Annotated in this window: 81 protein-coding genes and 2 pseudogenes; 59 read left to right on the top strand and 24 right to left on the bottom strand. The window is 63.9% G+C overall.

Annotation, left to right across the window (positions count from 1 at the left end; genetic code table 11):
• Positions 1 to 96 precede the first annotated feature (96 nt).
• The 4 genes from J5M73_RS26110 to J5M73_RS26095 all read left to right on the top strand — a co-directional run bounded on the left by J5M73_RS26110 (position 97) and on the right by J5M73_RS26095 (position 13,355).
• A complete protein-coding gene (locus J5M73_RS26110) occupies positions 97 to 10,521 on the top strand; it encodes a LysM peptidoglycan-binding domain-containing protein (RefSeq protein WP_207816477.1) in 10,425 nt (3,474 codons plus the stop codon).
• 67 nt (positions 10,522 to 10,588) lie between these two features.
• Positions 10,589 to 11,137, top strand: a complete 549-nt coding sequence (locus J5M73_RS26105) for a hypothetical protein (RefSeq protein WP_110651757.1) — start codon at positions 10,589 to 10,591, stop codon at positions 11,135 to 11,137.
• On the top strand, positions 11,128 to 12,126 hold the full coding sequence (locus J5M73_RS26100; protein ID WP_347709990.1) for a DegT/DnrJ/EryC1/StrS family aminotransferase: 999 nt from the start codon (positions 11,128 to 11,130) through the stop codon (positions 12,124 to 12,126). Before J5M73_RS26105 ends, J5M73_RS26100 begins: the two co-directional genes overlap by 10 nt.
• The gene (locus tag J5M73_RS26095; RefSeq protein WP_207816475.1) at positions 12,123 to 13,355 is read left to right on the top strand and encodes a hypothetical protein; all 1,233 of its coding nucleotides are present in this window, start codon (positions 12,123 to 12,125) and stop codon (positions 13,353 to 13,355) included. The genes J5M73_RS26100 and J5M73_RS26095 overlap by 4 nt, the downstream gene beginning before the upstream one ends.
• 20 nt (positions 13,356 to 13,375) lie before the next feature.
• On the opposite strand, the gene J5M73_RS26090 is transcribed toward J5M73_RS26095, so the two are convergent.
• Positions 13,376 to 14,200, bottom strand: a complete 825-nt coding sequence (locus tag J5M73_RS26090) for an enoyl-CoA hydratase-related protein (protein WP_102865006.1) — start codon at positions 14,198 to 14,200, stop codon at positions 13,376 to 13,378.
• 164 nt (positions 14,201 to 14,364) lie between these two features.
• On the opposite strand from J5M73_RS26090, the gene J5M73_RS26085 reads away from it, so the two are divergent.
• From J5M73_RS26085 to J5M73_RS26055, 7 genes are all read left to right on the top strand, one after another.
• The gene (locus J5M73_RS26085) at positions 14,365 to 15,174 is read left to right on the top strand and encodes an AraC family transcriptional regulator (RefSeq protein WP_207816472.1); all 810 of its coding nucleotides are present in this window, start codon (positions 14,365 to 14,367) and stop codon (positions 15,172 to 15,174) included.
• An 85-nt stretch (positions 15,175 to 15,259) separates the two neighbouring features.
• Positions 15,260 to 15,895 (top strand): LysE family transporter, encoded by a 636-nt coding sequence (locus J5M73_RS26080; RefSeq protein WP_207816483.1) that lies wholly within the window; start codon positions 15,260 to 15,262, stop codon positions 15,893 to 15,895.
• Positions 15,896 to 16,085: 190 nt separating this feature from the next.
• Positions 16,086 to 16,502 (top strand): NUDIX domain-containing protein, encoded by a 417-nt coding sequence (locus J5M73_RS26075; protein WP_207816471.1) that lies wholly within the window; start codon positions 16,086 to 16,088, stop codon positions 16,500 to 16,502.
• A 228-nt stretch (positions 16,503 to 16,730) separates the two neighbouring features.
• The gene (locus J5M73_RS26070; protein ID WP_102880055.1) at positions 16,731 to 17,336 is read left to right on the top strand and encodes an SCO family protein; all 606 of its coding nucleotides are present in this window, start codon (positions 16,731 to 16,733) and stop codon (positions 17,334 to 17,336) included.
• Entirely contained in the window at positions 17,336 to 17,815 is a 480-nt protein-coding gene (locus J5M73_RS26065) for a copper chaperone PCu(A)C (RefSeq protein ID WP_207816470.1), read from the top strand. The genes J5M73_RS26070 and J5M73_RS26065 overlap by 1 nt, the downstream gene beginning before the upstream one ends.
• A gap of 229 nt (positions 17,816 to 18,044) precedes the next feature.
• On the top strand, positions 18,045 to 19,670 hold the full coding sequence (locus J5M73_RS26060; RefSeq protein ID WP_207816469.1) for an AAA family ATPase: 1,626 nt from the start codon (positions 18,045 to 18,047) through the stop codon (positions 19,668 to 19,670).
• Positions 19,657 to 20,601, top strand: coding sequence for a hypothetical protein (locus tag J5M73_RS26055; RefSeq protein WP_207816468.1), 945 nt, complete (start codon positions 19,657 to 19,659; stop codon positions 20,599 to 20,601). Before J5M73_RS26060 ends, J5M73_RS26055 begins: the two co-directional genes overlap by 14 nt.
• A gap of 3 nt (positions 20,602 to 20,604) precedes the next feature.
• Here J5M73_RS26055 and J5M73_RS26050 read toward each other — a convergent pair whose 3' ends face one another.
• The 3 genes from J5M73_RS26050 to J5M73_RS26040 all read right to left on the bottom strand — a co-directional run bounded on the left by J5M73_RS26050 (position 20,605) and on the right by J5M73_RS26040 (position 24,095).
• Positions 20,605 to 21,222 (bottom strand): class I SAM-dependent methyltransferase, encoded by a 618-nt coding sequence (locus tag J5M73_RS26050; protein ID WP_207816467.1) that lies wholly within the window; start codon positions 21,220 to 21,222, stop codon positions 20,605 to 20,607.
• An 80-nt stretch (positions 21,223 to 21,302) separates the two neighbouring features.
• The gene (locus J5M73_RS26045) at positions 21,303 to 22,643 is read right to left on the bottom strand and encodes a DUF6687 family protein (protein ID WP_207816465.1); all 1,341 of its coding nucleotides are present in this window, start codon (positions 22,641 to 22,643) and stop codon (positions 21,303 to 21,305) included.
• Positions 22,644 to 22,679: 36 nt separating this feature from the next.
• Positions 22,680 to 24,095, bottom strand: a complete 1,416-nt coding sequence (locus J5M73_RS26040; protein ID WP_207816464.1) for an MFS transporter — start codon at positions 24,093 to 24,095, stop codon at positions 22,680 to 22,682.
• Positions 24,096 to 24,309: 214 nt separating this feature from the next.
• Between J5M73_RS26040 and J5M73_RS26035 the strand changes: the two genes are divergently transcribed.
• From J5M73_RS26035 to J5M73_RS26015, 5 genes are all read left to right on the top strand, one after another.
• Positions 24,310 to 24,987 carry a transcriptional regulator gene (locus J5M73_RS26035; protein WP_162884049.1) on the top strand — a complete coding sequence of 226 codons (678 nt, stop codon included), beginning with the start codon at positions 24,310 to 24,312 and terminating at the stop codon, positions 24,985 to 24,987.
• Positions 24,984 to 26,462: an alpha/beta hydrolase gene (locus J5M73_RS26030; RefSeq protein ID WP_347709989.1), complete on the top strand. Its 1,479-nt coding sequence runs from the start codon at positions 24,984 to 24,986 to the stop codon at positions 26,460 to 26,462. Before J5M73_RS26035 ends, J5M73_RS26030 begins: the two co-directional genes overlap by 4 nt.
• Positions 26,463 to 26,552: 90 nt before the next feature.
• Positions 26,553 to 27,023 carry a sn-glycerol-3-phosphate transporter gene (locus J5M73_RS26025; protein ID WP_102865240.1) on the top strand — a complete coding sequence of 157 codons (471 nt, stop codon included), beginning with the start codon at positions 26,553 to 26,555 and terminating at the stop codon, positions 27,021 to 27,023.
• Positions 27,024 to 27,166: 143 nt separating this feature from the next.
• Positions 27,167 to 27,859 carry an AzlC family ABC transporter permease gene (locus J5M73_RS26020; RefSeq protein WP_207816463.1) on the top strand — a complete coding sequence of 231 codons (693 nt, stop codon included), beginning with the start codon at positions 27,167 to 27,169 and terminating at the stop codon, positions 27,857 to 27,859.
• On the top strand, positions 27,856 to 28,173 hold the full coding sequence (locus tag J5M73_RS26015; protein WP_102864996.1) for a hypothetical protein: 318 nt from the start codon (positions 27,856 to 27,858) through the stop codon (positions 28,171 to 28,173). Before J5M73_RS26020 ends, J5M73_RS26015 begins: the two co-directional genes overlap by 4 nt.
• A gap of 18 nt (positions 28,174 to 28,191) precedes the next feature.
• Here the strand turns inward: J5M73_RS26015 and J5M73_RS26010 are convergent, their stop codons facing one another.
• Together J5M73_RS26010 and J5M73_RS26005 are read right to left on the bottom strand one after the other, a co-directional pair.
• Positions 28,192 to 28,662, bottom strand: a complete 471-nt coding sequence (locus J5M73_RS26010; protein WP_207816461.1) for a hypothetical protein — start codon at positions 28,660 to 28,662, stop codon at positions 28,192 to 28,194.
• Positions 28,656 to 29,111 carry a glucosaminidase domain-containing protein gene (locus tag J5M73_RS26005; protein WP_240322003.1) on the bottom strand — a complete coding sequence of 152 codons (456 nt, stop codon included), beginning with the start codon at positions 29,109 to 29,111 and terminating at the stop codon, positions 28,656 to 28,658. The genes J5M73_RS26010 and J5M73_RS26005 overlap by 7 nt, the downstream gene beginning before the upstream one ends.
• Positions 29,112 to 29,335: 224 nt before the next feature.
• Between J5M73_RS26005 and J5M73_RS26000 the strand changes: the two genes are divergently transcribed.
• Positions 29,336 to 29,548 carry a DUF4880 domain-containing protein gene (locus tag J5M73_RS26000; protein WP_102864993.1) on the top strand — a complete coding sequence of 71 codons (213 nt, stop codon included), beginning with the start codon at positions 29,336 to 29,338 and terminating at the stop codon, positions 29,546 to 29,548.
• Positions 29,549 to 29,559: 11 nt separating this feature from the next.
• On the opposite strand, the gene J5M73_RS25995 is transcribed toward J5M73_RS26000, so the two are convergent.
• Complete coding sequence (locus tag J5M73_RS25995; RefSeq protein ID WP_102864992.1) at positions 29,560 to 30,504, bottom strand: tyrosine-type recombinase/integrase; 945 nt, start codon at positions 30,502 to 30,504, stop codon at positions 29,560 to 29,562.
• 476 nt (positions 30,505 to 30,980) lie between these two features.
• On the opposite strand from J5M73_RS25995, the gene arnB reads away from it, so the two are divergent.
• The 11 genes from arnB (at position 30,981) to J5M73_RS25940 (ending at position 42,963) form a co-directional block, all read left to right on the top strand.
• On the top strand, positions 30,981 to 32,120 hold the full coding sequence (gene arnB / locus J5M73_RS25990; protein WP_102864991.1) for a UDP-4-amino-4-deoxy-L-arabinose aminotransferase: 1,140 nt from the start codon (positions 30,981 to 30,983) through the stop codon (positions 32,118 to 32,120).
• 5 nt (positions 32,121 to 32,125) lie between these two features.
• Positions 32,126 to 33,145, top strand: coding sequence for an undecaprenyl-phosphate 4-deoxy-4-formamido-L-arabinose transferase (arnC, locus tag J5M73_RS25985; protein WP_115580063.1), 1,020 nt, complete (start codon positions 32,126 to 32,128; stop codon positions 33,143 to 33,145).
• Positions 33,142 to 35,148: a bifunctional UDP-4-amino-4-deoxy-L-arabinose formyltransferase/UDP-glucuronic acid oxidase ArnA gene (gene arnA, locus J5M73_RS25980; RefSeq protein ID WP_115580064.1), complete on the top strand. Its 2,007-nt coding sequence runs from the start codon at positions 33,142 to 33,144 to the stop codon at positions 35,146 to 35,148. Before arnC ends, arnA begins: the two co-directional genes overlap by 4 nt.
• Entirely contained in the window at positions 35,148 to 36,032 is an 885-nt protein-coding gene (arnD, locus tag J5M73_RS25975; RefSeq protein WP_102864988.1) for a 4-deoxy-4-formamido-L-arabinose-phosphoundecaprenol deformylase, read from the top strand. Before arnA ends, arnD begins: the two co-directional genes overlap by 1 nt.
• Positions 36,029 to 37,678 carry a lipid IV(A) 4-amino-4-deoxy-L-arabinosyltransferase gene (gene arnT / locus J5M73_RS25970; protein ID WP_207816459.1) on the top strand — a complete coding sequence of 550 codons (1,650 nt, stop codon included), beginning with the start codon at positions 36,029 to 36,031 and terminating at the stop codon, positions 37,676 to 37,678. Before arnD ends, arnT begins: the two co-directional genes overlap by 4 nt.
• Positions 37,675 to 38,019, top strand: coding sequence for a 4-amino-4-deoxy-L-arabinose-phosphoundecaprenol flippase subunit ArnE (arnE, locus tag J5M73_RS25965; RefSeq protein WP_207816458.1), 345 nt, complete (start codon positions 37,675 to 37,677; stop codon positions 38,017 to 38,019). The genes arnT and arnE overlap by 4 nt, the downstream gene beginning before the upstream one ends.
• Entirely contained in the window at positions 38,016 to 38,429 is a 414-nt protein-coding gene (gene arnF / locus J5M73_RS25960; protein WP_102864985.1) for a 4-amino-4-deoxy-L-arabinose-phosphoundecaprenol flippase subunit ArnF, read from the top strand. Before arnE ends, arnF begins: the two co-directional genes overlap by 4 nt.
• Complete coding sequence (locus J5M73_RS25955) at positions 38,426 to 39,790, top strand: UDP-glucose/GDP-mannose dehydrogenase family protein (protein ID WP_110595722.1); 1,365 nt, start codon at positions 38,426 to 38,428, stop codon at positions 39,788 to 39,790. Before arnF ends, J5M73_RS25955 begins: the two co-directional genes overlap by 4 nt.
• The gene (locus tag J5M73_RS25950; protein ID WP_207816456.1) at positions 39,791 to 41,416 is read left to right on the top strand and encodes a glycosyltransferase family 39 protein; all 1,626 of its coding nucleotides are present in this window, start codon (positions 39,791 to 39,793) and stop codon (positions 41,414 to 41,416) included. It begins immediately after the preceding gene.
• 42 nt (positions 41,417 to 41,458) lie between these two features.
• Positions 41,459 to 41,974 (top strand): GNAT family N-acetyltransferase, encoded by a 516-nt coding sequence (locus J5M73_RS25945; RefSeq protein ID WP_102864982.1) that lies wholly within the window; start codon positions 41,459 to 41,461, stop codon positions 41,972 to 41,974.
• A 284-nt stretch (positions 41,975 to 42,258) separates the two neighbouring features.
• A complete protein-coding gene (locus tag J5M73_RS25940; protein WP_102864981.1) occupies positions 42,259 to 42,963 on the top strand; it encodes an HPP family protein in 705 nt (234 codons plus the stop codon).
• Positions 42,964 to 43,156: 193 nt separating this feature from the next.
• On the opposite strand, the gene J5M73_RS25935 is transcribed toward J5M73_RS25940, so the two are convergent.
• On the bottom strand, positions 43,157 to 44,020 hold the full coding sequence (locus J5M73_RS25935; protein ID WP_110595725.1) for a LysR family transcriptional regulator: 864 nt from the start codon (positions 44,018 to 44,020) through the stop codon (positions 43,157 to 43,159).
• A 264-nt stretch (positions 44,021 to 44,284) separates the two neighbouring features.
• Here J5M73_RS25935 and J5M73_RS25930 point away from each other — a divergent pair, with 264 nt between their 5' ends.
• Together J5M73_RS25930 and J5M73_RS25925 are read left to right on the top strand one after the other, a co-directional pair.
• Positions 44,285 to 45,391: an enoyl-CoA hydratase/isomerase family protein gene (locus J5M73_RS25930; protein WP_102864979.1), complete on the top strand. Its 1,107-nt coding sequence runs from the start codon at positions 44,285 to 44,287 to the stop codon at positions 45,389 to 45,391.
• Positions 45,392 to 45,395: 4 nt separating this feature from the next.
• The gene (locus J5M73_RS25925) at positions 45,396 to 46,547 is read left to right on the top strand and encodes an acyl-CoA dehydrogenase family protein (protein ID WP_110595727.1); all 1,152 of its coding nucleotides are present in this window, start codon (positions 45,396 to 45,398) and stop codon (positions 46,545 to 46,547) included.
• A gap of 178 nt (positions 46,548 to 46,725) precedes the next feature.
• Here J5M73_RS25925 and J5M73_RS32115 read toward each other — a convergent pair.
• The 5 genes and pseudogenes from J5M73_RS32115 to J5M73_RS25905 all read right to left on the bottom strand — a co-directional run.
• Positions 46,726 to 46,890, bottom strand: a pseudogene (locus J5M73_RS32115) (DUF2875 domain-containing protein); the annotation flags it as partial.
• A 55-nt stretch (positions 46,891 to 46,945) separates the two neighbouring features.
• A complete protein-coding gene (locus tag J5M73_RS25920; protein ID WP_207816454.1) occupies positions 46,946 to 48,532 on the bottom strand; it encodes a DUF2875 family protein in 1,587 nt (528 codons plus the stop codon).
• Positions 48,532 to 50,697, bottom strand: coding sequence for a DUF3274 domain-containing protein (locus J5M73_RS25915; protein ID WP_207816452.1), 2,166 nt, complete (start codon positions 50,695 to 50,697; stop codon positions 48,532 to 48,534). The genes J5M73_RS25920 and J5M73_RS25915 overlap by 1 nt, the downstream gene beginning before the upstream one ends.
• 50 nt (positions 50,698 to 50,747) lie before the next feature.
• Complete coding sequence (locus J5M73_RS25910) at positions 50,748 to 52,334, bottom strand: DUF2875 family protein (RefSeq protein WP_279381766.1); 1,587 nt, start codon at positions 52,332 to 52,334, stop codon at positions 50,748 to 50,750.
• Positions 52,334 to 54,511 (bottom strand): DUF3274 domain-containing protein, encoded by a 2,178-nt coding sequence (locus J5M73_RS25905; RefSeq protein ID WP_207816444.1) that lies wholly within the window; start codon positions 54,509 to 54,511, stop codon positions 52,334 to 52,336. Before J5M73_RS25905 ends, J5M73_RS25910 begins: the two co-directional genes overlap by 1 nt.
• 271 nt (positions 54,512 to 54,782) lie before the next feature.
• On the opposite strand from J5M73_RS25905, the gene J5M73_RS25900 reads away from it, so the two are divergent.
• Positions 54,783 to 55,547 (top strand): SDR family oxidoreductase, encoded by a 765-nt coding sequence (locus J5M73_RS25900; protein ID WP_016964234.1) that lies wholly within the window; start codon positions 54,783 to 54,785, stop codon positions 55,545 to 55,547.
• A gap of 120 nt (positions 55,548 to 55,667) precedes the next feature.
• Here the strand turns inward: J5M73_RS25900 and J5M73_RS25895 are convergent, their stop codons facing one another.
• The 6 genes from J5M73_RS25895 to J5M73_RS25870 form a co-directional block, all read right to left on the bottom strand.
• Positions 55,668 to 56,441, bottom strand: a complete 774-nt coding sequence (locus J5M73_RS25895; protein WP_102863560.1) for an enoyl-CoA hydratase — start codon at positions 56,439 to 56,441, stop codon at positions 55,668 to 55,670.
• Positions 56,442 to 56,461: 20 nt separating this feature from the next.
• Positions 56,462 to 57,589, bottom strand: a complete 1,128-nt coding sequence (locus tag J5M73_RS25890; protein WP_102863559.1) for an acyl-CoA dehydrogenase — start codon at positions 57,587 to 57,589, stop codon at positions 56,462 to 56,464.
• Positions 57,590 to 57,601: 12 nt separating this feature from the next.
• On the bottom strand, positions 57,602 to 58,792 hold the full coding sequence (locus tag J5M73_RS25885; RefSeq protein ID WP_102863558.1) for an acetyl-CoA C-acyltransferase: 1,191 nt from the start codon (positions 58,790 to 58,792) through the stop codon (positions 57,602 to 57,604).
• Positions 58,793 to 58,804: 12 nt separating this feature from the next.
• Positions 58,805 to 59,566: an SDR family NAD(P)-dependent oxidoreductase gene (locus J5M73_RS25880; RefSeq protein ID WP_110595733.1), complete on the bottom strand. Its 762-nt coding sequence runs from the start codon at positions 59,564 to 59,566 to the stop codon at positions 58,805 to 58,807.
• Positions 59,567 to 59,580: 14 nt separating this feature from the next.
• Positions 59,581 to 61,245 carry an AMP-binding protein gene (locus J5M73_RS25875; RefSeq protein ID WP_102879294.1) on the bottom strand — a complete coding sequence of 555 codons (1,665 nt, stop codon included), beginning with the start codon at positions 61,243 to 61,245 and terminating at the stop codon, positions 59,581 to 59,583.
• 313 nt (positions 61,246 to 61,558) lie between these two features.
• Positions 61,559 to 62,581 (bottom strand): AraC family transcriptional regulator, encoded by a 1,023-nt coding sequence (locus J5M73_RS25870; RefSeq protein ID WP_207816442.1) that lies wholly within the window; start codon positions 62,579 to 62,581, stop codon positions 61,559 to 61,561.
• 388 nt (positions 62,582 to 62,969) lie between these two features.
• Between J5M73_RS25870 and J5M73_RS25865 the strand changes: the two genes are divergently transcribed.
• The 7 genes from J5M73_RS25865 to J5M73_RS25835 all read left to right on the top strand — a co-directional run bounded on the left by J5M73_RS25865 (position 62,970) and on the right by J5M73_RS25835 (position 71,276).
• Positions 62,970 to 64,241 carry a sugar ABC transporter substrate-binding protein gene (locus J5M73_RS25865; protein WP_243433943.1) on the top strand — a complete coding sequence of 424 codons (1,272 nt, stop codon included), beginning with the start codon at positions 62,970 to 62,972 and terminating at the stop codon, positions 64,239 to 64,241.
• 157 nt (positions 64,242 to 64,398) lie between these two features.
• Positions 64,399 to 65,325: a sugar ABC transporter permease gene (locus J5M73_RS25860; RefSeq protein ID WP_102879291.1), complete on the top strand. Its 927-nt coding sequence runs from the start codon at positions 64,399 to 64,401 to the stop codon at positions 65,323 to 65,325.
• Between the two features lie 10 nt (positions 65,326 to 65,335).
• Positions 65,336 to 66,166, top strand: a complete 831-nt coding sequence (locus tag J5M73_RS25855) for a carbohydrate ABC transporter permease (protein WP_102863552.1) — start codon at positions 65,336 to 65,338, stop codon at positions 66,164 to 66,166.
• 24 nt (positions 66,167 to 66,190) lie between these two features.
• Complete coding sequence (gene ugpC, locus J5M73_RS25850) at positions 66,191 to 67,294, top strand: sn-glycerol-3-phosphate ABC transporter ATP-binding protein UgpC (protein ID WP_115580078.1); 1,104 nt, start codon at positions 66,191 to 66,193, stop codon at positions 67,292 to 67,294.
• A gap of 31 nt (positions 67,295 to 67,325) precedes the next feature.
• Positions 67,326 to 68,828 carry a mannitol dehydrogenase family protein gene (locus J5M73_RS25845; RefSeq protein WP_207816439.1) on the top strand — a complete coding sequence of 501 codons (1,503 nt, stop codon included), beginning with the start codon at positions 67,326 to 67,328 and terminating at the stop codon, positions 68,826 to 68,828.
• The gene (xylB, locus tag J5M73_RS25840) at positions 68,825 to 70,318 is read left to right on the top strand and encodes a xylulokinase (RefSeq protein WP_115580080.1); all 1,494 of its coding nucleotides are present in this window, start codon (positions 68,825 to 68,827) and stop codon (positions 70,316 to 70,318) included. Before J5M73_RS25845 ends, xylB begins: the two co-directional genes overlap by 4 nt.
• 13 nt (positions 70,319 to 70,331) lie before the next feature.
• Positions 70,332 to 71,276: a carbohydrate kinase gene (locus J5M73_RS25835; protein ID WP_207168061.1), complete on the top strand. Its 945-nt coding sequence runs from the start codon at positions 70,332 to 70,334 to the stop codon at positions 71,274 to 71,276.
• A 117-nt stretch (positions 71,277 to 71,393) separates the two neighbouring features.
• Here J5M73_RS25835 and J5M73_RS25830 read toward each other — a convergent pair whose 3' ends face one another.
• Positions 71,394 to 72,695 carry an OprD family porin gene (locus tag J5M73_RS25830; protein WP_207816438.1) on the bottom strand — a complete coding sequence of 434 codons (1,302 nt, stop codon included), beginning with the start codon at positions 72,693 to 72,695 and terminating at the stop codon, positions 71,394 to 71,396.
• Between the two features lie 647 nt (positions 72,696 to 73,342).
• On the opposite strand from J5M73_RS25830, the gene J5M73_RS25825 reads away from it, so the two are divergent.
• The 17 genes from J5M73_RS25825 (at position 73,343) to J5M73_RS25745 (ending at position 91,711) form a co-directional block, all read left to right on the top strand.
• Entirely contained in the window at positions 73,343 to 74,695 is a 1,353-nt protein-coding gene (locus tag J5M73_RS25825; protein ID WP_180988575.1) for a UDP-glucose/GDP-mannose dehydrogenase family protein, read from the top strand.
• Entirely contained in the window at positions 74,692 to 75,711 is a 1,020-nt protein-coding gene (locus tag J5M73_RS25820; RefSeq protein ID WP_102863546.1) for an NAD-dependent epimerase, read from the top strand. Before J5M73_RS25825 ends, J5M73_RS25820 begins: the two co-directional genes overlap by 4 nt.
• Before the next feature lie 57 nt (positions 75,712 to 75,768).
• Entirely contained in the window at positions 75,769 to 76,521 is a 753-nt protein-coding gene (locus J5M73_RS25815) for a sugar transferase (RefSeq protein WP_102863545.1), read from the top strand.
• A gap of 1 nt (position 76,522) precedes the next feature.
• Positions 76,523 to 77,167 carry a CpsD/CapB family tyrosine-protein kinase gene (locus J5M73_RS25810; protein WP_207816437.1) on the top strand — a complete coding sequence of 215 codons (645 nt, stop codon included), beginning with the start codon at positions 76,523 to 76,525 and terminating at the stop codon, positions 77,165 to 77,167.
• Between the two features lie 22 nt (positions 77,168 to 77,189).
• Positions 77,190 to 78,209, top strand: a complete 1,020-nt coding sequence (locus tag J5M73_RS25805; RefSeq protein ID WP_102863543.1) for a polysaccharide biosynthesis/export family protein — start codon at positions 77,190 to 77,192, stop codon at positions 78,207 to 78,209.
• Between the two features lie 11 nt (positions 78,210 to 78,220).
• Positions 78,221 to 79,813, top strand: coding sequence for a lipopolysaccharide biosynthesis protein (locus tag J5M73_RS25800; protein ID WP_207816436.1), 1,593 nt, complete (start codon positions 78,221 to 78,223; stop codon positions 79,811 to 79,813).
• Positions 79,798 to 80,925, top strand: a complete 1,128-nt coding sequence (locus J5M73_RS25795) for a glycosyltransferase family 4 protein (protein ID WP_115580083.1) — start codon at positions 79,798 to 79,800, stop codon at positions 80,923 to 80,925. Before J5M73_RS25800 ends, J5M73_RS25795 begins: the two co-directional genes overlap by 16 nt.
• The gene (locus J5M73_RS25790; protein ID WP_207816435.1) at positions 80,922 to 82,283 is read left to right on the top strand and encodes an O-antigen ligase family protein; all 1,362 of its coding nucleotides are present in this window, start codon (positions 80,922 to 80,924) and stop codon (positions 82,281 to 82,283) included. Before J5M73_RS25795 ends, J5M73_RS25790 begins: the two co-directional genes overlap by 4 nt.
• Before the next feature lie 27 nt (positions 82,284 to 82,310).
• Positions 82,311 to 83,276 carry a glycosyltransferase family A protein gene (locus tag J5M73_RS25785; protein WP_207816434.1) on the top strand — a complete coding sequence of 322 codons (966 nt, stop codon included), beginning with the start codon at positions 82,311 to 82,313 and terminating at the stop codon, positions 83,274 to 83,276.
• A complete protein-coding gene (locus tag J5M73_RS25780) occupies positions 83,269 to 84,405 on the top strand; it encodes a glycosyltransferase (protein WP_207816433.1) in 1,137 nt (378 codons plus the stop codon). Before J5M73_RS25785 ends, J5M73_RS25780 begins: the two co-directional genes overlap by 8 nt.
• Position 84,406: 1 nt before the next feature.
• The gene (locus tag J5M73_RS25775) at positions 84,407 to 85,405 is read left to right on the top strand and encodes a polysaccharide deacetylase family protein (protein ID WP_207816432.1); all 999 of its coding nucleotides are present in this window, start codon (positions 84,407 to 84,409) and stop codon (positions 85,403 to 85,405) included.
• Complete coding sequence (locus J5M73_RS25770) at positions 85,402 to 86,709, top strand: oligosaccharide flippase family protein (protein ID WP_207816430.1); 1,308 nt, start codon at positions 85,402 to 85,404, stop codon at positions 86,707 to 86,709. The genes J5M73_RS25775 and J5M73_RS25770 overlap by 4 nt, the downstream gene beginning before the upstream one ends.
• Positions 86,709 to 88,634, top strand: coding sequence for a hypothetical protein (locus J5M73_RS25765; RefSeq protein WP_102863535.1), 1,926 nt, complete (start codon positions 86,709 to 86,711; stop codon positions 88,632 to 88,634). Before J5M73_RS25770 ends, J5M73_RS25765 begins: the two co-directional genes overlap by 1 nt.
• Positions 88,631 to 89,335, top strand: a complete 705-nt coding sequence (locus J5M73_RS25760; protein WP_102863534.1) for a GNAT family N-acetyltransferase — start codon at positions 88,631 to 88,633, stop codon at positions 89,333 to 89,335. The genes J5M73_RS25765 and J5M73_RS25760 overlap by 4 nt, the downstream gene beginning before the upstream one ends.
• The gene (locus tag J5M73_RS25755) at positions 89,332 to 90,456 is read left to right on the top strand and encodes a GNAT family N-acetyltransferase (RefSeq protein WP_207816428.1); all 1,125 of its coding nucleotides are present in this window, start codon (positions 89,332 to 89,334) and stop codon (positions 90,454 to 90,456) included. The genes J5M73_RS25760 and J5M73_RS25755 overlap by 4 nt, the downstream gene beginning before the upstream one ends.
• Positions 90,453 to 91,232, top strand: a complete 780-nt coding sequence (locus J5M73_RS25750) for a ChbG/HpnK family deacetylase (protein WP_207816425.1) — start codon at positions 90,453 to 90,455, stop codon at positions 91,230 to 91,232. Before J5M73_RS25755 ends, J5M73_RS25750 begins: the two co-directional genes overlap by 4 nt.
• A 215-nt stretch (positions 91,233 to 91,447) precedes the next feature.
• Positions 91,448 to 91,711 carry a DUF2790 domain-containing protein gene (locus tag J5M73_RS25745; protein WP_102863531.1) on the top strand — a complete coding sequence of 88 codons (264 nt, stop codon included), beginning with the start codon at positions 91,448 to 91,450 and terminating at the stop codon, positions 91,709 to 91,711.
• A gap of 57 nt (positions 91,712 to 91,768) precedes the next feature.
• Here the strand turns inward: J5M73_RS25745 and J5M73_RS25740 are convergent, their stop codons facing one another.
• Positions 91,769 to 92,035 (bottom strand): DUF1652 domain-containing protein, encoded by a 267-nt coding sequence (locus tag J5M73_RS25740; protein WP_102863530.1) that lies wholly within the window; start codon positions 92,033 to 92,035, stop codon positions 91,769 to 91,771.
• Between the two features lie 339 nt (positions 92,036 to 92,374).
• On the opposite strand from J5M73_RS25740, the gene J5M73_RS25735 reads away from it, so the two are divergent.
• Positions 92,375 to 92,680 carry an NIPSNAP family protein gene (locus J5M73_RS25735; protein ID WP_102863529.1) on the top strand — a complete coding sequence of 102 codons (306 nt, stop codon included), beginning with the start codon at positions 92,375 to 92,377 and terminating at the stop codon, positions 92,678 to 92,680.
• A gap of 113 nt (positions 92,681 to 92,793) precedes the next feature.
• On the opposite strand, the pseudogene ilvA reads toward J5M73_RS25735, so the two are convergent.
• Positions 92,794 to 93,762, bottom strand: a pseudogene (gene ilvA / locus J5M73_RS25730) (threonine ammonia-lyase, biosynthetic); the annotation flags it as partial.
• A 349-nt stretch (positions 93,763 to 94,111) separates the two neighbouring features.
• Here ilvA and J5M73_RS25725 point away from each other — a divergent pair.
• Both J5M73_RS25725 and map read left to right on the top strand, forming a co-directional pair.
• Positions 94,112 to 94,312: a ParD-like family protein gene (locus tag J5M73_RS25725; RefSeq protein ID WP_102863527.1), complete on the top strand. Its 201-nt coding sequence runs from the start codon at positions 94,112 to 94,114 to the stop codon at positions 94,310 to 94,312.
• The gene (map, locus tag J5M73_RS25720) at positions 94,309 to 95,073 is read left to right on the top strand and encodes a type I methionyl aminopeptidase (protein WP_102863526.1); all 765 of its coding nucleotides are present in this window, start codon (positions 94,309 to 94,311) and stop codon (positions 95,071 to 95,073) included. Before J5M73_RS25725 ends, map begins: the two co-directional genes overlap by 4 nt.
• A 3-nt stretch (positions 95,074 to 95,076) precedes the next feature.
• On the opposite strand, the gene J5M73_RS25715 is transcribed toward map, so the two are convergent.
• Together J5M73_RS25715 and J5M73_RS25710 are read right to left on the bottom strand one after the other, a co-directional pair.
• A complete protein-coding gene (locus J5M73_RS25715; RefSeq protein WP_102863525.1) occupies positions 95,077 to 96,018 on the bottom strand; it encodes a magnesium transporter CorA family protein in 942 nt (313 codons plus the stop codon).
• 7 nt (positions 96,019 to 96,025) lie between these two features.
• The gene (locus J5M73_RS25710) at positions 96,026 to 97,612 is read right to left on the bottom strand and encodes a RimK family protein (protein WP_102863524.1); all 1,587 of its coding nucleotides are present in this window, start codon (positions 97,610 to 97,612) and stop codon (positions 96,026 to 96,028) included.
• 93 nt (positions 97,613 to 97,705) lie between these two features.
• Between J5M73_RS25710 and rimI the strand changes: the two genes are divergently transcribed.
• The gene (gene rimI, locus J5M73_RS25705; RefSeq protein ID WP_207816423.1) at positions 97,706 to 98,809 is read left to right on the top strand and encodes a ribosomal protein S18-alanine N-acetyltransferase; all 1,104 of its coding nucleotides are present in this window, start codon (positions 97,706 to 97,708) and stop codon (positions 98,807 to 98,809) included.
• Positions 98,810 to 98,882: the final 73 nt, after the last annotated feature.

Here is a 98,882-nt window from a genome sequence, read left to right as displayed (position 1 = left end):
CGGCAACGCTACCGCGGCTGGCGCAACCTGGGGCACATCCGCTCCACCAGCGATCACCTGGCCCTGTTTGTGACGGTCTGAACAAGGAGAAGACAGATGGCCAACAGCCCCCTGAGCAACCTCGCCGCGGCCCTGACCGGCGATGCCGGCGCGCCGATCGTCCTCACCCGCGACTACCTGATCGCCGGCCTGGCGGACGCCACGGTCAGCGTGTCCGCCACCCTGGACAACGACCTCAAGGCGGCCTTCCAGTCGCCGGTCGCCGGGCTCACGATCAACCTCACGGCGCAGAGCGTGCAGCCGCTGAATCCCGCCACCCAGACCTTCAAGGTCACCGGGGTCAGCGCGCGCTTCCTGCAACAGGACATCCAGCAGGGGCTGATCCTGACCTTCGGCCTCACGGGCGCTGCCGGGGCCCAGAGCCTGAGCCTGGAAATCGTCACCACCCCGGCCAGCTGGACCTGGGCCGACCTGTCGAGCTTCGCCACCGGCATTCCCTTCAAGTGGGCCGCAATCAGCAACGCGGTCTTCACCTTCAAGGCCAGCCAGGGCCCGCGCCAGGGCTTCGCCGCCCAGCTGACGCCGCCGCCCCAGCTCAGCACCGCGGTCGCGGTGGTGCAGAACCTGGGGTTCCCGACCCTGGCCCTGCCCTTCACCGGCAGCATGGACTTCGCCAAGGTCGACGGGGTCGAGGTGTTCATGCCCACCACCACCTTGCAGGCGCCGTTCCTCAACGTCAGCGGCGGCCTGAAGCTGCTGTACCTGAACGTCGATGCCCCAGTGTTCGGCCTGATCATCGGCCCGCCGGAACTGCAGGACGGCGAAGACCCGGCCGAAGCCTTCTACGACCAGCAGGTCAGCCTGTATTTCGGCCTCAACCTGAGCCTCACCGACCAGAACGGCCAGTCCGTCGACTACCAGATGCGCGCCCTGGCCCAGATCAACAACGGCAGCGCCTTCAATTTCTACCTCGGCCACAGCGATGACGGCAGCGCCCTGCTGACCCCGGCAACCATCATCGGCCTGCTGGACAACAACGGCAGTTTCTTCAGCGGCACGCCACCGGTGTTGCAACAGTTCCTCTCCGGAATCGGCCTGCGCAGCCTCGCCCTGAGTGGCGTCACCCGCCCGAAACTGGCCCTGAGCACCGCCAGCGTGACCCTGGGCGCCGACCCCACGGTGATCAATGTCGAGCATCCCTGGGTGCCCCTGCAGGACCCGACCAACCAGCTGGTGTTCGGCGTCACCGATTTCGAACTGGTGTGGGGGATCAACTTCCTGCCCGAGGGCAACGCCCAGAGCTTTCTGTTCCAGACCCGCTTCCTGCTGTTGCCCGAGGTGTTCAAAGGCAAGACCGCCGACGAAAACGGCCTGTTCTTCGTCCAGTTCAATTCCGACCTGCAACTGCTGGCGCGCTTCGACGGCACGGCCAACCTCAATGACCTGATCGCCACCCTGACCGCTCAGTTGATTCGCATCCCCAAGAGTTTCGTCGACGCCTCGCTGTCCGACGTCGGCCTGAGCCTGGACGTCGGCGCCAAGAGCTACGCCTTCAACGCCGGTTTCGAGCTCGACCTGAACTTGTTCACCTTCGCTGGCCAGCCGATTCTCTCGGTCACCGACGGCCAGCTGTACATCAAGGCCACCACCCCCACCGCCGCCAGCGGCACCAACGCCCCGGCGGTGACCACCTACCAGGCGGGGATCGGTGGGCTGGTGGGCATCGGTCCGTATTTCGCCAATGCCAGCCTCGACTACGACGGCAGCAAGACCCCGGCCACCTGGCAAGTCGCCGCGCAACTGGCGCAGCCGGTGGACGTGCAACAGCTGGTCAGCCAGTTCCTCAGCTTCGGCGGGACCTTCACCTTTCCGGATTTCCTGCCCGGCCAACTGCTGGTCAACACCCTGGAGGTGGACGCCAGCCTGAGCACCGGCAACACCCCGCTCGACAGCTACACGGTGGCCGGCAGCCTGCGCTGGACCTTCAACCTGGGCCAGGCCTTCAGCGTCGATACCCTGGCCACCCTGAGCCTGAGCTACGACGCCAGCAAGCCGGCGAACCAGCAGTACAGCGGCAGCGCCACCACCCTGTGGGATTTCAGCTTTCTCAACGACAGCGTGCTGCTGGGCTACAGCTTCGCCCCCGACAACCAGGGCAGCAACGCCCAGCTGACCCTGTCCTGGGAAGGCCTGACGGCGATCTATCAGGTCGACAAGAAGACCCTGACCTTCACCCTGAAGAACTGGAGCCTGGGCCGGCTGATCCAGAAACTCATGCAATCGCTGAGCGACCCGTATTTCACCCTGAGCTCGCCCTGGGACGTGCTCAACCAGATTTCCCTCGACGGCCTGTCGCTGATCATCAACCTGGAAAACAGCAGCGGCAGTAGCGTGCCGAGCATCAGCGCCAAGTACACCCTGGCGAGCAAGATCGACCTGGGGTTCATGAGCATCGACGGCCTGGTGTTCGAGCGCAAAAAGGTCAATGGCGTGGACAAGATCACCCTGGGCATCGACGGCTCTTCGGTGTTCAAGGGCAACAACCCCCAGGAGCAGCAGGACTGGAGCAACCTGCTGGACCCGAGCAAAGGCCAGCCAGTGGACAAGCTGCCCACGGTGCCGGGCCAGGGCACGGACTACTTCAGCCTGCCGCTGCTGGTCCTCGGCCAGCGGGTGGCCATCAGCGGCTACGACAGCTTTGCCAACACCAAGGCGGTGATCGACGCCCTGAAGGACGTGCCGTCGACTACCGGTTCCAGCAACCCGCTGAACCCCAGCGACAGCGGCAGCAAGGGCGTGCCCTACTACAACCGCAACAGCGACTGGCTGATCGCCGGGCAACTGTTGCTGCTCAAGACCGGCAAGGACTGGACCGTCGACCTGATGCTGGTGTTCAACGACCCCAACCTCTATGGCCTGCGCCTGGCCCTGGCCGGGGAGAAAGCCAAGGCCCTGGGCAACCTGGTGCTGGACATCCTGTACAAGAAGATCACCGACGACGTCGGCGTGTACCAGATCGAATGGACCTTCCCCGACAGCATCCGCAACCTCAACTTCGGCGCGGTGTCCATCGTGCTGCCGGAGATCGGGGTGAAGATCTACACCAACGGCGACTTCTTCATCGACATCGGTTTTCCCTACAACCTGGACTTCACCCGCTCGTTCTCGATTTCCGCGATCGTCTACGGCGTGCCGGTGCTCGGCGCCGGCGGTTTCTACCTGGGCAAGCTGTCGTCGGTGACCGCCACCCAGGTGCCGAAAACCACCCAGGGCACCTTCGACCCGGTGATCGTCTTCGGCCTCGGTCTGCAGTTGGGCCTGGGCTACGACTTCGTCAAGGGGCCGCTCAAGGCCGGTTTCGCCCTGACCGTGTTCGGCATCCTGGAAGGCACCATCGCCGCCTTCCACGCCTATCACCCGTCCACCGCCCTGGTGCCGGCCGGCAAGAGCGTGCAGGACGACTACTACTTCAAGATCCAGGGCACGGTCGGGGTCATCGGCCTGCTCTACGGCAGCATCGACTTCGCCATCATCTCGGCCGCAGTCAACGTGCGCATCACCCTGTCGCTGTCCCTGACCTACGAGAGCTACAAGCCGATTCCGATTGCCGCCCGGGCCACGGTGGAGGTCAGCGTCAAGGTCAAGATCGACCTCGGCCTGTTCAGCTTCAGCATCAGTTTTTCCTTCCATGCCGACGTCTCGGCGCGCTTCGAGATCAACGCCATCGAGAGCGGCCCGGCGCCCTGGGCCGAACCCGGCCTGCTGCTGGCGCGCCAGGCCCGCCATGTCCAGCTGGCCAGTGCGCGGCGGGCCACCACGCCGCAACCGATGACCCTGCTGCGCGCCGCCGGCAAACCGCTGCTCAACCTCTACGCCACGCCGCAATTCACCGTGCTGTGCAACGAGGGCGCCAGCGACTACGCCGACCAGCAAGGAGCCTTCGTGTTCCTGCTGACCATGGACGCGCCCTCGCCGACCCGGGCCTCGGCCGTCAGCGCCGGCAACAGCAGCTTCGAACGCCTGTGCGCCGACTACCTGCCCTGGCTCGTGGGCAGCCTGGGCTCGGCCAGCAGCGACCAGGACACCCTGGCCGACATCCTCGGCACTCTGGTGGACAAGGCCATGCTTGTGGAGGACATCAGACGCCTGGCCGACCTGGCCAACCCGCCCTTCGGCATCAGCAAGCTGCTGACCTTCCTGTCGTCCTTCGAGGTCAGCATCACCCTGCCCGACGCCTCCAATCAGGCGCAGATCCAGCAGGTACTGCAAGCCGGCTCGGTGCTGTTTCCGGTGTTCGACGGTCTGTCCCTGAGCGTGCCGCTGGCCAATGCCGGCAGCGCGACCGTGGATTTCGCCCACTACGTGGGCACCAACAGCACCTACCGCAGCAATGTCGCGCAGATGTTCAAGGAACTGGCCGCGCTGGTGACCGACGAGGAAACGCCGACACCGACACTGCGGGCCGCGGCGGACGACAGCGAATCCATGGCCGCGGTGATCTTCACCGACGCCTTCATGGTCATCGGCCGGCAACTGTTGCAGGTCGCGTTGAATGCCTTTGACGACTACGCCTATGCCACGGCCAACGGCAACTCCATCAGCACAATCCTGAGCTGGACCAACGACCAGCGCGGCAACAACCTGACCCTGGACGATATCGTCCGGCCCAACGCCGAAGTCGCCCTGAGCGACGGCCTGACCCTGGATATCCCGCTGCCGGCCTACACCCTGCAGAGCAGCGACACCCTGGCCAAGGTCGCCGCGGCCTGGTCCGACAGCAGCGTACCGGCGCGCTGGAGCACCAGCGCCTCGGGGCTGATCCTGGCCAACGGCAATTCGTTGGTGATCGCCGCCAATCAGGTGATCAGCCTGCCGGTGGGCAACGACATCCATCAGTACACCACCGGCCCCGGGGAAACCTTCAACAGCCTGGCCCGGGCCCTGGGCGTCACGCTGGCGCAACTGGCCCAGGACAGCGCGCTGTACGCCATGCCCGGGCTACTGCTTGCCGGCCAGCCCCTGCTGCTGCCGAACCTGGCGTACCGCACCGCCGGCGACAGCCTCAACAGCGCCGGCGCGCGCTTCGGCGTCAGTGCCATGACCCTGTTCAGCGACCCGGCGTCGGCCAACTTCAGGGTGGCGCCCCTGTTCGCCACGCCGCAGATCACCCTGACCTCACTCAACAGCCTGTACACCGAGGACCTGTGGAATCTGCTGGTGACCACCGACCAGCTGTCGCAACTGGCGGGCATGCTCTCGCGCTTTCTGGCCTACGGCCTGCGCCTGCCGGCGAACCCGGCGGGCATGGGCGGCCTGAGCCTGAGCCCGGCGTTTCTCTACCCCGCCCAGCAGAACGCCTATGGCCTGTACCAGTTGACCGGGCAGCAGTTCCCGACCCCGGCCGGCCAATTGTCCGGCAGCGATTTGCCCATCAGCCTGAGCCGGGCCGCCACCAGCCACGGGGTCGACCTGTCGTTCGTACAGATCGCCGGGGCCAGCAGCGGCTCGATGAACCTGAATCAGGCCTACAGCAACCTCTGCGGGGTGCTGGCCTACGCCCGACAAGGCAAGTTCCAGCCGGCGCCGCGCATCGACCTGTTGCCCACCGTGGCCCGCAGCCCGAAAGACTACGCGGTGAAAAGCGTGTCCCTGTGGTCGACCGCCGACCTGCAGCAGTTGCGCGACCTCTGCCAGCCGGGGCTGCGGGCCAGCAGCGAGGGCGGCGCCAGCGTGCAGCCCATGCTCTGGTCCCTGCCCGACGGCCTGATCCAGCTGATCAATCAGCGGGTTGGCAACCTCGCCCGGCAGTTGCCGCAGCTGGCGCAGCAAATACCCTACTTGCCGGCGTTCACCCCGTGCGAGGTGTCCACCGACCCGGCGACCCTGGAAACCACCAGCCGCGAGATCCCGGCCTACAGCTACGCGACCCGTGTCGATTTCACCATCAAGCGCCTGCCCCAGGCCGAACCCGGGGCCATCGCCGGCAGCGGCAGCAACCTGTCCTACACCTACGAACTGCTCGGCCCGTCGGCCACCGACGCGCAGTTGCTGGAACGCCTGCTGATCGCGGTCAGTGAGCTGGGCAGCGCGATCATCAGCGGCCAGTTCCTGCTGCTGCCCCAGGGCAACGCCAAGGCCAGCAACCTGCTGAGCCAGGCCGCCAGCGACTTCCTGGCCTTCCTGACCCAGACCAATCTGTCCACCGAAACCAACCCGCCGCCGGCCATGATGGCCGCGCGCCTGGCCGAAGAAGCCGGACCGCGGGGCATCCTCAATCCGCCCGAGGAAGTGGTCAAGCTGCTCTGGGAACTGTCCACCGTGCGCTCCGGCGGCTACTACCTGAGCTACTACGATGCAATCGCCGCCGCCGGCCTGCCCGACAGCATCTTCGACGACAGCGGCACCGCCACCCTGACCCTGGTGGTGACCTACCCCCGCGACGCCCTCGAGGGCCGCCTGGGCAACTTCGTCAACGCCTTCGTCAGCACCGACACGGTGATCCAGCAAGGCAGCCACATGACCCTGCGCTCGGCCGCCACCGCCGACCACAGCCAACCGACCGGTGCCGGCGACAGCCTGGACAGCCTCGCGGCCTTCTACGGCATCGGCACTGGACGCATCGCCGAGCTCAATGCCGGCGTCACGCTGAGCAAGGCAGTGCCGGTGCCGGTGGACGGCATCATCCACCTGGTGACCCCGGCCGAGGCCAGCGCCGGCAACGGCCAGAGCGCGAGCATTCTCGACAACCTGGCGCGCTACTACTCGGTGGGCGCGCTGCAACCGATCAGCGCCACGCAGATCGCCAACCTCAACCCCGGGGTCAGCGCCGCCAACGGCGTGGCGCTGTTCATCCCGGCCCTGACCTATGTCGTCGACGCCAGCCTGGCGCCGGGCAACAGCCTGCAATCCCTGGCTACCTACTACGGCCTTGACCTGGACGCCCTGGCGGTGGGCGCCGCGCAGGTCACCGGGCTGTTCAGTGTCGGCAGCAGCCTGAGCATCGACACCCAGACCTTCGATCTGCAGGCGGTGTTCAAACAGGGCAACGCAGCCTTCAGTGTGCTGCGCAACAACCCACCGCCGGTGGATTCGCCAAGCCAGGACCCGGACGGCTACGCCAGCGCCTACCTGTACAACCTGTACTCGGTGCTGTCCGCCGGGCTCGACGGTTCGCCCTGGTTCAGCGCCAGCGAGCTGGCCCTGCCCTTCGGCCCGCAGCGGCCGGACAGTGGCGTCGACTCGCCCGAGGCCCAGGCCCGCCGGCGGGCCATGCGCGATCCGCAAAGCCGCGCCCGGGCCCTCAACGACCTGGCCGAGGACAGCCAGTACAGCTACCAGCAGACCCTTGGCCTGGCCCGGCGCGCCACCAGCAATGCCGCACCGACGCCGGCCCGGCCCGGGCTGCCGAGCGCGGAGGACAACCCCTACCGTGGCGTGGGCAGCTTCGCCCAGGTCAACCTGACCTGGCTGGACATCTTCGGCAACATCACCGTCACCCCCTTCCAGGCCCCCGCGCCCGGGTATCCCGGCAGCCTCAATCACCCGCCGCTGCCGCTGCGTTACTGCGACCGGCTGATCGCCCTGTCGGCCTGGCCCAACACCCGCAGTTTCTATACCTACGAAGCCGTTACCGGCGGCGCGCAACTGGTGATCAGCCTGAGCCTCGACACTTCCAGCTATGACCCGGCCGGCGGTGACAAGGTCAAGGAGCAGGCCAAGAAGGACCTGGCGATGTTCAAACTGATCTACTACCAGCTGAACCAGTCCTACAAGGATCTGCAGTTGCCCTGGTGCCAGGGCCGCGCAGTCAGCGTGGAGCTGGTCAACAGCCTGTTCGCCCAGCCCCTGAGCCGACTTGATGACAACCAGGCGCAGCCACTGCTGGACTATGTCAACGGGGTGATCCTGTACCTCGCCCAAGTGGTCCAGGGCACCCGCCCCGCCGCGCCGGCCACGGTGCAACTGAAGCTGGCGGTGGACATCGACGCCATGGCCCCGGGCTCGATCCTGCCCCTGAGCCTGACCCTCAGCCTGCGCCGGGTGGCGGCGCTGGTGGAGCCGGATGTCGCCGGCCTGGAAGGTGGTGTGGCGGTGACCAGCACCCTGCTGCCGGTCCCCGACGCGCTGAGCGCCAGCACCAGCGGCTACAGCCAGTTCGCCCGGGCCTTCGAGGCCCTGTTCCAGCGGGCCGGGGCCTGGATGACCCGGGTCGGCAGCGGCACCGCGGACCCGGGCAGCACCCCGGACGGCCGCAGCCAGACCCTGTGGGCCGCGCGTTTTGCCCTGAGCGACGGCAACGACGGCATCCGTTACCGCATCGATCCGGCCCCGGGCTACTTCGCCGCCCAGCCGATCGCCCGCAGCCTGACCTCCGACAGCGTGCAGATCTACCCCAACTACCAGCCGGACCAGCCATTCCCGAGCGGCGATCCCGTGACCCTGACCCTGACCGGGGTCGATCAGAACCTGTGGTTCGAAACCGCCCTCAAGGCCATCGACGGCTTCCTCGCGCCGACCTACGCGCCCTCGGTGTTTCTGCTCGACACCCTGCTGGGCAGCAAGGACCCGCTCAAGGACGGCAACCTGGGGAAAATCCTCAGTGCCAAGCAGACCCTGGCCGACGCCATTGCATCGACCATCAAGCCGGTGCTCTCGGCAGGCCCGCAGGATGGCCCGGCGAGGGCCGCCGCGGGCGAGAAGCTGCGCCAGACCCTGCTCAATCAGCTGTATTCGGCCTACAGCACCACCGCCATCGTCGGCTTCTCGGTGCAAGGCAGCGCCACCGGCGAGCCCCTGTCGCTGTACGGCCAACCGACGGTGGCGAACGCCGCACCCGCGGCGCGCACCAGCGACCCCGCGGTGGCCGGCAACGACAACTATGCCTTTGGCAGCGGGCGCATCGCCCTGCCCGACGCCCCTGGGGAAAGCGCCCTGGCGTTTGTCTTCAACTCGCGCAACGAGGCGGCAAGAAGCTACGTGCCGCTGGACCTGGAGCTGCAGATCAGCCACCTGGAGCATGACGTGCGCAACGTGCCGGGCATCAGCGGCTACACCCAGTCGAACTGGATCTCGCTGATCTCCGGCCCCTTGCGGGTGCCCCTGGCCGACGGCCAGACCCTGAACCTGCCGGTGCTGCTGCGGGCCCTGCCCGAGCCGCCGACCATCCAGGGGCAGACCGCGACGGCCTGGGCCCCGGTGCCGCAGCAGGTCTCGGACCTGAGCAAATGGACCTACGCCTTCGACTCGCTGGTGCGCGGCACGGCCCAGGACAGCCTGAACGTGGCCATCGCCCTCAACACGCCAACCGTCGATGGCGCGCTGCGCAGTGCCAACAAGAGCCTGGTCACCGCCCTGGCGCAATTCGTCAGCGTGTACCCGAGCATTGAAGTGGCGATGCAGGACAACCTCAGCGCGATCAACTTCGGCGAGCCCACCGCGGTGCAGATTGCCGCGGCGCAACAGGCGGTGGAGGCCTTCGTCTACATCGTCCAGGAGGTCACCGAGGCCTACGATGCCTGGGCCCGGCCGCTGCTGCGCAGCGCGGCGGCGTTTGTCGCGCCCCAGGCCCTGACCTGCAGCTTCAGCCAGGTACTGGCACCGGTGACGGTGGATGGCCAGGAGCGGGCCGAAACCCTGCTGCTGGATGTCAGCATCAATCAGGTGGCGGCCAGCTACGATGCGGCCAGCGGGCAGATCAGCGCCACCCTGCCCCAGCTCGGCAAGGTCAGCCTGCCCTTGCCGCTGGTGCAGATCGCCCCGCAACAGTACGACGCGGTGAGCGTGGTCGATCCGAGCAACCCGGGGCTGATCGCCTACCGCTACCGACTCAAGGGCAGCCAGCCAGCCGTGTGGCTCGCCTACGCGGATGCACTGCTGATCGACGAGCGCCGCACCAGCCTGCCGGCCCTCAACCTGTTCGACCACCAGAACGCCTGGGCCTCGCTGTCGGTGGAGCGCAACCGCATCCTGTTCCCCGCGGCGGACATCGGCACCCTGCAGACCAACCCGCTGTTCCGCTTCTCGACGCCAGTGGTGCGCTTTGTCGAAAGCATCAGCCCGCACATCAGCCAAGGCGCCTTCTCCCTGGACAACCTGCAGGTGCCGAACGCCAGCCTGGACGACTACCTGGAGGTGTTTTTCGCCGCCCTGGGCGCCGGTAGCAACGGCACCACGGTGCAGGTCGGCATGGAGGGCCGCTACAGCTACGAGGTCGCCGCGCCCGACGTGGTCGCGCGCACCGTGCTGCCGGCGGCGCTGCTGTTGCCGGTGGCGACTTCGCTGAACAGTCCACCGGCCTTCACCAGCGCCTTCAGCCAGGCCATCGATCGCTGGCGCCTGGCCGAACAGGTCACGGTGCAGGGCAACGCCCGGGTCGACCTGACCCTGCGGGCCTTCAGCGCCGACGATCCGGCACAACTGGCGCAAGGGGCGGTGGCCGCGGACAACCAGCCACCGCTGCTGAGCATCGAAACCCTCTGGGTATCCGCAAGCAAGGTTCCACCGGAACAAGGAGGTGCATGAGACCACCACTACCGCGCACTGTTGATGAAGATGACCGCTTTAAATCAAACCTATTGGAGTACACCACATGAACGGACACACCAATCCCTCCTTTGACGAAGCCATGCCACTGGGGGTGTCTGATGCGCAATTCATCAATGACCTGCATGAGCTACTGGAGCGCCACGGCAACCTGGATCGCTTCGGACTCTGCCTGCTGCACGATCACTTCGCGGTCGCCGAGGACGAGATCCTGCTCGAATGCAACGACCATGAAGCCCGCACCCTGCACCTGGATGTGGTCAAGCGCGGCGCGCTGCCGGAGAGCAAGTTCACCAGTTGGCGCATTGGCGGCCCTCGGGCCGAGGCCCTGACCGCCTGTGCCATGGATAAATGCAAGGTCGAAGCCTTGACAGCCTGCGCCATGGACAAGTGCAAGGTTGAAGCCCTCACCGCCTGCGCCATGGATAAATGCAAGGTCGAAGCCCTGACTGCCTGCGCCATGGACAAGTGCAAAGTCGAAGCCCTGACTGCTTGTGCCATGGACAAGTGCAAGGTCGAAGCCCTGACCGCCTGCGCCATGGACAAGTGCAAGGTCGAAGCCCTCACCGCTTGCGCCATGGACAAGTGCAAGTAGTTCCAAGTCCTGCCGATGGCCAGTGGCGGGCACGGGAGGCCGATCGGCTGCCGTGCTCGTCCTGGCTCGCGCAGTTTTATCAGCGGCGCCACGGTGCCTTGGTCGGTTCCGGCACCGCGGCGCTGGAACTGGCGTTGCGCCAACTGGGGGTCACCGCCACCTGGCGGGTCGCGGTTCCCGCCGCCACCTGCCATCAAGTGGTGGCCGCCGTCCTCAATGCCGGCGCGATACCGGTGATTATCGAAAACGCCGCCGACCTGCTGCTCAGCAGCGAGGCGCTGGCGCCCCATATCCATGGCCTGGACGCGGTGATCGCGGTCCATCAATACGGCTTGCCTTGCGACATCCCGGCCTTGCGCCAGTTACTGGGCCCGCGCCTGCCCATCATCGAAGACAGCGCCGGAGCCTGGGATCTGTGCTGTCCCGGCGCATCGCTGGTGGTCACCTCCCTGGGCCACGGCAAGGCCCTGGACATTGGCGGCGGTGGCGCGCTGTTCGGCGATCTGCCGGTGGATGGCGACATCGACGTCTGGTCGCCCGGCCAGCGTTCCCGCGCCTGCCCGGCCTTGAGCCCGGCCCTGTCGATTCATGCCCTGCCAGCGCTGATGCCTGCTGTCGCCAGGGCCCAGGCCCGTAGCCAGCGCCTGCGGCAGCAGATGCCCGGGCTGCTGGCGCGCTTGCGCGATGCCGGCCTTGAGCCCTGGGCACCGGCCGGATCGGCGCCGCCCAACGGTCAATACCTGGCGATCCGCACCCGCGAACCGCAGTTGTTCGAGCGCCTGCGCCACAGCCCCCATGCCGACGCATTGGGAGTCTGCGCCCCGGCGGCTGGCGCGCTGCGGGAGCTGCCCATGCTGCGCGGCCGTGGCGAGGTGGCCCAGGGGCCGCAAGCCAGCCTGGAACTGCGCCGCAACTGGGTCCTGCTGGACCCGATCGCCGCTCTCGACTACCCCGGGCGCCTGGATGCCTGGGCCGGAGACACTCGATGAACAGTCCCGCCGCCTGGCAACCCCGGCACGATCTGAACCAGCCTTTCGCCCCGGGCCCACGGGTGCAACAACTGGACGACTACGCCGAGAGCGGCCAGACACTGAGCACGGAACAACTGCTCGGGGTGGCCGGTGCGCGAGTGCTGTTCGCCAACTACCCGGCGCTGCGCGCCGACTTCGACGCGCCCTGGGAGGGGGCAACGGAGCAGGCTATTGATCGCTGGCTGCTGGACCACGCGGCTTTTATATCCACCAGCCAGGCGGCGGCCCAGGGCATCAACACCCCGATCGTCCTGGACGACCGACGGGTAACGGCCTGGCGTCCGCCGCGTTATGGGCGCGCCGCGGTGCTGTGCGCGCCGGCCAGCGAGCAGGTGCTGTTCGACATCAAGGGCATTGGCGTGCCGCCGGACGAAGCCCCGCAGTTGCCCCATTCCAACGGTTTGCTGACCCTGGCCGAGGCGGTGCATGAAGTACTGATGGAGCACTTGGTGTTCGCCGCCATGAACCACGCCGGCGCGGCGATCACGCCATTGCCGGCCTATGCCCTGATCGACCTGGGCTTCGATGCCTTGTGGCATGACGGGCGTGCGGCGGAACCGGCGGTGCTGCTGTTGCGTCGGGCCTGCACCCGTCCGCGCTGCCAGTGGCAACGCTATTGGCAGGGCCCCGAACTGGCCGGGGCCCTGATGCAGGCCGAGCTTCTGCTGCGGCGTTATGGCTTGACCGCCAGCAGCTGCGGCGCGGTGCGCTTTCACCTGTGCCAGGAGAACGGCGAACTGCAAGTCAGGCGCGATGAGCAAAGGCTGGCGGTCAGTACTCAGGTGGCCGAGACGCTGCACCGCCTGTTGAGCGCCAACCGGGGGGCGCCGTTACTGATCGATGGGGTCAATGTGCAACTGGCGGGGGTGTCCAGCGTGGCACCGTTGCAACTGCAGGTGATGGACTTTGGCCGCTATCGGTTTGCCGAAAGATTCGAACATCACCTGTATGCCTGGATCGACGCCGATTACCAGAACCTCAACGGCCTGTACCTGGCGCCGGACGATCCGCGCTACGTCCAGCCCGATCCGCGCCTGAGCCTGGCCCGCAGTGCCGAGGGCCGCTGTTTCGCCGAGCTGCAACGGCAGGTCGCGGGGTTTCGCCAGGGCGGCGATCCCCAGCGTCTGTGCCAGGCGTTGCGCGCCGCCCTGGCAGAAGCCTGCCGGCCATTGCGCGGCCAGGCCTGAGTCCCGGGGCTGGACGGGGCTCAGTGCTTGACCATGCCTGTCGCGGGGCGGCCTCCACGATCAGGGTGATCGCGCTCGATGAAGCGGCGCAGTCCTTCCTGGGTTTCAGGGGCATGGATTGAGCGATTGAAGCACTGGGCTTCTATCTTCAAGCCTTCGGCCAAGGGCAATCCGTAACCGCGGATGGCCGCTTCCTTGTCCGAGCGCATCGCCGGTTGCGGCAGACCGGCCAGCACCTGGGCCAGTTCCAGCGCGCGCTTGAGGGAGCGTCCGCTGGGCACTATTTCGTTGACCAGACCGATACGGTAGGCCTCTTGGGCATCAATCACCTTGCCCGTCAGAATCAATTCCATGGCCCGGCCCATGCCGACAATCCGCGGCAGGCGCTGGGTGCCGCCGTCCGCCAGGCCGATGTTCCAGCGGCGGCAGGTAACGCCGAACGAGGCATGCTCTTCGGCAATGCGCATATCGGCAAAACAGGCCCACTCCAGGCCACCGGCATAGGCCACGCCATTGACGGCCGCGATCACCGGTTTATAGACGTCGACCCAACGGCTGGGGCCGATGATTCCGGGGCGTTCGCCACGATCATGGGCGGCCATTTCCTCGGCGCTCGACGGCACCAGTTGCGCGGCGGCCTTGAGGTCGCCGCCGGCACAAAAGGCCCGATCGCCGGTGCCGGTAATGATCGCTACCAGGGCCGTGTCATCGTCGCGAAAACGCGTCCAGGCGTCGATCAATTCAAGGTGGGTCACAGGGCCGATGCAGTTGCGCTGCTCGGGGCGATTGAAGCGGATGACCACTACGGGTCCGTGCTGCTCGTAGGCGATTTCCTTGAAGTTCATGGCAGCTCCTGGTGCAGGTCGTGGCGCGGTTGAGCAAAACCCGAGTGCAGTATAGGCAGCCCTGGCGCGCGCTCCCGTCCGGCGTCCGCGCTCAGCGCAAACTGGCACCCTTGCAATCCACCCTGTTAGCCTGCTCATCCGTCCCCTTACCACAGAGCTGCAGCATGACGCCCTCAGCGCAATTCTGGCGCGACCCGAACCTGCCTTACGTAGAAAGCCGCCGAGCCTGTGACAGCCGCGCCAACTACAGGGCCCACAGCCACCCGACAGTGTCCATCGGCGCCGTGGACCGTGGCATCAGCCTGTTCAGTGGCGGCGCCGAGGGACCCACCCTGATCCAGGCCGGCAGCGTGGTGTTTGTCCCGGCTCATTGCGCCCATGCCTGCAATCCCCAGCCCGACACGGCCTGGAGCTACCAGATGCTGCACCTGGAGCCGCGCTGGGTCGAAGGTGTGCGCCTGGAAGCACAGCAGCAGGCGGCATTGGCGCCTGGCCAGGTGCTGTTGAGTCACGACGGGGATCTGTACCAGCGCTTTTGCCGCCTCAACGACCTGCTGTTCTCCACCGCCAGTTGGCAAGACAAGGAAGCAGCGCTGATCGAGTTCATTGGCGATTTTCCACTCCAGGGGCCGCCGGTGATTGCTCTGGCCGCCGATCCGGGCCTGGCCGGCGCCGGGGTCCGGCGGGTCATGCAATTCCTGCAACAGGAGGCGCAACAGGCTCACCCGCTGCAGCGCCTGGCAACGCTGGCGGGCCTCAGCCGCTACCAACTGATCCGGGCCTTTCGCGCTGCCACCGGGTTGACGCCCCACGCCTACCAATTGAACCAGCGCATCATCCAGGCCCGCACCTCGCTGCAGGCCGGCGAGGCCCCGGCGGCCCTGGCCCAGCGTTTGGGCTTTGCCGATCAAGCGCACTTCCAGCGGGTGTTCAAGGCCCATGTCGGGGTCACCCCGGGTTTGTACAAGCGCTGAAGGCCGCGCAATTTTCTTCAATACCCCAGTACTGACGCCCGGCAGACTTCCAGCCCCTTCTCGCCTCTGGAAGTCTGCCTTCATGATTCAACAGTTCCTGCTGGTCGCCGCCGCGCATTTTCTCGCCCTGCTCTCCCCTGGACCGGACTTCTTCCTGGTGGCGCGCCTGTCCATGGCCAGCGGCTGGAAACCGGCCACCGGCGCCTGCCTGGGCATCGCCCTGGCCAACGGTCTGTTCATTGTCCTGGCCTTTGGCGGGGTCTCGGTATTGCACCCCGACAGCTGGCTGTTCCTGGCGATCCAACTGGCCGGTTGTGGCTACCTGCTTTACCTGGGCGGGCTGTTCATCCGTCACGCTGGCACCCGTTCCCTGGCTGCGGTGGCTGCCCAGGGCGACAGCCTGGCGCTGCACCGGGCCACCTGGTGGCGCGGCCTGGGCGCGGGTCTGTTTTCGGGCCTGCTCAACCCGAAGAACGCCCTGTTCTATGTCAGCCTGGCGTCCCTGGTGGGCGCCCAGACCAGCACCGCCTGGAAGCTGGTCTATGGCGTATGGATGTTCAGCGTGGTGCTGCTGTGGGATGTGTTGGTGGCGCTGGCCATTGGCAATGACCGGGTGCGGCGGCGCTTCTCCCGCGCCCTGCCCTGGCTGGAACGAATCACCGGGGCGATCCTGATCCTCATGGCACTGGCCGTGATCGCGGCCACCCTGTTGCGCCACTGAGCCGGGCACTTGAGTCAGGTTTTGAACCGGGCACTGAATCGGCGGCCGTCCTGCACGTTGAAAGTTACAAATAAACAACAAAGCAACACGCGGTTGTCATCCTTGACAGTCGATAGTGTGCGAGGCGCACAGCAACTGCCGGGCAGGACCACGGGGCTTGTCCTTCTCCCCAACGCACAGGAGTACAGCCATGCCACAACAGCCTCGCCTGGGATGCGGCGCCGCTATCGTCCGCGATGGCCAGTTACTGCTGGTCAAGCGCCTGCGGGACCCCGAGGCCGGTTGCTGGGGCTTGCCCGGAGGCAAGGTCGATTGGCTGGAGCCGGTGGAGCAGGCCATGCGCCGTGAAATCCTCGAAGCGCTCGGACTGACCCTGCAAGGCGTCAGCCTGTTATGCGTGGCAGACCAGATCGACGCCGAACGGCAGGAACATTGGGTTTGCCCGGTGTACCTGGCCTCCGCCCCGGCCATGGCGCCGCGTAACAACGAGCCGCACAAGCACAGCGACATCGCCTGGTTCGAGCTGGACCGGTTGCCCAAGCCCCTGACCCTGGCCACCCGCGCTGCCGTGCGGGCGCTGGTGCAGATCGCGGCGCTGGAAGATTGAACGCGCATATCACCCAAGGCCCAGAGGTCGATCGTCCGGGGCATGGCTGCAACCGCAGGACCCGCCTCCGGGCAGCGCTCGACACTTGGCCGTGAGTCCGGCTCAATCCACCACCCAGACTGCGACCGATGGCCGCAGGCATTGGTCTAATTAGCCCGCCGCCGCTTTCGTCTGTTTGTTACCATGCGCGGGTTTTTGCCTGTCTGGCTGTTCAAAGGGCGTTATTTCATGAGTGTTTTGCTGACTCGCCGCACCCTGCTTACCAGCGCCGGGGTGCTCGGCCTGGGCCTGCTCGCCGGTTGCGACAACAGTCCCCGACTGTCCTTCAAATATGGCAAGGACCTGAGCAATCAGATTCTCGGCCGCACCTTCAAACTCACCGATTCCCAGGGCGAAACCAAGTCGCTGTCCAGCTACCGTGGCCTGATGCCGATGATCTTCTTCGGCTTCACCCAGTGCCCGGCGGTCTGCCCCACCACCCTGGCCCGCGCCGCCCAGGCCAAGAAACTCATGGGCCGCGACGGCGACCGCCTGAAAGTGGTGTTCATCACCCTGGACCCCGAGCGCGACACGCCCGAGGTGCTGGACGCCTACGTCAAGGCCTTCGATCCGAGCTTCGAGGCGCTTTACGGCACCCTGGAAGAGACTGCGGCCACCGCCAAGGAATTTGGCGTGTTCTACGAAAAGATCCCCAGCGGCTCGACCTACACCCTGTCCCACACCGCCACCAGTTTCGTCTACGACTCCCGGGGCACCTTGCGCCTGGGTCTGTCCCAGTCCCTCAACGCCCAAGAGTGCGCGGAAGATCTGCTCACCGTCATGGAGGTCTGTTAATGAACTCGCAACGTCGCCCATCCCGGATCAAATCCGCCCTGCTGATGCTCTCCCTGCTGGGCCTGGCCGGCACCGCCAGCGCCGCGACCCAAGTGGACAACGCCTGGGTCCGCGCCACCGTCCCTGGCCAGCACGCCAGCGGCGCCTTCATGGACCTCACCGCCAGCAGCGACAGCAAGCTGGTTGAAGTGCAGTCGCCCGTGGCCAAGAACGTGCAGATCCATCAGTCGAGCATGCACAACGACGTGATGAGCATGCAGCCAGTGGACGCCTTGGCCCTGCCGGCCGGGAAGAAGGTCAGCCTGGACAGCCACGGCTATCACGTGATGCTCATGGAGCTCACCGGCCAGATCAAGGCCGGCGACACCGTGCCTCTGACCCTGATCGTGGAAAACGCCCAGGGCGAGAAGGAGTCGATCAAGGTCCAAGCCCAAGCCCGAGCGCTGAATGCGCCGGATCACAGCATGATGAAGCACTAAAGTGAGCTGAAACACAGGCCCCCGGGCCATAAACAAGCCGCGCCAGAGACAGCAAGCGCGGCTTTTTTTTGCCTGGATCTCAACCGCGCGGAGCTATTTCCCCACGCCGATCCGTATGCCACTCTACGCGCCACTCGCCAAAAAACATGGCTAAAAGCCATTTCCCCGTGTTGACCCGATCGATCATCGAGCACGCCACAACCTGGGCAAGCACCATCAAGGATTCGATATGTCGCCAGACCGCACAGTGATTCATGTGCTTTTTTTCGCCGATAAGCCAGGGCAACCGGTGGTGTTGCCGCTCACCGACGACTATGAAGTGGCTTTTGAAAAAACATCTCCGATCACCGACCAGCCTTCTTACTGCCTGCAGATTGCACGGCGGTCGACGCCGGCAGTCTCTGCCGAATTGAGCGTTGCGTCATTCACCACGCTTTACGGCGAAAATGGCAGTGGCAAAACCGCGATGCTGCTTGAGTTGTGCGAGGGCCTGGTCAACTGGAGTAACGACTCGAACATCAGTGTGCTTTGGGAGGACCGGACTGGCCTGCACCTGGCAAAAGGCACCTCGCTTCAAGGCGTCGAACTGCAAGCTGGTGAGGTGATGAAAGAGCTCAACAGATCCGCGATGCCTGACTTTTTCACGGCCTTCTATACGACCTCTCCTTTTGAAAGAGCCAGACTGAATCGTTTGAAGGCGCGGGGAGTCAAGAACCTCAGCACCCAAGCGTGGCAGGCCAGGCAATCGGACCCGATCGCAGCATTCAGTGCCTATCCCTACCTCAAGGGGCGAGCCGATTTTGTTTCCAAGACCCAGGTCAACATAACGGTCAAGCCGATCTCTCTGGTAGAAGCGCTCAGGACCTACGGCAGGCGCGGTACTCGGACGTACAGCGATCTGCAGCCAGAACTCAAGTCCTATATGAAAGAGTTGGATCGAAGCGCTTCGCTCGCAACCAAGTTCATCTTGTCCTTTACCCTGTTGAGGGCTGCCGACAGGTTTTATGAACATCAACGTCATGAGTTGATAGATGCGTTGGTAACGATGATCCGAGAAAACCAGCCTTGGTTGGATGATCACCTGACATCCAACCTCGAGCAGCTCAACCTGCTTTCGAACGACCCATTGCTGATGGAACTGTTATTCGAGGCACAACAGGCCCTGGAGGTGGTCGCGAAACTCTTTGACGGTCTTCGCCAATGGAACCGCAGAGCAAGCCTGTCATACCTGAATCGACAGATCGGTCGGCAGATCCGCCGGCATGAAGGCCTGCTTTCTGAAGTCGCGGCACTCGGTCTGCTGGAGCTCTCCTTTGAAGCACTGAGCTGCGGCCAGGCCAGCATGATGTCCCTCTACTGTTCGGTGGCCAAGGCCATCGGTGAGTTCGAGCTCCAGTCTGAAGCCAGCAGCCTGGTGTTATGCCTGGATGAAGCCGAGTTGTTCATGCACCCCAAATGGCAGAGCCTTTACGTTCACGATTTGCTGGAATTCATTCAGCAGTTCGCAAGCGTTGCCAAACGCACCCACCTGTTCATTTCAACCCACTCGTTGCTTGTTGTAGCGGACACCCCCGCCAATCGCCTCTTCGACCTGGACTGCAAGCGATTGGACAATGCGTTCGGGTACACCGCCAAGCAGACCCTGACGAAGGTGTTTAAGGTCGACAGTTTCACCGGTTCCTGCAACGCCCAGCGACTGAGCGAGTTGTCCAGGCTCCTCAACCGGGGCAGGCTCGACTCCCAGCAAATGAACAGGGCCTTGAGTATCACCAAAACCCTGGCCAGTGAAACGCTGCAATCCCACGTCATGGATCAACTGTTGGTGCTGGGGATGAAATCAGATGCTCAAGTTTAAGGCCCTCTCTCGCGAGGTCGAAGAGCTGCACTTGAAAACCCTGGGAAAACGTTTCGACGAGGTACTCAATCACTGGACGGAACTCGACGACTACCCGGCCTGTGCCACTAAATTGCGCGAAAGGTTGAAAGACAGGCGCCGGGATATTCTCATCGGCGGCGTGCAGGAACTCCGGAGTGTGATTGATCAAGTCGAAGACGATGCGCCAGATCTATTGAAGTATTTAGTAAAGCGTCCTCGAGGCAAGAAAAGGAAAGATCATCCGCAAATGGAGCTTCTGATTAAGAAGCTCAATGAACTATTCAACTACGCGAAATTCGACGATAAGGATGACGGATGGAATGCCTACAAGCTGGTAGCTCAGCACTCTCTCCGTATCTGCCCTTATTGCCATATGAACCATGTGAACTACCACGAACAACGGGCAAAGAACTCAGGGGAGCTGGAGCTGCGCCCACCTCTGGATCATTTCCTGCCTCAATCGATCTACCCGTACCTGGCCGTTTCGCTGTACAACCTCATCCCCTGTTGTGACCGCTGCAACTCCACGACGATCAAGGGCGCCAAGGACCCCAAGCAGACGATTCCGCACCCATTCGACGATTCCGCTCTCAGGATGAGTTTCAAGGTGGAGGGCTCCGCACTGGGAATACACGGACTCACTGATGAAGAGCTCGGACTGAGTGTCACCGGCGATGGCGCCTGGCAGAATTTCGCCGAATTCTTTCGCCTGCAAGAGCGTTATCAATGGCATCGCGCCGAAATGAACGACATGCTCCAGCGCATCCAGATCCTGGAGGAAAGTGATGATGTCCTTGAAAAGTTGATGATACGTCCGTTGTTCATCCTTGGTTTCGCCCCGCATGACGTTGAAAAACGTGCTCTGGGCATCTGCCTGCTGGATATCGCTAAAAACCTCAAGGCGCTTTGAGCCTCAGTAAATCCCCCGCGCCAACCACACCGTCAGCCCGCAGCACTCCGGGTCTTCACTGACCTGCTGCACCACCTCGAAACCGTGGGTATCGAGCAAGGTGCAGTATTCCCCCGGGTCCAGGCTCGCGTGGTACAGGGCCTCGCCTTCGAACTCGCCGATGGCCTCCCCTGCTGCAGGTCCGCTGGTGAACATCAGGGCGCAGCCTGGGCCGGCATGGCGTTCGAACACGGCGAACATGGCGCGCTGATCGTCCGGGCTCAGGTGGAACAGGCTGTTCCACGCAAGAATGCCGGCAAAGTCCTGATCCAGGGCCAGACCGCGCATGTCGGCGTTGATCCACTGCTGCTCGGGAAAGCGCCGGCGACACTGATCAAGCAAGGCGGCGCTGCTGTCGACGCCCGTGACCGCGTATCCATGTTCCACCAGATAGCGCGCTACCGGCTCGCCACCGCCACACCCCAGATCCAATACCTGCCGGCCAGCCCCCATGACCTGGCGAAAGCGTTCGAACCAGGCTTGTTCACTGTGAAATGCCTGGGTGTTGGCCCGGCGCGCCCGGTCCCAAGCCTGGGCATGACGCTGGTACAGATCGACGATGTGACGTGCGGATTCGTGCATCCACAGGCTTCCTTGTGCTGTTTGGTGGCCGCAGGTTACAGCACAAGGGCGCCAGGCAAAGCGAAGTTGGCGGTACGGCGTTATGTGGCCTGGCCGTTGGCATCCCAGGCCACCGGGGCCTGGCCGAGGAACTGACGCAGTTCGGCCAGCAGCTTGTCGCTGGAGTGGCTGCTGGGCCGGTCGGCGACAAACCTCAGGCCCGGCATGATTGCCTGCACCCCGTCGTAGTGCCACTGCCCAGGAGTGCGCTCCGTTTCCTGCAAGGCCCGGGCGAAGATCGCCAGGTCCCGACGGGCCCGGGGAATGCCGCTGCTGCGCTCGACCCAGCTTTCATAACGCTGGCGGATTTCGATACGCCCCTGATTGACGATGGCCAGCACCGCACAGCGGGTGCGATTGTGCAACGCCACCGGCGACAGGCCGAAGTACTCGCCCTCGCCCTGCCATGCGCCGTCAGGCAGGCGAAAGATCGCCAGATCGATGCCCGGGTACTCTTCGATCCGTGTGGCAGCATGCTCCACCAGCGCCGTGCTGCGCTGCAGCTCCTGCATGGCCGGGTCGTACAGTTCGGCGTAACGCCGGGTGTTATCCAGCACATCGGCCAGTTGCGGCAGCAGTGCGGTGAAACGCGCCATGAGTTGCCGGTCGTTGCCACCCTGGCTGTCGCTGCGCACCCGGGCGGCCAGGGCATGCAGGGTAAAGGCGCAGTGCAGGGCCTGGGGCGAAGTGCCCCGGGTGAAGTCGCCGAGTCGTGCGATATCGATCAGCAATTGACGGTGCCGCAGGGCCTGCTCGGGGGCCAGGAAGGCGTAGACCGAGGCCAGCCCGTCAAGATCGAAATGATCGCTGGTGATCACCTGCGCCTGTTCCACCCTCAGCCCTTGTTGGAGAAAGATCAGGGCGCTGGTGGTGGACAGGTTGGCCTTGTAGGCGCTGGGGGTCTTGTTGGCCGGCCAATGGGACAGGGTCAGCACAGTGGCCGGATTGTCGATGGAATCCAGGGAGATATTGGACCGTCTGTGGGTCTGGCCCAGGGGCAGGAATCCATAGGGGCTGTGGGGCCCCAGGCGCCAGGGTTGCAAGCCAAGCTCCAGCGGCGCAACACCTGCGCCGGGCGCCAGTCGCTGATGCAACTGCCGGGGCAGTTCCCGCAGCGCCGGCGTTGCGCTGCTGAGTTCGCCCGAACCGTCCAGGCGATAACTGAACTGGCGCAGGTTCTCCCGGCGCAGGTCCCGGGGGTTGCCATTGCACACCCCGCAACCGGGGCCGCCGAGGACGCTGAGCAGATCGGTGAACTGATTGTCGGCAATGCCGATGGCGCGCCCCCCCAGCAGGCGAAGGTCCAGGTGCGCGAACAATGGGGCGACTCCCGGATCGAAAAGGAAGCCCTGTTCCTGGCAAGCGGTATTGAGGCTGTTCATCTGTATGTCCTTGAAGTGTGATGAGTCAGGCAGGCCTCAGGCCTCGGCCAGCGCCCGGGTATGGTGGCGCCGGACCTGACGCATGCTGATAAACAACAGGGCCGATACCCCGGCGTAGAGACCGAACAGCCAGGCCGCGGCCTGGGCTGCACCGGCAACACCGGCGCTGGAGCTGAGTCCGGCCAGGTTGACAATCATCCCCGCCAGCGCCGCGCCCAGGGCCGTGGCCACCAGTTGCACCGTGGTGATCGAGGCGCCCGCCAGCTCCTTCTGGTCATCGGCCGCGTTTTCCAGGACTCGGGACAACAGATGGGGCCACGCCAGGCCGATCCCTGTGCCCACCAGCAACATGGCCAGGCACACCGCCCCCAGGCTCAGCAGCGGCGTGGCCGTGGCAGGCATGAACAGACAGGCCAGGAGCAGGCCGGCCACCACCAGAAACGGCCCGCTGGCGATGGCCCGGGCCGCGCCCCGGGGGCTCAGGCCGGAGCTGAAGATCGCCCCCAGGGTCCAGCCGGCCGCCATCAGCGCGGCGATGTAACCCGCCAGCAAGGGCGTCTGCTGATGCAGCTCTTGCAGGAACAGCGGCACAAAGACCTCGCTGGTCATGCCCACCACCAGCAGCGCCATGGAGATGTACAGCGCCAGCAAGGGGCTGCCGGACTTCAGGCTGTCGCGGGGCAAGAGACGTTTGCCGGAACGGTTCTCCAGCACCACCACCAGCAGCAACAGGCCCAGACCGACGCCCAGGCCCAGCGCGTTGTACCCGGGCGAAGGTGTGATGCTGCCGATGGAGATCGCCAGCACCACTGCGGTCAGCAACACCAGTTGCAGCCCGGGAATAGGACTGCGCGGCGCCGTTTCGCGGCTTTTGCCCGGTAACAGGGCGATCGCCAGCAGCATGAACAGCAAGGTGCAGGGCACAAGCACCCAGAACGCCGCACGCCAGGCGCCGTGTTCGGCGAAGACCCCGCCCACGGCAGGGCCGATCAGGGTGGCCGCGCCCCACATGGCGGAAATCAGCGCCATCGCCCGGGGCCACAGCGGCTCGTCGAACACCAGGCGGATCATCGCGTAGGGCAAGGCGAACAGCAGCCCTCCGCCCAGGCCCTGAACACTGCGCCCGATGATCAGCCAGCCCATGTCCGGGGCCAGGGCACACAGGCCGCAACCGAGCATGAACACCAGGCCGGCCAGGGCATAGGCGAGCTTCGGCCCCAGTATCCCCAGGGCCCGGGTGGACAGCACCGAACCTATGATCGAGGCCACCACGAACAAGGTGGTATTCCAGGCGTAGTAGTCCAGGCCGCCGATATCCTTGACCACCGAAGGCAACAGCGTGGTGACCAGGTACACATTGATTGCATGCAGCGCCACGCCACCGGCCAGGGCTGCCGAGCGCAGTCCGTTCTTGCCCAGTAACAGTGCTGACCATCCGCTTGTCGAAGCCATGCCTTGCTCCCTTAGGGTGTTCGATAAAGCTGCACTGTATTACACAAGCAAACACTTTGATAATTAATTTTTCATTGTCTCGCTCTCTTGCCCAATCCGCCGTTCAAAGCGCGACAATCGCCGGGCCACTTGGCCGGAGCCTGTTATGCTTGCGCAGTAAGCCGCGTCCTGCACGCTCTCGATACCCCACTTGCGCATTGGTTAATGGCCCAGCATGTCCTCGATATCCTCCCCTGCCGAGAAGAAGAACCCCGGCGCCACCGCCGAGCGAATTCTGTTTCTGCTGAAAACCCGCGGCCCCTTGAAAACCGCCGACCTGGCCCCGCTGCTCAAGGTGTCCCTGGAAGCCACCCGCCAGCAGCTACAGAAACTGCTGGACGCTGAACTGATCGCCGGGCAGATGATGCCGGCCCAGGGCGCTGGGCGGCCGTCGCAGAAATGGGTGTTGACCGAGCAGGCCCAGGCCCGTTTTCCCGACACCCATGCCCACCTGACCCTGCAACTGATCGATTCGATTCGCGCGGTCTATGGGGCCGACGGCGTGGAACGCATCGTCACTGACATGGAGCGGGTCAACACCGCGCAGTACCTCGACGTCTGCGCGCCGCTACCGACCCTGGAAGAACGGGTCCGGGCCCTGGCGCAGATCCGTGAAGTCGCCGGCTACATGGCCAGTGTCGAGGCCGACGGCGAGGGCTGGCTGTTGATCGAGAGCCACTGTCCGATCTGTGTCGCGGCCCAGCAGTGCCAGGGCTTCTGCCGCTCCGAACTGCAAGTGTTCCAGGCCGCCATTGGCGACCTTGGGCAGGTGCAGCGCGTGGAGCACCTGATCACTGGCGGTCGACGCTGCGTTTATCGCATCAGCGCCCTCCAACCGAGTCCCTGCCCGTGATCGCCCCGACCCTGTCGCGCCTGCTCAAGGGTGGCGCGCTGATCCTCGGCGTTGCCGCACTCACCCTGCTGGCCTGGCGTGCCTACGACAGCGAGCGGGGTCCGGCGCTGCAACCCTGGCACCTGCGGGTGCCCCATGAACTGAGCATCGAACAGATCGATAGCGCCGATTGGGCGGCCTGGCTGCAGGCCGAGGAGCGTTTGTTTGCCGAAGTCCGGCGTGAAGTCAGCGACCGCCTGGACCCGACCCAGGTCCCGCCCTTCAACCGTTATCGTGTGGACAGCCGGGTCTACCCGCCCCGCTTTGCCACTGACTGGAACCGCTCCTACCTGCTGCGGCCCTCAGGCACACCACGGGGCGTGGTGGTGCTGCTGCATGGTTTGACCGACTCGCCCTACAGCTTGCGCCACGTTGCCCGGCGCTACGTCGAGCACGGTTACCTGGCCATCGGCCTGCGCCTGCCCGGCCACGGCACCGTGCCGGCCGGCCTGACCGACGCCCACTGGCAGGACTGGCTGGCCGCCACCCGCCTGGCCCTGCGTGCCGCTCGGGCCGAAGTCCCGGCGCCGGCACCCTTGCATGTGGTCGGTTACTCCAACGGTGGTGCCCTGGCGGTCAAGTACGCCCTGGACGCCCTGGACAATCCGCAGTTGCCCCAGGCCCAGCGCCTGGTGCTGATTTCGCCGATGATCGGCGTGGCCCCGTCGGCGCGCTTTGCCGGTGTGGCCGGCTGGCCGGCGGTGTTTCCGGCCTTCAGCAAGGCGGCCTGGCTGAACCTGCGCCCTGAGTACAACCCGTTCAAGTACAACTCGTTTCCGGTCAATGCCGCGCGCCAGTCGTGGCTGCTGACCGATGCCCTGCAAAGCCAGTTGCTGGCCCTGGTGGGCGACCCGCGCCTGAACCGGTTACCGCCGATCCTCAGCTTCCAGTCATTGACCGATGCCACGGTCAGTACCCCTGCCCTGGTCACCGGCCTGTACCGGCAACTGCCGGCCAACGGCAGTGAACTGGTGATTTTCGACCTCAACCGGGACCGGGACTTCGAAGGCCTGCTGGACCCCGCCAGCCTCACCTCCCTGGCCAGCCTGCTGCCGGCACCGCCGCGCAACTACAGCACCCGGGTGCTGACCAATGAAGGCAGCGGCGACGCGACCCTGGCCGAAGTCAGCACCCCCGCCCTGAGCCTGGACAGCCAGCGACGGCCCCTGGACCTGGCCTATCCGACGGGGGTGTTTTCCTTGTCCCACGTGGCCTTGCCGTTCCCTGTGGACGACGGCTTGTACGGGACCCAGCCCGCTCCCGGAGAAGACTTCGGCGTGCACCTGGGCACCATCGCCGCCCGCGGTGAACGCGGCGTGCTGGTGGTGCCCATGGAGGAGCTGATGCGCCTGACCGCCAACCCGTTCTTCCCCTACCTGATCCAGCGCATCGAAGCCGATATAGATCAAGCAACAGTTCAATCATTGATTCGCTGAATAGCCGGATGTTAGCGTCTGCCCCCTTTCCCCCCCTTGATTTCCGAGGGGGCACGACTGCCGCGATGGCAGGGAACCCTGATGAAAGCAATGCTTCGAACCCAAGCCGCAGGCCTGGCCCTGCTGCTGGCCGCCGCCAGCCAGACGCTGCAAGCCGCCGCGCAACAGGACTACTGGTACGTGCAGAGCAGCGTCTATACCAACCACTGGAGCAACGATCCCGACCACAACAACCACCAGGATCTGATCGGCCTGGAGCGCAACTACGCCGACGGTCAATTGTGGGGCGTGAGCACCTTTCGCAACTCCTTCTCCCAGCGCTCCTACTACGCCTACGTGGGCAAGGCCTGGGAACACGCCGACTGGCCGGTCTACGCCAAGCTCAGCGGCGGGCTGATCCAGGGTTACAAGGGCGACTACAAGGACAAGATCCCGTTGAACCACTTTGGCGTGGCACCGGTGCTGATTCCGGCGGTGGGCGTGCACTACGGGCCGGTGGGCACCGAGCTGGTGGTGCTGGGCGCTGCCGCAGTGATGGTCAACGTCGGCTACCGCTTCTGAGCCCCGGCAAACTCGCACAATCGTACAAGACGCTGTCCCGCTGCCTTTCCTAGACTCCATCGACCAATGACTGGGGCGCCGCTCCGGGTCTTTGCCTCGGTAATGAGCAAAAGGCGAGCAAACCTATGCAGGTCGAGCAACAGATGCCGTTCACACAAAGCACGTCAGGTGCTCTGCGCAGGGTGGCCCCGGCCGCGTTGGCCATTGTCCCGGTGAGCATGCTGTTCGGCCTGCTGGCAGGTCGCGCCGACTGGTCACTGCTGGAGGTGGCACTGGTGGGGCTGCTGGGATTCACCGGCAGCGGTCAGTTCGCCGCCCTGCCCCTGGCCCAGTCGGGAGCCGGGTTCTTCACCCTGCTGCTGGTCTCGGCTTCGATCAACAGCCGTTACCTGCCCATTGCCTTCACCTCCAGCCCACGGTTGCCCCGGGGGTTCCTGCAAAAGGCCGGGGCGGCCCATATGCTGGGGGACGAGGCCTACGCCACCGAGCACGAACGGGACAATCCGGTCACGGTGCTGGTGATACGCGCAACGATCTTCCTGACCTGGGCACTGGCCGGGGTGCTGGGGGCATGGCTGGGCAAATGGCTGCCGCTGCAGTGGATCGGCACCGAGGTCAACCTGGGTTACCCGGCCAGCGTGGTGCTGATGTACCTGTCGCTGGCGCAGTTGCGCAGCCGCTTGAGCCTTGCGCACGAACGTCGTCTGGCCGTCTTGTCGATGGTGGCGCTCTGTGTCGCGGTGACCCTGGTATTGATCATGCTCCTGGGCACCCTGTACTTCTGGATTCCCAGTGTGCTGATCAGCACTGTCCTGCTTTCCAGGGCCAAGCTATGAGCGATTCGGCCTGGGTCACCATCGCTGCGCTACTGGCCACCAGTTGCCTGGTACGGATCATTCCGGCGTTCGTGAGCATCCGCCTGCAACCCGGCCTGCAGCGTTGCCTGGAGCGGGTGCTGCCGGTGGCGGTGTTCATCAACTTTGCGGTGTACATCGCCTTCAGCGAGATGAGCCGCGAGCCCCTGGCAGCCTCGGTGTCCCTGTTGCTGGTGGGGCTCATTGCCCTGAGCAACAGCCTGGGCCTGATCAGCACCGCGGCGATTGGCACGGCGGCCTATTTTACGGTCCTGCACCTGAGCGCTGCGGCCTGATGCAGACCGGTTTCGGGACTATGGTTGATCCTCGCAACCCAGTCCCTGGCGCTGGGGTTCTTCGTCCGCCAGGGTCTTGCCGGTTCGGGCCATGATCTGCCCCTGCAAGGCCTGCAACTCACTGCCGTCCAGACGCTTGCAGCTGTTGATTTCCCAGACATCGCCGGTGGCGGTGCTCACCGAGAACAGCCCCCAGTACTCAGTGGCGCCGGCCTTGGGATCGTTGTAGCCGAGGCTGAAGTCGAAGTAGCCCGGATGCGGCGGCTGGCCGCTGTCGTCCTGCAGGTCACCATCGACAAAGACCCCGGGTTTGCTCAGTTGATAGTCCTGATGCTTCAAGGCTACCAGCAGCACTTCCTGGGCCTGCTCGCGGGTCAGGCCCGTGGCCTTGACCTCATCCGGCTGCAGCACGGTACCGGCACAGGCGACGAGTGCCGCGCAGGCCAGGGGCAGGCCCAGCAGCCATGTGTGGGGATTTTTTCTCAGCACGCCATGCGCCCTCTGACCGCGACAATGATCTTCGCCAGGTACTCGGCAAATCCGTTGCGACCACCGGAGGCCGCATCGCCACTGTTGTAGCCGCTGCGCACCAGGGCCTGGGCGAACTCCATGGGGTCGCGCTTGCTGCGCACCGACGAGCCATAGCGCAAGGCGAAGGACTGGGCACACTTCTGGAACGAGTCGAACTTCGCCACCTTGATGCTGGCGTTGCCCTGGGGCGCCTCGGCCCCGCTCTGCAGGGGTGCTGGGGCATGCAAGGAGAAATAGTTGTTGAGCTCGCGGGCAATGCGTCCGGCGCCGTACTGGCTCTCCTGGGCCGCCAGGCCAAGGATGTTTTCCACCGGCAGGTCCAGTTGATCGGCGATCGGCTGGCAGGCTGCCTTGTATTTGCTGACAAAGGTCACGGCATTGGTGTTGTTGCACAGTTTGGCGCTCAAGATTGCTCCCTCATTTGACTGGTCGATTCCATTTGCCACAGGTGAAACATGCCGATTATAGAGCAGCATCCAGGCCTTGCCTCAGGCCTACTCATCGATACCAATGACTGATTTCAGGCAAAAAATTGACGCTTTTTTCTCGTTATACACTCTAGATTGCAAGTGATTTCTACGTGCCGCGCCTCTTCCTCATGAGCGGCGCCACTTTGAACAAGGACCGCACGATGAACAGTCCTGCCAGTGAAGCAGATGAATACTTGATGATGCAGGCCGCCCACTGGTGCATCCGCCTGCGTGAGGCCGATTGCAGCCTGGATGAACGCCAGGCGTTCGAAGACTGGCTGCAGAGTGACCCAAGCCACGCCTTTGAGTACGCCAAAATGCTCGAGGCCTGGGACCTGACCGGGCATCTGTCCCCTTCCCGGCCGACCTGTTGAACGGCTGACACTCACAGGTCGAAGCGGTCGATGGCCCGACGTCGTTCATTGTCATCACGCATGTCGTAGCTGGCGGTGGTCTGGATATTGGTGTGGTGCGCCAGCTTCTGGGCGATCGACAGGTCATGTTCCTCGATCACCCGGGTAATGAACGAACGGCGAAAGTCGTGGGGCATGATGCGCACGCCAACCTGGGCGCCCCGCTGGCGGGCGATGTAGTAGATGGCGTGCTTGCTGATGCGTTCACGGGTGATATGACCACCGCGACGAATCCGGTTGAACAGGAAAGCGTCGTCCTCAAGGCCCGCCGGCAAGTCTGCGCGACGCAGGTCCAGCCAGGCCTGGAGCTTGTCGAAGGCCCAGGCCGGGGCGTACTTGATCAGCTGTTTGTTGCCCTTGGCCAGCACCTGCAGGCTGCGCTGGACGAAGTCCACCTGGGCCAGGTCCAGGTTCACCGATTCGGACTTGCGCATGCCCGAGCCATAGAGCACCGCGATGATGGCCGCGTCGCGCACCCCCTGGGGCCGCGGGTCGGCGGCACACACCGCCATCAGGTCCTGGATCAGCCCACGCTTGAGATTGCGCCCCCGGGACAGGCGTGTACCGCCCATGGCCTTGACCGAGCGCATTTTCAGCAGATGGTCCTGGCTGATCAGACTGCTGCGCCAGGCCTCGTTCATCACCCCGCGCAGGGCATTGACGTACAGCGACGAGGTATTCGGGGCATAGCCGTCACGGCGCAATGTGGCCACCAGCGCCGTGACCTGTTCGGGTTGCAGGTGGTGCCAGGGGATGTCCTCAAGGTTGAGTTCGTCATACCCCAGGCGATCGGCGGCGTCCTGCAGCACGTAACGCAGGGTCGACTGGCTGGACGGCGCCAGACGGGCCAGGTACAGGCGCAACGGGTTGGCCTTGTGCGCGTTGTCGGCAACGGCCGGTTGTTCCTGCGAAGTCATGCTCCCCCCGAAGGCAAAGACGATGCCGGAGCGCAGTTCCCTGCGCCGTTCATGGCCAAGTTCAAGACACCGTTCAAAGCCTCCTGCAAGCGCGCTTTAAAGTGCTTCTTCAAGCCCTTGAAATGGCTGCCGGCACCCCGTCGCGCTACAACCTTGACAACAAACTGAACACTAGCTGTCTGGCCCGCGGAAAAACGGACTTTTGCCCTATTTTTCATATTCGTTTCACATTTTTCCGCTTAATCTCAGCCACCAACAAGCCTCCTGCCGAACGCAGTGCTTTATCAGGTTGTCAAGATAACACCTTGATCTGCATTTACTTTTAACAAATACCTTCTTTACTCAAACGCTGCATGGATCGCCACCCCGGCCCAATAACTGGATGAGCCTTGATGACTGCATGACCTCCCCGCGCTCCATCAATCGTTCGTTCGCATCACCCCGTATTTCCGGCATCAGCTAAACCCGAGGTAACCATGAACCAGGCTTTCCTTCCTTTCTCGCGCCCGAGTATTGGCGACGAAGAGATAGCTGCAGTGGAGCAGGTTCTGCGCTCCGGCTGGATCACCACCGGCCCGAAAAACCAGGAACTTGAACAGCAATTCGCCGACCGCGTTGGCGCCCGCCACGCCGTGGCCCTGTCGTCGGCCACCGGCGCCATGCACATCACCCTGCTGGCCCTGGGCATCGGTCCGGGGGATGAAGTCATCACTCCGTCGCAGACCTGGGTCTCCACCGCCAACATGATCTGCCTGCTGGGGGCGACCCCGGTATTCGTCGATGTCGATCCCGACACCCTGATGAGCGACGCCGCCACCATCGAGGCGGCCATTACGCCACGGACCAAGGCCATCATCCCGGTGCACTACGCCGGCGCCGCCTTCGACCTGGACCCGCTGTACGCCCTGGCGGACAAGCACGGCATCCCGGTGATAGAAGACGCCGCCCACGCCGCCGGCACCACCTATCGCGGCCGCGCCATCGGCGCGCGGGGCACGGCGATCTTTTCCTTCCATGCCATCAAGAACATGACCTGCGCCGAAGGTGCGATGTTCGTCAGCGACGACCAAGCCCTGGCCGACCGGGTGCGCATGCTCAAGTTCCACGGTCTGGGGGTGGACGCCTACGATCGCCTGACCCACGGTCGCAAGCCCCAGGCCCAAGTGATCGAGCCCGGATTCAAGTACAACCTGGCGGACATCAACGCCGCCATCGCCCTGGTACAGCTGCAGCGCCTGGACGACATCAACGCCAAGCGCGAAGTGCTGGCCAAGGCTTACCTGGAGCGCCTCGAAGGCCTGCCGGTGCAACCCCTGCACCTGCCCCAGTACCCGCAGCAGCACGCCTGGCACCTGTTCATCCTGCGCATCGACGCCGAACGCTGCGGCCTGGACCGTGAAGCCTTCATGAAGGGCCTGCAGGAGCAGAACATCGGCACCGGCATCCACTTCATCGCCACTCACCTGCATACCTATTATCGACAGCGCTTCGCCGATGTGCGGCTGCCACACACCGAATGGAACTCGGCGCGTCTATGCTCGATCCCACTGTTCCCGGACATGACCCTCGACGATGTCGAACGGGTCTCCGATGCCATTGCCAACCTCCTGGACTGAAGCCTTTGAAACCTTACCCAATCCAGTTCGTGTCGATCGTGATTCCGGTCTACAACGAAGAACAGAGCCTGCCGGAGCTGCTGCGCCGCACCGAAGCGGCCTGCCGCCAGCTCAAGCACGACTTTGAAATCGTCCTGGTGGACGACGGCAGCCGCGACCAGTCGGCGACCCTCCTGCAACAAGCCGCCGAGCGCGAAGGCAGCCCCGTAGTGGCGGTGATCCTCAACCGCAACTACGGTCAGCACGCGGCGATCATGGCCGGCTTCGCGCAGTGCCGCGGTGACGTGGTCATCACCCTCGACGCCGACCTGCAGAACCCGCCGGAAGAAATCCCGCGCCTGGTGGCCCAGGCCGAGCTCGGCTACGACGTGGTCGGCACTGTGCGTAACAACCGCCAGGACTCGGCCTTCCGTCGCTGGCCGTCGAAGCTGATCAACCTCGCGGTGCAGCGCTCCACCGGTGTGGCCATGAGCGACTACGGCTGCATGCTGCGGGCCTACCGCCGCACCATCATCGACGCGATGCTGGCCTGCACCGAACGCAGCACCTTTATCCCGATCCTGGCCAACAGCTTCGCCCGGCACACCACCGAGGTGCTGGTAGAGCACGCCGAGCGCGAGCACGGCGACTCCAAGTACAGCCCGATGCGCCTGATCAATCTGATGTTCGATCTGATCACCTGCATGACCACCACCCCCCTGCGGCTGCTGAGCATCATCGGTTTCGGCATGGCCGGCGTCGGCGCGCTGTTTGCCCTGATGCTGATCATCCTGCGGCTGATCTTCGGCGCCACCTGGGCCGGCGACGGCACCTTCGTGCTGTTTGCGGTGCTGTTCGTGTTCACCGGTGGCCAGTTCATCGGCATGGGTCTTTTGGGTGAATACCTGGGACGCATGTACAGCGACGTGCGGGCCCGCCCGCGCTTCTTCATCGAAAAAGTCTTGCGCAGCCAGCCGGCGGTCCCCGCCCCGGCTGTCACTGTCGACGGTTTAACTTCCACTCATACTGATCAGGTTTCGCCATGAGCAATAAAGCTGTTGTCTTCGCCTACCACGATATTGGCTGTGCGGGCATCGAAGCCCTGCTCAATGCAGGCTACGAGATCGCTGCCGTGTTCACCCACGCCGACGATCCCAAGGAGAACACCTTCTACGGCTCCGTCGCCCAGCTGTGCGCCCGCAAAGGCATTGCCGTGCATGCCCCGGAAGATGCCAACCACCCGCTGTGGATCGAGCGCATCAGCAAACTCGACCCGGACTACCTGTTCTCCTTCTACTACCGCAATCTGCTGAGCGAACCCCTGCTGGCCACTGCCCGCAAAGGTGCGTTCAACCTGCACGGCTCGCTGCTGCCGAGCTACCGCGGCCGCGCACCGGCCAACTGGGTGCTGGTCAAGGGCGAAACCGAGACCGGCGTGACCCTGCACCGCATGGTCAAGCGTGCCGACGCCGGGGCCATCATCGCCCAGCAGCGCGTGGCCATCGAACGCAGCGACACCGCCCTGAGCCTGCACCACAAACTGCGTGACGCCGCTGCCAGCCTGCTAGGCGACACCCTGCCGGCGCTGGCCCAGGGCAAGATCACCGAGACCGCCCAGGACGAATCCAAGGCCAGCTACTACGGTCGCCGTACCGCAGCCGATGGCAAGATCGAGTGGAAGCGCCCCGCCGAAGAGCTGTTCAACCTGGTACGCGCAGTGACCCAGCCTTACCCGGGCGCCTTCTGCGCCGTCGGCGAGCACAAGCTGATCGTCTGGAGCGCCGAAGTTGCCAAGGGCAACGAAGGCCAGGCCCCGGGGCGGGTCATCAGCGTCGACCCGCTGCGCATCGCCTGTGGCGAAGACTCCCTGGTGATCACCTCCGGCCAGCGCAACGCCAACGGCCTGTACCTGGGTGGCCCGCAACTGGCCAATGAGCTGGGTCTGGTGGACGGCTCCCTGCTGCGCGGTGCCGAGTCCGGCCGCAAGCCACGCCGCACCCGTGTGCTGATCCTCGGTGTCAACGGTTTTATCGGTAACCACCTGTCCGAGCGCCTGCTGCGTGACGACAAGTACGACGTCTACGGCCTGGACATCGGCTCGGACGCCATCGAGCGCCTGCGCAGCCATCCGAACTTCCACTTCGTCGAAGGCGATATCAGCATCCACTCCGAGTGGATCGAATATCACATCAAGAAGTGCGACGTGGTCCTGCCGCTGGTGGCCATCGCCACCCCGATCGAATACACCCGCAACCCACTGCGCGTGTTCGAGCTGGACTTCGAAGAGAACCTCAAGCTGGTTCGCTACTGCGTCAAGTACAACAAGCGGGTGATCTTCCCATCGACCTCGGAAGTCTATGGCATGTGCCAGGACAACAACTTCGACGAAGACAGCTCCAACCTGATCGTGGGTCCGATCAACAAGCAGCGCTGGATCTACTCGGTGTCCAAGCAGTTGCTGGACCGGGTGATCTGGGCCTACGGCGCCAAGGGCCTGAACTTCACCCTGTTCCGTCCGTTCAACTGGATGGGCCCGCGCCTGGACCGCCTGGACTCGGCCCGTATCGGCAGCTCCCGCGCCATCACCCAGCTGATCCTCAACCTGGTGGAAGGCACCCCGATCCGTCTGTTCGACGGTGGCGAGCAGAAGCGCTGCTTCACTGACATCGCCGACGGCATCGAAGCCCTGGCGCGCATCGTCGACAACGACAACGACTGCTGCAACGGCCAGATCATCAACATCGGCAACCCGGACAACGAAGCCAGCATCCGCCAGTTGGGCGAAGAACTGCTGCGTCAGTTCGAAGCTCACCCGCTGCGCAGCAACTTCCCGCCGTTCGCCGGTTTCCGCGACGTCGAGAGCAAGGCGTTCTACGGTGCCGGCTACCAGGACGTGGAACACCGCAAGCCCAGCATCGCCAACGCCAAGCGCCTGCTGAACTGGGAGCCGACCGTGGAGATGAGCCAAACCATCGGCAACACCCTGGACTTCTTCCTGCGCGAAGCCATGCTGGAAATCGCCGATCGTTCCAAAGAAGAAGCTCGCTGATGCAAGCAGGTCTGCGCATTGATGTCGATACCTACCGCGGCACCCGGGAGGGGGTGCCACGGCTGCTCGAATCGCTGGAGGAAGCCGGGGTCAAGGCCACGTTCTTCTTCAGCGTCGGGCCGGACAACATGGGGCGCCACCTGTGGCGCCTGATCCGTCCGCAGTTCCTCTGGAAAATGCTGCGCTCCAATGCCGCGGGCCTGTACGGCTGGGACATTCTCCTGGCCGGCACGGCCTGGCCGGGCAAACCCATCGGCCGCGACCTGGGGCACTTGATGCGCCAGACCCTGGCCGCCGGTCATGAAGTCGGCCTGCACGCCTGGGATCATCACGGCTGGCAGGCCAACACCGGGCGCTGGAGTCAGGCACAGCTGATCGAACAGATCCGCCGTGGCGTCGACAGCCTCAACGATATTCTCGGGCAAGCGGTGAGCTGCTCGGCGTCTGCCGGTTGGCGCGCCGATGAACGCGTCATCGAAGCCAAGCAACAGTTCGGCTTTCGCTACAACAGCGACTGCCGTGGCCAGAGCCTGTTCCGGCCAAGACTGGCGGACGGCAGCCTGGGCGCCCCACAGATTCCGGTGGACCTGCCGACCTTCGACGAAGTGGTCGGGCCGGTGGTGGCCGCCAAGGATTTCAACCGCTACATCCTCGACCGGTTCAGTCCGGACAAACTCAATGTCTACACCGTGCATGCAGAAGTAGAAGGGATTCTCATGGCCAATGATTTCCGCCAGTTGCTGGCCGGCGCCAAGCAACGCGACATCCACTTTCAACCCCTGGGGCAGATGCTCCCGGCGGATCTGGCCAGCCTGCCGGCAGGCAAGGTCGTGCGTGGCGCACTGCAAGGCCGGGAAGGCTGGCTGGGAGTGCAAGGCGCATGACCAGACGTTGGGCCCTGCCGCTGCTGCTGATCGCTTTCGGTCTGTTCTACCTGTTGCCCATGGCCAGCCACGGCCTGTGGATTCCCGATGAAACCCGCTACGCACAGATCAGCCAGGAAATGCTCCTGACCGGCAAATGGGTGTCGCCGCACTTCATGGGCATCCGCTATTTCGAAAAACCCGTGGCCGGCTACTGGATGATCGCCATCGGCCAGGCGCTGTTTGGCGACAACCTGTTTGGCGTGCGCGTGGCGTCGGCCCTGAGCACCGGCTTGAGCGTGGTCCTGGCCTACCTGTTGGCCCGGCGCCTGTGGAACGACCCGCGCAAGAGCCTGGCCAGCGCCCTGCTCTACATGAGTTTTAGCGTGGTGGCGCTGCAGGCCGGCTACGCCAACCTCGATCCGCAGTTCACCTTCTGGGTCAACCTGAGCCTGGTGGCACTGTGGTTCACCTTCGACTGCCAGAGCCGACGCGGACAGATCGGCGCCTGGGTGCTGCTGGGCCTGGCCTGCGGCATGGGCTTCATGACCAAGGGCTTTCTGGCCTGGCTGCTGCCGGTGCTGGTGGCCCTGCCCTATGCCATCTGGCAGAAGCGCCTGCGCTCTCTGCTGACCTATGGCGGCATCGGCGTGTTGGTAGCGATTCTGGTCAGCCTGCCCTGGGCCCTGGCGGTGCATGCCCAGGAGCCGGACTACTGGCGGTTCTTCTTCTGGCATGAGCACATCCGCCGCTTTGCCGGTGAAGACGCGCAGCACGCCTCGCCCTGGTGGTATTACCTGCCGTTGCTGGTGGGCTTCTGCGTGCCTTGGGTGCTGCTGTTGCCGGCCAGCCTGAAGCAGGCCTGGGAACAACGGCGGCTGAACAGCAGCGGCTTCCTGCTGCTGTGGCTGGTGCTGCCCCTGGCCTTCTTCAGCCTGAGCAAAGGCAAGCTGCCGGCCTACATTCTGCCCTGCCTGCTGCCTGTGGCCCTGCTGATGGGGCACACCCTGACGGACCGTCTGGCCACCGGCACGACCCGGATCCTCAGCCTCAATGGTGTGCTCAACCTGCTGGTCGGCCTGTTGGCCCTGCTGGCCCTGGTGTACTTCCAGCTGAAGAAGCCGGTGTATGTGGACGAACCCCAGCACCTGGTCCTGGTGTACATCCTGTTGCTGGGCTGGATCATCAGCAACCTGTTGCAGGCCATGCGCCCCTTGAGCCTGTGGGCCGCCCCGGCCCTGGGCAGCTTCCTGCTGGTGGCCCTGGCCCCGGCGGCGCTGCCGAACAAGGTGGTCTACAACAAGATTCCCGACCAGTTCATCATCGATCACGTGGCCGAACTGGGCCAGGCCAAGGCCCTGCTGAGCAACGACCTGGGCGCTGCCGCTGCGCTGGCCTGGCGCCTGCGTCGCCCCGACGTGACCCTTTACAACACCCAGGGCGAAGTGAAGTACGGCCTGGGCTACGAGGACACTGCGGCGCGCAAGGTCGACCTGAACCAAGTCCAGCCGTGGATCGAGCAAGCCCGTAAGCAAGGCTCGATCGGCGTGGTGATGCGGGTCAAGAGCAGCGACGAGGAACATGAAGTCGAGCTGCTGCCCAAGGATGCCAAGCGCTACGAGCAAGGCAATATCGCGATCTTCATCATTCCCCAGAGTCAGCCATGAGCCTGTTGTTGCTGTTGCTCGCCTGCGCTCTGACCTGCCTGGGCCAGGTGGCGCAGAAGTTCGCCGTGGAAGGCTGGCGTGACCAGCCCTCCGGCATCCTGCAAAAACTGCGTTCGGGCTGGCTGTGGCTGGCCCTGTTCAGCCTCGGCCTGGGCCTGCTGGTGTGGCTTTTGGTGCTGCAACGCATGGAGGTGGGCGTGGCCTACCCGATGCTCAGCCTGAATTTCGTGTTTATCACCCTGATCGCCCGCTTCGTCTTCCATGAGCCCATCGACCGCCGCCATTGGCTCGGCGTGGCCCTGGTCATCGGTGGCGTGCTGCTGTTGAGTCGCCACGCATGAGCCGGGTCAAGGGTTTTGCCTTCGCCCTGGGCAGTGTGGCGCTGGTCAGCGGCGCCCAGTTGGGCATGCGCTGGAGCATGACCCGCCTGCCCGCCCCGGATCAGTGGCTGTCGGCGCTGAGTGTTGGCAACGTCGATCTCGCCGCCCTGGCGGTGGTGATCACGGCCATCGGTGCCTACGCCCTGTCGATGCTCTGCTGGCTCCTGGCCCTGCGCGACCTGCCGCTGGGCCGGGCCTATTCGCTGCTCAGCATCAGCTACGCCCTGGTCTACCTGCTGGCCGCCAGCCTGCCGCTGTTCAACGAACCCTTCACGCTTGGCAAAAGCCTCGGGGTGGCCCTGGTCATCCTTGGGGTCATCACCATCAACTCTCGATCTGCACCCGCAACAAGTCCCAGGAATACCCCATGAAAATCAGTGTATTTGGAAGTGGCTACGTCGGCCTCGTACAAGCCGCCGTATTGGCTGAAGTCGGCCACGATGTCATCTGCATGGACATCGACGAGCAAAAGGTCAAACAGCTGCAACAAGGCTACGTGAGCATCTTCGAGCCGGGGCTGGCCAGCCTGGTCAAGGAAAACCTCGAAGCCAAGCGCCTGCACTTCACCACCGATGAAAAGCTCGCGGTGCAACACGGCCAGGTGCTGTTCATTGCCGTGGGCACGCCGTCCAGCGAAGACGGCTCGGCGGACCTGCGCTATGTGCTGTCGGTAGGCGACGCAGTGGCCCGCCACCGTGAGAAGCCGGTGATCCTGGTGGAAAAATCCACGGTGCCGGTGGGCACCGGCGACACCTTGAAGGCGCACATAGAGAAGGTCCTGGACGGCCGCCCGCTGCAGTTCGATATCGTTTCCAACCCGGAATTTCTCAAGGAAGGCTCGGCCGTCACCGACTGCCGCCGTCCGGACCGGATCATCATCGGCTGTGAACGCGAGGAAGTGCGCGACGTGATGCGCAACCTTTACGCGCCGTTCAACCGCAACCACGACCGCATCATGTTCATGGACCTGCGCAGCGCCGAGCTGACCAAGTACGCGGCCAACTGCATGCTGGCCACCAAGATCAGCTTCATCAACCAGATCGCCGAGCTGGCCGAGCACCTGGGAGCGGACATCGAATCGGTGCGCTTGGGCATCGGCGCCGACTCGCGGATCGGCTATCACTTCATCTACCCCGGTTGCGGCTACGGCGGCTCCTGCTTCCCCAAGGACATGCGCGCCCTGATCCACAGCGCCGAGCAAGCCCATTGCTCCAGTGACCTGTTGCAAGCGGTGGAAGCCATCAACGAGCGGCAGAAACACAAGCTGTTCGAACGCATCAAGGCGTTCTACAAAGGCGACCTTGAAGGCAAGACCTTTGCCCTCTGGGGCCTGGCGTTCAAGCCCAACACCGACGACATGCGCGATGCACCGAGCCGGGTGCTGCTGGACGCGCTGTTCGCGGCCGGTGCTGAAGTCCGGGCCTTCGACCCGGAAGCCATGCAGGAAACCCAGCGTCTGTACCCGGACGAATCGCGCCTGATGCTCATGGGCACTCCGGAATCGGTGCTCCATGGCGCCGACGCGCTGATCATCTGCACCGAATGGCAGCAGTTCAAGGCGCCGGATTTCGACCTGATCCAGCAGCGTCTCAAGGCCCCGGTGATCTTCGATGGACGCAACCTGTACGACGCCGAGCGCCTGGCGCGCAACGGTTTCACCTACTTCCCGATCGGTCGCGGTGAATCGCGCAACCTGCCGATTCCACACCAGCAGTGGTCCACCGAGGCCTGAATGAACCCGCACTCCAGTTCCCCTGCGAACACAATACTTTGGCAATCGTTGGGGCTGGGGCTGCTGGCCTTGCTGCTGTTCTGCGCCGGCGCCGGCCACGATTCGGTCATCGGCTTCGACTCGCGCTTTGTGCTCTTCGCCAAGGAGATGCTGCGCCATGGGCCGGGGTTCTTCCCTACCACCTATGGCCAGCCCTATGCCGACTATTCCAGTGCCTCGACCCTGCTGGTGTGGCTGTTTTCCCTGCCCACCGGGCAGGTCACCAGCTTTACCGCCTGGCTGCCGACGGCCATTGCTTCGGCGCTGATCGTCAGTCTGATCTATCGCCTGCTGGCACCCTACTCCCGCACCTGGGCCCTGCTCAGCGTGGCTTTGCTGCTGCTGAGCAATACCTTTATCAGCGAAACCCGTGCCGTCTCCCTGGACCAGATGCTCGCCGCGGTATCCCTGGCGGTGTTCTACCTCGGCTATGCCCACGACCATTTCGGTGCCCGTCGGCACCTGGGCTGGATCTTCCTCTTGCTGGTGCTGGGCTTTGCCATTCGCGGCCCCATCGGCCTGGTGATTCCCACCGGCATGCTGTGCAGCTACTACCTGCTGGGCGGTCAATGGCGCCGTTTGTTCGGCGTCGGTTTCAGCGCGTTGTTGCTGCTGGTGGCCTGCGTCGGCCTGCTGCTGTGGCTGGCCAAGCTCAGCGGTGGCCAGGCCTTTGTCGACGAGGTGATCCGCATGCAGTTCATGGGACGCATGGACGGCAGCGAAGGCTCCAGCGACGTCTTCTACTACTTCACCAGTTCCCTGGGCAACTACGCCCTGGCTTATCCCCTGGCGATCCTGGTTTGGGTTGCGGTGCTGCTCAATCGCCCTGCGGAACAGGGCCCGGCCCTGAAACTGTTGCGTCTGTGCACTGCTGCCGGGCTGATCGTGATGATCGGCCTGTCGATTCCCCAAGCGAAAAAGGCCCGCTACCTGCTGCCGATGCTGCCCATGGCGGCGATCGTTGCGGCTTATCCGTTCCAGGCCGGACGCGGGCGGGTCATGGGCTGGCTGCGGGTGCTGATCCAGGGCCTGTGGTTGCTGCTGCCCGGGTTGCTGATGGTGGGACTGCTGGTACTGCGGCGCAAATTCCCTGAACAGCTCACCCACCTCTTGCCCATGCTGCTGATCCTCGGCCTGTTGCAAGCGCTGTCACTGGGATTGCTGTTCAAGCGCCAGTGGCGCGCCGTGGGCCTGGCCTACAGCGCGGTGCTGGCGGTCTGGGCCTGTTACATCGGGGTCTTCGAACCGGTGGAGCACCGCCTCTATGACACTCGCGCCTTCAGCCTCGGCGCCATGCAACTGATCGAGGCCGACCCGGCACCGCTAGTCCTGCACCGCATGGGCAAGGACGCCAAGGCGATCAAGTTCATGGTCAACCTGGATCGAGACCTGCAGCCACAGTTCACCGATCAGGCTGCCGCCCTGGCCCAAGTGCCGGCCCCGGCCTGGGTGATTCTTGATCAGAGCGACCTGCCCAGCCTGCAAGGCACGCCCCTGGCCGGGCTGACTCCGGTGCTGAGCGGGCGTTTCGACAAGAACGACTTCGTCTTGCTGCACCTGCCCAAGAGCGCTGCCACGCCACCCTGAAAGCGTTGCGCAACCCCTTGGCGGCTCCTTACACTCGCGCCCATGACTATCCAGATCCGCCGGGCGCGGGTGGCTGACGCGGCCTTCCTCCCCGCCATTGAAACCTCGGCTGCGGCACTGTTTCGCAGTGATCCGCAACTGGCCTGGCTGGCCGACGCCGAGGTGGCCGATGCCCAGAGCCATAGAGAAAACATCCAACAGCACCCGGTCTGGGTTGCGCTGACAGAGGACGGCACCCGCTGCGCCTTTCTCACTGCCCAGGTCTGCGACCAGGAACTGCATGTGTGGGAAATTTCCGTTGCCACTGGCCACCAGGGCCAAGGCATTGGCAAGCGCCTGTTGCAGGCGGCGCGCGAGTTCGCCCTGGAACAGCAGCTCACGGCCCTGACCCTCAGCACCTTCCGCGAACTGGCGTGGAACGAACCTTTCTACCAGCGCCAGGGCTTTGTCACTCTGCAACCTGCACAACTGAGCCCGCGCCTGCGCCAGGTCCTGGCCGACGAAACACAGCACGGCCTGCCCGAATCACGCCGCTGCGCCATGCGCCTGACCTTGTAAAAAACGCACTGCAACAGCTGGCTATGGCGCTGGCTTGCCAGCGAAAGCGCCCTCAAGACCCGCCCCCAACTCCAAGCCCTCTTAGCTCCCTTCGACGGCAAGCCGGTGCGTCATACAGCAAAATAAATGCACTTAAACGGCATTATTATGAATTTGTCAGCTGCACCAATGCTCGGCACACTGTGCCCGTTCCTCCCCCAAATGTTGGAACGTTCAAGGGCTTTCTGGTGATCCAGGCAAGCCCTTCTTTTTGCCCGTCGTTCAGCCCTGGACCGTTCTTGCCGATGTTTGCCCGCTGGAAACCCGCCGCCATCAATACCCGCCCCCTGGAATGGAGCCGCGCCGCCATCGGCATGGCCCTGGGCACCCTGTTCAGTGTCTGGCTCTGCGCCCAGGTGTTCGGCATGCCGGTGGCGCTGCACCTGATCGGTCCGCTGGGGGCCTCGGCGGTGTTGTTGTTTGCCGTGTCTTCCGGGGCCCTGGCCCAGCCCTGGTCGATCCTCGGCGGCTACCTGTGCGCCGGGGTCGTGGCCTTGCTGGTGGCTCATGTCCTGGGGCGGACCCTGGGCAGCGCCTGCCTCGCGGCGGGCATGGCCCTGGTGCTGATGTGCTGGTTGCGTTGCCTGCATCCCCCGGCCGGCGCCCTGGCCCTGACCCTGGTGCTGGCAGACCCGGCCAGCGTGGCTTTGGAGTGGCGGGAACTGGGTCCGGTGATGCTCGCGGCGGCCAGCCTGTTGGCCAGTGCCCTGGCCTACAACAACCTGACGCGGATTCGTTACCCCAAGGGCCCGAGCGATACACCAATGCTGCTGCCCTCGGCGGCCCCCGCCGACAGCCTGGCGATCACCGCCGAAGACCTCAAGCAGGCTCTGGCCGAGATGGAAGAATTCTTCGACGTCACCCCTGAAGACCTTGAGCAACTGATCCACGCCAGCGAAGCCCACGCCCGCCGGCGCAGCATTGGCCAGGTCCTGTCCTCGCGGCCCTGATAGCGCCCTAACCTTCGCCCTGGCTGGTGCTGACTTGCCAGCCAAGACAGCTTCAGAAGCGGCGCACGCTTCAAGGGCCTGTTCGCTGGCAAGCCGGTTCCTGCAAGGGCATCGTCGATTGCGCGCCAGGCGCAGCCACTGGCTGGCCAGCGCAGGCGCGCTCAAGTGCGATGCCAGGCTCAAGTCAGTTGGTTCAAACCATCGGCGACCAGCGCTGGGACCAGTCGTGGTCTTGTTCGATCACCTCGCGCAATACCGCAAAAGCCTGCTGCAGCTGCGCCGAGTCGCGCTCCCGGGCATACAGCAGGTAAGTGGGAAAACTGAACTCCGGGGCCCTCTCCACTCGTTCCAGCACACCGCTGTCTAGGTAGCTCTGCACCACCCGGGTGCGGAAATAGCCACTGCCACCGGCGTCGAGGATGAACTGCAGCGCCAGGGGCCCAAGGTTGAAGCCCACCGCGGCCTTGGCCTGTTCCGGCAATGCGGCGTCGTGCTGACGGCGAAAATCATCGCCCCAGTCGATGTACACATAAGGCTCGGGACGCCCCGCCAGGCGCACCTGGATCAATTTCTCCTCCAGCAATTGCTCGACCTGCAATCCCGCGCAATACAGCGGCTGGAACACCAGCGCCGCGTCCAGTACGCCCAACTCCAGTTGCCGTTGCAGGCTCGCGCCTTCGGCAATCTGGGTGCGTACCGCATGGTTGGGCAGTGCCTGGCGCAGGCCTCTTACCCAATTGAGCATCAGCGGATTGCACAGGCTCAACTCACCGCCGATGTGCAGCACATTGCGATAGCCCGCCAGCAACGGCAGGTCACGCTGGGCGGCCTCCCAGGTCTGCACCAGCTGATTGGCATAGGCGATAAAGGCCTCGCCATCGGCGGTGGGTCGGGCGCCGGCGCGGTTGCGTACCAGCAGTTTGCAGTTGAGCTGGCCTTCTAGGTTCTGCACCCGGGCGCTGATGGCGGTCTGGGTCAGGTGCAGGCGTTCGGCGGCGGCGATCAGGCTGCCGCTGCGGACGATTTCCAGGAAGGTGCGGGCCAGATCGATGTCCATGGTGCCTCGCCGGCAAAAAAATTCGAGCGCCATTGTAGCGGCGCTCGCGCCGTCGTGCCCTTAGGCCGCGGACATTCGCCGGATCGGTACGGGCGCTGCGGGCCAGAGCGCTGGCGCAAGATTGAGGGCGGCTTTTTCAACATGCAAAAATGCACAGTCAACCTGCAGTTTTCGGGGTTGTACTGGGCAAAATTGCACTGTTACGATCCGTCGATGCTCGCGCGCGAGCCTCATATAAAAAACAATAAAAGCAGGGAGTTAGTGATGACTGCTCAGGTTTCATCCCAGGCGACACAGGACCTCGACGCCACCCCCGGCGAAGTACTGGTCGAGGTGCGCAACCACATCGGTCACCTGACCCTCAACCGCCCCGCCGGTCTCAATGCCATCACCCTGTCGATGGTGCGTACCTTGCAGCAACAACTGGATACCTGGGCCCAGGACCCGCTGATTCACGCGGTGGTGCTGCGCGGCGCCGGTGAAAAGGCTTTCTGCGCCGGCGGCGACATCCGCTCGCTGTACGACAGCTACCAGAGCGGCGATACCCTGCACGAGGATTTCTTCGTCGAGGAGTACGCCCTGGACCTGACCATCCACCATTACCGCAAGCCAGTGCTGGCCCTGATGGACGGCTTTGTCCTCGGCGGCGGCATGGGCCTGGTGCAAGGCGCCGACCTGCGAGTGGTCACCGAGCGCAGCCGCCTGGCGATGCCGGAAGTGGCCATCGGTTACTTCCCGGATGTGGGCGGCAGCTACTTCCTCTCACGGATTCCCGGCGAACTGGGCATCTACCTTGGGGTCAGCGGCGTGCAGATCCGCGCCGCCGATGCCCTGTACTGCGGCCTCGCGGACTGGCACCTGGAAAGCGACAAGCTGAGTCTGCTGGACCAGCGCCTGGATCGCCTGCACTGGAGCGACTCACCACTCAAGGACCTGCAGGGCCTGCTGGCCAAGCTGGCGGTACAGACCTTGCCTGATGCGCCACTGCAAGCCTTGCGCCCGGCCATCGACCACTTCTTCGCCCTGCCGGACATGGCCAGCATCGTCGAGCAATTGCGCAGCGTGACGATTGCCGATAGCCACGAGTGGGCCAAGACCACCGCCGACTTGCTGGAAATCCGCTCGCCCCTGGCCATGGCCGTGACCTTGCAGATGCTGCGCCACGGCCGCCACTTGAGCCTGGAACAGTGCTTCGCCCTGGAGCTGCACCTGGACCGTCAATGGTTCGAGCGGGGTGACCTGATGGAAGGCGTACGCGCCCTGATCATCGACAAAGACAAGACCCCCCTCTGGAATCCGCCGACCCTGGCAGCCCTTGAGGCTGAACGGGTAGCGAGTTTCTTCAGCGGTTTCGACGGCAGCGGGAGCTGAACTCATGCACGACATCGAATTGACCGAAGAACAAGTGATGATCCGCGACATGGCCCGGGATTTTGCCCGGGGCGAGATCGCGCCCCATGCCCAGGCCTGGGAAAAGGCCGGCTGGATCGACGACGCCCTGGTGCGCAAGATGGGCGAACTGGGCCTGTTGGGCATGGTGGTTCCCGAAGAATGGGGCGGCAGCTACCTGGACTACGTGGCCTATGCCCTGGCGGTGGAGGAAATCTCCGCCGGCGACGGTGCTACCGGCGCGCTGATGAGCATCCACAACTCGGTGGGCTGCGGGCCGATCCTCAACTACGGCAGCGAGGAACAGAAGCACGCGTGGCTGCCGCGATTGGCCAGCGGAGAAGCCATCGGCTGCTTCTGCCTGACCGAGCCCCAGGCCGGTTCCGAAGCCCACAACCTGCGCACTCGCGCCGAACTTCGCGATGGCCAGTGGGTGATCAACGGCGCCAAGCAGTTCGTCAGCAACGGCAAGCGCGCCCAACTGGCCATCGTCTTTGCAGTGACCGACCCGGAACTGGGCAAGAAAGGTCTCTCGGCGTTCCTGGTGCCCACCGACACCCCGGGGTTCATCGTCGACCGCACCGAACACAAGATGGGTATTCGCGCCTCCGACACCTGCGCAGTCACCCTCAACCAGTGCACCATCCCCGAAGCCAACCTGCTGGGCGAACGGGGCAAGGGCCTGGCCATTGCCCTGTCCAACCTCGAAGGCGGTCGCATCGGCATCGCCGCCCAGGCCCTGGGCATCGCCCGCGCCGCGTTTGAAGCGGCCCTGGCCTACGCCCGGGAACGGGTGCAGTTCGACAAACCGATCATCGAGCACCAGAGCATCGCCAACCTGCTGGCCGACATGCACACCCGCCTGAATGCCGCACGCCTGCTGATCCTGCACGCCGCGCGCCTGCGCAGCGCCGGCCAGCCGTGCCTGTCCGAAGCCTCCCAGGCCAAGCTGTTCGCCTCGGAAATGGCCGAGAAGGTCTGCTCCTCGGCGATGCAGATCCATGGCGGCTACGGGTATCTGGAGGACTATCCGGTGGAGCGCTACTACCGCGATGCGCGGATCACCCAGATCTACGAAGGTTCCAGCGAGATCCAGCGCCTGCTGATTGCCCGCGAGCTCAAGCACTATCAACTCTAGGCGCTAACGCCGCCCACAAAAAAATCGCAGCCCAGGCTGCGATTTTTCATGGCTGCACCCCCGGAGCCGGCTTGCCGGCGAAGAGGCCTTTGAGTTTGGCGGCGCCCTGCTGGACGCCTTCGCTGGCAAGCCAGCGCCTACACAAGCCTGCCCCTTCGCAAGCGGCTTTCTACAACAATCGAGGTTCAACGGTCATGGTGGAAGCCTTTCTGGCTGAGGTATAAGCCACCACGGGCGTGGCCGAACTGGCAAAGCAACGTCCAGAGCTCAGGGGCTGTTCAGCGGCTTGAACCCAGTGACTGAGTAACAACAGGCAGCCCATCAACAACACTATGCGCTGCATCGAAACAGCCCTCTCCCTTTGACTCAGGTCTTCAGCACAGCTTGATCAGCCAGCGCTAGAGATCATCCATCCAATTGTCCTTGGGCCTCAGCTCGGCCAGAAACTCTTCCAGCGTGTAGTCCTCTTCCACAACCGGCATCCGCGATGCGGCAGGAGCAGCCGGCGCAGGGTTTACCGAGGCTCCGTCATCACTGCTGGCGGTTTGAGGCATCAGGTTGATGCCAAATTTGTTGCCAATGGGCTTTTGCCCCGGTGTCGGCGAGGTGATGGTGATAAGGGTTGCTTGGTCCTTACGGCGCAGAGGCATGACCACGCTGGTATCGGCATTCAGATAACTGGCCATGGTCGCCAGCGCGATACCCACGAACGGCGAGGCGGCGCCGGTATCGCCCAAACGCTGGGTCAGGTCGTAGCCCTCACGGGAGTCGAGCAAATCCAACGAGCTGCGGGCAGCCGTCAACGCGGGCAGCAACTCGGCCAGAGGTGTGCTGTTCAGGCCGCCGTCATAGAACACCCGGGCCGGTGCTGGTGCAACGGCATCAGTGGCTTTGTTCCAGCCAGCGGCCAGTTGCGTGGTCAAGGCTTCGCGCTTGAGGCGCTCGCCGTTATCCGGGTGCTGCAGGAAAACCGTAACCGGGCGATGAATCCTGGCCAGCACTGGCAAGGCGTCCCATTGTTCAAAAGCGCGCTCGGTCCAGGGCTGCGGGATGAACTCCGAAGGTTGGAACTCCACCGCCGGTTTACGCCAGCCCCAACCGCTGAATTCGGGATCGATCTTGTTCTTGTTGACCTTGGTGAAGGGGGCGTAATAGCGCAGCCATTCGACACGTTCGGGGCGACCGACGACTAGGGCGACCATTGAATCGGTGAGTTCACCTGGCTTACGTGGCCCTGGTCCACCAATCAATGGGGCTTTTTTGGCAGAAAGCGCATAGGACATGCTGAAGCCTTCATTGGTGTAGACCAATACAGCAGGAAGGTCAGGGTTACGCTCGAACAGTTGGAACAGGTTTTCCAGCAAAGTTTCAGGAGTGTCATTACAGATGATGCCATCCTGCAGGTTACGAATGCGATGCCAATGAAGTCCCGCAGGCGTTCGCATGTCATTAACCATGACAGATAAGCTGCCCCGGGTTCTTTCAGGTGTAAAACGAAGGTTCGGAGTTTTAGGACTCCAACCTGAAACCACAGTAATAGTGGGAATCGGCCACTTCTCTAAAAAATCCCTTAATCCCAGCTCAAGTGCATCCGTTTCCCGTTTTTCATATGCCATATCCTTATCATCGGCGGTTATTGGATACTTCTTCGGATCCATAGGTAGGATGCTCCCTACATGTAGTGCTTCCTCTTGTTTTAAGTTTTTTTCCTGCAACTCGTTCCAAATCTGCCCCTGCCTGAACACATCCAGACTTATGCCAATGCTGAGTACATCCAGGGTTTCCAAACGAGGCGACGTAGTGGGGGCACGGTAACGAGGTTCAACGGTCATGATTGAGTCCTTCCTGGACGAGGTATAGGTAGTCACAGACGTGGCCGCACTGGCAAAACAACGAGTCGATGTCAGTGAAGTTTCGGCTGCCTGAACCAAGTGGCAGGTCAACAACACAGCAGTGAAAAACCAAAATTTAAGCTCTCGACGCATCAGGCGCTTCCCCCAAAACGAACGGCGTGTCCCGCTCTTTGCTCCTTTAGAGACTGTGCTGCTACCAAGGAAGGCATGTCATCTCCGACAGCCGTCGGCAATGCACCACTCTTCCGGTACGTTACTGTGGAGTTAATCAATTCCCGGCTACTAGCGTCTTCTTGAAGAAAGAATTCCGATACCGCTTCATCTGGAAGGTCCTGTTCTGTCTCAAACTGAGAGTTAGCACTAGCTCGTGTTCTCTGCCAATCCAACCGCCAATCCGCCACCCGACACAAATACGCATAAAACGTCACATCATCCACACTCTCCCCCGCCCCTATCGCCACGTCATACGCCAGCACTCGACGGCTGTGTTCAGGGTTGTTTGGAATGGCCGAGTGGAAAGACAGCGCCTCTTCGTGCTCCTTGTCCTTGCCGCCACTTTGCAGGCGCATGCGTGCCTCGTAGGGTGTTTCCGAACGCGTCACCAGCACCTTGCCGTCATCGGTCGCTCGGGCGGCAAACACGTGGGTGGTTTCAGATATCTCCTTGCCTTCGTTGAGGGCCTTTTGAACGCTGGCAATGTCGCGTCCGTGCTTGAAGGCGACGGCCTCATCGATCGCCTCCAGCCGGCTGTACTGGGTGCTTTCGGGGGTCCAGGCTTTATTGCTGATCGCAATGGCGGCGTCGATGGGCGCCAGTTTGTCCTTGATCTGATAGACACCGCTGTTGGAGTCCGCTCCCGGCATGACCACCGTGCCATCGGCGTCAAAGTTGGTTTCAACGGGCACTGGCAATAACGGTGCGGTCAGCATCACCGACTTCCCTTGCTCAAGGGAGGCGCGGGCCACGGACATCCGCTGCTTGTATGGCAGACCGGCATCTTCCCAGGTGTCCTCTCCCCGAAGCAGCAATGGGTAGGCATGGGGCGGCGTGCGCAGACCGATCAGTTCCTTTTCGCCACCGCGCTTGCGCAGGGTAAAGATTCGCTGGTGAAAACTCAGCGGCAAGGTCCGGCGCAGTGGCTTGCCATACAGCTGCTCATCAACGCCCTGCCAGCCGATCCCCTGGACGTTGGCCAGGCCAACGGTCTGGTCCTGTGGGGTGAAATACAGGTAGACACTGCCTCGGTTATCGCGCTCGTTGAAGGCAATGCGCTTGGCGTCAATCGTGGTTTCGCAGGCGCTGCCGCCGCTCCAGCCAGGCCCGCCAATAGCGCCATAACCCTGGCAGTTCTTGAGGGCGATACTCGACAAGGCCGGGTACGGATTGGGCGCTGCGGTCATGAACTTGAGGATGGCGTCAAGGGTCGCCAGGCGGGCCTCGGCCGTCTGCTGCGCGCCGAAGCCCTGAAGCTTCTCCATGTTGGGTTCGCGCAGGCTGTAGGGCGAGTTGATCATCACCACGCCGTCGGCCGGCCGCACCTTGTCCTCATTGAGAAAGGCATGGGCCAATAACGTGATGAGCGTGCCTTGGCTGTGGCCCACCACATTCACCGTGTCGTTGGGGTAGCGCTTGCGGATGATCTTGATCAGCATCGCCAGGCGCATCGCCGCCAGCACCATGTAGCGACGTCCAGGCGCGGAGAACAACGGGTGAGTCAGCTCGCCGGCAAACAGATCCAGGGAAATGAAGCCAAACAGCTTGCCGTTGAAGCCCTTGCCCCACATGTCCGGCAGGTTGGTGGTGGCATTGACGAAATGTCCCCCCTCCAGCGTGCCCGCCTTGTCCAGGCGGTTTCTGTTGCGATCCATCCACTCGCCGTGGGGCGCATCCTTGATGATGTGCTGCTCTTCCTCGCGAAAGCCCCAGTAGAACGGAATGACCACGCTGCGGGTGTCGGCGCCGTTGGCCGTCGCGGCGAACTTGCGCCGGTAGTACACCGCGTCGGGGTTGCGGGCCTTGCCCTCATCGTCCTCGGGCAGGCTGTAGCTGGCCGGACGCAGAAAGCCCGGGTTGCTCACGCCATTGGGCAAGGTCGGCGACATGTCCAGGCGCTCGTTGAGCCCCTCGCACAGGCCGCGCTCGATGCGCTCGTAGCAACCGGCCAGGTCGTTGACGCCGTGCACCACGATGGTCACGCAGGGCTTGGGCGGCGGCGCGATCAGGTGGACGTCGCCACCGCCTGGCAGGGTGATCGCTTCAGCGGTGCAAATGGTCCTCATCCGAACGGCGTCATTCATTGTGCAGATCCTCCTTGATGTTGCGCTGCGATCCTTCGAGCCCGACCTTCCTAGAGATCATCCATCCAGTTGTTAGGCCTCAACTCAGCCAGAAACTCTTCCAGCGTGTAGTCCTCTTCCACAACCGGCATCCGCGATGCGGCAGGAGCAGCCGGCGCAGGGTTTACCGAGGCACCGTCATCACTGCTGGCGGTTTGGGGCATCAGGTTGATGCCAAATTTGTTGCCAACGGGCTTTTGCCCGGGTGTCGGCGAGGTGATGGTGATAAGGGTTGCTTGGTCCTTACGGCGCAGAGGCATGACCACGCTGGTATCGGCATTCAGATAACTGGCCATGGTCGCCAGCGCGATACCCACGAACGGCGAGGCGGCGCCGGTATCGCCCAAACGCTGAGTCAGGTCGTAGCCCTCGCGGGAGTCGAGCAGGTCCAGAGAGCTGTGGGCAGCCGTCAACGCGGGCAGCAACTCGGCCAGTGGCGTGCTGTTCAGGCCGCCGTCGTAGAACACCCGGGCCGGCGCTGGTGTAACGGCGTCAGTGGCTTTGTTCCAGCCAGCGGCCAGTTGCGTGGTCAAGGCTTCGCGCTTGAGGCGCTCGCCGTTATCCGGGTGCTGCAGGGAAACCGTGACCGGGCGATGAATCCTGGCCAGTACTGGCAAGGCATCCCACTGTTCAAAAGCACGCTCGGTCCAGGGTTGCGGGATGAACTCAGAAGGTTGGAACTCGACGGGAGGTTTACGCCAGCCCCAACCGGTGAATTCAGGATCGATCTTGTTCTTGTTGACCTTGGTGAAGGGGGCGTAATAGCGCAGCCATTCGACACGTTCGGGGCGGCCGATGACCAGGGCGACCATGGCATCAGTGAGTTCACCTGGTTGTCGTGGGCCGGTTCCTACCCCGATGGGTTTATTAGCTTTGCTGCTCAACGCCAAAGCCATGTTGAAACCTTCATTGGCATATACAAGCAATGCAGGAAGGCCGGGATTTTGCTCGAAAAGCCGAAACAGATTTTCTACCAAAGCTTCAGGGGTGTCGTTACATACGATGCCGTTTTGCAGATTACGAATACGATGCCAATGCAACCCTGCCGGTACTCGCATGTTGTTGACCATGACAGACAGGCTTTCTCGGGTTCTTTCTGGCGAGAAACGCAGATTGGCGGTTTGGGGATTCCAACCACGGACCACCGTGACGGTAGGAATAGGCCATTTCTCCAGAAAATCTCGTAGCCCTAATTCAAGGGCATCCGTCTCGCGCTTTTCAGAAGCCATATCCTTGTCATGTGCGGTCACCGGATACTTCTTCGGGTCCATGGGCAGGATACTGCCAACGTGCAGGGACTCTGGTTCTCTCGCATTTTGCTCTTGCAAGGTTTTCCAAATATCTCCTTGGCGAAAGACATCTAGACTCACACCAATGCTGAGCACATCCAGGGTTTCCAGGCGAGGCGAGACGGTTGGTGCACGGTAGCGACTGTCATTGGACATTGAGGCGGCCTTCTTGGCAGGGATGTAGGCTTTGGCGGGCTCGGTCGAATTGGCAAAACAACGGGTAGTCATAAGCGACTTGTCGGACGCTTGGACCAGAGGAGCGTTCAATAACAAGCAGGCAATGGATAAATACGGGAGTATGGAGCGCATCAGACCTTCCCTCCGAAACGAATGGGATGACCGAACTTTTCCCCACCCCAAGTCTGCGTGGCAACCAAGGAGGGCATATCGGTCTTAAGCACGATATCCGGCAGTACTCCAGTCAACCGGTATTCCACAGTGGAGTTGATCAGATTCTGATTCATGCGCTCCTCTTGAAGGTACATCTGCTCTACCCTCTCACTGGGTAAGTCACTAGCTATGTCTAAGTCACGCTGTTCCCTACCGTTAGCTCGAGTACTCTTCCAATCCAACCGCCAATCCGCCACCCGACACAAATACGCATAGAACGTCACATCATCCACGCTCTCACCTGCTCCAATCGCCACGTCATAGGCCAGTACTCGTCGACTGTGTTCCGGGTTATTCGGAATCCCCGAGTGAAACGACTGCGGCTCTTGATACGCCTCCCTTTGCAGGCGCAAACGAGCCTCATAGGGAGTCTCTCCACGCGTCACCAGGACCTGGCCATCACCCATCGCCCGTACCGCAAACACGTGAGCGTGCTGGGACACCTCGTAGATCTCGTCGCGGGCCTTTTTAACGCTCGCGACATCACGGCCATGCTTGAAGGCAATGGCCTCCTCCATCGTCTCCTGACGGGCGTATTGCGTGTCCTTCGGGCGCCAGGCCGACTTGATACGCAGCGATTTGTCATTGCTCAGGCCAATAGCGGCATCGATGGGGTCCAGTGTGTCCATTATCTGGTACACGCCACTGTCCGAATCCTCACCAGGCGCAGTCATGACGCCATCAGTGGCGAAATCGGTTTCTGCCGGTATGGGCAATTGTGGAGCCGTCAACATCACCCGTGCCCCCGGTTTGAGATTGGCCCTTGCGCTGCGATCCAGCAGCCCTAAACCGGTGTCCTCCCAGGTTGCCTCCCCCTCAAGCAGCAGTGGGTAGATGTAGGGGGGAACCTGTTTGCCGACGGCTTCCTTTTCGTTGTTGCGCTTGCGCAAGGTAAAGATCCGCTGATGGAAACTCAGCGGCAGCTGCGTTCGCGCCGGCAGGCCATCCACGGTGTCGCCGACGCCCTGCCAACCGATACCCTGGACGTTGCCCAGGCCCACGGTCTGGTCCTGAGGAGTGAAGTAAAGGTAAGTGCAGCCACGGTTGTCACGTTCATTGAATGAGACGCGCTGCCCATCGATTGTGGTGTGCGACGCAGGACCGCCGCTCCAACCCGGCCCACCAATGGCGCCATAGCCCTGGCAGTTTTTCAGCGCGACGCTGGACAGTGCCGGAACCGGATTCGGTCTCTGGGCGATGAACTGGAGAATGCCCTTGAGGGTGGCAATACGCGCCGGTGTGGTTTGTTGTTCGAGCCACTTCTGGGTCTTTTCAGTATTGGGCTGGAACAGGCTGTAAGGCGAGTTGAGCATGATGAAGCCATCAGCCGGCCGCTCGCCCTGATCCTTGAGAAAGGCATGGGCCAACAACCCGAGCAAGGTGCCCTGGCTGTGGCCCACCAGATTCACCGTGTCGTTCGGGTAGCGCTTGCGGATGATCTTGATCAGCATCGCCAGACGCATCGCCGCCAGCACCATGTAACGACGCCCCGCGGCGGCAAACAACGGGTGAGTTCGCGTTCCACCGATCAAGTTGAGCGGGACGATGCCGAATGGATAACCGTTGAAGCCCTCGCCCCACATGTCCGGAAGGTTGGTGGTGGCATTGGCGAATTGTCCGCCTTCCTTGGTGCCCGCCTTGTCCAGGCGGTTTCTGTTGCGATCCATCCACTCGCCGTGGGGCGCATCCTTGATGATGTGCCGCTCTTCCTCGCGAAAGCCCCAGTAGAACGGAATGACCACGCTGCGGGTGTCGGCGCCGTTGGCCGCCGCGGCGAACTTGCGCCGGTAGTACACCGCGTCGGGGTTACGGGCCTTGCCGTCATCGTCCTCGGGCAGGCTGTAGCTGGCCGGACGCAGAAAGCCCGGGTTGCTCACGCCATTGGGCAAGGTCGGCGACATGTCCAGGCGCTCGTTGAGCCCCTCGCACAGGCCGCGCTCGATGCGCTCGTAGCAACCGGCCAGGTCGTTGACGCCGTGCACCACGATAGTCACGCAGGGCTTGGGGGGCGGCGCGATCAGGTGGACGTCGCCACCGCCTGGCAGGGTGATTGCCTGGCCGGTGCAAATGGTCCTCATCCGAACGGCGTCATTCATTGTGCTAGTCCTCCTTGATGGCACTGATGCGGCGCAAAACAAAGCCGGCGCCGCACCATAACAAAGGACCAGGACGATAAATCTAGGAGTTCTCTGAAAGGCACTCGGACTCGGGGCGCCTGATTGTCACAGGTGCCGCCGAGGCAAAAAACATCGATTTGCCGGCGATCAGCGCGGTGCGTTGAAAAAGATATTCAACGCAAGATCCGGAGTTCCGCGCCGTTCGCCGCGGCCTAGGGTTGGCCCAACGCTCAGGCAAAGGAGGTCAATCATGAAACAACTGCAAGACAAAGTCGCGATTGTCACGGGGGCCACGTCGGGAATCGGTCAGGCTGCCGCCCGGCTGTTCGCCCAGGAGGGCGCGCGCCTGATAGTGACCGGCCGTCGGGGCGACGCCCTGGATGCGTTGGTGGCCCAGATCCAGCAAGCCGGTGGCGAGGCACTTGGGGTCGCCGGTGACATTCGCAGCGAGGCACTGGCCGAGCGCCTTGTGGCGCTGGCGCTGGAGCGTTTCGGTGGCTTGGATATCGCGTTCAACAACGCCGGAATGACCGGTGAAACCCGGTCCGTCTCCGAGCTGACCCTGGACCAGTGGCAGGCCGTGCTCGACTGCAACTTGACCAGTGCCTTTCTTGGGGCCAAGTACCAGTTGCCGGCTCTGCGCAGCCGGGGCGCAGGGTCGATCATTTTCACTTCCAGCTTTGTCGGGCACCACGTCGGTTTTCCCGGCATGGCGGCGTATGCCGCGAGCAAGGCCGCGCTGATCGGCTTGACCCAGGTCATCGCGGCTGAAGAAGGCCCCCATGGCATTCGCGCCAACGCGCTACTGCCCGGAGGCACCGACACGCCCATGGGCCGAGCAGCCACCGACACGCCTGAGAAACGCGCTTTTGTCGAAAACCTGCATGCCCTCAAGCGCCTCGCCCGTCCCGAGGAAATTGCCCGCGCGGCGCTGTTCCTCGCGTCGGACGCCGCCAGTTTCGTCAGCGGGACGGCGATGCTGGTTGAGGGGGGAGTCTCCATCAACCGCAGCTAGGGTCTGTTCCCGTTTGGTGACGAGCCACGTTGCTGGGCCAAACGGGAACAGACCCTAGGCGCTGCGGTTGAGGCTGCAGGGACGCTGGATGGACGCCGCGTCCTGCCAGGGGCGGTGCGGTTACTGATCCTTGAACTGCGGATCACGCTTGGCGATGAAGGCGGCCATGCCCTCTTTCTGGTCCTGGGTGGCGAACGCCGCGTGGAACACCCGGCGTTCAAAGCGCACACCTTCGGACAGGCTGACTTCGAAGGCGCGATTCACACTTTCCTTGATCATCATGCTCACCGGGATCGATTTTGCGGCAATCAGGGCGGCGACTTTCAGGGCTTCTTCCACCAGGTCGTCCGCTGGGACGATGCGCGCGACGATACCGCAACGCTCGGCTTCCACGGCGTCGATAAAGCGTCCGGTCAGGCACATTTCCATGGCCTTGGCCTTGCCCACGGCGCGGGTCAGGCGCTGGGTGCCGCCCATGCCCGGCAGCACGCCGAGGTTGATTTCCGGCTGGCCGAACTTGGCGTTGTCACCGGCCAGGATGAAGTCGCACATCAAGGCCAGTTCGCAGCCGCCACCCAGGGCGAAGCCGTTGACCGCGGCGATGATCGGCTTGCGCCGGTTGGCCACGCGGTCGCTGTCGCTGAACAGGTCGTCGAGGTAGATCTGCGGGTAGGTGAGTTCGGCCATTTCCTTGATGTCGGCACCGGCGGCGAAGGCTTTCTTCGAGCCGGTGATGACGATGCAGCCGATCTGCGGGTCGGCTTCCAGGCGGTCCAGGGCCTGGTTCACCTCGCCGACGATCTGCGCGTTGAGGGCGTTCAGCGCCTGGGGACGGTTGAGGGTGATCAGACCGACACGGTCCTTGATGTCCAACAAAATGGTTTCGTAGCTCATGAATCAGCTCCTGCTAAAAGTCAGAGATTGCGCGAAATGACCATGCGCTGGATGTCGCTGGTGCCTTCGTAGATCTGGCAGATACGCACGTCGCGGTAGATGCGTTCCAGCGGGAAGTCGCTCAAGTAGCCATAACCGCCCAGGGTTTGCAACGCCGCCGAACAGACCTTCTCGGCCATTTCCGAGGCGAACAGCTTGGCCATCGAGGCTTCCACCAGGGCCGGCTTGCCGCTGTCGCGCAGGGCGGCAGCGTAGTGCACCATTTGGCGCGCCACGGCGATCTGGGTGGCCATGTCCGCCAGGCGGAACGCCACGGCCTGGTGCTCGATGATCGGTTTGCCGAAGGTCTCGCGCTCACGGGCGTAGTCACGCGCCGCTTCGAACGCCGCCCGGGCCATGCCCACCGACTGCGAGGCAATCCCCACGCGCCCGCCTTCAAGGTTGGCCAGGGCGATCTTGTAGCCCTCGCCCTCCTCCCCCAGGCGGTTGGCCAGCGGCACCTTCACATCCTCGAAAAGGATCTGGCAGGTGTCGCTGGCGTGCTGACCGAGCTTGTCCTCGATGCGCGCGACCTTATAGCCCGGCGCATCGGTGGGCACGATAAAGGCGCTGATGCCGCGCTTGCCGGCCGCCGGGTCGGTGACCGCGAACACGATCACCACCCCGGCGTTCTGCCCCGAGGTGATGAACTGCTTGCAGCCGTTGAGCACATAGTGATCGCCATCGCGACGAGCCCGAGTCTTCAGGCTGCTGGCATCGGAGCCGGCCTGGGGCTCGGTCAGGGCAAAGGCGCCGAGCATGGCGCCGCTGGCCAGGGGCTTGAGGAAACGCTCTTTCTGCTCGTCATTGCCGAACTTGAGGATCGGCACGCAGCCCACCGAGTTGTGCACGCTCATGATGGTGGAGCAGGCACCGTCACCGGCGGCGATTTCTTCCAGGGCCATGGCATAGGCCAGGTAGCCGGTGTCGCAGCCACCCCACTGTTCAGGCACCAGCATGCCGAAGAAGCCCAGCTCGGCCATTTCGGCGATGGCTTCCTTGGGAAAGCGGTGCTCGCGATCCCACTCGGCGGCGAAAGGCTTGAGGCGTTCCTGGGCAAATTGCCGGGCGGCGTCGCTGATCTGCAGTTGTTCGTCATTGGGCAACATCGGGATTCCTCGTTACAGGCATTCAACGGCCATGGCCGTGGCTTCACCACCGCCGATGCAGATCGCGGCCACGCCACGCTTGAGGCCTTTCTGGCGCAGGGCCGACAGCAGGGTCACCAGAATCCGCGCGCCGGAAGCGCCGATGGGGTGGCCCAGGGCGCAGGCGCCGCCGTGGACGTTGACCTTGGCGTGGGGGATTTCCAGCTTGCTCATGGTCACCAGGCTGACCACAGCGAAGGCTTCGTTGATCTCGAACAGGTCCACGTCCTGCAAGGACCAGCCGGTCTTTTTCATCAATCGCTCGATGGCACCCACCGGCGCCACCGGGAACAACCCCGGGGTGTCGGCAAAGGCCGAGTGGCCATGGATCACCGCCAAGGGCTTGAGGCCGCGTTGCTCGGCTACGGAACGACGCATCAGCACCAGGGCCGCGGCACCGTCGGAGATCGAACTGGAGTTGGCCGCGGTCACCGTGCCACCGTCGCGGAACGCCGGCTTCAGGGTGGCGATCTTGTCCAGCTTGGCCTTGGGCGGCTGCTCGTCATCGCTGATCAGCTTCGACTCTTTACCGATCATCACCTGCAGAGGAACGATCTCGTCCTTGAACAGACCGTCCTTGATCGCCTGCTGGGCGCGGGTCAGGGAAGCCACGGCAAACTCATCCTGGGCCTGACGGGTGAAACCGTTGGCCTCGGCGCAGTCTTCGGCGAAGGTGCCCATCAGGCGGCCCTTGTCGTAGGCGTCTTCCAGGCCATCGAGGAACATGTGGTCCAGGACCTTGCCGTGGCCCATGCGGTAGCCGCTGCGGGCACGGTCCAGCAGGTATGGGGCGTTGGACATGCTTTCCATGCCACCGGCGATCACCACTTCGGCGCTGCCGGCCAGCAGCATGTCGTGGGCCAGGATGGTGGCCTCCATGCCGGAACCGCACATCTTGTTCAGGGTGGTGCAACGGGTGCCCTTGTCCAGGCCCGCGCCCAGGGCGGCCTGGCGCGCCGGGGCCTGGCCGAGGCCGGCAGACAGCACGCAGCCGAACAGCACTTCTTCTACTGCGTCAGCCGCAATGCCGGCGCGCTGCACCGCGGCGCGGATGGCCTCGCTCCCCAGTTGCGGGGCGCTGAGGCCTTTGAGTTCACCCTGGAAACCGCCCATGGGGGTGCGGACGGCGCTGACAATGACAATCGGATCGTGGGCAATGGACATGAGAATTCCTCCTTACTTGGCGGCCATGCGCAAGGCACCGTCGAGACGGATCACCTCACCGTTGAGCATGCTGTTTTCAATGATATGCCGCACCAGCGCGGCGTACTCGGCGGGTTTGCCCAGGCGCGGTGGAAATGGTACGCCAGCGGCCAGCCCGGCCCGTACTTCGTCGCTCATGCCGGCCATCATCGGGGTTTCGAAGATCCCCGGGGCGATGGTCATCACCCGGATGCCGAAGCGTGCCAGCTCACGGGCCACCGGCAGGGTCAGGCTGGCAATGGCACCCTTGGAGGCGGCATAGGCGGCCTGGCCGATCTGCCCGTCGAAGGCGGCGATGGAGGCGGTGTTGATGATCACCCCGCGCTCGCCCTCGGCGTCGGCAGTGCTTTCGGCGATGGCCGCCGCGGCCAGGCGCAACAGGTTGAAACTGCCGATCAGGTTGACGTTGATCACCTGGCTGAAGCTGGCCAGAGCGTGGGGGCCATTCTTGCCGAGGATTTTCTCGCCCCGCACGATACCGGCGCAGTTGACCAGCCCGTTGAGCTTGCCAAAGGCCTTGACCGTGGCCTGCACCGCCGCTTCGGCCGCCGCTTCCTGGCTGATGTCCGCCACCACGCTCTGGCAGCCCAGTTGCTGGGCCTTGGCCGCCACGGCCTCGGCGTTGAGGTCCACCAGCATCACTTTTGCACCGGCGGCGACGAGCATTTCAGCGCTGGCGGCACCGAGGCCGGACGCACCGCCACTGACGAGAAACACCTGGTTTGCAATGTCCATCATTCAAATCCTGTTCATGCGGTAGCTGTTGACGCCGCGGCCTCTTGAGCCTTGGCGATTTCCTGGTTGCGCAAGATAAAGCGCTGCAATTTGCCGCTGGGGGTTTTCGGCAAGTCGCTGACAAATTCGATTTCGCGGGGGTAGGAATGGGCCGCCAGGCGCTTGCGCACGTGCTGGCGCAACTCCTCGGCCAACTCCGGGGTGGCGCGGTACTGCTCGCTGAGCACCACAAAGGCTTTCACCAGCTCGGTGCGTTCGGGATCGGGCTTGCCTACCACCGCCGCTTCCACCACCGCCGGGTGTTCGATCAGGGCGCTTTCCACATCGAAAGGGCCCACCCGATAGCCGGAGGTGGTGATCACATCATCGCTGCGGCCGACAAAGCTGATGCTGCCGTCCTGGTTCAGCTCGACGGTGTCACCGCTGAGGTAGTAATCGCCGACAAAGGCCTTGGTCGGCACCCCGGCGTAACCGGCGAACCAGCACATCGGCGACTGCCTGCGGTCGATGGCCAGGATCCCCGGCTGACCGACACCCAGCTCCCGGTACTCTTCGTCCAGCACCACGATGCGGTGGCCCGGCGAGGCAAAGCCGGCGGCGCCGACATGCACCGGGTGGTCCAGGCCGTGGTGGTTGCACAGCACCATGCCCAGCTCGGTCTGGCCGTAGTGGTCGTGGATCACCACGTCCAGCTGCTCGGCGAACCAACGGATCACTTCCGGGTTCAGCGGCTCACCGGCGCTGCTGACGATGCGCAGGCGGCCCTTGATCGACCGGGCGAACTGGTCGCCACCGGCGATCAGCAGGCGGTAGGCCGTGGGCGAACCGGTGAGGTTGGTGATGCCGTACTTGTTGATCACCCGGCAGGTGCTTTCCAGGGTGAAGGGGCCATCGTAGAAAGTGATCGGGTGGCCCAGGCCCAGGGGCCCGGTGACGCCGAAATAGATGCCATAGGCCCAGCCCGGGTCGGCGACGTTCCAGAAGGCGTCTTCCGGGCGCAGGTCCACGGCGTCGCGGGTGTAGGCCTGGAACGCGACAATGGCCTTGAGCGGCACTTCCAGGGCCTTGGACGGGCCGGTGGTGCCGGAAGTGAACATCAGCAGGAAGGGGTCTTCACCACTGAGCAGCACCGGTTCGCACTGGGCCGGGTACTGTTCCAGCTCGGCCCAGAAACTGAAATCGCCGCGCACGATGCCCTGGCCCTTGGCGCCTCCCACTGTGACGACAGTGGGGCAATCGGCGACCTCCAGGAGCTTGGGTCGGTTGACCCCGTCGGTGACCACCACCTTGGCCTGGGAACTGTTCAAGCGATGCTCGATGGCCTTGGGGCCAAAGGCAGTGAACAGCGGCTGGTACACCGCGCCGATACGCCAGGTGGCAAGCACCGTGATCAAGAGTTCGACATTGCGCGGCAACAGTCCGGCGACCTTGTCGCCCTTGCCGACCCCCTGGGCCAGGAGGAAATTAGCCAGGCGAGCGGCCTTGTCCTGCAGTTCAGTGAAGGTGTAGGTGGCGCTGCTGCCGTCCCGGCCTTCCCAGAACAGCGCGATACGACCGGGCAATGCATGCCGGTCACAGCATTCGACACAGGCATTGAGCGCCGACAGCGAGCCTGCAAGGGCGGCGTCGACGGTGTGCTGATAGTTGAACTCTTTGATAGCGGACAGGTAGTTGCGCATTGCCAGAATCCCTCGCTGTTCTTATTAGGATGGGAACCTCATGAAAACCGGGGAAATACTGGCGCCAGAGCCCTTGCGGAACAATGGTCAAAGCTATCAAGTTGCGTGACCGGTTTGGCCAAGCGCCCGCGCTGCCCCGGCGGGATGGCCGGATCTGTCGGAGCGGCGCATGGCTTGCGGGCCTCTTCGCCGGCAAGCCGGCTCCTACAGGGAACTGCACGGTGTATCTGACTGCTGTAGGAGCTGGCTTGCCAGCGAAGGCGTCGGCCAGGGCGGCGCAGGGCTAGCGGCCCCTTTGTCGGCAAGCCGGTTCCTACGAGAGGTCCGGGTCGTTGAGGATCAGGCTGCGATAGTGCCCGGGGTTGGAGCCGGACCATTTGCGAAACGCCTTGTAGAACGAGCTGGTGTCGGCAAACCCCAGGCGCCCGGCTATCTCGGCGAAACTCAGTTGCGGCTCCGCCAGCCAGACAATCGCCAGTTCCTTGCGCACGCTGTCCTTGAGGGCCTGGTAGCTCTGGCCCTCTTCCGCCAGGCGTCGGCGCAGGGTAGAGGCGGACATGCACAGGCTCTGGGCCAGGCTTTCACTCTCCGGCCACTGCTCCCCCGGCAATTGCCGCAGTTGCTGCTTGATGCGACTGGCCAGGCTTTCGGGATCGCGGTATTTCACCAGGATATTGGCCGGGGCATGGGCCAGAAAGCGCTTGAGTTCCGCCTCGCTGCGCTTGATGGGCAGGTCCAGGCAGTCGGCGGCGATGATCATCCGCGTGCGCGGCCGGTCAAAGCGCAGGTTGTCGGAGAACATCACCCGGTAGTCGTCGCAGAAATCCGGCTGCGGGCAACGCAGTTCGATGGCCAGGATCGGAATCCGCCGACCCGCCAGCCAGCAGGCCACGCCGTGGACGATCATCCAGTAAGTGAAGTAGGTAAAGGCCCGCCGCGGCTCGTGTTCATCCTCCAGCAGGACGATTTCCGCCAGGCTCTGCTGGTGCACCAGTTGCGCCGGCAGGCGCTCGAGCATCAGCGACAGAAAGCCCAGCACCGAATCCAGCCCCATGGCCAGGGTCGGCTGGGCCATGGCCGAGCGACAGAGAAAGGCCAGGCTGCCGGACTTCAGCTTGCGCGGGTCCATACCGAAGAACTCGTCATCCAGACGCCGAGCCAGCAGGCGCCAGAGCCGCGCATAGGCACTGGCCGGGACCCGTGCCCGGCCCTGCTGCAAGCCCGCCGGATCGATGCCGACCTTGTGCAGCACTTCATCGGTGGCCGCGCCCGGAGCGCAGCTTTGCAGCAGCGCCTCACGCACCAGTTGCATGGAGATGGTGTCTTTTTCGGACATCGTGGCCAAGGGTTTCCTGGATCGGGGTTTAGGACGGCCATCTTAGGCAGTGATCGGAAAAATGCCAGTGGGCTTTGGGCTAAGAGTCGCCTCCCGCCCCCCTTGAAACCGATACGGATTCGCGGGCTCCGTAGCGGCTTGAACCCGGGGCAAGCCCTGCAAATCGAGACCCGAGCCCTGGCAGCGCCAGCAAAGCAGTGCAAAAAAGTATCAACTCCAGTGTCATGGATGATTTGTCAGCGCCGCGTTTGAGGGCTGTAATCAGCCCACATTCTTCCTCTCTGGCGGAAGACATAACAACAATAACCGTCCTTCTGTCGTCAGCACTGGCGCAGAAGAGGAGTGACCGATGAAACCTTGCACCCAAGCCCTGCTCCTCAGCACCTGCATGACCCTCAGCAGCGTCACCTTCGGCGCCCAGACCCTGACCATCGCCACCGTCAATAACAGCGACATGATCCGCATGCAACGGCTGTCGAAAACCTTCGAGAGCCAGCACCCGGACATCCAGCTGAACTGGGTGGTGCTGGAAGAAAACGTCCTGCGCCAGCGCCTGACCACCGACATCGCCACCCAGGGCGGCCAGTTCGACGTGCTCACCATCGGCATGTACGAAGCCGCACTCTGGGGCGCCAAGGGCTGGCTGCAACCGATGCAGGACCTGCCCGCCGCCTATGACCTGGACGATGTCTTCCCTTCGGTCCGTGAAGGGCTGTCGGTCAAGGGCACCCTCTACGCCCTGCCGTTCTATGCCGAAAGCTCCATGACCTACTACCGCACCGACCTGTTCCAGGCGGCCGGCCTGAGCATGCCGGAGCGGCCGACCTGGGAGCAGATCGGCGCATTCGCCGCCAGGCTCAACAAGCCCGAGCAGGAGCAATACGGCCTGTGCTTGCGGGGCAAGGCCGGCTGGGGCGAGAACATGGCCCTGATCACCACCCTGGCCAACAGCTACGGCGCACGCTGGTTCGATGAACAATGGCAGCCCGAGTTCAGCGGGCCAGAATGGAAGAACGCCCTGAGCTTCTATGTCGACAACATGAAGAAGTCCGGCCCGCCCGGGGCCTCCAGCAACGGTTTCAATGAAAACCTGGCGCTGTTCAACAGCGGCAAGTGCGCGATCTGGGTCGACGCCAGCGTCGCCGGCTCCTTTGTCACCGACCAGAGCCAGAGCAAGGTCGCCCAGCAGGTGGGCTTCACCTATGCGCCACACCAGGTCACCGACAAGGGCAGCGTCTGGCTGTACTCCTGGTCCCTGGCGATCCCCGCCAGCTCCAAGGCCAAGGACGCCGCGAAGACCTTCACCACCTGGGCCACCTCCAAGGAATACGCAGCCCTGGTGGCCGAGAAGGACGGCATCGCCAATGTGCCGCCGGGCACCCGCGCCTCCACCTACAGCCAGGCCTACATGAGCGCCGCGCCGTTCGCCCGGATCACCCTGGAATCGCTGAAGGCGGTGGACCCGAGCAAACCAACCCTCAAGCCGGTGCCCTACATCGGCATCCAGCTGGTGACCATTCCCGAGTTCCAGGCCATCGGCACCCAGGTCGGCAAGCTGTTTTCCGCGGCGCTGATCGGCCAGACCACCGTGGACCAGGCCCTGGCAGCCGCGCAGCAGAGCACCGAGCGGGAAATGAAGCGCGCCGGCTACCCGAAATAACCCGGCACGCCTGGTAGGAGCCGGCTGGCCGGCGAAGAGGCCCTTGAGTCTTGCGCAGTGTTCAAGGACGCCTTCGCTGGCAAGCCAGCTCCTACGCGCAACCCGGCCACGCCAGCGCAGTGTCGCGCCCCCTCATACCCAACTGGTTGTGATCCTCATGAATACCTCGACTGCCAAGCTCCATCTGCCAGCGCAGGCGGCCCCCCGCAAGCGTCGCCTGGCCAGCCCCGGCTGGTTCCTGGTCAGCCCCTCGGTGGCGTTGTTGCTGCTGTGGATGATCGTGCCCCTGGGCATGACCCTGTACTTCTCGCTGATCCGCTACAACCTGCTGTACCCCGGTGAAAACCAGTTCGTGGGCCTGGAGAACTTCAGCTACTTCCTCAGCGACTCGGGCTTTGTGCCCGGGGCCACCAACACCCTGTTGCTGGTGGGCAGCGTGCTGCTGATCAGCGTGGTGCTCGGAGTGCTGATCAGTGCCCTGCTGGAGGCCAGCGAATTCCTCGGCCGGGGCATTGTCCGGGTCCTGCTGATCTCGCCGTTCTTCATCATGCCCACGGTGGGCGCGCTGATCTGGAAGAACCTGATTTTCCACCCGGTCTCGGGAATTCTGGCGGCGCTGTGGAAGCTGTTCGGCGCCCAGCCAGTGGACTGGCTGGCCCACTACCCGCTGCTGTCGATCATCATCATCGTCTCCTGGCAGTGGCTGCCGTTCGCCATCCTGATCCTGATGACCGCCATGCAGTCCCTGGACCAGGAACAGAAAGAGGCCGCACGCCTGGACGGTGCCGGCCCCATCGCGATCTTCTGGCACCTGACCCTGCCCCACCTGGCGCGCCCCATCGCCGTGGTGGTGATGATCGAGACCATCTTCCTGCTCTCGGTGTTCGCCGAAATCTTCACCACCACCAACGGCGGCCCTGGCTACGCCTCCACCAACCTGGCCTACCTGATCTACAACCAGGCGCTGGTGCAGTTCGACGTGGGCATGGCTTCCGCCGGCGGCCTGATCGCCGTGGTCATCGCCAACATCGCCGCGATCATCCTGGTACGGATGATCGGCAAGAACCTGACTGACCAGAGCTGAGGTGCCCGCCATGACCCTGCAACAATCCCGACGCTTGCAAAGCCTGCTACTGGGCACCCTGGCCTGGGCCATCGCGATCCTGATCTTCTTCCCGATCTTCTGGATGGTGCTGACCAGCTTCAAGAGCGAAATCGACGCCTTCGCCACGCCGCCGCAGTTCATCTTCACGCCGACGCTTGAGAACTACCTGCACATCAACGAGCGCAGCAACTACCTGGCCTTCGCCTGGAACTCGGTGGTGATCTCCTTCAGCGCCACCGCCCTGTGCCTGCTGATCGCGGTGCCGGCGGCCTACTCCATGGCCTTCTACGAGACCCGCAACACCAAGCGCACCCTGCTGTGGATGCTCTCCACCAAGATGCTGCCGCCGGTGGGGGTGCTGATGCCCATCTACCTGCTGGCCAAGAGTTTCGGCCTGCTGGACACGCGCATCGCGCTGATCGTGATCTACACCCTGATCAACCTGCCGATCGTGGTGTGGATGGTTTACACCTACTTCAAGGACATCCCCCGGGACATCCTCGAAGCGGCGCGCCTGGACGGCGCGACCCTGGCCCAGGAAATGCTCCGGGTGCTGATGCCCATCGCCAAGGGCGGCCTGGCCTCCACCGCGCTGCTGTCGCTGATCCTGTGCTGGAACGAAGCCTTCTGGTCGCTGAACCTGACCTCCTCCAATGCCGCCCCGCTGACCGCGCTGATCGCCTCCTACTCCAGCCCCGAAGGGCTGTTCTGGGCCAAGCTCTCGGCGGTCTCGACCCTGGCCTGCGCGCCGATCCTGATCTTCGGCTGGATCAGCCAGAAGCAACTGGTGCGCGGCCTGTCCTTTGGCGCAGTGAAGTAACCCTCGAATTGTTGGAGACACCCCATGGCTCACCTGAAAATCAGCAACCTGCAAAAAGGCTTCGAAGGCTTCGAGATCATCAAGGGCATCGACCTTGAAGTGAACGACAAGGAATTCGTGGTCTTCGTCGGCCCCTCCGGCTGCGGCAAATCCACCCTGCTGCGGCTGATCGCCGGGCTGGAGGAAGTCAGCAGCGGCAGCATCGAGCTGGACGGGCGCGACATCACCCAAGTCAGCCCGGCCAAGCGCGACCTGGCCATGGTGTTCCAGACCTACGCCCTGTACCCGCACATGAGCGTGCGCAAGAACATGTCCTTCGCCCTGGACCTGGCCGGGGTCGACAAGGCCCAGGTGCAACAGAAGGTCGACGAGGCGGCGCGCATTCTCGAACTGGGGCCGATGCTCGAACGCAAGCCCAAGCAACTGTCCGGCGGCCAGCGCCAGCGCGTGGCCATCGGCCGGGCCATCGTGCGCAACCCGAAGATCTTCCTGTTCGACGAACCCCTGTCCAACCTCGATGCCGCGCTGCGGGTGCAGATGCGCCTGGAGCTGGCACGCCTGCACCAGGAGCTGCAGGCCACCATGATCTACGTGACCCACGATCAGGTCGAAGCCATGACCCTGGCGGACAAGGTGGTGGTGCTCAACGGCGGCCGGGTGGAACAGGTGGGTTCGCCCCTGGAGCTGTATCACAACCCGGCCAACCTGTTTGTCGCAGGCTTTCTCGGCACACCGAAGATGGGCTTTCTCAAGGGCAGCGTCAGCCAGGTGGACGGCCAGGGGTGCGAGGTGCAACTGCAGGCCGGAGCGCGCCTGCGCCTGAGCCAAAGCCATCCGCAGCTCAAGGTAGGCAGTCCGGTGACCCTGGGCATTCGCCCCGAACACCTGGAGCTGGGCGAGCCCGGCCCCGGCAGCCTGCCAGTCACCAGCGACGTGGCCGAACGCCTGGGCAGCGACACCTTCTGCCATGTGCGCAGCACCTGCGGCGAGGCCCTGACCCTGCGCATCCGCGGTGATCTGGCCAGCCGCTGCGGCGAGCAACTGCACCTGCGCCTGGACCCCGAGCACTGCCACCTGTTCGATGCCCAAGGCGTCGCTGTTCCCCGTTCCCTGCGCGCCGCCGCCTGATGGCCGGCGCCCGATTACCGAGAGCCCTTGCATGAAACTCAATCGCTTCAACCTCAGCCAGCTCCCGCCCCAGGTGCAGGTGCCGGCCTACAGTGCCGCCGACACCCGCCAGGGCATCGTGCACATCGGCGTCGGCGGTTTTCACCGGGCGCACCAGGCCTACTACACCGACGCCCTGATGAACCGGGGCCTGGGCCTGGACTGGAGCATCTGCGGGGTCGGCCTGCGCGCCGAGGACCGCCGCGCCCGGGACGACCTGGCGGGCCAGGACTGCCTCTACACCCTGTTCGAACTGGGGGACGGCAACGACCACGAAGTGCGGGTGATCGGCTCCATCAGCCAGATGCTGCTGGCCGAAGACGACCCCCAGGCGCTGATCGACAAGCTGGCCAGCCCAGCGATCCGCATCGTCTCCCTGACCATCACCGAGGGCGGTTACTGCATCGATGACAGCAGCGGCGAGTTCATGCTCCACCTGCCGCAGATCCAGCACGACCTGGCCCACCCCCAGCAGCCACGCACGGTGTTCGGCTTCCTCTGTGCCGCCCTGGCCAAGCGTCGCGCCGCGGGCATTGCCGCCTTCACCCTGATGTCCTGCGATAACCTGCCCCACAACGGCGCCGTGACCCGCAAGGCACTGCTGGCATTTGCCGCCCGGCGCGACGCCGACCTGCACGACTGGATCGCCAGCCGGGTGAGCTTCCCCAATGCCATGGTGGACCGCATCACCCCCATGACCAGCACCGCCCACCGCCTGCAACTGCACGACCAGCACGGCATCGACGATGCCTGGCCGGTGGTGTGCGAGCCCTTTGTGCAGTGGGTCCTGGAAGACCAGTTCGTCAACGGCCGCCCGGCCTGGGAACAGGTGGGCGTGCAGTTCACCGACGACGTCACGCCCTACGAAGAGATGAAGATCAAGTTGCTCAACGGCAGCCACCTGGCCCTGACCTACCTGGGTTTTCTCAAGGGCTACCGCTTCGTCCACGAAACCATGAACGACCCGCTGTTCGTCGCCTACATGCGCGCCTACATGGACCTGGACGTGACCCCGCAACTGGCGCCAGTGCCGGGCATCGACCTGGCGGCCTACAAGGACACGCTGGTCCAGCGCTTTTCCAACCAGGCCATCGCCGACCAGCTGGAGCGGGTGTGCAGCGACGGCTCGTCGAAATTTCCCAAGTTCACCGTGCCCACCCTCAACCGCCTGATCGCCGAGGGCCGCGATACCGAGCGGGCGGCCCTGGTGGTGGCCGCCTGGGCCCTGTACCTGCGGGGCGTGGACGAAAACGGCGTGCGCTACACGATTGCCGATCCTCGGGCCGAGTTCTGCCAGGCCCTGGTGGCGGACGACACCCTGCTGACCCAGCGCCTGCTGGGAGTGGAGGAAATCTTCGGCCCGGCGATCCCCAGGTCCGCCGAGTTCGTCGACGCCTTTGAGCGCTGCTTCAACAGCCTGCGCGAGCATGGCGTCAGCCGGACCCTGGAACGCCTGCTGGCCAAACCAGCGCGTCCAGCGCGGAGCGCAGGATGAGTACAGCCGCGCTGTACCTGGGTCTCGATTGTGGCACCCAGGGCACCAAGGCCCTGATCCTCGACAGCCACAGCGGCGCCGTCCTGGGCCTGGGCGCCGCCCCCCACAGCCTGATCAGCGGCGCCAACGGCCGACGCGAGCAAGACCCCGGGCAATGGCTGCAAGCCTGCATCAGCGCCACCCACCAGGCGTTGCAGGCGGCCGGGGTCGATGGCCGGGACATTCTTGGCCTTGCGGTCTCCGGCCAGCAGCACGGCCTGGTGCTGCTGGATGACCAAGGCCAGGTGCTGCGTCCGGCAAAGCTGTGGTGCGACACCGAGACCGTGGCCGAGAACCAGCGCCTGCTGGATCACCTGGGGGGCGAGCAAGGGTCTCTTGAGCGCCTGGGTATCGCCCTGGCGCCGGGGTACACCCTGTCGAAGCTGCTGTGGACCCGGGAACAGCACCCCGCCCTGTTCCAGCGCATCGCCCATATCCTGCTGCCCCACGATTACCTCAACTTCTGGCTGACCGGGCGCTGCTGCAGCGAGTACGGCGACGCCTCCGGCACCGGTTACTTCAATGTCCGCCGGCGTGACTGGGACCGGGCCCTGTTGGCCCACATCGACCCCGAGGGCCGCCTGGAGCGTGCCTTGCCGGAACTGATCCAGGCCCAGCAGCCGGTGGGGCCGATACTGCCGCAGATGGCCGGGCTCCTGGGCATCAACCCCCAGGCCCTGGTGGCCAGCGGCGGTGGCGACAACATGCTCGGGGCCATCGGCACCGGCAATATCGAGCCGGGCATCATCACCCTGAGCCTGGGCTCTTCCGGCACCCTGTATGCCTATGCCGAGCAGCCACTGGTCAGCCACGCGTCGGTGGCGTCCTTCTGCTCGTCCAGCGGTGGCTGGCTGCCGCTGATCTGCACCATGAACCTGACCAACGCCACCACCCTGGTGCGCCAACTGCTGGAGCTGGACCTGGACAGCTTCAACCGCTTGGCGGGCCAGGCGCCGATCGGCGCCGAGGGCTTGTGCCTGCTGCCGTTCTTCAATGGCGAGCGGGTCCCCGCCCTACCCCAGGCCCGTGGCAGCCTGCTGGGCATGACCCTGGACAACCTGACCCAGGCCAACCTGTGCCGCGCCGTGCTGGAGGGCACCACCTTCGGCCTGCGCTACGGCCTCGACCTGTTGCGGGCCAATGGCTTGCAAAGCCAGAGCATCCGCCTGATCGGCGGCGGCTCGAAAAGTCCGCTATGGCGGCAGATGGTCGCCGATATCATGCACACCCCGGTGATCTGCACCCGCGAAGCCGAAGCCGCCGCCCTGGGTGCGGCGATCCAGGCGGCCTGGTGCCATGGACGGCAGACGGACCCGGCCTTTAGCCTGGCGCAACTCTGTAAACGCTGCGTGAGCCTCGACCTCGACAGCCAGACCTGGCCCCAGGCCGAACAGGTGAAGGCCTACGAGCCGGCGTATGCGCGCTATCAACAGCATTTGGCAACCCTTTGAAGAGCGAATGACTATGTATCTGGTGTGTGGCGAAGCGCTGTTTGATTGTTTCAGCGTCGATGACGCAAGTACCCAAGCCAATAAAGTGCAGTTCCAGGCCATTGCCGGGGGCTCGCCCTTCAACGTGGCGCTGGGCCTGCGCCGAATGGGCATTGACGTGGCCCTGCTGGCCGGGCTGTCGCGGGATTACCTGGGCCAACGCCTGCGACGGGTACTGCAGGACGAAGGGGTCAACACCCGGTACCTGCAGGAGTTCGACGCCCCCACCACCCTGGCCATGGTGGCGGTCGGCGCCGACGGCTCGCCCCACTACAGCTTCCGTGGCGAAGGCTGTGCCGATCGCCAGCTTCTGCAGGAACACCTGCCGGAGCTGGACCCGAGCGTGCGCGGCTTGCATATCGGCTCGTTTTCCCTGGTGGTGCAGCCGATTGCCGACACCCTGCTGGCCCTGGTGCACCGTGAGCGGGGGCAACGCCTGATCAGTCTCGATCCCAATGTGCGACTCAACCCGCAGCCGGATATCCAGCTGTGGCGCCAGCGTATCGGTGAACTGGTGCAGCATGCCGACCTGATCAAGGTCAGCGACGAGGACCTGGCCCAGTTGTATCCCGGGCAGGCGCCCGAGGAACTGATCCAGGGCTGGCTGCAAGAGCATGCGCAGTTGGTGTTCCTGACCCGTGGCAGCCAGGGCGCCACAGTATTCAGTGCACGGCATGGCAACTGGTCGGTGGCCTCGCCCCAGGTGCAGGTGGCCGACACCGTGGGCGCCGGTGACACCTTCCAGGCGGCGTTGATCGCCTGGCTCACCGAACAGGGCCTGGACTCGCCTCAGGGCCTGGGGCAACTGACCCCTGCCCAGATCGACAGCCTGCTGCGATTTGCCGTCCAGGCCGCGGCGCTCACCTGCACCCGCACCGGCCCGGACCTGCCCTACCGCCATCAACTGCAACCGCTGTAGGAGCCGGCTTGCCGGCGAAGAGGCCCGTCAGCCTTGCGCCGATTCGGACGACGCCTTCGCCGGCAAGCCAGCTCCTGCAACTTTCAGCGCCACCGTGGTGCTTTTCCTGGGCCTTGGTCAGAGCAACGAGAAGTTATAGCTGACGATCAGGCGGGTCTCGTCCATGTCACGGGCGATCTTCTGGTAGTTGCTGCGGTAAGTGGCGTTACGCAGGCGCAGGCTCACGTCCTTGAAGGTGCCGCTCTGCACCACGTATTTGAGCTCGCTGTCGCGTTCCCACTCGCGACCTTCACGCAGGCTGCCCGGCACCTTGATGTGGTCACCGCTGACGTAACGGGTCAGGAAACTCAGGCCATTGAGACCAACGGCCTTGAAGTCGTAGTCGTAGCGCAGTTGCCAGGAACGTTCCTGGATCGCGGCGAAGTCGTTGACCTGGACGTAGTTCACCAGGTACGGGTTGCTGCCATCCAGGTAGGGCATCGAGTTGTCGCCGTACATGCGCTGCCAGCCGCCGCTCAGGGTGTGACCGCTGAGGCTGTAGCCGAGCAAGGTGCTCAGGGCGCGGTTATCGATGCCACCGGCGCGCTCGGCGCCGGTGTCGGCACTCTTGAGCAGGCGCAGGTCACCCTTGAGCACGCCAGGGCCCAGGGGCTGGTTGGCCAGCAGGCCGACAAAATGCTGGCGGTAGATGTCTTCCAGCTCGGCGTAGTGGTACTGGCCGGTCAGGCGCTCATTGAACTGGTAGTCCACGCCATAGGTGTCGAAGTGGTCCGCGGTGGTGTTGCAGGCATAGCGCTTGTTCTTGCAGTGCACGCGAATGTCCTGGGCATCGGTGGAGTCCCGGGCGGTGTAACGGTTCAGGCGCGCAGCCGTCAGGGTCAGGCCCTTGACCTCCTTGGACGTGAGCACGGCACCGTTGAACATCGTCGGCAGCAGGCGCCCGTCGTTGTACTTGAGCAATGGCAGGTCCGGCAGTTGCGCACCGTATTTGAATACGGTCTGGGACATTCGCACTTTGGCGGTCAAGCCCAGCTTGGCGTACTGGTCCGCAGAACCCCGTGGGTCGTGTCCACTGGACGGCAAGAGACCACTGTTGCTGCGGTCAGGGCTGGAATCCAGCTTGATGCCCAACATGCCCAAGGCATCCAGGCCAACACCCACGGTGCCTTCGGTGTAGCCCGATTGCAGGTTGAGGATCAAACCCTGGGCCGACTCTTCACGCTTGGAAGCCCCCTGATCAGTGCGGGTGTGACCGTCGCGAAAGTCCCGATTGAAGTAGACCGTACGTGACTCCAGCTTGGCGCTGCTGTCCTCGAAAAAACCACCGGCCTGGGCCAGCGGGGCAAATCCTGCGCACAGGACGACAGCTCCGAGGCCCAGGAGCGGGCACGGATTGAGTAACGCAAAAGGGGGACGCATGAACGGGCTCCAGCAGAAAATCAGTGACGCGAGGTAAAGAAAGACCCAGGTGAAATCCATCCCGCGAATCAAAATCCGCAGGTTGAATTGATTGAATCAATGAAGGCCGGCAATGATGGCAGATGGCCCGCCCCGCCCCCAACCCGACTTTAGTCTGACTCCTCCAGTCGCTACGACTGCACTCACTGCCCATGCCGTCGAACAGCCATAACCAGCAGAAAAGCTGTCAATTTTGATAACTATCAGCACGATAAGACCGGTCAAAAAACCTGACTAAATAATCAGAAAACCACCTGACCAAGACAGTGCAATAGTCAATAGTGGCGAAAAAGCATCATATTTTTTACGTTTTTGCCTACCGTTCGTCGGTTTTATTATTCTTTCTGAACAAATGATCAAGTATTTGACGCTTTCCATTATGACCATCATTAATCAATCTAACTTATTGTTTTAAAAGGATTTGTTATCAACATCAGATTCGCCGAAAACGCCGGCGTCATTTATGCATCACTGCAAAACGTCAATTAAACGTCTCAGCCTTATGGTAGTGTCAAAAAAAGAGCGTGATAGCGGCCATGTGCCACACGCCTTTTCAGAAGGTGAGGCATGCCCTCACCCCAACACTCATCATGGACGAGGTCGTTCCCTTGGAAGTCAGCGTTTTTGGTACTGGCTATGTCGGTCTGGTGCAAGCAGTTGCCCTCGCCGATGTCGGGCATAACGTGGTCTGTGTCGATATCGACAGCCATAAGATTGCCCAGCTGCAACGTTCCATTCCTCCGATTCACGAGCCGGGTCTGGCGACCCTGATCGAAGAGAATCAAAAGGCCGGCCGACTGCACTTCACCACCCAGGCCAGCGATGCAGTGGGCCATGGCCAGGTGATTTTCATCGCAGTCGGCACGCCCTCCAACGAAGACGGCTCGGCGGACCTGGACCATGTCCTGGCGGTGGCCCGCAACATTGCCAGTCTGATGCACAGCGACAAGACCCTGGTGATCAAATCCACCGTACCGGTGGGTACTGCTGACCTGGTGATCGAGACGGTCGCCGAACAACTGGCGGACCTGGGCAAGTCCCAACTGCGGGTGCACGTGGTCTCCAATCCGGAGTTCCTCAAGGAGGGCTCGGCGGTGGCCGACTGCATGCGTCCGGACCGGATCGTCGTCGGCTGTTCCCACGAACGGCCCCGCCAGCAGTTGAGCGAGCTGTATGCACCGTTCAACCACAACCATGACCGCCTGATGTTCATGGATAACCGCAGCGCCGAGCTGGTCAAGTACGCCGCCAACGCGATGCTCGCCACCCGCATCAGCTTCATGAACGAAATGGCCAACCTGGCGGAACGCCTGGGGGTGGACATCAACGCCGTGCGCAAGGGCATCGGCGCCGATCCGCGCATCGGCTACCACTTCATTTACCCCGGCGCCGGTTTCGGCGGCTCCTGCTTCCCCAAGGACCTGCGGGCGCTGATCCACACCGCGGAAAGCCACGGGCTGGAGCCGCACATGCTCAAGACCGTGCGTGACGTCAATGAACAGCAGCGCCATGTGCTGTTTCGCAAGCTCAAGGCGCACTTGGGGGACAACCTCAAGGGCAAGGTCATTGCGTTGTGGGGGCTGGCCTTCAAGCCCAACACCGATGACATGCGCGAAGCCACCAGCCGCTACCTGATGGAAGCGCTGTGGCAGGCCGGGGCCAAGGTCCATGCCTACGACCCGGAAGCCATGACCGAATGCCGACGGCTGTACGGCTACCGCGACGACCTGCAGCTGTGCGCAACCCGTGACGACACCCTGCAAGGCGCAGACGCCCTGGTGATCTGCACCGAGTGGAAAGCCTTTCGCGTGGTGGACTTCAAGCTGCTGCACGACACCCTCAACGATCGCCTGATCGTCGACGGCCGCAACCTGTACAACCCGCAACAGGCAGCGGACGCCGGCCTGCATTACCTGAGCATCGGCCTGCCCTACCGCGTACCGGAGGCGCTGCGCGCATGAATATCCTGATCACCGGGGCCGCCGGTTTCATCGGCGCCCATACCGCACTGCGCTTGCTCAAGGATGGGCATCAGGTCACCGGACTGGATAATTTCAACGACTACTACGACCCCCAGCTCAAACGCGACCGGGTGCGCTGGGTCGAACAGCAAGTGGGACACTTCCCCCTGCAACGCCTGGACCTGGCGGACAGCGAGGGCCTGGAGCGGCTGTTCGCCGAAGTCCGGCCCCAAGTAGTGATCAACCTCGCCGCCCAGGCCGGGGTGCGCTACTCCCTGGAAAACCCCAAGGCCTACCTGGACAGCAACCTCTCGGGCTTCCTCAACCTGCTGGAAATGTGCCGGCGCTACCCGGTGGAGCACCTGATCTACGCCTCATCGAGCTCGGTGTACGGGGCCAACCAGCAGACGCCGTACAAGGTCAGCGACAACGTCGACCACCCGTTGTCGCTGTACGCGGCGAGCAAGAAAGCCAACGAGCTGATGGCCCACAGTTACAGCCACCTGTTCGGGGTGCCGGCCACCGGCCTGCGCTTCTTCACCGTCTACGGTCCCTGGGGCCGGCCGGACATGTCGCCGATCCTGTTCGCCGACGCCATCAGCCAGGGCCGGCCGTTGAAGCTGTTCAACTACGGCCTGCACCAGCGCGACTTCACCTATGTCGACGACATCGTCGAGTCCCTGGTACGCCTGCTGGGCAAGCCGCCGGCGCGCGACCCGCTGTGGGACCGCGAACAACCGGACCCGTCCACCAGCATGGCGCCCTGGCGTCTGTTCAATATCGGCGGCCAGCGCCCGGTGGAACTCAAGGAGTACGTGGCAACCCTGGAAAAGCTCCTCGGACGCCAGGCCCAGGTGGAGTACCTGCCCCTGCAGCCCGGTGACGTGCTCAACACCTGCGCCGACGTCAGTGCCCTGGAAAACCTCACCGGCTTCGGCCCCCAGGTGACCCTGGAAGAGGGCCTGAAGCACTTCGTCCAGTGGTACCTGAGCTACTACCCGGGCGGCGCGTCCTGAGCCCACACCCCTGGGCGTTTTTACCCAACCTTTGCTATGGAAGTATTCCCGGTGGATATGGAAAGACCCTTCTCATTGCCTGCAACCGAGGTGCCGGCGCCTGCTCGCATCGACCGGCGCAACGATCCGTTCCGGCGCAAGGTCCAGGCCGCCATCGAGCTGCAGCAGCATGGCTGGATCAGCGGCCGCGACGGCGGCCGGCCCTGGACCCTGTCACGCAGCAAACGCCTGACCTCGGCGCTGCTGGCGGCGACGCTGCTGGTGCTGCTGTCGCCCGTGCTATTGACGGTCGCGCTGTTGATCAAGCTCACCAGCCCCGGGCCGGTGTTCTTCGTCCAGTTGCGCACCGGTTTTCGTGGCCGGCGCTTCGGCATGTACAAATTCCGCACCATGGTGGTCAACGCCGAAGCCTTGAAGGACTCGGTGCGCCACCTGAACAAGCACGGCCCGGATTCGGTGGACTTCAAGATCGATCGCGACCCGCGGATCACCGGCATCGGCGGTTTCCTGCGGCGCACCAGCCTCGACGAATTGCCGAACCTGATCAACGTGGTGCTCGGCCAGATGCGCATCGTCGGCCCGCGCCCGACCTCGTTCCACGCCCAGACCTACAAGGAACACCACCTCGGGCGCCTGAGCATCTACCCCGGGATCACCGGCCTGTGGCAAGTGTCCGGACGCAGCGACGTGGACTTCGACGGTCGGGTCACCCTCGACATGACGTACATCTTTCAGCAGAGCCCCTGGCTCGACCTGAAGATCCTGATCAAAACCCCTTTCAAGGTCCTCAATGGCCATGGAGCAAGTTGAAATGGCGGCAGCAACCCTAGCCAGTCTGAAGATCCAGCGTCCCAGCGAAAGCAACCTGGCGGTGACCGTGCTCGACCGGGAACTGCGGGTGATCCTGCTGACGGCGGCCAACCGCAACAGCGGCATCACCTGCAGCAGCCTGAGCATGGCCAGCGAACTGGCGCGCACCAGCCGCGGCCGGGTCCTGCTGGTGGACACCAGCCTTTCGGACAACAGCCTGACCCGGCGCCTGGACCTGGGCGAACGCCCCGGCTTTCTCGACCTGGCCCTGGCCGATACCCCGCCGCTCCTGGCGCAGTGCATCGAAAGCAGCGATGAACTGGGCTTCGATTTCCTGCCCCTGGGCCGCCGCCAGCAATACGCCGAGCGCCTGACCCCGGAACTGCTGCAGGAACTGTTGCAGGCCCTGGCCGCGGACTATCGCTTCGTGATCATCGACGGCGACCCGGTGTACAGCAGCGGCGACATCCTCACCCTGAGCACTCAGGTGGACGGCGTGGTGCTGGTGGTACGCAGCGAGGAAACCCGCTGGGAAGTGGCCCAGGCCGCGGCGCAGCGCTTGATCCAGGCCGAGGCGAAGCTGATCGGCAGCGTGTTCAACGCCCGCAAGTACTACATGCCCAAGTGGGTTTATGACCGTCTCTGACCGGCACAAGGACCGTGTAACCATGAACAAGCCAAGACTCTCCCTGCTGGGCCTGTCGTTGCTGGCCGCCCTCGGCGGCTGCGTCAACCGCGAGCCGCAGCAGATGCCGGTGCAGATCCTCAGCGCCCCGGCCGACCAGGCCCAGCTCACCGAGGTCATGCCCATCGAACAGGTGCTGCGCCCGCAGGACGTGCTCGATGTGATCTTCCATATCGGCACCACCAGCCAGCAGCCGTATCGGGTGCAGCCCGGCGATCAGGTGGACGTGAGCTTCCTCACCGCGCCGGAACTGGGGGGCAGCAAGCTGGTACTGCCCGACGGCAGCATCGACATGCCCTACGTGGGCAACATCCAGGTCGCCGGACTGTCCGCCGAACAGGCGCGCCAGGCCCTGGAAGCCCAGTACGCCAAGGTGCTGAAGAAGCCGCAGATCACCTTCTCGATCTCTCACGCCATGGCCCAGCTGGACAACCTGCGCACCAGCCTGACCAACCCGGCCACCGGCCTGAGCCGGGAGATCGTAGTGGGTTCCGATGGCCGCGCCAGCTTTCCGCTGCTGGGCAGCCTGTCCTTGCAGGGCAAGAGCCTCAGTGAGCTGCAGACCCTGATCAACCAGCGCTACGCCAAGGAAGTGGGACAGGTCAGCGTCGACGTGCTGCTCAAGACCACCGCCGCCAACGAAGTGTTCGTAATGGGCGAAGTCGGCCAGCCCGGGGCCTACCCGATCCGCCGGCCGATCTCGGTGCTTGAAGCCCTGACCCTGGCCAAGGGCGCCGGACCCACCGCGCGCCTGGACTCGGTGGTGATCATGCGGCGCAAGGGCAATCAGGTCGAAGCCCGGGTCTATGACGCCGATGCGGCGCTGGACGGCAAGGCCCTGCAGTTCGCCTACCTGCAACCGGACGACATGCTCTACGTGCCCAAGACCCGCCTGGCCAAGGCCGGCGCCCTGAGCAAGCAACTGGCGGACGTGATCATGTTCCAGGGTGTCGGGTTCAGCTTCGGCTACCGCGTCGACAACAAAGAAACGAACAACAACTGAGTTCCCTCTTGATGACCAAGATCGAAAACTACCTGCACGAGTTTCTGCTTGTGTTCTTTGTCAATCGACGCCTGATCAAGCGGGTGTTCCTCGGTTTCGCCCTGATTGCGCTGGTGCTGCCGCTGGTGCTCAAGCAGAGCTTCGAGATCACCGCCGAAGTCATTGTGCAGTCCAAGAAACTGTCGCAGACCGACGCCAACACCGTGCTCACCCCGGACAGCGACAAGTTCATCCCACCGTCCCTGGCGGACATGGAGACCGAGAGCAATATCCTGCGTTCACCAACCCTGATCCGTACCACGATCGAGCAGCTGCGCGGCGAAGGCCAGTTCGGCGGCAGCGAAGGCCTGTTGACCCGGCTGATCTTCAAGCCGATCCGCAATGGCCTGATCGATCCGCTGCGCAACCATGTGATCAACCCGATACGCGGTTTCTTCGGCCTGGCCGTGGACCCGGTGCGTGACACCAGCCTGGATGCCTTCACCGATCAGGCGGTCAAGGACCTGAAGATCGGCACCCTGCCCGGCTCCAACGTGATCTCCATCGTCTACGCCAGCCCCAATGCCGCCGAAGGCACGCGCTTCGTCGAGCGCCTGCTGGCCAACTACCTGAAGAACCGCCAGGACCTGCAATCCAACGAACTGCCCGAAGCCTTCTACGAGCAGAAGAAGGCCCAGTACCAGTCGCGCCTGGATGACCTGGAAGGCAAGCGCCAGGCGCTGCTGGAAGCGGCCCACGCCTCCGACCCCAAGGAGGAGATCACCTTCCGCCTCAATGCCATCAACACCGAGGAACAGTCCCTCAACGGCTACCGCGACCAGGCCCTGGAGAACCAGCGCCGCCTGGACTACCTGCAGAAGAACCTGGCGGCGGCACGCAAGGCCGGCATCACCGACTACACCTTCCCCTTCGCCTTCGCCAACACCGTGGACAACGTTGCCTACGAAGACCGCGAGATCAAGCAACTGGGCGAACAACTGACCAATCTGGTGAGCCAGTACGGCACCACCGCCGACACCTACCGCGCCGACAGCGTACCGATGCAGCAGCAGCGCGAGCAGATCGTGCGGGCCCGGGCGCAGTTCCTCAAAGTGGTGGAAAACCGTGTTCGCGAGCGCAGCAGCGACCTGCAGATCACCCAATCGGTGATCGCGCAGAAAACCGCGCGCATCAACGACTACAAGGCCCGGGTCCGCGACCTGCAGGAAGTGCTGAGCAAGCTGCGCCAACTGGACACTGAAATCGACGCCTTGCACAAAGCCTTCTTCACCTACACCCAGCGCTACGAAGAGAGCCGCGGCGAACGCCTGATCAGTGGCGAGCTGTCCAACGCCCGGGTGCTCAGCCAGCCTTACGAACCCAGCGAAGCGGCCTTTCCCAAGCCTATGCTGATCATTCCCCTGGGCTTGCTCACCGGCCTGCTGCTGGCGATTGCCCTGGGTTATGTCTACGAGTTCTTCGATCACCGCTTCAAGCACCCGGCCCAGGTCAGCGATCACCTCGGCCTGCCGGTACTGATGGTGCTCAACGCGGTTGAAGAGCAACAGGTCAATCCCTATCCACGCTGGACCTGGCGCTGGGCCTGGTATTGGGCCAAACAGTGAACGACCTGAGCCTGGCTGCACAGCCTATCGTGCACCTGATCCACAGCGGCGGCTTCTATGGCGCCGAACGCATGCTGCTGGATCATTGCCGGATCACTCCGGGACAGCATCGGGTGGTGTTCATCAATGCCCCGCAGAGCTTGCTGCAGCGGTTCAGCGAGGCCGGTGTGGCCAGCCATAACTGCCACTGTCTGAAGGCGCTGCTGGCGCATCTGCGGCAGCAGCCCGGCCTGCTCAACGCCCACAACTTCAAGGCCCAGGTGTTCGCCTGGGTCTGTGCCCGGCGCCTGCAACTGCCCCTGGTGCTGACCCAGCACGGCTTCACGCCGCGCAGCCTGAAACAGAAGCTCTACACCTGGATCAGCCTGCGCCTGTGCCGCAGCCCTCAGGTGCGCCGGGTGGCCTGTGTGGCCCAAAGCATTGCCCAGTTGCACCGCCAGGCCGGCGTGGCCGAGGGCAAGCTGCGGGTCATTCCCAACGGCCTGCCCGAGCCCAAGCGGGTGCTGCCGGTGAACCAGGATGGGCCGCCGCTGCGGGAGGCCGAAATACGCCGCGACGAGATGGAGCCGATGGTGGGCTTCGTCGGACGCCTGAGCGCGGAAAAGGGCCCGGACCTGTTTCTCGACGCACTGATCAGCCTGTGCCGGCAGCGCCCCACGCTTAAGGCGGTGTTGCTCGGTGACGGCGAACAGAACCAGGCCCTGCGCCAGCGCATCGACGCCGCCGGGCTGTCGCTGCGCATTCTGTTGCCCGGTTACCAGCAGGACATGCAGCCCTGGCTCAAGCGCCTGAATGTGCTGGTGCTCAGTTCGCGCACCGAAGGTACGCCGATGATCCTGCTGGAAGCTATGCAAGCCGGCACCCCGGTGGTGGCCTTTGCCGTGGGCGGCATTCCCGATGTCCTGCAACACCGGCAGAACGGCTTGCTGGCCAAGCCCCTGGACAGCGTCGATCTGGAGCGGCGCATCGGCCAATTGCTGGATGACCCGGCCCTGGCCGAGGAACTGGCCCAGGCCGCCCGCGTCACCCAGCGCAAGCACTATCACCTGCCCACCCTGGCCCGCAGCTGGGATGAGCTGTATCGCCTGGCCAGGGAGAGCACCCCGGTATGATCGCCGCCCCGTTTCTCGGCCTCCTCTTGGGCCTGGCCAGCCTGCTGCTGCTCGCCAGCCCCTGGCCGTTTCTGGCGCCGCTGGTGGTGGTCGGGCTGGTGGGCCTGGCCCTGCTCTACCGCCGCCCGGGTTGGGGCCTGCTGGGCATCTGCGCCCTGGTGCCCTTCGAGGGCCTGTTCAAGGACAGCGCGTTCTCCGGGGCCAAGCTGCTGGGGGCCTCGCTGATCCTGATCATGCTGTTCAAGCTGCTGTTGCGGCACATCCCCGATACCCGCCTGCGTAGCAACCTGTGGCGGGCCCTGGGGCCGTTCCTGCTGTGCCTGCTGCTGAGCCTGATGTACAGCGAAAACCTGCTGGTGTCCCTGGACAGCCTGCGGGAGCTGGCCGTGGGCCTGGTGCTGTTCTTCGTCACCTTGCTGATCGCCCGGGAAACCCACCTGCTGATGCTCTGTCGCCTGCTGGCGGTCAGCGTGGCCATCACCTGTGTGATCGCGCTGATCTCCGCCAAGTACCAGGTCGGCGGCCGGGCCATCGGCCTGCTGCAGGACGCCAACTACTTCGCCCTGCTGATCGCCATGGCGGTGCCGCCGGCGATCCTCCTCGCCCTGCGCTCGTCCCACTGGCCGGGGCGACTGTTCTGGGTCGGCATCAGCCTGACCCTGATGGCCGGGATGACCAAGACCGACTCGCGCTCCGGCCTGTTGGTGGTGCTGTTCACCATCGCCATTGGCCTGTGGCACTACCGCGACCGGCTCAAGGGCCTGCGGCCCAAGCACCTGGGGTTCGCCATGTTCGCCGTGGCGATCGTCGTACCCCTGGGCATCGCCGTGCTGCCAGCCGAATACGTGGCGCGAATTCAGTCCCTGAGCATGCTCAAGTCCGGCGCGCATTCGGCGGACACCTCCCTGGGCCGACGGACTTCCTACCTGGTGGTGGGCGGCCAGATGATCCGCGAGAACCCGCTGCTGGGCTCGGGCCTGGGCACCTTCCCGATTCATTACGCGCAGACCGGCTTCGCCAGCAGCTTCTCGGAAAACATGAACGAGCCCGACCTGTTCCGCCGGGCCCACAACACCTACCTGGAACTGTTCAGCGAACTGGGCATTCCCGGCGGTTTGAGCTTCGTGGTGCTGATGCTCATGGGCCTGCGCAACTTCGAGCGGGCGCGCCAGGGCTTCCTCGCCCGCGGCCAGCGTGAACAGGCGGACATCGCCACCCACCTGGGCCTGAGCCTGTTGGCCATGGCGCTGTTCCTGCTGTTTCTCAGCGCGCCGAACCACAAGTACCTGTGGATCTTCCTGGCCCTGTCCAGCGTGCTGCGGCTCGAAGCCGAAGAAGATCCGGCGCCCACCTCATAAATGCAAACCTGGCCAAGGGAGGCAAAGATGCAAAGGATCAGCGTGATCGTGCCCATGTACAACGAGGCACGTCACATCACCCGGACCCTGGACAGCGTGATCCTCGCCGCCCGGGTCGCAGCCATCGACTACGAGTTGATCGTGGTGGACAACGGCTCCACCGACCAGGGGCCGCAACGGGCCCGTGAGCTGGGGGCGCGGGTGCTGCTGTGCCCGGGCCTGGGCATCGGCGCCTTGCGCAATCGCGGCGCCGCCGTGGCCACTGGCGATTGCCTGGCGTTTCTCGACGCCGACATCGAGGTGCCCGGCAACTGGCTGCAACTCTGGCAGCAGGCCCTGGCGGACAACCGCGCCGAGGTCTTTGCCCTGGACTGCGCCGCCCCGGACTGCGCGCCCTGGTTCGCCCGGGCCTGGCAGCGCCGCAGCCTGGCTGGCAGTCAGCCGGCGCGCCTGCTGCATTGGATGCCGACCCCCAACCTGTGCCTGAAACGGGTCTGGTTCGAGCGGGTCGGCGGCTTCGACGAACACTTGCGCACCGGCGAAGACAAGGACTTTGGTCTGCGGCTGCACGCGGCCGGCGCCCGCCAGTTGAGCCTGTCTGAGCCCCAGGTGCTGCATTGGGGCTTTGAAGGCAGTTGGGGCGAATGGGCCGGCAAGGAGCGCTGGCGCCAGGGCAGCCACCTGCAGTTGCTCCAGGGGGGCGGCCTCAACCTGCGTCTGTTGCGCTTTCCCCTGCTGTGCCTGAGCTGTGCCTTGCTGAGCCTGCTGGCGCTGTTCGGCCTGCTGCTGGGCCAGCCGGGCGCCGCCGCGCTATGCCTGCTGCTGGGTTCCCTGGCGCCTCTGGTCCTGGCCCTGCGCCAGGGGCTGCGCCAACGCGATCTGCTGTTTGTCCTGCAACTCTGGCTGCTGCATTGGGTGCGCCTGCACCTGGGCGCCGTGGCCCTGGTGCAGGGTCTGTTCAACCGTTCTGTCGTGAGACCTGACCGTGGCTAACACTATTTTCTGGCTGTGCCTGTTACTGCCCTTCTATGCCTGGATCGGTTATCCGCTGCTACTGGCCCTACTCAGCCTGTTCGTGCGGCCGCGCCCGCTGCAGACGGGTGAGCCGCTGTCGGTCAGCGTGATCATCGCCGCCCACAACGAAGGCCCGCACATCGAGCACAAGCTGCGCACCTTGCTGCAGCAGGACTACCCGGCCACGGACCTGCAGATCATCCTCGCCAGCGACGGTTCCAGCGACGATACCGTGGCCACCGCCCTGGCGGTGCGCGACTCGCGGGTGCTGGTCCTGGACCTGCCCCGGGTGGGCAAGGCCGGGGCCCTGAACGCCGCAGTGGAACTGGCGCGCAACGACATCCTGGTGTTCACCGACGCCGACAACCAATGGTCCGGCGACACCCTGGGCAAGCTCCTGGCGCCCCTGGCCGACCCACAGGTTGGCGCCTGCGGTGGGCACATGATCATCCCCGACCCGGGGCACAACCTGAGCCTGGGCGACAGCCTGTACCGGCACTACGAAGCCTGGTTGCGCCAGGCCGAGAACCGCACCGGCTGCATGGTGTCCGCCGACGGCGCGCTGCTGGCCTTGCGCCGCGAGCTGTTCCAGCGCATTCCCGCCGAGGTCAACGATGACTTCTTCATCAGCACCTGCGCCCCGGTGGCCGGCAAGCGCATCGTCTATGTGGAGGAGGCCCAGGTCCTGGACCAGGGCGTGGACGAAGCCGGCAAGCAATATCGCCGGCGCCTGCGGGTCACGGTCGGCGGCCTGCAGAGCCTGGCTCAGCGCCGCGAACTGATGAACCCCTTGCGCCACGGTGCCTACGCCATTGCCCTGATCAGCCACAAGCTGATCCGCCGCCTGGCCCCGGTGCTGTTGCTGCCATTGCTGTTGAGCAATCTGTGGCTGTGGAACGCCGGCGCCTTCTACAGCCTGGGCCTGGCGGCCCAACTGCTGGGTTACGCGGCCGGCGTGATGGGGCTGCTGGACAGTCGCGGGCGCCTGCCCAAGGTATTTCGTCTCGCCGGCTTCGTGCTGGTGACCCTGGCCGGCATGAGCATGGGCCTCTGGCAGTTTCTCCGCGGGCGGCGCTACGCCCTGTGGAACCCACAACAGAATCGCTGACATGGCCATCAAACAATCCTTCAAGCGTCTGCTGGGCAGCGCCTATCTGCACAGCTTCGGCCGTATCCGCCTGAGCGACGCCGGCGCGGTGCTGATGCTGCACCGGGTAGTGGCCGATTCCGCGCAAGCCAGCCTGCCCCATCGGGCGCCGCTGTGCGTCGGTCAGGGGCATTTCGAACACTTGCTGCGCTGGCTGCGTCGGCACTTCGACTGTGTGCCCCTGCAGCACCTGCTGGAGTTGCCTGCGGGCGACCGGCCCCGGGTGGCCCTGACCTTCGATGATGGCTGGCGGGACAATGCCGAGGTCGCCTATCCCCTGCTGGAGCGCTACGAGATGCCGGCGAGCATCTTCCTGTCCACGGACTTCATCGGCAAGCGCCAGGGTTTCTGGTGGGAGTCCATTGGTGAAACCCTGTGGCAACAGGCCGACAGCGCCGCCGCTCAACCGCTGTTGACACAGTTGCGGGCCCTGGCACTGGCACCACCACCGGAGCTATTGCAACCCGGCGCCAGCCGCGCTCGCAGCAGCATCCTCGGGGGCTATCTGCAACAGCTCAAAGGCCTGCCGCCCCAGACCCTGCAAGCCCTGGCCGACAGTTGCCCCGACGACAGCGCGCCCCACAGCCTGGACTGGGCCCAGGTCCAGCGCCTGGAACGCTCGGCACTGGTGCGCTTTGGTCCCCATGGTGCCAGCCACGGCATTCTCACCCGGCTTGACGGCGCCGCGATGCGGGCCGATCTGCAGCGCTCCCACCAGGCCTTGCAGGAGCACTGTCAGGCGCCGCTGGGGGTCTATTGCTACCCCAATGGCGATCACAATCCCGAGGTGCGCGCAGCGGTGGCCGAACTGGGTTATCGCTATGCCCTGGGCACCCGCCCGGGGCTGATCGAGGCCGATGGCAATCCGCTGCTGGCCCTGCCCCGCATCGATGTCAGCCACGCCAGCGCCGGACGCCCCGGGCTGCTGGCCTGGCGCCTGCTCCAGGGAGCCCGGGCATGAAGCGCGGCGGCTACCTCTGGCACCTGGCCCTGAGCATGGGCACCCGACTGGCGATGATCGGCCTGCGGCTGCTGCGCAACGTGTTGCTGGCGCGCCTGCTGGGCCCGGCGGATCGCGGCCTGTTCGCCCTGCTCAGCACCCTGCCGGACCTGATCGCGGCCCTGACCAGCGGCGGCCTCAATACCGCCGTCGGCTATGAAGCCGCCCGCCAACGCCCCATGGGACTGTTGCTGACTCAGGTGCTGGTCTACGGCTGCCTGCTGGCCAGCCTGCTGACTCTGGCCGGGCTGGCCCTGATGAACACTTGGGGCAGCCACTGGGAACTGAGCCTGCAACTGGGCGACCTGGCCTGGCTGTTGCTGCTGGCGGTGCCGATCACCGTGCTCAAGAGCGGTCTGTTGACCCTGCACAACGCGGACGGCCGGGTCGAGGCCTTCAATGCCCTGCGCCTGCTGGAATCCCTGGTGCCGCTGCTGCTGTTCGTCGGGCTGTGGTGGGTCTGGCGCGACCAGCCGCTGTCGGCGGCCCTGGTCAGTTGGCTGGGCGGCACCGTGCTGGTGGTGGTGGTCGGCTGGTGCTGGCTGCGCCGCTGGCATGACCTGCGCTTGCGCTGGCAGGCCGGTGAGCAGGGCAAGCTGCTGCGCTACAGCGCCCAGAGCCACCCGGGGGTGTTGTCGCAACAGTTGATGCTGCGCTCGGACTACCTGTTCATCGGCGCCCTGCTGGACCCCGTCGCCCTGGGCTGGTACGCCATGGCCAGCGCCGCCGCCGAACTGCTGCTGATCATTCCCGAGGCGGTGACCACGCCGCTGATGAAACGCCTGCTGCAGCAAGGTTCCGGTATCGAAGAACTGACGGCCCTGGCCCTGCGCCTGACGGCCACGGTGATGCTTGGCGCCTGCCTGGGCATGGCGCTGATCGGCCAGTGGCTGATCGTCACCCTGTTCGGCGCCGCCTACGCCCCAGCCTCCGACGCGCTGCTGGCCCTGCTGCCGGGGCTGTTCGGCCTGTGCTACGCCAGCATCCTGCGCCTGGACCTGCTGGGCAAACAGCGCCCCGGCAGCCTGTCGCTGCTGCTGGCCGGGGGCGCGCTGCTGAACCTGATCCTCAACGCGGTATTGATTGCGCCACTGGGCATCGTCGGCGCCGGCCTGGCCTCGTCGATGGCCTACCTGGCGGTGAGCCTGGTGATGCTCGGCCTGTACTGCCACCTCAGCGGCGTGGCCTGGTACCGCACCCTGATCCTGCTACCTGGAGACATTGTCTACGTGCGCCATCTACTGCGCCCTAAGGAAACGGCCTGATGAAACCCTGTTCCCTGCTCGCCCTGATGCTGATCGCGGCGGCCTCATCCCTGCACGCGGAGCCCATGCAATGGGGGGATATCCGCGACGGCAGCCTGTATCTGCAAGCCGACCGCGCCGACACCCTGCAACTGCGCTGGAGCCCGGCCTGGCAAAGCGACGCCAACCAGGAACAGCTGTACCTGCTGCAACCGGACGGCCAGTTGCTGCAACAGCTGGACATCCGCGCCGACCAACCTTACGGCCAGCGAGAGATCCAGCTGCCCGCCGCCCGCGGCGACTATCGCCTGCAAGTGCCGGGCTACAGCTTTCGCAACTTCAAGGTCGGCCACGACCGTTCGACCCTGGCCCAGTTCGAGCCGGCCAAGGTGCATTTCAGTGCCGATGTGCCCAGCGGCGTCGAGCTGTACTTTCGCGTGGCCGCTGGCGAGCAGGCGCTGCTGGCGGGCAAGTACTACGGCGGGGTCAGCGTGCTTCAGGCCACGCGCCTGAGCGACGGCCAGCAGGTCCGCCTGCCGTTGGTGGAGCACCCGCAATATGGGCAATTCGACCAGAGCGCCTTGCCGGTGGCCCAGCAGGACGAAGTCTGGCGCCTGTCCCTGGGCGGCTCCGGCAAGGTGGCGTTCTGGCTCGACGGCACTGCCAACCTGTTCGCCCAGGACCTGCGTCAGCTGCACCCGCTGCAATGGACCCCGGCGCGGGTCGAGCTGCGCCTCAAACCCCAGGTGCGCGGTCCCAGCCCGCACCTGGGGATCGCCCTGCCCTATGCCGAGCCGCCGTCGTCGACCTTCGAACTGCTGCGCGCCCTGGGCCCGCAGGCTGCCAACTTCTACAGCTTCGTCGATGTGATCCAGCAAGAACCCCAGCGGGAAATCACCTTTCGCCGGCTGTACCGCGAAGACTTCAAGATCGAGCGCGACATCACCTTGCTGGCCGGCACCGGCCGCCGGGCCGTGCTGGACGCCGACAGCGCCACCCTGGCCGGGCTCGACGCCTGGCTGGCGGACAGCGTGCGCCTGGGCAACCAGGGCCTGCATTACCTGGCCTTTGCCGACGAACCCAACCTCAACTTCCCCAGCTACGCAGCGTTTGCCGCCTATTTTGCGCAGATGCTGGAACACACCAAGGCCAACTCCGACGCCCGCGCCGCCGGAGTGCGCATTGCCATGCCGGTGAGTTCACGACTGCTGGACGGTCCCTTTCGCATTGGCGCCGGGCAACGCCGGGGCATCGACTGGGCCCGGCAATTGCTGGCCGAACACGGTGCCGACATCGATGCCCTGGCCTGGCACGAATGGATGGTCCGCGACCTGCTGGCCACCCGTCGCTATCGCACCAGCGTGCGCGCCGCCGCCGATCTGGTGGGGCTCGATGAGCAGGGCCGGCCACGCAAGGCGCTGTTGCTGAGCCAGACCAACATCTCCAGTGGCCCGGACCTGAGCCCTTATCAGCAGGACACCCACTACGCCGCCCTGTGGTGGACCTCGGTGGTGATCAACGCCTCCCAGGACGGCCTGCTCGACATGCTCAACTGGTTCCAGGCCGCCGACGAACCCGACTACCCCAAGGGCATGCTGTCGCAGCAGGATGCACAGCGCTTCAGCCTGAAGCCGGTGGCCGTGGCCCAGCAGTTCATCCGGCAGCATTGGCTGGGCCAGGTCCAGGCCCTGGACAACCCCTCCTTTGAGGTGGATGCCCTGGCCCTGCGCGACGGTCAGCGCCACAGCCTGCTGGGGGTGGCCAAGACGCCGCGCACGCAAAACGTCGAACTGGGCGACGCCACCATCTGCCAAGCGAGCCCCACCCTCGAACTGCTGGGCGCCGATGGCCGCAGCCGTCACACCGAGCTGCACTGCAGCGATGGCCGGGCCAGCTTCCAAGTGCCCGGTGAAACCCTGTTTGCCTTGACCTGGACAACCCTATGAGTCGCTTGACCGGCCTGTTGGCCAAAATCCGCCGCAAGGGCCTGCGGGGCAGCCTGCGGGTCTTTTCTGAACGCTTCTTCTATTACCACTGGGAGCTGCTGACCCTGGAGCGCTCCCTGGCCTTGCCGGTGCCCTGCCCCATCAACCCCAGCCGCTGGCCCCAGGTGCCCATTACCCGGGAGTTGCTGCCGGCCTTCGACAAGTACTTCAAGGCCCAGTTGCCGGCCATTCGCGGCCTGCTGGACAAGGGCAACCGGGGCAGCGCGCACCTGGACCCGGACGGCAACGTGATGATGATGGTCTGGGTCAGCGAGCGCGATTACTACGACGATCAGCTGTACCGCTGCTGGATGCGCATGCCGCCGGGCTGCCTGTATCAGTTCGCCGGTGAATGCGCGCCGCCGTTTCGCGGCTCGGGGGTGGTGATCCTGGCGCAGAAGATGCTCTGGGACGAGTACCGCGAGCGGGGCTTCAAAGCCACCCGGGCCCTGGTCAATGTGCGCAACGAGCCGGCGCTGAAGATGCACATGCGCCTGGGTTTCCAGGAAGTCGGCGAATCCCTGCACGTCTACTGCCTGCTGCGCTGCCTGCATTTCCACCGGCGTCGCCCTTATCACCAGACGCGCCTGCATCACCTGCGCCGGGGTCGCCTGGCCGAGTCACCGGCCCCAGCCACTGAAATAGACAAGGAGCGAACGTGAACCTGCGTTGGCAATGGTGCACCAGCCTGAGTGCCCAGGATTTCCCCGTAAAGGCCTATGAACAGCTGCGACAAACCGTCGAGCAGGCCACGCCGTTCAATCGTTTGAGCTGGTTGCGAGGCGCCGAACAGGCACTGCAGGATCAGCAGCTGCAGATTCTGCTGGGCTGGCAGGACCAGCGCCTGCTGCTGTGCCTGCCGCTGATCCGCGGCCGCGAATCCAGGGCCGGGCTGACCCTGCAGGTGGTCCGCCACCTGGGCCATCCGTTGAGCGACCGCCTGGCGCTGCTGGTGGCCGCTCCAGCACAAGACGCCATGCCCGCGGCCCTGCGGGAAATCCGCCGGCAACTGCCCCATGACCTGCTGCAATTCCATGAACTGGTGGATGCCGCCCCCCTGCTGGCGCCCTGGCGCCGGGCAAGCGGGTACAGCGAACAGTCCCTGAGCTGCCGCGCGCCAGAACACCTGATCGTCCCCAGCGACCAGGAGGAAGCCAGCGGCACCCTGCGTTACGAGCTGCGCCGGGCCAAAAAGCGCTGTGCGGAGATTGACGCCCGGGTGATCCGCGTGACGCCCCAGGCCGACGGTATCGATGCAGTACTGGAGATGCTCCGCGAGGTGGAACAGGCCAGTTGGAAAGGCGCCGACGGCCTGGGGATCTTCTCCGGAGCACAGCGCCAACAGTGGATGCACACGGCGTTGCATGGCCTGGCGGCCGAGGGTTGCGTGCGGGTGGTGATGCTGGAACACCAGGGCCGCTGCATCAGCTATCGCCTGGGCCTGCTGGAGCGCGGTCGCCTGTATGACTACAACATCGCCTTCCTCGCCGACTACGCCAACCTGGGCAGTGGCCGCCTGCTGCTGGACGAATGGATTCGCTGGGGCCTGGAGGAAGGCTGGCAGTGGGTGGACGCCTCCCGGGTCAGCCTCAGCCGCTCCAGCCATCAGTTGCATGAACGCATGAGCGGCCTGGTGGAGCACCAGCGCTGGAGCTTCTACTCCTGGCGTCCCCGGGGCCTGCTGGCCGGTGTCGCCGAGCGCCTCTGGCAACAGCTCAAACCTCATCTCAAGGCCTGGCGCGAGCGCCGCCAGACCACCTCCGCACAAGGGGCTCGCCCATGAAACACACCCTGACCGTCACCCGAGCGCAGCGGGTCATCGTCAACGCCGACGACTTCGGCCTCGACCCGGACTACAACCAACTGACCCTGCGTGCCTTCCAGCGCGGGGTGATCAGCTCCGCCACCCTGATGGCCAACATGCCGGCCTTCGAGGATGCCTGTCGCCTCAGCCACGAGCACGCCCTGCTGGGACGCATAGGCCTGCATTTCAACCTGACCTACGGCGCGCCCCTGAGCCAGGGCATTCGCAGCCAGGCTCTGTTCTGCAATGCCCAGGGGCAGTTCGACCTGAACCTGTCGCGCTCCGTCCTGCGCCTGCCGCCGACAGCTGCCGAGGCCGTGTGGCAGGAACTGGCGGCGCAATGGCAGCGCTGTGTCGACCAGGGGCTGCGGCCCAGTCATATCGACTCTCACCAGCACGTGCACAATCTGTGGCCGGTGGCGGCCATCGTTGCCCGCTTCGCCGCCCGCCAAGGGGTGCCGGTGCGCCTGGCGCGCAATGTCGGCGGCAATATCGGCCCCCTCAAGCGCCTGTTCAAAAGTGCGTTGAACCGGCGTATTGGCTGGCTTGCGGGACGCTGGGTGAACACGGTGTGTACGCCCAAGGATCTGCTGGACGGCTTCATCCCCGCGGGGGTGGTCGAAGTGGTGGCCCACCCGACGCAGTTGGCCGACGGCGATTTTGGCGACGATTACCTGCCCCCGGAACAATCCCTAGAGCAACTGTTGAACCGCGCCTTGCCCAGTCATCAGCGGATTGCCTACAGCGAACTGTGAAACCGGACCGGGCGTGACCCGGGAGCAGTCGCTCGCTGGATCGTATATGGGACGGGAACTAAATATTTCAAAATCTATCAACTGCCTCTTAATGATAGATTAATCCTAAATCAGCACTCTGTTCCGGAGCGCACTGGCCCGCAACGCTTTTAGGGCTTCGTGCAGCGGGTTCAGTCCCCAGACTGAACCGTCATTGCCTGTAATGGAGAACCAGTATGAACACACCCAAGCGCTTTGCCCTGGCCGCCCTGGCCCTGTGCGGATTCAGCGGCCTGGCCCAGGCCTCGGATGTCAATGTCGAGGTGGTGCCCTATGAGTACGGCATGCGCCTGGACGTCGCCAAGGTCATCTCCATGACCGAGCCGCCGACCAGCCGCTGTGAGGTCGTGACCGCCAATATGCGCTACATCAACAAGGCTGGAGAACTGGCGGAAATCTCCTACCAGAAGCACGCCCACGCCTGCATGTACGAAAACTGATGCGCCGTGCCCTGGCCAGAGCGGCACGCGCTGGTGAGCGTTGTCAGGGGACCGCGCTCAATGGGCCCTGCGCTTGAGGCCAGACAGCCCGCCCGGGGCATTGGCCAGGTCGTAGCGCAATTCGGCGATCAGTTCGTTGATTTCCCGGCAGCCATTGAGCTGCGCAGCGTCGATACCGCTGACCACCAGCTCGACCCGGTCGGTTTCATGGTCGCCATAGACCTTGACCGTCATCGACAGGTCCGGGCTCAGGGTGCATTGGCAGCGTTTGGGCAGAAAGCTGCTCTCAATGATGTTGCGCAGTTCCAGGGCAGATAAAAACATGCTGACGCTCTCCTTTTATTCAACACGACCAATGATTGGGCGAATGCCTGCTGGCCGCGACGTCCATGTTCGCTAGCGATTCTGGCTCAGGTCCGTTTTGTCCTGACAGACGAAGCCAGAGTACAGAGTAAGCGGCTTTGGCGATCTTGCTAAATTCGATTTCGCTCTCAGTACCAGGGGTTTTGACTTTAACGCCGGGAATGGCAGGCGGTTGCGCTGTTGGTTTGCCGCCCCGCAGAATGCCCGGGTCGTTGTGCCAGCCTTGCTCAACAGCGTGGCCCGCTCGAAGAGTCACACCTGATACAACGCTGATCCTTGCCCTCGCCCGGAGTTCCCTCCTTGATTACCTGCCATGTCAAATACGTGATCGATCCCTACCAACTGGCCGAGTTCGAAGCCTATTCCAAAGCCTGGATCGCTGTGGTCAGGCGTTTGGGCGGCACCCATCATGGCTATTTCCTGCCCTCGGAAGGGGCCAGTAACATTGCCTATTGCCTGTTCAGCTTCCCGTCCCTGGCCGATTACGAAGCCTACCGCCAGAGCGCTCTGAGCGATCCGGACAGCGTGGCCCTGGTGGCGTCGGTGATGAAGAAAAAATTCATCCTCAGTTACGAGCGCAGCTTCCTGCGCCCGCTGCTCTCCTGAGAACCAGCCGGGCGGCGTTCCGCTTGCCGGCGAAGAGGCCTTAAAGGCGGATGTCGCCCTGGCCGGCATCTTCGTTGGCAAGCTCGCGCCTACATCGGGAGGCTGCTCAAGGCGGCGCGTTCGACGACGTGGCGCAGGCTGTCGAAATTGATGTTGGCGCCGGAGTCGATGGCCACCAGGGTCTGGCCGCTGCTGCCGCTGCGGGCTACGTATTCCTTGATCCCGGCCACCGCCAGGGCGCCCGACGGCTCGGTGATGGAGCGGGTGTCGTCGTAGATGTCCTTGATTGCGGCGCACAACTGGTCGTTGCTGACGCTGATCACCTGATCCACATGATGGCGGCAGATCTGGAAGCCATGCTCGCCGATCTGCGCCACTGCAACGCCGTCGGCAAAGGTCCCGACCCGGGGCAATACCACCCGTTCCCCCGCGGCGAGCGCCTGTTGCAGGCAATTGGAATGCTCGGATTCGACACCCACGATACGGATCTCCGGCCGCAGGTATTTGACGTAGGCGGCGATCCCGGCGATCAACCCACCACCGCCCACCGGGACGAAGATCGCGTCCAGCGCCCCCTGTTGCTGGCGCAGGATCTCCATGGCCACGGTGCCTTGGCCGGCAATCACATGGGGGTCATCGAAAGGCGAAACAAAGGTGCCCCCAGTGCGCTGGGCCAGGCTCAGGGCGTGGGCCAGGGCAGAGGGAAAGCTTTCGCCATGCAGGATCGCCTCGGCGCCACGACTGCTGACGCCCAATACCTTGAGCTCAGGAGTGCTGTCGGGCATGACGATGCTGGCCTTGATCCCCAACTCCCGCGCGGCCAGGGCCACCCCCTGGGCATGATTGCCGGCGGACGCGGTGACCACCCCGCGCTGCCGTTGCTCGGCGGTGAGCTGGGCCAGACGGTTATAGGCGCCGCGGATCTTGAAGGAAAAGGTCGGCTGCAGGTCTTCGCGCTTGAGCAGGATCTGGTTGCCCAGCCGCTGCGACAAGGCGGGCGCCGCCTGCAGCGGCGTGCAGATCGCCAGGTCGTAGACCGGCGCGGCGAGGATCATCTTCACATAGCGTTCCAGCAGGGCCATGTCGGCGCTGGGCTGGGGCGTGCTGGCAAGACGGCTGGGGCAATGCATGATGGATCTCCTGGCTGTGTTCGGAGCCCGGGAGACAGAGAGAAAAAACCCGCCTCCAGGGCGGGTTGGGTGCAGTCGTCAGCAAGCCCGCCAATCAGGAATGGCGGTAATAATGCTTGGCTGGGAACGATGGGCAGAAAAAGTCATGGACCGGAAACTAACCGCGCCAGCCCCTGGCGGTCAACGCATTTCTGCGAGGCTCACGCACAGCAACACATCTCCCCCACCTGCTCCCCGCTTGCGACTGACTATACGAAACATATACGATTCATATATCCCCTCAAGAGAGCCCCCTATCAACATGGGTATCGTCAAAATCTCCGATGAACTGCACCAGCAGATCCGCGTCGCCAGCGCCGCCATGGACCGCTCGATCAACGCCCAGGCCGAATTCTGGATCAAGATCGGTCTCTTGGCCGAGCTCAACCCACACCTGGCCTACAACGACCTGATCAACAAACTGCTGCTGAACAAACCTGACCTGCTCAGGGGGCGCCCATGACCCAGGCCCTGATCAAGACCCCGGAACAACTGGCGCTGATGCGCGAATCCGGGCGCCTGCTGGCCCAGGTGTTCGACTTTCTCGACGGTTTTGTCGCCGCCGGCCTGTCCACCCTGGAGCTGGACAGCGCGGTGGAACATTTCATCCGCCACGAGCTCAAGGCACGCCCGGCGAGCAAGGGTCAGTACAACTACCCCTACTGCATCAACACCTCGATCAACGAAGTGGTGTGCCACGGCATGCCTCACCCCAAGGCGGTGCTCAAGGACGGGGATATCGTCAACATCGACATCACCCTGGAGAAGCACGGCTACATCGCCGATGCCAGCAAGATGTACCTGATCGGCCAGGTCGGCCCCAAGGCTCAACGCCTGGTCGACACCACCTTCGAGGCCATGTGGGCGGCGATCAAGGTGGTGCGCCCGGGCGCTCGCCTCGGCGATATCGGTCATGCCATCCAGTCTCATGCCGAAGCCAGGGGTTACAGCGTGGTCCGCGAATACTGCGGCCACGGCATTGGCCGGCAGATGCACGAAGAACCGCAGATCCTGCACTTCGGCCGCCCGGGCACCGGCCTGGAACTGCGTGAAGGCATGGTCTTCACCATCGAACCCATGCTCAACCAGGGCAGTGCCCGGGTCCGCGGGCTCAAGGACGGCTGGACCGTGGTCACCCGCGACCATGGCCTTTCCGCCCAGTGGGAACACACGGTGGCGGTGACCCGCGATGGCTTTGAGGTGCTGACCCTGCAAGCGCCATAAGGCTCACACGACCTTGTCGCCATGGCCGGTGAGCCGGCGCAGCCCCAGGGACATGGCCCCAGCGGCCAGCAACATGGCCAGCAGCAACAGCGAGTAGGCGATCCACCACGGCGTGCCTGCGGTCATCATGCTGAATTCGGACATGCCGCCGATGCTGGCAATCAGGTTCAGCGGCAGGAACACCACGTTGATCAGGGTCAGTTTGCGCAGCAACTGGTTGGTGCTGTTGTTCATCAGGTTGCCCCGGGCATCCATCAGCCCGGCGAACACCGTGGAGTAGATCTCCGCCTGCTTGTAACACTGGTTGTTCTCGATGATCAGGTCGTCGATCAGGCCGATGGCCTGGCTGCCGAACTGCTCCTTCTCGGCGTGATTGCGCAGGCGGGTCAATAGCGCGCCGTTGCTGTGCAAGGCATTGAGGTAATAGATCAGACTCTCGCTGAGATTGAACATCTGCATCAGGTGGCGGTTTTCCATCGAGCTGTTGAACTTGTGCTGCAGCTCCCGGGCCACCAGCTTGATCACCTTGAGGTGGCCCAGGTAGTGATGGATGTTGTTGAACAGCAGGTCCAGCAGCACATCCAGCGGGCTGTGCAGGTTGTGCCGCGCACCCAGCCCTTGGAGCGGCGTATCGTCGGGAGCGATCACCAGCAACCGGTCCGCAGAAAACAGCAGGCCGCAGGACGACACCTCGAAGGACAGGCTGCCGCCGCCGGAATAGTTTTCCGGGCGCTTCCAGATCAGGAACAGGTAATCGGGATGAAACTCGATGCGCGATACCTCGTCCGGGTCCAGCGCCGAGGCCAGGGCGTGCTCATCGAGCTTGAAGGCACTGTGCAGCAAATCACGCTCTGCCAGGTCCGGGTTGCTGAACAGCATGACCTGGGCATCCAGTTCCGGGACGGCTTGCAGGCCGCCATGGGCCAGTCGATAGCTGTGGATCATCGCCGCCTCACCAGGCCTGGCCGCGACGCTTGAGCTCCAGGCGGCGCACAAACTCCTCAAGTACCAGGGAATACAGGTCGTCCTGCAGGTAGGCGTCCTCGATACCGGCGTCGAGGTTGGGGTTGTCGTTGACCTCGATCACCACCACCTTGTCGCCGGACTGCTTGAGATCGACCCCGTACAGACCGTCGCCGATCAGGTTGGCGGTCTTCACTGCCAGCTCCACCACGGCCCGCGGCGCCTCGTGTACCGCCAGGGTGCGGCACTCGCCGTTGATGTCCTGGCCCTTGGCCTTGTGGTTGTAGATCTGCCAGTGGCCCTTGGACATGAAGTACTGGCAGGCAAAGATCGGCTTGCGGTTGAGCACGCCAATGCGCCAGTCGTACTCGGTGTAGAAGAACTCCTGGGCCAGCAGCAGCACCGAGTGCTCGAACAGTTCGGCGGTGGCCGCCAGCAACGCCTGCTGGCTTTCGACCTTGATCACGCCTCGCGAGAAACAGCCATCGGGAATCTTCAGCACCAGGGGAAAGCCCAGGCGTTCGCCGACCCGTTCGAAGTCTTCCGGTCGCTCCTTGTAGAGGATCTCGGTGGCGGGCATCCCCAAGTGATGGCCCTTGAGCAGGTCAGTGAGATAGACCTTGTTGGTGCAGCGCAGGATCGAGGTGGGGTCATCCATCACCACCAGCCCTTCACTCTCGGCCTTCTTGGCAAAACGATAGGTGTGGTTGTCGACGCTGGTGGTTTCGCGAATCAGCAACGCATCGTATTCGGCAAGACGGGAGTAATCCTTCTTCTCGATCAACTCCACATCGATGCCCAGCCCCTTGCCAACCCGGATGAAGCTTTCCAGCGCCCGGGCATTGGAAGGCGGCAGGACTTCTTGGGGATCGTGAAGTATCGCCAGGTCATAACGGGCCAACTGCCTTGAGCGTGGAATACGCCAGACCTTGCGACTGAAACTGTCCAGGGAGTTGGCGAATTGATCTTCCTGATCCTCTCGCAACTTATGCAAGGCACCGGACTTCACGCCTTCGATACGCCATGTGTTAGTTCTTTTGAAATCAACTAACAAGATCGGACACGGAAACAGCTCGAACAACTGACGAGCCAGTTCCTGCAAGGGCTCGATATGGGTCCGGCCAAAATACAGCGTCAGGGTAAAACCTTCGGTATCACTGTAGAGGTGATTGCTCAGGGCTTTTTCCAGGGCCTTGTCCAAGTCGTCCAGGGCCAATCCATAGAGGGCCTTGCGGGTCAGTTCACTGATGGTCCGTACCGATGGAATCACCCGGTGGCCGCGGGCTTCAGCCAGCAGCGAGCAGTAGTAGCCATGTCCCAGGTACTTGTAGCTGCGGCACAGGTTGATCACCTGAACCCGTTTTCCCGGAGCACGTTCGCGGCTCTGCTCGAGGTACTCCTGGGCCGTGAGAATATCTTCACTGGGAAAGTAGGAAGCCCAGTCTTCCTTGCGTTCGACAATGATAATCACCTGACTTGAAGCTTTATCCCCGGGGGAAAAATAACTTGCCGAAGTGATTGTCGCCGGCAAACTTTGCTCGGATACTTCTCGCCAATGACCTTGTACCGCTGACATAAAGTTCGCTCTCGCTTAAGAACCTGACCCTTTCTATTAAGCACGAACTTTTTTCGAAGTCTCGTTTCGTTACGCAACTTTTACGGCGGTTATATGGATCTTGTCTTTCGCACTGCAACCCCCGACGATCTGCCGGCGCTGGTGGCCCTGGAACAGCAATGTTTCACCAGCGACCGGCTGACTCCACGCAGCTTCCAATGGATGATCAGCCGCGCCCACGGGCAACTGCTGGTGGCCGAGCATCAGGCGCGATTGCTGGGCTATGCCGTGGTGCTGTTTCATCGCGGCACCTCGCTGGCGCGGCTGTATTCCATTGCCATTGCCGAAGACGCCCGGGGTCTGGGCCTGGGTCGGCGCCTGCTGCAACGGATCGAGGCCTGTGCCCTGGAACACGACTGCGCCTATCTGCGCCTGGAAGTGCGCACCGACAACCCGGCCGCGATTGCCCTGTATGAACGCCATGGCTACCGGCGTTTTGCCCGCATCCACGACTACTACGAAGACCACGCCGACGCTTTGCGCCTGGAGAAACGCATTCTCCAGCACCGTGAGACCCGCAGCATCCGCGTGCCCTACTACCAGCAGACCACCGACTTCACCTGCGGTCCGGCCTGTTTGCTGATGGCCATGGCCGCCCTGCAGCCATCGCGGCCCCTGGAGCGCCGAGAGGAACTGCAGATCTGGCGTGAAGCCACCACCGTATTCATGACCGCCGGCCATGGCGGCTGCAGCCCTCAGGGCCTGGCGCTGTCCGCCTGGCGCCGCGGCTTTGGCGTGCGCCTGCAGGTCAACAGCGCCGGGCCGTTGTTTCTCAGCGGCGTGCGCGACGAGCATAAAAAAGACGTCATGCGCCTGGTCCACGACGAGTTCTGCAAGGAGCTGGATGCCAGCGATGTGCAACAGGTACTGGGTGGCCCTCTGGATCTGCCGAGGTTATTGAGTGCGGGCGGCCAGCCCCTGGTGCTGATCAGCAGCTATCGCCTGACCCGCTCCAAGGCGCCCCATTGGGTGATAGTCACCGATTGCGACGAGGACTTTGTCTACCTGCATGACCCAGATGTCGACCATAGCCAGCATCGCCAGCCGATGGACTGCCAGCACCTGCCGGTCAGCCACAGCGAGTTCGACAAAATGTGCAGCTTCGGCAGCAGCAAACTGCGGGCCGCCGTCATCCTCTCCACGCGCGCCCAAGCGTAGGAGCCGACTTGCCGACTTGTCCGCGCCGCCCCCTTGGCTGGCGAGCCCGCTACAGCAGCGAGCTGGCTCGGGG

Origin of the sequence: Pseudomonas sp. 50_B, from assembly GCF_017491625.1 — a bacterium.
Taxonomy (GTDB): domain Bacteria; phylum Pseudomonadota; class Gammaproteobacteria; order Pseudomonadales; family Pseudomonadaceae; genus Aquipseudomonas; species Aquipseudomonas danubii.
This window is presented reverse-complemented; position numbering and strand designations above follow the sequence as displayed.

Excerpts from the sequence above, each read along its gene's own strand:
- J5M73_RS26110 (WP_207816477.1), top strand. The coding sequence starts at position 97 with ATGGCCAACAGCCCCCTGAGCAACCTCGCCGCGGCCCTGACCGGCGAT.
- J5M73_RS26105 (WP_110651757.1), top strand. The coding sequence starts at position 10,589 with ATGAACGGACACACCAATCCCTCCTTTGACGAAGCCATGCCACTGGGG.
- J5M73_RS26095 (WP_207816475.1), top strand. The coding sequence starts at position 12,123 with ATGAACAGTCCCGCCGCCTGGCAACCCCGGCACGATCTGAACCAGCCT.
- J5M73_RS26090 (WP_102865006.1), bottom strand. The coding sequence starts at position 14,200 with ATGAACTTCAAGGAAATCGCCTACGAGCAGCACGGACCCGTAGTGGTC.
- J5M73_RS26085 (WP_207816472.1), top strand. The coding sequence starts at position 14,365 with ATGACGCCCTCAGCGCAATTCTGGCGCGACCCGAACCTGCCTTACGTA.
- J5M73_RS26075 (WP_207816471.1), top strand. The coding sequence starts at position 16,086 with ATGCCACAACAGCCTCGCCTGGGATGCGGCGCCGCTATCGTCCGCGAT.
- J5M73_RS26070 (WP_102880055.1), top strand. The coding sequence starts at position 16,731 with ATGAGTGTTTTGCTGACTCGCCGCACCCTGCTTACCAGCGCCGGGGTG.
- J5M73_RS26065 (WP_207816470.1), top strand. The coding sequence starts at position 17,336 with ATGAACTCGCAACGTCGCCCATCCCGGATCAAATCCGCCCTGCTGATG.
- J5M73_RS26060 (WP_207816469.1), top strand. The coding sequence starts at position 18,045 with ATGTCGCCAGACCGCACAGTGATTCATGTGCTTTTTTTCGCCGATAAG.
- J5M73_RS26055 (WP_207816468.1), top strand. The coding sequence starts at position 19,657 with ATGCTCAAGTTTAAGGCCCTCTCTCGCGAGGTCGAAGAGCTGCACTTG.
- J5M73_RS26050 (WP_207816467.1), bottom strand. The coding sequence starts at position 21,222 with ATGCACGAATCCGCACGTCACATCGTCGATCTGTACCAGCGTCATGCC.
- J5M73_RS26045 (WP_207816465.1), bottom strand. The coding sequence starts at position 22,643 with ATGAACAGCCTCAATACCGCTTGCCAGGAACAGGGCTTCCTTTTCGAT.
- J5M73_RS26040 (WP_207816464.1), bottom strand. The coding sequence starts at position 24,095 with ATGGCTTCGACAAGCGGATGGTCAGCACTGTTACTGGGCAAGAACGGA.
- J5M73_RS26035 (WP_162884049.1), top strand. The coding sequence starts at position 24,310 with ATGTCCTCGATATCCTCCCCTGCCGAGAAGAAGAACCCCGGCGCCACC.
- J5M73_RS26025 (WP_102865240.1), top strand. The coding sequence starts at position 26,553 with ATGCTTCGAACCCAAGCCGCAGGCCTGGCCCTGCTGCTGGCCGCCGCC.
- J5M73_RS26020 (WP_207816463.1), top strand. The coding sequence starts at position 27,167 with ATGCCGTTCACACAAAGCACGTCAGGTGCTCTGCGCAGGGTGGCCCCG.
- J5M73_RS26015 (WP_102864996.1), top strand. The coding sequence starts at position 27,856 with ATGAGCGATTCGGCCTGGGTCACCATCGCTGCGCTACTGGCCACCAGT.
- J5M73_RS26000 (WP_102864993.1), top strand. The coding sequence starts at position 29,336 with ATGAACAGTCCTGCCAGTGAAGCAGATGAATACTTGATGATGCAGGCC.
- J5M73_RS25995 (WP_102864992.1), bottom strand. The coding sequence starts at position 30,504 with ATGACTTCGCAGGAACAACCGGCCGTTGCCGACAACGCGCACAAGGCC.
- arnB (WP_102864991.1), top strand. The coding sequence starts at position 30,981 with ATGAACCAGGCTTTCCTTCCTTTCTCGCGCCCGAGTATTGGCGACGAA.
- arnA (WP_115580064.1), top strand. The coding sequence starts at position 33,142 with ATGAGCAATAAAGCTGTTGTCTTCGCCTACCACGATATTGGCTGTGCG.
- arnD (WP_102864988.1), top strand. The coding sequence starts at position 35,148 with ATGCAAGCAGGTCTGCGCATTGATGTCGATACCTACCGCGGCACCCGG.
- arnT (WP_207816459.1), top strand. The coding sequence starts at position 36,029 with ATGACCAGACGTTGGGCCCTGCCGCTGCTGCTGATCGCTTTCGGTCTG.
- arnE (WP_207816458.1), top strand. The coding sequence starts at position 37,675 with ATGAGCCTGTTGTTGCTGTTGCTCGCCTGCGCTCTGACCTGCCTGGGC.
- arnF (WP_102864985.1), top strand. The coding sequence starts at position 38,016 with ATGAGCCGGGTCAAGGGTTTTGCCTTCGCCCTGGGCAGTGTGGCGCTG.
- J5M73_RS25955 (WP_110595722.1), top strand. The coding sequence starts at position 38,426 with ATGAAAATCAGTGTATTTGGAAGTGGCTACGTCGGCCTCGTACAAGCC.
- J5M73_RS25950 (WP_207816456.1), top strand. The coding sequence starts at position 39,791 with ATGAACCCGCACTCCAGTTCCCCTGCGAACACAATACTTTGGCAATCG.
- J5M73_RS25945 (WP_102864982.1), top strand. The coding sequence starts at position 41,459 with ATGACTATCCAGATCCGCCGGGCGCGGGTGGCTGACGCGGCCTTCCTC.
- J5M73_RS25940 (WP_102864981.1), top strand. The coding sequence starts at position 42,259 with ATGTTTGCCCGCTGGAAACCCGCCGCCATCAATACCCGCCCCCTGGAA.
- J5M73_RS25935 (WP_110595725.1), bottom strand. The coding sequence starts at position 44,020 with ATGGACATCGATCTGGCCCGCACCTTCCTGGAAATCGTCCGCAGCGGC.
- J5M73_RS25930 (WP_102864979.1), top strand. The coding sequence starts at position 44,285 with ATGACTGCTCAGGTTTCATCCCAGGCGACACAGGACCTCGACGCCACC.
- J5M73_RS25925 (WP_110595727.1), top strand. The coding sequence starts at position 45,396 with ATGCACGACATCGAATTGACCGAAGAACAAGTGATGATCCGCGACATG.
- J5M73_RS25920 (WP_207816454.1), bottom strand. The coding sequence starts at position 48,532 with ATGCGTCGAGAGCTTAAATTTTGGTTTTTCACTGCTGTGTTGTTGACC.
- J5M73_RS25915 (WP_207816452.1), bottom strand. The coding sequence starts at position 50,697 with ATGAATGACGCCGTTCGGATGAGGACCATTTGCACCGCTGAAGCGATC.
- J5M73_RS25910 (WP_279381766.1), bottom strand. The coding sequence starts at position 52,334 with ATGCGCTCCATACTCCCGTATTTATCCATTGCCTGCTTGTTATTGAAC.
- J5M73_RS25905 (WP_207816444.1), bottom strand. The coding sequence starts at position 54,511 with ATGAATGACGCCGTTCGGATGAGGACCATTTGCACCGGCCAGGCAATC.
- J5M73_RS25900 (WP_016964234.1), top strand. The coding sequence starts at position 54,783 with ATGAAACAACTGCAAGACAAAGTCGCGATTGTCACGGGGGCCACGTCG.
- J5M73_RS25895 (WP_102863560.1), bottom strand. The coding sequence starts at position 56,441 with ATGAGCTACGAAACCATTTTGTTGGACATCAAGGACCGTGTCGGTCTG.
- J5M73_RS25890 (WP_102863559.1), bottom strand. The coding sequence starts at position 57,589 with ATGTTGCCCAATGACGAACAACTGCAGATCAGCGACGCCGCCCGGCAA.
- J5M73_RS25885 (WP_102863558.1), bottom strand. The coding sequence starts at position 58,792 with ATGTCCATTGCCCACGATCCGATTGTCATTGTCAGCGCCGTCCGCACC.
- J5M73_RS25880 (WP_110595733.1), bottom strand. The coding sequence starts at position 59,566 with ATGGACATTGCAAACCAGGTGTTTCTCGTCAGTGGCGGTGCGTCCGGC.
- J5M73_RS25875 (WP_102879294.1), bottom strand. The coding sequence starts at position 61,245 with ATGCGCAACTACCTGTCCGCTATCAAAGAGTTCAACTATCAGCACACC.
- J5M73_RS25870 (WP_207816442.1), bottom strand. The coding sequence starts at position 62,581 with ATGTCCGAAAAAGACACCATCTCCATGCAACTGGTGCGTGAGGCGCTG.
- J5M73_RS25865 (WP_243433943.1), top strand. The coding sequence starts at position 62,970 with ATGACCCTCAGCAGCGTCACCTTCGGCGCCCAGACCCTGACCATCGCC.
- J5M73_RS25860 (WP_102879291.1), top strand. The coding sequence starts at position 64,399 with ATGAATACCTCGACTGCCAAGCTCCATCTGCCAGCGCAGGCGGCCCCC.
- J5M73_RS25855 (WP_102863552.1), top strand. The coding sequence starts at position 65,336 with ATGACCCTGCAACAATCCCGACGCTTGCAAAGCCTGCTACTGGGCACC.
- ugpC (WP_115580078.1), top strand. The coding sequence starts at position 66,191 with ATGGCTCACCTGAAAATCAGCAACCTGCAAAAAGGCTTCGAAGGCTTC.
- J5M73_RS25845 (WP_207816439.1), top strand. The coding sequence starts at position 67,326 with ATGAAACTCAATCGCTTCAACCTCAGCCAGCTCCCGCCCCAGGTGCAG.
- xylB (WP_115580080.1), top strand. The coding sequence starts at position 68,825 with ATGAGTACAGCCGCGCTGTACCTGGGTCTCGATTGTGGCACCCAGGGC.
- J5M73_RS25835 (WP_207168061.1), top strand. The coding sequence starts at position 70,332 with ATGTATCTGGTGTGTGGCGAAGCGCTGTTTGATTGTTTCAGCGTCGAT.
- J5M73_RS25830 (WP_207816438.1), bottom strand. The coding sequence starts at position 72,695 with ATGCGTCCCCCTTTTGCGTTACTCAATCCGTGCCCGCTCCTGGGCCTC.
- J5M73_RS25820 (WP_102863546.1), top strand. The coding sequence starts at position 74,692 with ATGAATATCCTGATCACCGGGGCCGCCGGTTTCATCGGCGCCCATACC.
- J5M73_RS25815 (WP_102863545.1), top strand. The coding sequence starts at position 75,769 with ATGGAAAGACCCTTCTCATTGCCTGCAACCGAGGTGCCGGCGCCTGCT.
- J5M73_RS25810 (WP_207816437.1), top strand. The coding sequence starts at position 76,523 with ATGGCGGCAGCAACCCTAGCCAGTCTGAAGATCCAGCGTCCCAGCGAA.
- J5M73_RS25805 (WP_102863543.1), top strand. The coding sequence starts at position 77,190 with ATGAACAAGCCAAGACTCTCCCTGCTGGGCCTGTCGTTGCTGGCCGCC.
- J5M73_RS25800 (WP_207816436.1), top strand. The coding sequence starts at position 78,221 with ATGACCAAGATCGAAAACTACCTGCACGAGTTTCTGCTTGTGTTCTTT.
- J5M73_RS25790 (WP_207816435.1), top strand. The coding sequence starts at position 80,922 with ATGATCGCCGCCCCGTTTCTCGGCCTCCTCTTGGGCCTGGCCAGCCTG.
- J5M73_RS25785 (WP_207816434.1), top strand. The coding sequence starts at position 82,311 with ATGCAAAGGATCAGCGTGATCGTGCCCATGTACAACGAGGCACGTCAC.
- J5M73_RS25775 (WP_207816432.1), top strand. The coding sequence starts at position 84,407 with ATGGCCATCAAACAATCCTTCAAGCGTCTGCTGGGCAGCGCCTATCTG.
- J5M73_RS25770 (WP_207816430.1), top strand. The coding sequence starts at position 85,402 with ATGAAGCGCGGCGGCTACCTCTGGCACCTGGCCCTGAGCATGGGCACC.
- J5M73_RS25765 (WP_102863535.1), top strand. The coding sequence starts at position 86,709 with ATGAAACCCTGTTCCCTGCTCGCCCTGATGCTGATCGCGGCGGCCTCA.
- J5M73_RS25760 (WP_102863534.1), top strand. The coding sequence starts at position 88,631 with ATGAGTCGCTTGACCGGCCTGTTGGCCAAAATCCGCCGCAAGGGCCTG.
- J5M73_RS25750 (WP_207816425.1), top strand. The coding sequence starts at position 90,453 with ATGAAACACACCCTGACCGTCACCCGAGCGCAGCGGGTCATCGTCAAC.
- J5M73_RS25745 (WP_102863531.1), top strand. The coding sequence starts at position 91,448 with ATGAACACACCCAAGCGCTTTGCCCTGGCCGCCCTGGCCCTGTGCGGA.
- J5M73_RS25740 (WP_102863530.1), bottom strand. The coding sequence starts at position 92,035 with ATGTTTTTATCTGCCCTGGAACTGCGCAACATCATTGAGAGCAGCTTT.
- J5M73_RS25725 (WP_102863527.1), top strand. The coding sequence starts at position 94,112 with ATGGGTATCGTCAAAATCTCCGATGAACTGCACCAGCAGATCCGCGTC.
- map (WP_102863526.1), top strand. The coding sequence starts at position 94,309 with ATGACCCAGGCCCTGATCAAGACCCCGGAACAACTGGCGCTGATGCGC.
- J5M73_RS25715 (WP_102863525.1), bottom strand. The coding sequence starts at position 96,018 with ATGATCCACAGCTATCGACTGGCCCATGGCGGCCTGCAAGCCGTCCCG.
- J5M73_RS25710 (WP_102863524.1), bottom strand. The coding sequence starts at position 97,612 with ATGTCAGCGGTACAAGGTCATTGGCGAGAAGTATCCGAGCAAAGTTTG.
- rimI (WP_207816423.1), top strand. The coding sequence starts at position 97,706 with ATGGATCTTGTCTTTCGCACTGCAACCCCCGACGATCTGCCGGCGCTG.